Origin of the sequence: Leptothoe sp. PORK10 BA2 (assembly GCF_034932105.1) — a bacterium.
Lineage (GTDB): Bacteria > Cyanobacteriota > Cyanobacteriia > Phormidesmidales > Phormidesmidaceae > Leptothoe.
This window is the reverse complement of record NZ_JAYGIG010000118.1, coordinates 1-91219: the sequence shown is the minus strand read 5'-3', so window position 1 is coordinate 91219 and position 91219 is coordinate 1. Positions and strand designations below refer to the sequence as shown.

The following is a 91219-nucleotide window of genomic DNA, read 5'->3' as shown; positions in this document are numbered from 1 at the left end:
TTCCTTAAAGGCCCAGGGACGTCCGGTTTTAGAGTTCTTGACCGAAGCGGTTCGGGCTGCGCGGGCAGGCTTACCTGCGCCGTCCCTATTACCTTTGGTCGAGGCTAACACTAGATCTGCTCAGTCCCCACTCTCGCTTATGCCTGGGCATCCCCTGTGACGCTTACGGCAAAAGATAGGGAATTATGGTGACTTATCCACAGAAATACATCTAAATAAGCAAGTACTTAAATTCTAAATAAACCGATCCTATCATCTGAACAAATATGAACTTTTCCGGATTACTTCCGTCTAGGATGACTGCAACACTAGGGCTGTTAAGCCTATAGCCAGGAAGCAACCATGAAACCTATATTTAATCCTAAATTTACCCTAGTCACTAATTATCCAATGATGTTTTCCTCCACTGACCTCAGACACATTGAGCGAGAAATGCTCCATGTCGTCAGCGATGAGACTCACTCCCAGGGGAAACTATCTGAAGCATCGGAGCCATTGTGTCTGGGATATTGTGGTTCCACTAACCGACCGACTGAGTTCTATAACTTTCTGAGTCAGAATAGATTTCAGCTACAGCTTTTTCGAAGAAAGCTAGAGTACCTTTGGAAAATTGACTCCCCAGATTCTTTTACGAAATATTTTAAGAGATTTAAAAACATCTAAGCTTCCCAGCCTATATTGGACGGTTCGCTCATTTTCCACATATAGAAGTTCTAAATTCTGACATCTACTATGGGTAGTATGTTCAAAACCACGAGCACCACATCGGTATTTTTTCTCTAGTGCAAAACACTAAATGTACTGAGCAGCGAACCTTTAGTATGTAGGCAACCTATTAAAAAATATTTTTCAGAAGACTATTTTTAATCCTATTTTTTAACTACACCTGATCTCGTCATAGATCTAAAAAATAAATATATCTACAGGCCCAGAGGACTGTAGGCTCGTCAGTAATTGAGCCTACAGTCCTCTGGGCACATTAGCTAAAGACAGTTTTACTTCCGTAGCAGGCCCACGAAGCACCCATTGGAGTGATGACCAAAGGCGACTTCCAGGAAGATTTGTCGGTCCCTTTCGCTACCGGTCCCTACCGCCACAGATATAGCAAGGCAAACAGGATAATCCAAATCACATCGACAAAGTGCCAGTACAGTTCAGTGGCCTCAATTCCGAAGTGATTGACTTCGGAATAGTGGGTGGCCTTGCGGGAGCGAAATAGCACCGCCAGCATTAGCAGCAATCCAAACAGTACATGCAGACCGTGGAAACCAGTCAGCACATAGAACGTACTGGAAAAAATGTTGGTGGTAAGGCCAAAGGGCAGGTGGGTGTACTCATAGAGTTGCCCTCCAAGAAAGATCGCCCCCATGGCAATCGTGATGGCAAACCACATGCGCATTTTGCCAACATCATTTTGCTTAATGGCTGTGTCCGCATTGTGAACCACAAAGCTACTGGAAATCAGGATGATGGTGTTGATCCCCGGCAGCAGCAGTTCCAAACCTTCTGTCCCTTCCGGTGGCCATGCTGGGGCCATCAGCCGAAAACTGAGATAGGCAATGAATAGACCGAGAAAGATCATACTCTCGGCGCAGAGGAAGACGAGCACGCCTAGCATGCGCAGATCGGGATGTTCCTCATGGCCATGTTCCTCATGGGAAACGGCAATGGTTTCGGATTCGTTCAGGGCGGAGCTTTGCATGGGGAAAAGGTTAAGGGAGAAGGGGAAAGGGAAACAGAAAAAATTATCTCACTGTGGTCTTTCTAAGTTAATCCCCTCCCAGGAGGGGAGGGCCTCTCCTGGGAGGGGAAGGGTGATCGACTAGTGGCTATGGGCAGCTGCGGCTGCAATGGCTTCTTCGTAAATTGCAGGATCATCCTTGACCGGGATGTAGCCCAACCCATAGTCATAGGGACCCGTCTTCAACACCGGCACCCCTTCAAAGTTCTCATGGGCCGGGGGTGATAGGGTTTGCCATTCCAGGGTGAGGGCACGCCATGGGTTGGTGGGTGCTTTTTCGCCCCAGTGCCAGCTCCAGATCGCATTGATGATAAAGGGAATGGTGGACACTGCCATCAAATAGGCACCAATGGTGGCTACCACATTTAGGTCCGTAAACTGAGGATCGTACAGGGCTACCCGGCGGTTCATACCCTGCAGACCCAACTGGTGCATAGGCATAAAGGTGAGGTTCATGCCTACAAAGGTCAAAACAAAGTGGACCCGGCCCCAAAATTCGTTGAGCATGCGCCCGGTCATTTTGGGAAACCAGTGGTAAAGGGCCATGTAAATACCAAAGATGGAGGCGCCAAACAGAACATAGTGAAAGTGGGCCACCACAAAGTAGGTATCGTGCACGTGAATGTCAAAGGGCACCGCCGCTAGCATCACACCGCTGATGCCGCCGATGACAAAGATGGCGATAAAGCCAATGCCAAACAACATGGCGCTGGTGTAGGCAATTTTGCCGCGCCATAGGGTGGCAGTCCAACCGAATACCTTAATGCCGGTGGGTACGGCAATGGCCATGGTGGTAATCATGAAGAACATGCGCAACCAGGGGGGGGTGCCACTGGTGAACATATGGTGGGCCCAGACGATCAGCCCCAGGAAGCTAATCACCAAACTGGAGTAGGCAATGGCGCGATAGCCAAAGATAGGCTTACGGGCATGGACCGGCAACACGTCGGAAATGGCCCCAAACAGTGGCAGTACAAATATGTAGACCGCCGGGTGGGAGTAGAACCAAAACATATGTTGGTAGACCACGGGATCCCCACCGCCCGTGGGGTTAAAGAAGGCGGTACCGGCTACCAGGTCAAACATCAGAAGGATCAGGGCCCCCGCCAAAACAGGCGTGCTGATCAAAATCAGCAGGGAGGTGGCAATCATGGCCCAGCAAAATAGGGGCATTTTGAGCAGGGGCATGCTGGGCACCCGCATTTTCATGATGGTGACTATAAAGTTGAGGGCACCCAAAATGGATGCGGTTCCACCCACCAGGATGCTCAGAATCCAGATACCTTGGCCCAACATTCCAGTGGAGATGCTCAGGGGAGGATAGGAGGTCCAACCGGCTTGGGGGGGCTCAAAAAAGAAGCTGGCCACCAGCATCAGGCCGGAGGGGGGGATCAGCCAAAATGCGATCGCATTTAACCGAGGAAAGGCCATATCCTTCGCCCCAATCATCAGCGGGATCAAATAGTTCGCCAAACCGGCCCCCGCTGGCACAATCCACAAAAACAACATAATGGTGCCGTGAAGTGTGAGCACACCGTTATAGGTTTCAGGAGTCATAAAGTCGGGGGCGGGGGTGGCCAGTTCCGTCCGCATCGCCGTCGCCAGTGCCCCACCAATCAGGTAGAACATAAAACCGGTGACCATGTACTGGATCCCAATCACCTTGTGGTCCGTACTAAAGGTAAAGAAGTGGGTCCACTTCCGCTCATTACCCAAGGTTGGTTGGGAAGACGGTGAGGGGTCAGTTTTTTTGATAGCCTCAGCTTGTGCCATGGGAGTTGTAGAAGGGGAAAGGGGAAAAGGAGAAGGATGGGCATGGCCCACCGCCTGAAAAGAAATAACCAGATTGTTGAAAGACCAGCCTGGTTATGGCACCAAAGCCACATCCATCTGGCTGTGATGTACATGGCTAGGCTGTAAGTGCTCCAAATGCTCGGCTGCCATACCTAAATGCATCGGCTGTTCAAAATGAGCTAGATACTCAGCATCGGTTTCATCCGGCTTATAACTCGCCGCCGCAATGGCAGTGGAAAGGTCCATCGGCGCTGCCGCCAGACGCTGTTGTTGCCACTCGTCATACCCTTCCAGGGAATGAACAATCAGCTCAGCCCGCATGCCACCATGGTAAGGACCACACAGCTCAGCACAGACCACAGGATAGGTGCCCTCACGGGTTGCCCGCAGCACCAGGGACGTCTGCTGACCGGGGATCATATCCTGCTTGATGCGAAACTCAGGTAGCCAAAAGGCATGAATCACATCCTGAGCATTAAGATTCAGCTTCACCAGCTTACCCACAGGCACATGGACCGCGCCGTCCACAATGCCCGTCTCGGGATAGGTCATGACAAAGGCATACTGCATGGCCAATACATCAATGGTGACATCCGCATCCTGGGCTACCTCATCGGGGGGCTCCCCTAAGCCAGATGCCGCCAACATAGGATAGCTAGAGGTTTCATCGCCCGAGGAAGCATAGGCCACTTGCACTGGCTTGGCAGAATGGTGCTCCATCAAATTGAGACCGCCCATCTCGGTATAAATTTCGAAGCTATACACCGAGAGACCCAACACAATAATGGCTGGGATCGCCGTCCAAACAATCTCCAGTGGAATATTACCCTCAATGTGGGGACCATCGGTTTCATCCCCTGCTTTGCGACGAAACCGAATGACGGCAATCACCAAGGTGCCCTGAACAATCAGAAACAGCCCCGTACCGATGGTCATCATCAAATTAAACAATTGATCGACTTCACCGGCCTCGGTGGATGCGGCCACGGGCATCAGACCGTGGTTTTGGCCATACCAAAGACTGATTAGGGTAACGGCAATGCCGATCAGCATGGTGATAATAGACGTAGGAATACCGTTCACGATTCGAACATTCTCCTGTGGGGTGGTCTGCTATGTAAAACAGAATTGTTTAAGAATTGACTGGATAGAAACAAATTAAAAATCGTTTTTTATTCTACAGATACAAGAAAAATATACAAGAAATGTGAAATGTCCCAACTGTTGCAGCTACCCCAGATAGGGTATCCCTAGCGAATCATTCGATTCAGAACGGTAATCTGTAATCAATTCATCAAACTGTAACTGAACGTAACGCTGTTCGACTTACTTCTGGTCTACTACAAATGGGATGAAGAGTGATGTCAATGGGTTTAGGCAATGGGCCTAAAAGGAATTCAGCAATGCTTTTTATCCCATCTCAAGGTAGCGCTATCTCTTGAGAAATGACAGTGTCTGTAAAGTTCATTTGAGGGATTTAAGGATTTTCTTCAGGTTTTGTCTATTTTCTTTAGGCGCTATCTGGGCTCTATCTAATGATCATGCTGTGGGCCCCAGAATGATGAGTGGAATTTGGCAAACGAAAAGAAAACCTAAATGTATTTCATCTAAACCAGAAAAATTCCCTACCCTGTAAGGGAGAGCTTTCTCTCTGTCGATCAATTTCAGCTTCTTAAGAGAGTTTTTAGGTTTATGGTTCATTCTTCGTTATCCACATTTCAGGCAAGTAGGACCGCCGGATTTGATCCGGTGACCTATTTACGGCGCTGGGTATGGAAAATGGCCGTGGCCACCCTGATTCTGATGGCCATTGGCAGTGCCACCCGGGTGATGAATGCAGGGTTAGCCTGTCCGGACTGGCCCCTATGCTATGGTCAGCTGGTACCCAGTCAACAGATGAATCTCCAGGTATTCCTAGAATGGTTTCACCGGCTGGATGCCTCATTGATTGGTCTGATGGCCATTGGTTTGGTGGCCCTGGCTCTACGCTGGCGGCAGTCCCTGGCCAGGTGGGTGCCCTGGGCAGCTGGATTAGTTCTTTTCCTGGTTGTTTTCCAGGGGGTGCTAGGAGGACTTACTGTGACCCAGCTGTTGCGGTTTGACATTGTTACCGCCCATTTGGGTACGGCCCTCCTGGTGTTTTGCACCCTGTTGGCCATGGGCATGGGCCTATGGCCCTACCGGCCCACAGGCACTGCCGGAAAATTGTCCTGGATTAGTGGTGCCGCCGTCGTACTGGTGTATGGCCAAAGCCTGCTGGGGGGATTGGTGGGATCCCGCTGGGCCGCCCACCAATGTTTTGGGCTGGCGGAGTTGTGTAATGTTGTCAATGCCCACCTGCTGGGGATCATTCCCGCTAGTCTGTCGGTACTCCTATTGACGGTATTGGTATGGCGCACACCGGCTTTGGATGAGGTATTCAGGACCCAAGCCAACATCGCCTTTGGCTTACTAAGCCTACAGCTCGTTCTGGGGTTGGCCACCTTCCGGCTGCATCTCCAAGTGGAGCCCCTCACCGTCTGCCATCAGGCCGTTGGCGCTGCTTTACTGGGTACTTTAGTTTGTTTCACCGTCTTGTCCCTCCGAGATTCCTCCCTACCTGAAGAGAACCTTAAGATTTCAGTCAACATTTAGATTATGCCTAATATGCCTTCGGTCAGGAGCTGTTAATAAATAGCCAATAGCTTTGGTATTCCATCCTTGATCAGGGGGCATGGGGAATCCTCAACATTTACGATTTTGACAATTCTCCTCAATCCCCCGGATCGAGCTATGGTGTACACACCTCTTAAAAGTAATGGCCTAAAAGGTCTATCTGGCTCCAACGACTCTTAAGCCAACTCAAACCTAAGATTTTCCCTTCATCGTTTTTTCTGCATCACTTTTCCCCTTCATCCCATTTATTAGCTATTTCTCCTATTTCCTATGCAACCTTCTAATCTTGCCCCTAGGGTTCACCATGAGAACTTTGCCCAAGTCTGTCGCAGTTACTACCAGCTGACCAAACCTCGCATCATTCCGCTGTTGTTGATTGAAACAGCGGCCAGCATGTGGGTTGCGGCCCAGGGCCATCCAGATTTGTTGTTGGTGTTGATGACCATGGCGGGTGGTTGGTTAGCCGCCGCTTCAGCCCAGGTGATTAACTGTGTGTACGACCGGGACATTGACTACGACATGGAACGCACGCGGGATCGTCCCCTACCTTCGGGGCGAATCCAGGTGCGCGATGCGTTGATTTTTGCTGCCATCTTGGCGATTTTGTCCTTTACTGTGCTGACCTGGTTTGCCAACTTGCTTGCCGCTGGTTTGGCTATGGCCGGGCTTGTTGTTTATATTGGTGTGTATACCCACTGGCTAAAGCGGTCCTCACCTCAGAATATTGTCATCGGTGGGGCGGCCGGGGCCATTCCCCCCATGGTGGGTTGGGCCGCTGTCACTGGCCATGTGGGTTGGGCTGCTTGGATTTTCTTTGCCATTGTATTTGTGTGGACCCCACCCCACTTTTGGGCCTTGGCCATGCTGATTAAGGAGGATTATGCCAAGGTAAATGTGCCAATGTTGCCGGTGGTGGTGGGTAATGAAGAAACGGCGAATCAGATTTGGCTTTATACCCTGTTGTTGGTGCCGGTGACGTTGTTGATGGTGTGCCCCACGGAAGCCTGTGGTTGGTTATATGGTCTACTGGCGCTGATTTTGGGCGGTCTGTTTCTGCGTAAGGCCTATGATTTGAAGCAATGCCCTTGCGATCGCGACCTAGCCCGAGGCGTTTTCAAGTATTCCATCTTCTACATGATGTTGTTGTCAGCGGCCATGGTGGTGGATAGCCTGCCGGTCACTCGCAACAGTATCCATGCTCTGATTGGCACCCTAGGGATGGGTTAGAGGTGGGGTCACCCATTAAGGTGAATTTCGCGCCTATGGTGATGGTTTTGTGACACACCCTACGATTTCCTTTTGGTCTATTGGCTCGGGCGGCACTGTGGAAAGTGAAGTCAGAAGACAGGAGACAGGAGTGACAGCAGAAGATTATTCGGAACAGGCTCATCGTGATCTCTCTGAAGGGGAGATGGGGAGTTGGATGAGAGGATTGGGGATCGGGGGAGGGTAACGCCTCTCCGGGGCTAATGCATATATGTCGGAGATGAGCTCCAGGATCATCCCTTCCCAAATCCTGTCAACGGACAACTCAAATCCCAAAACAATTCCTGTTCTCCACCCTGCTGAAAAATCACCTGGGACCCCGCCGTTACCTGACCAATTGCCTCACAAGTCAACCCATAGGGCCTAAACAACGCCTGCACCTGAGCCAACTTTTCCGACGGCACAGTCAACAAAAAACCAAAGCTAGGAAAACTCGTCAGCCACTTATCCCAAGCAACATCCGCCGGACGAGGTACCCAATCCAAATTCAACGTAGCCCCACAGCCCGAAGCCTCGGTCAACATCAGCAGCGTACCCGCCAGCCCCCCCATACTAATGTCCTTACCCGCATGACATAGCCCCCCCTCAGCCAGCTTAGGTAGCAGACCGAGCTGCTGTTGCAAAACAGCCGGTTCAGCCGTTGTCGCCGCATTCCAAAAGGGATAGTCACCGTAGTAACTACCGGCCATATTCACCACCATCACCAAATCATCACCGGGTTGAGCATCAAAGCTAGTAATCAGCCGCTGGGCCCGACCCAGAATGGCGACAGCCAGACCATCGTAGGGACTATGGCAATTGGTATGGCCTCCGACGATAGGCACATTGTAAGCCTGGGCAGCAGCTTGCATCCCTTGCCAGAGGGGTGTGCTGGCAGCAACGGACTTACTCCAGAGGGCATCGACTACGGCGATGGGTGTGCCGCCCATGGCGGCGATGTCGGAGATGTTGACCATGATGGCGCACCATCCGGCGAACCAGGGATCTTGGGTGACCAGCTGGGGCCAGAGACCTTCGGCAGCAAGGAGGAGGTAGCCTTCACCGTCGGGGATGGCGGCACAGTCGTCGCCGAGGTGGATAGGGGTGTTGGTGGGGGTGTGGACGTATTGGCCGAGGATGGTGGCGGCGGTTTGGATGTCTTGTTTGTGAAGGATGCTAAGAGAGGTTTGGAGGGTGATGATTAGCTCAGAAAGGCTGGTGTGATCGTTGGTAGGCATTGGTTAGATGGCATTGCATTCTCTGATTTTCTAGTGAATTCTGGGATGAAGGGAGGATAGGAAAGTAGCTTGGATAGTTAGCCGCCCTACAACCCTCATGCTGGGGAGCAAAGCTAGGGTTACGGCGGGGGCGAGTATATAGGTTCTGGCCTGGTTTTTGCAGGAAATTTAGAGCGTGGGATCCAACTTGTAAAATTGGTTCTTGATATTGTTTAAGCTACTTGTTCAAGGGGCAACGACGGACGGGGCTGATCGGTAGCAGGATAATGTTCCAGATCGGCTTCCATCAGGTGGTGGGGATGGCCTAGGACTTCTATTTCTTCTAGGCTTTGCCAGTGGAGACGGGTGAAGAAGCGGACATTTTGGAGTTGGACGGTGGCGAGGAAGCGATCGCAACCCCAGGTATTGGCCGTTGTCACTGCTTTTTGGATCAGACCTTTACCAATACGGCCCACCCGGCGAAAGTCGGGATGCACCCCTAGGCGACCGCCGTACCAAAGGCGAGGCTGCTGTTCATAGATGCGAACAACGCCGACAATTTGGTCAGGGTGATCGGGTGTGTGGGCAATAGCGACGATGGGGTAAGAGGTAGGGTCAATGGAGTCGCGATCGTGATTTTGGAAGAGACCTTGTTCCTCGCAAAAGATCTGTTGCCGTAGATCAAAGTAATCGGTAATATCCGATGTTGATAGAGCCAGTTGGAAACTATAGGTACGTTTTTTCATACTCTTAAGACTTAAATGCCACACTTAACACCACAATCGATCACCAAATCCCCTCCTGGGAGGGGCAACGGGGTGGGTTACCCGCTGGCCCTAAAGGTCGATACCCACCCCGCCCAGGACACCCCCTGAGATCGGGCAAATTGAAAACTACAGGTAAGTTTTTTCATACTCTTAAGACTTAAATGCCACACTTAACACCACAACCGATCACCAAATCCCCTCCTGGGAGGGGCAACGGGGTGGGTCATCCGCTAGCGCTAAAGATCGAACCACCCCGCCGTAGGTACTCCTCCCAGGAGAACCCTCACAGGAGGGGATTAAAATGCCCAACTGGGTGACACTTTTCTCTCTCAACTCTCAAACAAAGACAAAGCCGAACAGGCTCCACACTTAGCACAGCCTGCCTTCATCTGGCTAGACAACAAATTTGCCTGCTTCAGCATCTGACCAATACCCTGGTATAAATCCACCATAAACTCACTACTGGGGGGTTGATGGTGAGCCAAAGGCGTTCCCCCAATGGGTACAAACGGCACCACAAAAGGATATACACCGATGTTAATCAGTCGCTCACTCACTTCTAGTAATGTCTCTTTACTATCCCCCAGCCCGGCCAATAAATAAGTACTCACCTGCCCCCGACCGAAAACTGTGGTCGCGGCTTCAAAGGCTTTGAAATAATAGGAAAGGGGTACCCTCGCCTTACCCGGCATAATCTTGGCCCGCACAGCAGGATCAGCCGCTTCCAGGTGCATGCCCAAACTATCAACTCCGGCTGCCCGCATACGCTCAAACCAGACAAAGTCATTGGGGGGCTCACACTGAGCCTGAATGGGCAGATCCACCCGCGCCCGAATCGCCTGGGCACAGTCCGTCAGGTAGGCGGCTCCCCGGTCGGTAGTATTCGGAGTGCCGGTGGTCATGATCATGTTTTCTACCCCGTCCAGTCTCACAGCGGCTTCGGCTACCTCTGCCAGCTGTTGGGGTGTTTTTTCGGCAATGGTGCGATCGGCCTCTAGGGACTGGCCAATGGCGCAAAATTGACAGGCGGTTTTACGGTTTTCGTAACGAATACAGGTTTGAAGGACGGTGGTGGCCAAAACATTACGGCTGTGGAGTAGGGCAATTTTCCAGTAGGGAATACCCTCAGCGGTGGTGAGATCATAAAACTGGGGCCGTTCCGGAAAGTCCAGCTGGGTGATCACCTGGTTATTTTTGGTGAGTACAGCCTGCCCCGCCTCGGATCCCACGCTATAGGGAGACTCTGCCGCCCCATCGGTGTACACCGGCACCATGAACGTGGTTTCACCAATGGTGACAGCTTTATGATCCGATGGACCCGCTCCCCCCTTGCGACCCGAGGCACCAACGGTGTCGGTGACCAGGTTAAGGCCTTGGGTCTGAAGGTCGGTGATTACCTGCTGTGGGTTCATGGTCGGGGTAGTAAAAAGAGTAGGAAAGCGGAAGAGAGAAAACAGAAAACGGGAGAAGGAGAAACGGAGGAACGTCAAACAACCGGAGGGTGGGCACAGCCTACCACCTATTCCGACAATGGTTCCGACACCGGCAATTCGATGGATGCCCCCGTCGGCCACCTGGATTCGATCGGAGCCGCCAGTTCAGGAGAGACAACAGAATAAGCCGATTGGTTAACAGTCAGCTGCAACAGATCGGGGCGGGAATAGTGGCCGACGGAGTCCATCATGCGTTTGCGTTTAGTGATTAAGGAGAAATCTAGGGTTGCGATCGCAATCCCCTCCCCCTCCCGAATCGGCTCACACAGGGGCACCCCCTCCGGACTAATAATGGTGGTGTAACAGCCACCTCGCAAAACCTTCTCCAAACCTTCACTGGGGGCAATTTCACTCACCTGCTCCGCCGTCAGCCAACCGGTAGAACTCACCACAAAACACCCCGACTCCAGCGCATGGTGCCGTAACGTCACCTCCGTTTGGTCCGCAAAAATCTCTCCCACCATGGAGCCCGGAAACTGAGCACAGTGGATCTGTTCGTGGTTTGCCATCAGGCTATACCGCGCCAAAGGATTGTAATGTTCCCAACAGGCCAGGGCTCCCACCCGGCCCACCGCCGTATCACACACCTTTAACCCAGAACCATCCCCCTGGCCCCACACCATGCGCTCATGGTAGGTAGGGGTAATCTTCCGGCGCTTCAACAAACAACTGCCATCAGCATCAAAAATCAGCTGGGTGTTATAAAGAGAACCCTTATCCCGCTCATTCACCCCCAGCACCACCACCATTTGGTAGGTTCTCGCCGTCTGACTCACCGCCTCCGTCACCGGCCCCGGCACCTCCACCGCTTCCTCATAGAGCTTCATATGCTCTTTGCCCATGAGCACAGGCGGCAGCACAAAGGAGAAATAGGGATAGTAGGGTACAAAGGTTTCTGGAAAGACAATTAACTCAGCACCCTCTTTGGCCGCATCCTCAATCGTCTTCAACACTTTTTCCATCGTGCCTGAGCAGCTATGGAGCACAGGCGAAATCTGCACAGCGGCCGCTCGCACAGTGCGAGAGTAGTCCATGGTTTAGAAGAAGTTTAAAAGAGCCCCCGAGCCCCTTAGAAAGGAGGGCTCGGTACAGTTCAAGAAAAAAACTACATCGTCCAAGTATCCAGAATAAATGCCCCTTCCTTACGGTGAATAAGCACAATATCCAACACATCCAAGGGATTAATCGGCGTAATACCAGGAATCAATGAAGGCTCACCATGACCATAGAGCGCCTGGAGAGCAAATCTGCAGGCATAAACCTTACCGCCCTCTGCCATGAGCTTAACCAACTGATTGTTCATGGCTAAATGACCCGGAAATGCCTCATCCCCTAACTTAGGAAACCCTCGCTGTACACCCAGGGTAACGCCGGGGCCATACAACAACACCGAAGTCTCAAAGCCTTTACGAATTAGGCGAGTGGCCTGCAACAAATTGACTAAACCGATAGAACCTTCAAAGGCAACCGTGTGGAACGTCACCAGGGCTTTCTCCCCCGGTTCCGCTTGCACATCTGGAAATACTTTCTCTTCGTAATCAACCAAGAAATCACCCGTCTTATGGGCTGGGGCGGTTACTTCAGGCATTCGGGTCACTCCCAATGTGAATTTGTCATGTGAATTTGTCAGCAGCTTAAAAGGTCTGAGACCTGGTTCTCGTATCTGTTGTTACAAAGTGACAAAGTCTGACAAATGAGACAGCCAAAACGATTTAAAGTTGGTGAAAGATAAGACAAAAGCACAGTGACCTGTTAAAAAGTGCAGGTTTCCTAGACTGTGGACCAAGCCTCTCCGTTTTTTTAAACGGCTACACCAATTTTTCGCCTGTCCATAAGCCGAGATTAAGGTCTTTGGTAGCCACCGCTACAGGTTGTCTTGGGGATGATTTCTATGGTTGAACTATACCCACTTGTAATTCGTTGTCCCCGCTATGCAGGTCCTCACAAATTCCCATTTTCCCGTTGCCATCATTGGTGGAGGCCAGGCCGGTCTATCCATTAGCTACTGCCTGAAGCAACGGGGCATCGATCACATTATTTTCGAGCAAAATAAGATTGCCCATTCCTGGCGTTCGAAGCGATGGGATTCATTTTGTCTGGTAACCCCCAACTGGCAATGTATGTTGCCGGGCTATCCGTATCCCGGCAATGACCCCAATGGATTTATGCAACGAGATGACATTGTGCGGTACATCGAAGACTATGCCAGCACCTTCAAACCTCTTATTAAAGAAGGGGTAACGGTTTCCAAGGTGAGAAAGCCTGAAAACGTGTTTGAAATAGATACCTCCATCGGCCACTATGTGGCGGACCAGGTGGTGGTGGCCACCGGCGGATATCACACTGCCAGAATTCCTCGGATGGCGGAACGGCTGCCCGCCAGCATCACTCAGCTGCACTCATCGGAATATAAGAACCCAGAATCATTGCCGGAGGGCGGCGTATTAGTGGTCGGCACAGGCCAGTCGGGCTGCCAAATCGCCGAGGATTTACATCTGGCAGGGAAACAGGTCCACCTATGCGTGGGCGGTGCCCCCCGTGCACCCCGCACCTATCGCGGCAAAGATGTGGTGGACTGGCTCGACCAGATGGGCTACTACGACATGTCCATTGATGACCATCCTCAGAAAGAATCCGTTCGAGCCAAAGCCAACCACTACGTCACCGGGCGTGACGGTGGTCGAGAGATTGACCTACGGCGTTTTGCCCTAGAGGGGATGAGGCTCTACGGCAAGCTCAAGCATATCCAGGGAGAACAGCTGGAATTTAAAGACGATCTCAAGCACAATTTGGACCAGGCCGATGCGGTGGCGGAAAGCATCAAAGCCACCATTGATGCCTTCATTGAAAAAAATCAGCTAGATGCCCCCATAGACTCTCCCTATCAGACGGTTTGGCAGCCGGAAACCAGTCTGCTGTCCTTAGATTTAGAAACGGCTAATATTTCGACGGTGATTTGGTCCACGGGTTACCATACCGACTTTAGCTGGATAGAGATTCCTGTATTTGATGGCAAGGGTTATCCTGGCCATGAACGGGGAGTTACCCCAGCTCAAGGACTATATTTCCTAGGCTTGCCTTGGTTATACACCTGGGGCTCCGGCAGGTTTTCCGGCATTGCCCGCGATGCCAACTACCTGGCCGATTGCATTGCCCTGAAGAATCGGGTGCTGCCGCGACAGTTGAGCCGTAATGTAAATGAAGTGGCATTGGGGTCTTAAATGCCCTGGTGAAAATCTACCGCACCCAAAATTCTGAATAACAGCTTTGGACTGGTCTCCTAAAGGGTATGCCTGGGCGGTTGCTTCCTCCAGTGGCGAAGTTGTTGTTTGGACCGAGACGGGCCTGGTTTCTCTGCTACCTGCCCAAGGTAAAGGTGCGGCAAAGCTAAGAAATCCGCCCCCTTGGTTAATGCGCGGGTTTCCTGGAAAGGTGAGGCAGGTGACTTGCGGCTGTCTCCAGCCGTCGCGCATCCCACCCCTCGCCTACTAGCCACAGCCACCCAAGATAGCCAAATGTGCCTATGGCAAAATGCAGCGATATTAGCGTCTTGCAGATTCAATCCGGCTAGAATAGTTCATCTATTTTGCTGTCACTTTTGATTACACCCCGTGTAAAGTAACCTGAGCATCTGGCTAACACGTTGCCCTGCCTCTAGTTCTTTCCATTTGTATGTCCCTAGTTGCCTTTCTCGGAGCCATTGAAACAGGCTTACTCTATGGCTTTCTTAGCCTGGGGGTGTACCTCTCCTTTCGGGTGCTGAAGTTTCCTGATCTGACCGTCGATGGCAGCTTTCCCTTAGGGGCTGCGGTGGTCGCCACCCTGATCACCCAAGGGATCAATCCTTGGATAGCGACGGCGGTGGCCATGGTGGCAGGATCTTTAGCCGGTCTCTGTACCGCCATCCTCAGTGTGCAGTTTAATATTCTCAATTTACTGGCCAGCATTCTCACCATGATCGCGCTGTACTCCATTAACTTGCGGATCATGGGGCGGCCCAATGTACCCTTGCTCAACCAGCCCACCCTGTTTGACGATCTAGAGACTGTGGTACCCATCTGGGTGATTTTGGCCGTGGGGCTAGGGCTAACAAAACTGGCCCTGGACTACTTTTTAACCTCAGATTTGGGGCTGGCCATGCGGGCGACGGGCATGAATCCCACCATGGCCAATGCCCAAGGGATCTATACCAACCGACTGATCCTACTGGGCATGGCCCTCAGTAATGGATTTGCGGCCCTATCGGGGGCGCTGTTTGCCCAGGTAAATGGCTTTGCCGATGTGGCCCTAGGGGTGGGCACCGTGGTGGTGGGATTGGCCACGGTGATTTTAGGCGAGGCAATTTTCCCTAGCCGTACCGTACCCTGGGCCACCCTGGCGGTGATTTTAGGCTGTTTAATCTATCGGTTAGTGATTGCCCTAGCGCTGAATGCCGATTTCCTCGGTTTGCGAGCCCAGGATCTAAACTTGGTGACGGCGGTGATAGTGGTGTTGGCCCTGGTGCTACCCCAGACGAAACTGTTGGCAAAACTCAAGCGATGATTGTTCTATCCGATATCCATGTCACCTTTAACCCCGGCACCCCCCTGGCAAAATCTGCCTTGCGGGGGATGGATCTGGAGATTGCCACTGGGGACTTCATTGCGGTCATTGGCAGTAACGGGGCGGGCAAATCTACGCTGCTCAATATTATTAGTGGCGACATTTTGGCTGACCGGGGCCGAGTAACCGTTGGAGCTGAGGATGTGACCACCTGGTCGACAGCTCGGCGGGCCGCTGCCGTGTCGCGGGTATTCCAGCATCCCCTAGCCGGGTCCTGTGCTGACCTGACCATCGAAGAAAATATGGCTTTGGCCTTTCGTCGTGGGCAGCAGCGGGGCCTCAGAACCGCCCTGAACCCTCGACTGCGGCATCAGTTTCGGGAGCGATTGGCTAGCTTGAACCTGGGGTTGGAGGATCGGCTTTGCGATCGCATCGGTCTCCTATCCGGCGGACAGCGCCAGGCCCTGAGCCTAGTCATGGCCACCCTGTCCCCAGCTAAAATCCTATTGCTCGATGAGCATACGGCAGCCCTAGACCCCAAAACAGCCCACTACATCATGCAACTGACGGAGCAGTTAGTAGCAGAACATCGCTTAACGACGCTCATGGTCACCCATAGCATGCGTCAGGCCCTAGCGGTAGGGCATCGTTTACTTATGCTCCATGAAGGCCGGATCGTTTTTGATGTTCTAGGCTCAGAAAAGGACAGCCTCACTATCCACGATTTGCTCCATCGCTTTTCTGATAACGCCCTAGGCGACGATAGTTTGCTGTTAGGATAGGGCGCAACCTGGACCAAAATACCAGCCAAGTAAACTATTCAGCACAATCTGGCTCAAATTGACAACTATCAACGTCCAGAAAATTAATCTATCCCACCCTAACGGGGACGGATTTCTTAAAAAAGAGTTACGCAGTTAGGGCCAATTTTGTCACCCTTGATGCAGCTAAGCCTATACGAATCAATTACCCTAAGTGCTAATCCTTAGGGGCGCGTCGATCCGCCAACTAATAATTACGTGGAAAAATGAAAAAATATTTCTAATAAAAGTTACATTACTTAAAAATATGATAACCTGGGTTAACATACGCAGCATCACTACTTTATTTAGCAATCTATTTGGTTCTGTGCCTATCTGAAGGTTAGGAGCTCATGTTTCCATCTATCTGTATCGATACGTATCAGTTTTTCCTTGTGTATCTTCCTGCTTATGCGGAAAGGGAAACATCCTACTAGTAACGTCGACAGATTGACTAAGGATTTATTGGATTGCTTTTTCTATTACATATTTTGTACGCCCTACGTTCACCAGTAGAGCCTTCCTCCTTTCTGATTTGAAGGGGAGTTCTTTTTTTACCTGTAGTTTTGCGCCCTGTCACACTTATGAAAGCTTCTCAGACGTCCAGCGATTTGGTTCGCACTTACCTCAAAGAAATTGGACGAGTCCCTCTTCTCACCCATGAACAGGAAGTGGTTTATGGAAAGCAGGTTCAAAGATTCGTTGCCTTGCAGGCTTATCGTACCCAGTTGCGAGAAAGTTTAGACCGCGAACCTAGCGCCGTTGAATGGGCAGCGGCGGCAGAGCTTTCGGTAGACGAACTAAACCAGGCCATAGACGCAGGTGAGCTAGCGAAGCGACGCATGGTGGAAGCCAATCTGCGACTAGTTGTATCCGTGGCCAAGAAATACATTAAGCGCAATGTAGACCTGCTGGACCTGATTCAAGAGGGGACTATCGGTATGCAGCGTGGTGTGGAAAAGTTTGACCCGTTGAAGGGATATCGCTTTTCCACCTACGCCTACTGGTGGATTCGCCAAGCGATTACCCGGGCCATTGCGGAGAAAAGTCGCACCATTCGTCTGCCCATTCACATTACTGAGAAACTGAACAAAATTAAGAAAGCTCAGCGTCAGCTTTCGCAGAAACTTGGTCGGGCTGCAACCGTTGCTGAGTTGGCAGAAGAGGTGGAGTTGACCACCAAACAGGTGAGGGATTACCTGGAGAAAGCTCGCACCCCCCTGTCCTTAGACTTGCGCATTGGTGATAACCAAGACACAAACCTGGGGGACCTATTGGAAGACCCCGGTGAATCGCCCGAGGACTATGCCACTCAATCATTGCTCCGTAAGGATCTGGACCGCTTAATGGCGGAGCTGACACCGCAGCAGCAGCGAGTGCTTAACCTACGATTTGGTCTAGAGGACGGTAAACATATGACCTTGGCCAAAATTGGTGAAATGCTAAGCATCAGCCGTGAGCGTGTACGTCAGATTGAGCGTGAAGCGCTGACTCGTCTACGCAAGCGTCAGTCAGATATGCAGGAGTATCTAGCTAGCTAGGGGAAAGAGGTTGCATTGAACGTCTGAACCGTTAAATTTGCCGTTGCCGTTATAGAGCATGAGCTAGTCTGTCAGCAATGCTCTTTAGCGACATCTTGCAGATAAAATCATGCCAAGGGATCCGCAAGGCCTTAAATTTAACTAACAAAGGATGTGTTAACGACGCATCCTTTGTTTTTGTAGGTGGAAAGTGCAGATGCCTCACATAGCTGTTGCGATCTATCGTTTTCAGCGATCACCTATGGTGTGAACTATGGGCACAAAACTATAGCGATGGAGAATATGACAGAATCATCCCAAGCACCGTCCCCGTCGCTAGATCGTCAAACGGTAACCCTCACCCCCAATGGTCCTGAGATTTCTGCCCTAGGGGTGGGGACTTGGTCCTGGGGCGATTCTCTGTTTTGGCAATATGGTCAAGACTATGGTGCAGGGGATGTTCAGCAGGCGTTTGAGGCATCCCTAGGGGCGGGTATTACCTTCTTTGATACGGCGGAAATATATGGCCTGGGAAAGTCGGAGCAGTTGCTGGGGCAGTTTATCCAGGGGACAGATCGGCCAGTGACCGTCGCCACCAAGTATTTTCCCCTGCCCTGGCGGTTTAATGCCCAGTCCGTGGCAGATGCTCTGACGGCGAGTTTAAAGCGCTTGCAATTGCCGACGGTGGCCCTGTACCAGGTGCATTGGCCCTTTGATTTTTTGATGGGTCAAAAAGTGTTGATGAATGCCCTGGCGGATGAAGTCAATCAGGGACGGATTCAGTCCATTGGGGTCAGTAACTATTCGGCTAGCCAGATGCATAAGGCCCATGGTTACCTAGCTGAGCGCGGCATTCCGTTGGCGGTTAACCAGGTGCAGTATTCCCTGCTCCATCGCAAGATTGAGTCCAATGGAGTACTGACGGCGGCTCAGGATTTAGGGATCACGATCTTGGCCTATAGTCCCCTAGCTCAGGGGTTGGTGACGGGTAAGTATACAGTGGATGCCGGTCAACCTCCCACGGGAGCGCGGCGGATTGACCCCCGCTTTAGCTCCGATAATCTGCGTAAAATTGAGCCTGTGATTACGGTGCTTAGGGAGATGGGGCAGCGTCATGGCAAGACTCCGGCTCAAGTGGCCCTTAACTGGTTAATTGGGCAGGGTAATGTGGTGCCGATTCCAGGGGCAAAGACTGCTAGCCAAGCGCAACAAAATGCTGGGGCTTTAGGGTGGACATTGACCCCAGAGGAGCAGGGGAAAATTGGTCAGGTGACCCTAGCCTGGCTTTAGGGGGTTGCTGTTCGTCCTAAACTAGCGAAGTTCACAATAGGGGGAAAGGCCTTGCTAGAAGACATGCACAGGACAGCTATTTATGATGTCCTGGGACAGGTGCGGCGACAGCGGGTGAGCGATGGTGCCGACACCCCGTTGCTCACCACTGCACCTCGGCAATTATTGCTGGTTTGGCCGCAGCTAGGGGACTTTGACAGTTTGGAGTATGCCTGGTGGCTGCGGCGGGGGGCGGATGAGCTGGTGGCTAAGGGGCTGACGGTTAGGGCGGTGGGAATTGGCGATCGCAACTCGGGCAAAGCCTTTTGTGCCTATACGGGGTTCCCTGAAGATTCACTTTTACTAGACTCAGAGGGTTTACTACATCAAGAGTTGAGTCTCTATCCAGGTCTAACCCTATCGATCCCCGGATTTAACCGTCGCCAAAATGCTTGGTTAAACCTGTTGCTGATGTGTGCAGGAATTGGCAGTCCAGGTACACTGTCGGAGGTTTTTCGCGGTTACCTGGGGGATCGCAATGCGCCCCAGCTAATTGAGGATGATGAGGTGGTACAGGCAACGCCCTTGCCACCGATCAAAGGAGAGTTTTTCAAGCGGGCTGGGGGGAAAGGATTCCAGCGTCCCTTTGAGTTGGCCACCCTGCGGTTGCGGAATATGGCGGAGGTATTGGGCAATTGGCAAACCTATGTGCCGGATGTGAGCCACATTACCCAGCGGGGGGCCACCTATGTGGTGGTAAATGGGGAGGTGGTTTATGGCCATTGCGATCGCAACATTCTGGGCTTTGCCTCGAACATGAGTTATCCCTTGTCATTCTTGGACGAGTTGAGCTTGGGATAATCCTTGAACCGTGATATTAGTTAATGCTTTGTTGACATCCTGTTAACATCTCGAAATTAATATCCCGAAAGACAATCTACGGACAGTGTTTGAGAGGCCCCACCTAGCTTTACGCCCATTGTTTATAACCAGTCCATAACATAGATGGTGTAATACGCTAGAAGTGTAGTCTTGGTGCCATTGGTTAGGATATCTTATAGATTGTCTGCCAGGTTATTCAGGCCCATGGATATACCTGAAAGCCCTGGAATACAAGAGTTAATCTGATGCGTAAAGGATTTGATGCATCAGGTTATTTTCCATGGGTATGGTTAGCGATAGTCATCTACTGAAGGCTGGTAGTATAACGAAAAATGCTGGATTTTAGAGCATATCCGGAAAATAGCCCACACCATTGATGAATTAATACAACAGGGCATAAATCAGAGGAGCCTATGCAACCCCTATTACGAACAACTCAATCAGAAAAAGCCTTAGACACCATGTTGACGGCCGTTAAGGATTTTTTGCCTGAAGACGGGATGCCGTACATTGAGCCTTTCTGTGGGATGGCTGACATTCCCTTTACCCTTGAGATTAGTCATTGCCTCCTTAATGATAACAACCCCCACATTATTAACTTGTACCGCTGGGTAAAAAGCGGTAAGTTTTTGGAAAATGGATGGTTGATTACAAGAAGAACAGATTTAAATAACTGGGCTGAGAACAGAACCCAGTTCAATGAGCTGATTGCCAAAGGTACCATTGAAACGGTAGAAGCTGCGCAGCTAATGTTCTACCTGAGCCATATCTCCCTGTATTCTAACTTTGCTACAAATAATGCCTTTATCGGTGTCCATGATCCCAATGGCGAGTTACCCAATATCGATTGGGCAGCGGCAGCGGCCCTCATGCAAAACTGGGAGTTGAGCCTGGGTGAGTATACCGATTTTGTTGTGCCTGAGGGTAACACTTTGGTGGTGAATGCTCCACCGATATATGTGCAGCAGTGGAATGATGTGGCTTGGGACCCCAGCGACCACCAAGCTCTCCTCACCTGGCTAGAAACTCACTCAGGTAAAATTATTGTGTTTCATCGGAGACGGGCCGTAGTCCAAAGCCTATACGCCCACTGGACCACGGCAGAACGAGTCTTTCAAGTGGTGTAGCCCTGATTTTGAACTTGACGGCATATTCGATCTGTTTTGACGTGTAGCTGTTACTATCTATAGCTTTTCACCGATGGTGTGAGGGTGAAAAGCTATATGATTTGATCTTTTGGCTCGTTGCGATCGCACTTTTTACAATTCAATTCATAGCCCAGCATTGATGTTCTCCCCTCCTCGGTCAGCACCCAGGGCCGGGTCACCATCGGTGGATCATGTCGAACGTGCTGAAAATGACCGCAAGCTAGTTCGGCCACCCAATGGTTTTCATCGTCTTTGTGATATCCCACCATCGGTTGTTTCGCCATAGTTCAGCTCTCCTGTCGAAGTGTGTTGTTCCAGTGGGTTGTTAGGCGTTGTTTTTAGAGTGTTCGTTCTAATCGCACCATGCGCCGGTAGGATAGCCAGCCGGTCACAACCATCAATAGGGAAAATCCCCCCAGAAAGCCCATGTGTTCACCGGCTGGTTCACCGGCCATGACCAGGGTGAGAGCCTCCGTCATGTGAAAGATGGGATTATATCGGGCTAGGTTCAACAGGGAATCTGGAAAAATGGAGGTGGGCATAAAGGCCCCCCCCAGAATCAGCAGCGGTACGCCAAAAGCCGCCACCAGGGCATTGACATCTTCCGTGCGGCGGGCAAACTGGGTGCCGAGGATAAAGCCCACACCGACATAGGCCAGGATGCTGAGCAAGATAATTAATACGGCTAGGGGCCAGGAGCCGGGGAAGGTGGCTCCGAGGATAAGTGCGATCGCAAATACCAACAGCGCCTGCCCCACCCCAATGGCACTGTGGGCGACGACAATGCCCAAAAAATAAGACACCCCCCGCAAGGGCGACAGAAATAGCCGCTTCAGCGTATTTTGCTCCCGTTCCGCCACCACCGTGGCCACACTCCCCCCCAAACAACTAAAAAACAGCGCTGCCCCCACTAGGGTCGGCGGTGCCACCACCTCCAGGGCATCGGCAAATTCCAGCTGGGCCCGTTCCGCCGTAATCGATCCATTGAGAAACAGCAGTAGCGTTGGAAAAATCGCCCAAAAAATCAGGCTTCGCCTTCGCCGCAACAGCTCCAGTAAAATGCGCTGGGCCACCGCCATAATTTCCTGCCAATACTGAGCCATTAAACGCCCCATTAAATAAATTCGGCCTAGCTAGTTATAGCTTGGCGCATATCGTTCACACCATCAGCAAGCACTCAGGTACATGGTTGGTTACATCCTTCTCAAGTCACTTAGTTGAAATCTACGTAGGCCATGTGGCAGGTTTTAGGCTATAAGTGCGGGAAGGCATCAAAATTAGTTGAAATTTGATTGAAAAGCAGTCAGGGGCTGATATGAGATTGACTACACTTAAAGAATGAGATTCATCATTAGATTTTTTTGTAAGTGCCACGAACCTACTGGATGCCTTTAGCGCATGAGTATTTTGTCAAATTGGATTACGGTTACTGAGTCGAACTTTGATCATGAGCGGGAAGCACTTGAGTTCATTCGGAGTCGATTTCCTAGGCATGAACCGTATCGGGCCTGGTCTAATTTTGAGTTCATCGCGTCGGACGGCAGCATCAACGAAGTGGACCTGCTGGTGTTTTCACCCGAAGGTTTTTTCTTGATCGAGATCAAAAGTTGGCCTGGACGTCTTTCTGGTGATGCGGGTACTTGGTTTTTGGAGCGCTCGGATGGAAAACGGCGGACTTATGATAATCCAATTCGGTTGACTAACTTCAAGGCAAAGAAGCTGAAGTCTTTACTAGAGCGGCAACGGGCATTTAAGGGTAAGAATGGATCGCCTTTTATTGAACCCTTAGTATTTCTGTCTGCGGAAAACCTGAAACTGAGTTTACCGTTTGATGCGTGCCATGGGATTTGCTTGAGGGACGATAAATCCGCAAAATCAGGCATCATGGCAGCACTAACCAGGCGACAAAATTTACAGCGTCTGCGAGATTCGTCGCGACATCTTTACAACCGCGATATTGCCAAGGTAATTGGTCAGGCTATGGACCAGGCGGGCATTCGCCCGTCGAAGCGATCGCGAAAAGTGAGCGATTATATTTTGAGCGAGGTAATCGATAGTGGACCGGGGTACCAGGACTGGTCGTCCACCCATGCCCAGATTGAGAAAACACAGCGACGGATTCGCTTTTATCTAGTGCGGCGGGAGGCATCGGCGGATGATAAGGCGATGATCGACCGAGCAGCGAAGCGAGAATTTCAGCTGCTGGAATCGTTGCATCATCCCGGCATTTTGCGGGCCTATACCTTGAGTGACCATGAGCTAGGACCGGCACTGGTGTTGGAGCATGATCCTAAATCGATGCGATTGGATCATTATTTGGCTCAGCAGCAGGAACCCCTGGGTATTGATGTGCAGTTGGACCTGATGCGTCAGCTGGCAGAAGCAATGCGGTTTGCCCATCAACAACGGGTAATTCATCGAGGGTTAAATCCCAGGAGTATATTGATCGCTGAAGATAGCGCTGGGCACCCCCACATTAAGGTGACGAACTGGCAACTGGGGTACCGGGCCGGGTCTGGGTCTAAGGGGGCCAGCCATGAGGTCACGGCCACAGCCCATGTGGACCGACTGGTAGAGTCAGAGAATACCGCCTATCTCGCCCCTGAATCGTTGCATGATCCAGATTTTATTGGGGAGCATCTGGATATTTTTTCGTTGGGCGCGATCGCATTTTACCTATTCTCAGGTCAGCCGCCCGCTGCCAATGGTTTAGAACTCAGCCAAAAACTGCGCAATAGCAATGGTCTGCAAATCAGCTCAGTGATTAACGGTGCACCCGCAGACCTGCAGGACTTAATTCTCAACAGCACCAACCCCAACGTAGATTACCGCACCGAATCGGTAACGGACTTTTTGACCAAGCTGGATTTAGTAGAGGAAGCCCTCACCCAGCCAGAAAATGACTACGTGGAGAACCCTGGGGATGCTAAACAGGGAGACACCTTACCTGGCAATTTGCAGGTGATCAAACGATTGGGCCAGGGGGGTACCTCCATTGGGTTCTTGGTGAAAAAAGACGACAAGGACTACATCCTGAAAGTAGCCAATGATGGGGAGCACAATGACCGCATCCAGGACGAAGCGGAAGTATTGGCTCAGCTGCGCCATGCCCATATTGTGGACCTAAAAGACACCGTAGAGGTGGGCAACCGCCTGGGGTTGCTGATGCAGCCAGTGCTGGTGGATCGAGAGAACTATCGCATTGAAACCCTGGGGCAGCGCATCCGCAAGGAAGGTCCCCTGCAGATTGACCTGCTGCAACGGTTTGGGGAAGATCTGCTGGATGTGGTGAAATTCCTCGATGAGCAGGGCATTAACCATCGCGACATTAAGCCCGACAATATTGCCATTGGCCAGGTGGGGCGAGGCGATAAGCTACATCTGATGTTGTTTGACTTCTCCCTTTCCCGTGCCCCCCGAGACAATATCAAGGCAGGCACATCAGGCTATCTAGAGCCGCTACTGATCACCCGGCAGCCGCCCCAGTGGGACTCCTATGCGGAGCGCTATGCAGCGGCAATTACCCTCTATGAAATGGCAACGGGGACAGTGCCCCTATGGGGAGACGGGGTGAGCGATCCGTCTTATTTGGACTGTGAAATTACTCTGGAGCCAGAACGATTTGATGCCGCTCTGCGGGAACGGCTGACGGACTTTTTTGAAACCGCACTGAAGCGACGTATTGAAGAACGGTTTGACAATGCCGAAGAGATGCTGCGGGCATGGCGGCATTGCTTTGAGGGCATTGAAGCACCGGGAGCCTTGCTGGAAGCCGAGGATGAAGCCGTTCTGAGAAAGCGGCTAGAAGGGGTAGCCCTGGAAACTCCGATTTTAGAACTGGGCATGGGGGCCAGGGCCAATATTGCCCTGGATCGGGCCAATATTTTGACAGTTCAGGACTTGATCAAGGCATCGCCTTATAAGCTATGGCGACAGAAGGGGGTGGGCTACGACACCCGGCGAGAGATTTCCACCGTGGCGCGGTTTTTGCGAGAGAACCACGGTACCGCCAGTCTCAGCGACCTTGGCCCCAGTACCGAAGCGGCGGAAGCCTCGGGCAATCTAAGTGTGGATCGGTTGGTGCAACAGATTGCTAAGCCCAGCAGCAAAGATGGGGATGCGGCCCAGCAAATACTGGATGCGTTGTTGGGTCTGGATATTAACATTGAGGCAGTGTGGCCCCAGTCCCAGGCGATTGCCCGTCACCTGAAGCTCTCCCAGAAGCGGGTGGAGCAGCTGGTGAGCAAGGTACAAAAGCGCTGGGCAAAAACCCCAGCAGTCACACAATTACGCAATGATGTGCTGGGCATTTTGCAACGCCAGGGTGGGGTAATGACCGCCGATGAACTGGCCCTGGCCTTATTAATTGCGCGGGGGTCACTGATGGCCGATCCCCAGGTCAGGTCCCAACTTGCCCTGGCTGTGGTGCGGGCAGCCTTTGAAGTAGAGGGCACCATGACCAGTCCTCGATTTTTGGTGCAGGCGCATCAACAAGGGGAGACTCGGCAAGTGTTAGTGGCCATCGATACCGACTGGGTCACCTATGGCCAGGATCTAGGCAAACTGGCCAATAAGCTAGCCCAGGCCGATCCTTTGGTGTCCCCAGAGCGGGCCATCCAAGCCCTAAAGGAAATCGAACTGCCCCCCGCCAATGCAGACCTGATGCCTATTCCAGAACGGCGATTGCTATCCTTGGCAGCGGCAGCCTCTTGGCAAGCGGCCCTGTCTAGCCGGCAGGAGCTATACCCCAGGGCCATGGAAGCAGACCGGGCGCTGCGCCTCTCCCAGGGAGCCCTTTACGGTGCCCAGTCTCTAACAGTGGAGCAAATCCAGGACCGGGTCAGTGGACGTTACCCCGAAGCAACGCCGCTACCGGGACGGCCCCAGTTGGACAAGCTGTTGCAGCAGTTTATTCCTAGCCTGGGGTGGAATAGTGCTAATCAGACGTATGTGAACCAGACTAGGGAGCTGAAATCCCTCACGAGCAGCAGTACCTTTGCCCGCACCCCTACGGGCACGTTGGTAACGGACACCCCAGAGGTGTCTCCAGAAGAAGCCGATGCCCGCATGCTGGAAGAACGTCTGGAGCGCAGCATCAAAGACGGCGCATTTCTGGCCCTGTTAGTCAATCCTAAACGCTATCAGGAAGCTAAAGAGGAACTGTGTCAGCGGTTTCCGGTGCAGCTAATCGACTATGAAGCTTTGTTTCTGAAGGCACTGCGGCAGGTGGCAGACAAGGCCAAGGTGAAGTGGGAATTGGTATTACAAACCGATGGGACTCCCCATAGTGGCGATTGGAACAAACTAATGCTGCTGGTGGGGCGGGCCATGCCGTTGGTGGAGGCGGAACTGCTCCAGGCGGATAGGACTATTTTGTTGATTTATCCGGGGTTGTTGGCCCGTTATGACCAGATGACGCTGCTGGAGCGGCTACGGGAGAAGGTGGGTCGGGATGATGGCATACCGGGGCTGTGGCTGCTACTGCCCAATGGTCAGCAGGCCACTATTGATGGTAAGGCGGTGCCGTTGTTGAGTCCGGGGCAGCGGGCCAAACTGACGGATGACTGGATTGGCAATCGCCATCGGGCCACCTGGCGTGATACTGGACCTCCCGATTATTAGTCAATCGCTACCATAAACGTGCACACGAACCATGCAAGTAAATACCCTCCCCAATGATTTCGAATGATCTATGGTTTTAACCCTCGCCACCCCCATCAGTGAAATTGAACTCGTTCCCAGCAATGCCCTCCGGCTGAAAGACGTTACCGGGTCCGGCTATTTAGCCCTGCTGCAGGAGCTGGGTGAAAACCGGAGCACCCGCCTTACCTACAGTAATGAAATAGTGGAGATTCGCACGCCAGGACAGTTACATGAAGTAATCAACCGGCTACTGGCGGCGATTATTCTTACCCTGGCCGATAGTCTCGATCTGGTCTTTAATAACTTGGGGTCTACCACCTTCAACCGGGCCGATCTGACTGAGGGCATTGAGCCAGACAGTTGTTTTTATATTCAAAATGTGGATATTGCCAATAGTTCAGCCAGTAAACTTGCTGTTTATAAGGCATTAGGGGTACCGGAAATAGGGTTATATTCCCAGGGTAATTTGACCGTTAAAACGCTCACAGCGGACGGCTATAGCGATGTAGAGAATAGCCTTGCTTTTCGGATAGTGAGTGCGGCACAACTCAATGGTTGGCTAAAACTGGGAGAAACCGGGACAGATCTCACCATGATCCAGGCGGTAAGACAGGAAATAAACGCCCTTAATGAAACCTGATAGGAGATTTTTTGATGATTGACCGTCGTCGTCTGTTGTCGGGATTACAAGGGTTGGTACGCCAACTAGAAAAGGACCTGCTCGAACGGAGTGATTTACCAGAACAACTGCCCCAGATAAAACAGACCTTAGAGCAGGAATATGCCGAGGCGCAGAAGGCTGAGCGGACGGCCCAGAGCTACGGAGAATGGCGGGAAGCCTATGGCACCCAGGTGGCGGTGGCTTGGGTGTTGGGGGCGGTGTTTGTGCGGTTTTTGGAAGATAATCGGTTGATTGAGTCGCCCAAGCTGTCGGGACCTGGGGAGAATTTACAGCGGGCGCGGGATCAGCATGAGCTGTTTTTTCGGGCACATCCAACGGAGACGGACCGGGAATATTTGCTGGCGGTGTTTCGGGAGCTGGGCGAGCTGCCGGGGATGGGGCCGATTTTTGTGGACCAGAATCCGATTTTTGCGTTGCCAAACTGGTTGAGTGGGGATGGGGCGGGGGCGTTGCTGCAGTTTTTTCAGCAGATTGATGCGGCAACGGGGGAGTTGGTGGATGATTTTACCGATGAGAATTTGGACAAGCCTGGGATTGCTTTTGATACGCGGTTTTTAGGGGATCTGTATCAGGATTTGTCGGAGGCGGCGCGGAAGCGGTATGCGTTGTTGCAGACGCCAAATTTTGTGGAAGCGTTTATTTTGGACCGGACGCTGGACCCGGCGATTGAGGAGTTTGGGTTACGGGGGTTTCGGATGATTGATCCGGCCTGTGGCAGTGGACATTTTTTGCTGGGGGCGTTTGATCGAATTTTGGATCGGTGGCAGCGGTTGGAGCCGGGGACAAATGTGCGGGCGTTAGCACAGCGGGCGTTGGATGCGGTGCATGGGGTGGATGTGAATCCGTATGCAGTGGCCATTGCCAGGTTTCGATTATTGTTGGCGGCGATGCGGGTCAGTGGAATTGAGAAACTGAAGAATGCGCCGGGGTTTAAGTTTAAGGTGGCTTGTGGGGATTCGTTATTGCATGGGGAGGGGAGTCAGTTGGTGCTGGGAGATTGGGCACCGATGGCGCATCATTTTCAGAGTGAGGATATCGGGGCGCTGAATGAGATTTTAAGGGCGGGGCATTACCATGCGGTGGTGGCGAATCCGCCGTATATTACGCCCAAAGATCGCTCGTTGAATAAGCTGTATCGGCAGCGGTATGAAACCTGCCATATGAAGTATTCGCTCGCAGTTCCATTCTTGGAGCGGATCTTTCAGTTAGCCGTTCCCGGAGGGTTTACGGGGCAGATTACGGCCAATAGCTTCATGAAGCGAGAGTTTGGTAAGAAGCTGATCGAGCAGTTTTTTCAAAAGATAGATCTGACCCATGTGATCGATACGAGTGGGGCCTACATTCCGGGCCATGGGACGCCGACGGTGATTTTGTTTGGGCGAAATCGAACCCCAACAACAAGTGTTATTCGAACAGTAATGGGAATTCGAGGTGAGCCGAGTACACCGGAGGATGCAGCGCGCGGATTGGTGTGGTCTGCGATTTTGAAGCAGGTGGATTTAGAAGGGTCAGAAAGCGAATTTGTTAGTGCGATGGATTCGCAACGGGATTTATTTTATAGGCATCCCTGGAGTATTGGTGGTGGTGGCGCAGCTGAATTGAAAGAAATCATTGAAGCATCTAGTCCTCAGCATTTGGGTGACATATCTACATCAATAGGTTTTGCAAGCTTTCCTGGTCTCGACGATGCTTTTGTGATGAGCCTGAGTAGCTTATGTCGCTACAAAATTCCCGTGAGGTTTATCAAAAACTTTGTATATGGAGAAGCTATTCGAGATTTTTCGATTTTTAGTGCTGAATACGCTCTTTCCCCATATGACGAAAACTTTGACTTAAATCCCTTCGAAGTAGAAGAAGCATGGGCTAACTATTTGTGGAAAGTCCGCACATCCTTAGAGAGTATTGTCTCATTTGGGGGGAAGACCAGAAAAGAGCAAGGTGATGATTGGTGGGGGTGGTATCGTTGGATTCCTGAGAAATATCGTGTCACCAATTCGATCGCCTTCGCCTTCGTCGCCACCCACAACCACTTCGTCCTCGATCTCGGTGGCAAGGTCTTCAAACAGTCAGCGCCTGTGATCAAGCTGCCTACGGGGGCTACTGAGGATGAGCATTTGGCTTTGCTGGGATTGCTGAATAGCTCCACCGCTTGCTTTTGGATGAAACAAGTATTTCACGACAAAGGTGGTGGTGGAATTGGCGGTGGTCTAGCTTCAGAAGGATGGGAGCATTTCTTTGAATATGAAGGCACAAAATCTAAACAATTTCCACTGACCGCTGATTATCCAACAGAGTTTGCTCGCAAGTTAGACTATCTAGCATCACAGATATCTAACTTGACTCCTGAAAAAGCATTAGAAGAATTTAAAACATCTGGCGACTTAAGGATTGATAGCCTTCTAGATAAAAACAGAAAGGCTCAGAATGATATTTTTAGTCTCGCTGTTTCATGGCAAGAAGAACTCGATTGGGAATGCTATAAGCTGTATGGATTGATTGAGGAAGACTTTACCTATGAAGGGTCTTCTATTCCACTCCAGCTTGGTCAGCGAGCCTTTGAGATTGTGATGGCTCGCAAAGTTGAGGTAGGCCAGCTCAATACCACCTGGTTTGATCGCCATAACTCAACCCCCATCACTGAACTCCCTGCTGACTGGTCCGAAGACTACAAACAACTCATCGAGCGCCGCATCCACCTCATCGAAACAGATAAAAATATTCGCCTAATTGAACAACCCGAATACAAACGCCGCTGGCACACCGAACCCTGGGACTCCCAACTCCAACGCGCCCTCGAAACTTGGCTACTTAACCGCATCGAAAGCCACTTCGACTTCGATGGCCGTATGAACGATGACGGCACCCCCACCGCCCATCTCACAAACCCAAACCTCACCGACCCCACCCTCATCTCTACCGCCAAACTCGCCGACATCGCCAGCCAAGACCCCGACTTCCTCCAAGTCGGCGAACTCTACCGCAACGACCCCGCCTTCAACATCCAAACCCTCATCGACGACCTCATCGACAAACAAACCGTCCCCCTCCTCCCCAGCCTCCGCTACAAACCCCCCGGCCTCCGCAAACGCCAAGACTGGGAACATACCTGGCAACTCCAACGCCAAGAAGACGCCATCGACGCCCGCACAACACTTCCCAAAGACGACCCCAACCACCTCGACATCACCGCCGCCAAACGCCTCAAAGAAACCGAAATCGGCACCATCCCCGTCCCCCCCAAATACGCCACCAAAGACTTCGCCAAAGGCCACTACTGGACCCTACGCGGCAAACTCGACGTCCCCAAAGAACGCTGGGTCAGCTTCCCCCACTGCGAAGGCCCCGACGGCCTCCCCGTCATCGCCTGGGCAGGCTACGACCACCTGCAGCTTACCAGCGCCATTGCCACCTATTACATGCGGGTCAAAGAAGAATTTGGCGGCAGCGAAGACCCCAAACTCGTGCCCCTGCTAGGCTGCCTGCTAGAACTGCTGCCCTGGGTCAAACAATGGCACAACGACCCCGACCCCAATTTCGACGGCCTCAAAATGGGCGACTACTATGATGGCTTCATCAACGACGAAGCCCACCAACTAGGCCTAACCGCAAAGGAGATCCTCGCCTGGGAACCCCAAAAAAAGAAACCCAAACGAAAACGCAAGAAATAGCCACCCCACCCAATTGATCCCTTACCCTGGCAAATACAAGACTAGCTCCCACACCCTTAGCCCATCATGTCCCACACCTACGAAGCCATCTACGATAACGGCCAGGTCACCTGGCTCAACGACCCACCCAATATCCGCAAAGCCCGTATCCAGGTTACCGTCATCGAAGACCCCGTTTCTGGCCTTTCCCCTGCAGAAGAACTAGAACAGGTTAAAACCCAGCTTCTAGAGCTAAAGCCCATGCTCCAAGAGGCTTATCACATTACCGAGCTGGGCATTTTCGGTTCCTACGTGCGGGGCGAGCAAACCGTCTTTAGCGATGTGGATATCCTGGTGGACTTTGACCCCAGCTTTCGTTTAGACCTACTCACCTATGGCCGTATCGAAGACGAGATTAGCGAAATCCTAGAAAAAAAGGTGGATCTGGTTATGAAACGTGGCCTTAAACCTAATATTGGCAAAAATATACTAAGGGAGGTGATTTACCTATGGCCCCAAGAGACATCCGCGACTACCTCCAAGACATGCTCGACTACATCGCCGCCGCCGAGCGACTGATGGATGGGATGACCTTTGAGGACTTTGAAGAGGACGAAAAGACGATTTTGGCCCTTACCCGTGCCGTTGAAATTGTGGGCGAAGCCGCTAAAAATGTGCCTATTCCACTTCGAGAGCAATACCCCGACATTCAATGGAAACAGCTTGTTGGCATGCGAGACCGATTAGCCCATGGTTATTTCACCATCGACCTAACCGTTGTTTGGAATGCAGCCCAGTATGTTTTACCAACGTTTAAGCCCACCATTCAAACCATGCTCGACCAGCAAACCACCGATAACTAAATCTTATTTCTCACCAAATTTCTAACCATTACTACCTAACAGCAGCCATCACCCCACCACCTACAGTAACTCCTATGACTCTGATTAAAGACCTGATCGACATTCCAGAACGCCTGCAAAAAGGCGACTATGTACTTAAACTCACCGAAGGTGTCACCCGTGCCGAGGCCACCGTCAGAGACTATGTCGTCACCCCAGAACTCAAAGACTGTTTTGACAATGCCCTGAGTTTTATTCAAAGCGCCATTCAGGGGAACAGCAGCAAGGCCAGCTATCTCCACGGTAGCTTTGGTAGTGGTAAAAGCCACTTTATGGCAGTTCTAGACCTAATTTTAGAAGGCGTCCCCGCAGCCAAGGGGATCAAGGCCCTGGCCCCCGTCATCACCAAACACAACGACTGGATTACGGGCAAAAAATTCCTGCTGGTGCCGTATCACATGATCGGCTCCAACGATATGGAGTCGGGCATCCTGGGCGGCTATGTGGACTTTATTCGTCGTAACCACCCCGATGCCCCTATTCCAGGTGTTTATCTGGCCGAAGGATTATTCAACGATGCCCAATCCCTGCGGGAGACGATAGGGGACGACGCTTTCTTTAGTACCCTTAGCGAAGGCAGTAGCAGTGATGACGGGTGGGGAGAACTGGCAGAGGGCTGGAATGCTGACAGGTTTGAAGCTGCTATAGCAGCTAGTCCCGGAGAAGAAGAACGCTCCCAGTTGATTAGTGCGCTAGTGAAGAAGTTCTTTAGCTCCTACGATGTGCAAGCTGGAGCCCAGGGAGAAGCGTTTGTTTCCCTTGATCGGGGACTGTCGGTTATTAGCAAACATGCCCATGCCCTTGGTTACGATGCCCTAATTCTCTTTTTAGATGAACTGATTCTCTGGCTAGCCAGTCGGGCAACGGATCTCAAGTTTATTCATCAGGAGGGTCAAAAACTCTCCAAACTTGTAGAAGCGCAGCTAGCGGATCGTCCCATTCCTATTATTAGCTTTGTCGCCCGCCAGCGGGACCTCAGCGAGCTGATTGGTGATTCTATCCCTGGGGCAGAACGACTTAACTTTGGTGATGCCCTCAAGCATTGGGAAGGCCGTTTCCACCGCATTACCCTGGAAGACCGTAACCTGCCTGCCATTGCCGAGCAGCGGGTGCTCAAGTGCAAAACCAAGGCCGCCCGCGATGAACTCAATGCCGCCTTTGAGCAAGCTACCAAGGTGCGAGAGTCAGTGATGAATATCCTGCTCACCAGCGCTGGGGACCGGGAAATGTTTCGCCAGGTCTATCCCTTTAGTCCAGCCCTGGTGCAAACCCTGATTGCTGTATCGAGCGTTCTCCAGCGGGAACGTACGGCCCTTAAGGTGATGATGCAGTTGCTGGTGGATCATCGCGATAGCCTCACCATTGGTGACATCATTCCAGTGGGCGATTTGTTTGATGTGGTCGCCCATGGCGACGAAGCCTTTAGCCCCGAAATGGCGATCCATTTTGACAATGCTAAACGGCTGTACCAGCAAAAGCTGTTGCCCCAGCTAGAAAAAGACTATGGTCGTTGGGAAGAGCTTAAAAAACTGCCGCTGGATGACCCAAAACGGAAAAACTTTCGTGACAACGATCGCCTGATAAAAACCCTGTTACTATCGGCTCTGGTGCCAGAGGTAGAGTCCCTACGGGGCTTAAATGCCGAACGTTTGGCTAGTTTGAACCACGGCACCATTAAATCCCCTATTCCAGGGAATGAAAGTCGGATAGTATTAACGCGCTGCCGAGACTGGGCCGCCAGCATTGGCGAAATTCGCATCGGCGATGAACTCTCGAACCCCAGCATTTCTATCCAACTCTCTGGGGTAGACACCGACGCCATTCTTAAACAGGCAGAGCGAGAAGATAATCGGGGTAATCGCGTCCGGTTAATTCGAGATATGGTCTATGCCCAGTTAGAAATTCAGGGAGAGGACGAGTTCGAACAGTACTACGAATTTACCTGGCGCAATACCAAGCGCTCCTGTGTCGTTATCTTTGGCAATATCCGAGAACTGTCTGAAGCATCTCTAGAGAATCTGGATAACCGTTGGAAACTGGTGATTGATTATCCATTTGATGAGGCCACCTTCTCTCCCAATGACGACCGTCGCAAGTGTGAGGAATTTAAAGATAAACATCCTGACGGTGCTAAAACCCTTTGCTGGATCCCCTCATTTTTTGGAGAAGAAGCCAACAAAGAGCTAGGAATTCTGTTGATGTTGGAGCATATTCTTACTGGTGAACGTTTCCCAGGCTATGCCCAGCATCTTCCCCCCCAGGATCGTCAGACTGCAAAATCTCTATTAGAGAACCAGCGCAGCGTACTGCGTCAACGAGTTCTGAGCCATATCGACGCCGCCTATGGCATTAGCACCAGTCGAGGCGCATTAGATACCAACTCTAGCCTAGAACTCAAAGAACAGTTCATATCCCTACAGCCAGAATTTGATCTACAGCCACCCACCTCAGCCAATCTGGCTGGTGGCCTGGTCCATCTGCTCAATCAGGCCCTAGTCCATGAGTTTCCAGCTGCCCCAGACTTTGGCACTGATGCTAGCAAATTTAGTACCCTCAAAAAAGTTTTTGAATACACATCTAAGACTGCCCAAACTAAGGATGGTCGCCAAGAAGTGGAATCTAAATTCCGGGGTCTCCTACGTCAGATTGCAAATCCGCTGATGCTAGGGGATATGGGTGCTGACGCCACCCACTTTGTCCTAGGACAACATTGGAAACAACATTTTACTAAAAAGGTTGCCGCTGCCGGAGGCACTCCCCAGGTGAGACAGCTACGGGAGTGGATCGACCAGCCCAAACCCATGGGCCTATCCAAGGAACTGCAAAATCTTATTATCCTTACCTATGCGGAGCAGACGGGTTGCAGCTTTTTTCGCTACAACACCCTGGCCGACGACAGTGTTGTAGACCTCAAGAATATACCTAATGACTGTGAGCTGCAGGCACAATCTTTACCTGACGAAGACCAGTGGAAAGTCGCCAGGGAACGTGCCCAGGAAATATTTGGTATTTCCATTGTTGATCTGCGTAAGGCCAGCACCGTTGCCGAATTGGAATCTAAAGTCAAAACTAAAGCCAATGCAGCTTTAGAAAACTGCCAGGGCTATGTGCAAGCACTCCAGACCGGTCTGAAGATGCTGAAACTAGGCGTGGAATGCGATCGCATGACAACCGCCACCACTACCCTGGCCCTGGTGGAGCAACTCAGTGCCACCGCAGTCGTTATAGAAACTCTAGCAAACGCCGAGGTAGCCACCACCGAAGCCGCCATGGCCCAATGCCTGAAAAAGGCCACCCCCCTGACAGGTACCCTGGACAGCACTAGCTGGGATATTTTCGAAGGCATCGCCAACCTGACCGATGAGCGTCAAACCGAAGCCCAAACCACGTTAGAAGCCCTGACCCAAGCACTACAAAGTGATGAACATGTCATGCCCTTAGGCCTGCAGCTCAAACAGACCCAAGGTCAAGCTGTCAGGTTACTAACCAAGCCATCACCTCCTACGCCTCCGAATCCCATACCTCCCACTCCTCCGATCCCCCCCATTCCCGCCCCACCGACTTCTCCAAAAGGCAAACAAAAAGGTAAGGAGCCAAATCCACCTATCCCAAGAAAAGTTCGTGACGGCATTCAGGAAAATCTGAGCGTTGCAGAAGCAGAAAAACTGTTGAATAAATTGGATAACGAACTCAAAACAGGAGAGAATGTTCGCCTGAGCATCAGTTGGGTTGTGGAAACAAACGCAAAGGAGTCCCTTTAAACGAGTGATAGCCGCCCCTACATTTAGTCAAATCAAGGCCCAGGTTGCGGCTGTCCTTAGTCAATCTAAGGAGTCGTGTCAGACCATTGGTATCCACGCCCAGGGGCGCTGGAGTGGCGAGCGGCACCAGGTTGATGGAGACCAAGAGTACCTGATTGACCAGTGCGATTCCCCTCTGGCCATTCGCTTGGCCTTACAGGCTGATATTGCCCAAGCCGCCATTCACGTCATCGTTACCGCCTTAGACGAAAGCGACCTAGCGGAGGACATTCTGATCCGTCTGGCCAAACGGCGCTTATTTAAAATTGACCCCTGGCAAATTATCAAATCCCTCTTTCGGGCTACCAATATTGACCCCCGACTGATGGAGCATCGCTGGATGCCCGGTATATTAATGGACTGGATGCCCGCTAACCGATATTCCCCCGCCATGGGTGGTTTTCTAGATGCAGAAGTGGTGTGGCCCTTGTTACTAGGCCATAGCATCCAGCTCACAGCCAACTACCCAGATCTGGTAGCCATCCTCCACTGGTCTACGGACGCAGATCATACCGAACACTACCAAACCCTGTCTGACGAAATCAAAACCGCCGTCGGCGATTGGCTCACTAACCTGGCCGGTCCTACGGTTAAACCAATTTTGAAATGTGTTGACCATGCTCAACAGCCCGATGCCCTACCCCTGGGGCTGGTCGCAGCAGTGGTGTACCATCCTGAAGCCAATCTAGATAAGGCCATTGGCAAGCTAGAAGAACGCTTTCTCGCAGGTGATAGTCCCGAACCTGCCATGATGCAGAGCTGGAGTAAAGCTGCAAAGCAGACATTAAAACAACTGCCCGATCGACAACAATATGCTCTGATCCATCGTAGCGATACCATTCTGGCTGAAATCGGGGCCAAAGAACTTGCCTATCTCAGCCCCTTTTCAGAGCAAGGGTTCAACCAAATACTCACTACCCTGAGTCGGCATCTGATTACCCACGTGCAACAACCCACCCAGGCCACCCTCGACAACCTGCTGGAAACCTATCGAATCGTTCAGCAACACCACCAGGCTAATAAACCCAACCGCCGCCTGCAGCGTTTGGATATGGCCATGCGGTTAGCCCAGTGGCTTGTGACCGATACCAGCACGAAAGCAAAATCCCCACCAAAGTCTCTTGAAGATGCGATCGCACATCACACCACAACCGGTAGCTTCCTCGACTGGGCCAGACTGATGCTACCCGTCGCAGACCCCCACAGGGATCTAGCCAAAGCCTACGGCAAACTATTTGAGACAGTCACCCACTGTCGCGAAAAACAGGCCCAGGAATTTGCCAATTTGCTCCAAAATTGGACAGCGGTGGGCTCCACTCGAAAATCCATTTTGCCCGTTGAAGATATTCTCGATACTGTCGTTGCTCCCTTAGCCACTAACCATCCTGTCTTAGTCATTGTTATGGATGGGATGAGCATGGCCGTCAGCAATGAGCTTCTGTCCCACATTACCCAACAACAAGCCTGGCAGTTAGTTTGCCCTAAAGAACAATCATCTCCGCTGCAACCTGGATTAGCCGCCATTCCCTCAGAAACTAGTGTTTCTAGGGCGAGTCTGTTATGTGGTCAGCTCACCAAAGGCCTAAAACCCGAGGAGAAAAAGGGATTTAGGCAGCACCCGGCTCTAGTTAAGTTCGCCAAACGCAATCCACCAGTCCTGTTTCATAAGGACTCTTTACTATCTGACGATCCCCCAGATATTTCCAATGATCTGTATGAAACCCTCTCTAATAAGAAACATCAAGTAGTAGGGCTAGTCATTAATGCCGTGGACGATCTATTGAGCAAAGCCGATCAGGTGGACATTGTGTGGAGTTGCGATCGCATCAAGATCCTCCAAACCATTCTGCAAGCAGCCAACAGTGCCAACCGACTGATCGTCTTAACCAGCGACCACGGTCATGTCTTGCACTACAACAATTCTTACCAAGACATTCCCAAAGGAGCCAAAGGAGGAGAGCGCTGGCGAGTTGATCAGGGTAAACCCAAGGATAACGAACTGAAAATGACTGGTGCACGAGTTATTGCCCCAGAAGGCCAGTCCATCATTGCCCCCTGGACTGAAAACATCCGTTATTCCAAAAGCAAAAAGTATGGCTATCACGGAGGCATTAACCCCCAGGAAATGGTGGTCCCCATTGCCATCCTCGCTCCGTCTGGCCATATACCCAAAAACTGGAAGCAGACTGAGTTACCGACTCCCCCATGGTGGGAACTGCAATTACCCAAGCCCCCTGAAATCGCCCCCGAAGCTATTGATACTCCAACACCAGATCCACCAGCTACTACTCAATCTGATTTTGGACCGCTCTTTAGCTACGCAGGCACAACCCCTAGGGATTAGGCTGGCATCAGCCAGGATTTCATATCGCCAACCGTTGCCACCAGGTTTTTTCTAAATCTGGATATAGCCAAGTGGCCTGATTCAGTAACTCATCCACAATCTTAGCGGGCAGCAACCGCCCATCCAGGGTAATCACATTCTCTTCGGGGCCGATAGGTTCAAAGGCTGCCAATTGACTATCCAACATTTCTGGCTTCATATAATGATTCGACCGTCGCCGCAGCCTGCACTCCAGATCTGGCCTCGGCACATTGAGCCACACCAGTTGAACCCGGGCCAAAGAGTTGAGTTGTTGTCGATAAGATGCTTTTAGGGCAGAACAGGTCAGCACCGTCTCCCGATTTTTAGCAATGGCCCGGCCCATGTCATCCTCTATCTCTATCAGCCATTGGTGCCGATCGGCATCCTGTAGAGGTGTCTGAGCCTTCATTTTGAGAAGATTGGACCCAGAATGTCGCCGATCGCCCTCTAAAAAGTCACTCTCTAACCGCTCAGCTAGCAGGCGTCCGACCACTGTTTTCCCTGAGCCGGACACACCCATAATGACCCATACTAGCGGGCAGTTACTCATTCGACGGTCTCCTTAATACTAAGTGGCCCAGCCAACTTATGGCCCAGCCATAAATTGGCCCAGCATTACGATACCAGGAAGGAATGGAGCCGGGAGGTGGGAAGAGACAGGGAGATAGATTAGAATTCTGGCAATTGCCCAAGGGAGGTTAGCCTCCAACATGGTTCACGCTTTTGCCTTGTCCCTGGATGAGACGGAAAACGCTCCAAATCTAAAAGAATCTGCATAGAAATGACGGCAGATTGGGCCGGTGAAACATAATGACCAACTGTAGGTGCAGTCCATTGTATGACTGCGTAAATTCTGCCTATGGCGTTATGGTTATAGGATTTTTATGCCATGAAATCTAAGCAGCTTATCCTTTTGGGCCCTCCGGGTATAGGAATTAAGGATCATGCGATCGCACTATCCCAATCCTGGCATGTCCCCCATGTGTCCATGGGGCAGCTTATCCGTAAAGCCATTGCTGAGGAATCTGTCATAGGTCTAGAGGCGCGCCCCTATGTAGACGCCGAAGTAGACGCCGAAGCGTTGGTGCCCGATGAGTTAGTGATGAAGCTGCTGCGGAGACGGTTGGAGCAACCGGACGTGATGCTGAATGGGTATGTGTTGGAGGGATTTCCTCGCACCCTGAACCAAGCGCAGGCCCTTGATCAGTGGTTGTTGGCGGTGGGCCAGCCGGCGGCTCAGGTGGCTTATCTTAAGTCCCTGACGGGATTATTGATTAAACGTCTGGTGGCTGAGCATGGCCAAGACGAACCTATTTCCGCCATGCGTCAGCGTTTAACCCTCTATCGGGAAGAGGTGGCCCCTTTAATTGATTATTATCAGCAGCGGGATCAGTTAACCATGGTTAACGGCAATCAATCTGCGGCTGAAGTGAACTATGCCCTGGCGGCGTTAGGCCAACAGGAGGAAACAGGGGCGGCTCGCTTTATTCAGAATGAATCAGAATTGGATTCCCTATTGGCAAAAGAATCGCTGCTGGTAGTGGATTGTATGGCGTCTTGGTGTGGCTCTTGCAAGCTAGTAACCCCCTTGATCGATCAGCTGGCAGAAGCCTACAGAGAAAAGGTAAATGTGATGAAGATCGACTTTGATGCGAATCAGCAGGTGCCTAAACGGTTTGGACTGAAGGGAATGCCAGCCGTGATGTTCTTTAAGGGGGGAGAACTGGTGGAGACCCTGACCGGGGTAAAACCTTATCAGACCTACAGTGCTACCCTAACCCGCTTTTTGGAGTGAGACATAAACCGTGGCGTTGCTGATCCTCGGGATGATTTCATTTACCAGATGTCGGTATATAGCATGTCTGATAGACCGACATCGGCTAAATCAGCAACTGCAAAATTTGCCCCTAGGGTTGCTGCTCGGTTGAATTTTGAGTGAGCTGAACTGGACCGGCAATATCCACAACGGCTAGGTATAAAAAGCCAACCATTAGGCTGACGCAGCTGAGGGTGAACCAGGACCATTTAATCCGGGGTTGTTCGAGATTGGGTTCTTGAGGGTGTTCCATGGGCCGAAGATTAATATAGGTATAAAAAGGCACGTGTGTCGTCAGTTCAATGTGCCCTCCTGAATTAACTGACTATCGTTGACCATCAGAATTCACCCAAAGTTCAACCATGGCGATGCTAAGGGTTTAATCTGGGTAATTTTACCAAGGTAGTTGTGTTACCGCTCCGAAATTACCCTGAGACTTCTCAACCGATTGATAATGGCGGCTAATTCATGGCGACGGAATTCACTGAGGTCAGCCATGGGATAGGGGGTGAGGGCATCAAAGTCCTGTTTCTCCACCCAGGTCATGATGTCGTCTAGGAGATTTTTTAGGGAGTGGGTCCGATTTTGTTGTTGCCAGGTGAGAATGGCATGGGCAATTGCCCTAACCTGGTTCTGTTCTATGAGTTGCTCGATGCCTCGGAGATCAATATCTTCTGAGCCGAGGGTCAGGGTGGTGAGCCGCTGGGTTTTGACTTTGGCGGGTTTACGACCGGTGTCAAATGGGGGCAATTGGATCCGACGCTGGGTGATGGTGCCGAAATGTTGTCCCCCTTCTCCTTGACGTTCACTGGGATTTTGGGCGGCAATGGCTTGGGCTTGGGCAGTGACGTCATGGGCCAGGTAATTATCTAGGGCAATTACCTGATCCGCGACTTCGAAATAGTCGCCGCTGCCGCCCATGACTAAGACCGTAGAAATGCCGTGATCACTATAGAGCTGTCGGACTTTGTCGATAAATGGGGTGATGGGTTCTTTAGCTTTGGCGATCAGGGCTTGCATGTTGCGATCGCGAATCATCAAATTTGTCGCCGCCGTATCCTCATCAATCAGCAGCACCTTGGCCCCCGCCTCGATGGCCTCTAAAATATTGGCCGCCTGGGACGTACTACCACTGGCATTGGTGGTGCAAAACGCCTGGGTCGACAGGCCCTGGGGCAACCGATCGATAAAGGGAGAAATATCCACCCCCGTCACACTGCGACCATCCTCCGCTCGGATCTTCACCGTGGCCCCATCGGCCACCACCTGTTCTCGACCATCGCCGGGAATGTGATTGTAGGTACCATGGGCAATAGCTTTGAGTACCGTTGATTTGCCATGGTAGCCACCACCAACAATCAGGGTGACCCCGGTGGGAATTCCCAGGCCGGTGATGGGGCCAGCGTGGGGTGCTCGTAGGGTTACCTCTAAAGAACTGGGTGCATTGAAGGGAACAGCCGTTGGTAATGGCTGGGAATCGACACCGCTACGGCGAGGCAACCTTGAGCCATTGGCAATGAAGGCCACCAGGTTGTGCTCAGAGAGTTGTGCCCTGAGGGCGTTGGCATCTTCCACGGTGGCCATGTGCTGTTCCACCGCCGACTGCCATGCTGGCTGATAGTGCAGGGTGGTGGTTACCAACTGGGGTAAGTCCTCCGTCAGCAACTGCCGTGCTGCCTGACCGGCGATACGTCGTCCAAAGGCAGGCAAACCCACCCCCAGCCGCAGCTCAATGCCTGCCAATGTGACCTGAACAGCTGTGCGGGCCAAGATAACCTGACTGGTGGAGGCCATGATCAGTCGACCACTTTTACCGGAGCCTCGATTTTGTTCAACCTGCGGGATGGTATGAATAATTTGCCGATGCAGAAAATCTGCTAGCACGATACGCCGAGTCGGGGTATGCCAATAATCCTGGGGCCACTGACTGTGGCGATGGCTGACAAAAATACTGACCCGGCTGGGGGCAGCAAAGGGGTCCCCTTGAATGTGGGCCAAGGTGAGGGTGAAATCAGCAAAAGCGTAGTTCCCCTTCAAACCTTTGTAGGCAGAGTAGCTGCGGCCATCCAACTTTTCTAATTGTTGTGACAGAAAGTCTTGCGTCAGGGAAGTTGGTGACGTCATGGGTGAGGTGTGGTCTCAAAGCAATCATGATTTTATGGTGAAAGCCGATTTTTCCGGCTCACCCAAGTCTGTATAAGTGCTGCAATGCCAGCAATACAAGCAGTTGTGACAGCGATCACAGGGGCCTGTGCTGAACGTCATCAGCTAGGCCTAGGGGTATCACTTAGATAAATCGGCTCTTCATGAATACTAAGCGTATAGAGGTGTAACCACGTAACCCATGGCTAATCTGTCACTCCGCTCCCGCTGCCCGAAGTTCATCAAGTCTGCACTCGTTTTGCTCAGTGCTACATTGCTGAGTAGCTTAGCTCCCCTGACGGCTGTTGCTGATTCCGTAGCCAGTAGTACACCCCTTTTAGATGGGATCTACCTATACGGACAGCAGGCAGTGGCCGCTCAACCTGGCTCAGTCTATATGGTGTTCGAAGTGACGGGTAACCGAGCCGTCGGTGGGTTCTACATGCCAAGTTCTTCGTTTGATTGTTTCAGTGGCAACATTTCAGCTACTGGCCTAGACCTCATGGTGGTAGATAGCTATGAGCAGACTAGCCATCCCTACTCTTTACCCGCAGATTCTACCTTCACCGCTGGTCCGGCGGCTGAGTTTAATATTGAGGGATTTACCCCCATTAGCACTCTGTCCGATGTCGATCAGAATGTTCTAAAGACTTGTCAAACTGTGCAAGCCGACATGATTTGAGCCTAACCGTGGGTAAGGGGCGATGGCGCATTCAGAGTACTGACTACGGGCTGCGAAATTTAGCTGAGCCCCATTGCCCTAGGGCAATGGGGCTCAGCTAGCGGTGGATATGGGACGATTACGGGAATTAAGAGCATAAGCCCCCAACAAGTCCTTATTAGCTTTATTTTTTACTTCTGACAGAATATTAATGGGCCTTAACTAGCTGATGGGCCAAGGGTTAGTTGCGGTTTTGTCCGGCTTAAGAAAAGAATACAGACTGACTATTCCGTAATGACTGCCCTTGATTTAGATGTATTCCTATGGGCAATTGCCTAAAGTCATGTGATGAGGCAATTTCTTTATGAATCTTTTATCCACTCTGCGTAGATGTGGAGATTAGATGCTCGTTTGTTTATCTACCTATAAATTTCTTTATCCTTCGGGCAAACTGAAACCATATCCGTTGGCTCTTGGGTTATACGGGTTACCCCCCCTATCCAACTTCGGCTCTCCTGACTGTCGAGATGCCTCGAAGATGGGTATATTTTTATTACATAGTTAAAAATCTTAATGTCTGAAGTAATCTTGGTTAACACCAAGTTATTCAACTTGTCTATAGGTTTCGGCTCTATATCCTGGCAGAGGTCCATAAAACATGTTTGAACATTTCACCAATGCGGCAATTGCGGTGATTATGCAAGCCCAGGAAGAGGCACGACGCCTGGGGCACAATTTTGTGGGTAGTGAGCAGCTGCTACTCGGAATTGTGAAGGAAGGCTCTAGTATCGCCGCTCGGGTGCTCAGCGACTTTGGCGTCAACCTGGCTAATTCTCGGGCTGAGGTGGAGTCCATTATTGGCCGTGGGTCTGGCAATGGTCCGACCGAAATTCCGTTTACGCCCAAGGTGAAGCAGGTTTTTGAGCAGGCGTTTCAAGAAGCGCGCAAGCTGGATCATCCCTACATTGAGCCAGAACATCTGCTGCTAAGCCTGACTCAAAATGTTGAAAGTGTGGCCTATCGGGTGCTGAATAATTTAGGTGTAGACCCTAACCAGGTGCGGACTCAGCTAATTCGCACCATTGGAGAGGTGTCGGCGATTCCTGCTGGTGGCGGTCGTCTACGGGACGATGAGAAGTCCGGGTCGGCAGCTAAGCCGAAGGGAGTCCTGGCTGAATTTGGTACTGACCTGACTGAGCTGGCGGCGGCGGGTAAACTCGATCCGGTGATTGGCCGAGCCCAGGAAATTGAGCGGGTGGTGCAAATTTTGGGGCGCCGCACGAAGAATAACCCAGTGCTGGTGGGGGAGCCGGGGGTGGGTAAAACTGCGATCGCAGAAGGTCTTGCCCAGCGCATTACTAACCAAGATGTCCCCGAAGCCCTGTTTGATCGTCGGGTGATCAGTCTAGATCTGGCGATGCTAGTGTCTGGTACTCGCTTCCGGGGTGACTTTGAAGAGCGCATTAGCCAGGTGGTAGCAGAGGTGCGTGAGGCCCAGAACATTATTTTGGTGATTGATGAGATTCATACCCTAGTGGGGGCGGGGTCCCTCGAAGGCAGCATGGATGCGGCCAACATGCTGAAGCCTGCCCTAGCTCGCGGTGAGCTGCAATGCATCGGAGCCACCACCCTAGAGGAGTATCGCAAGTATATAGAAAAGGATGCAGCCCTGGAGCGACGCTTCCAGCGGGTGGTAGTCAATCCACCGTCCGTCCAAGATACCCTGGATATTTTGGTTGGATTGCGGGGACGCTATGAACAATTCCACCATCTTTCCATCACGGACGAAGCGTTAGAAGCCGCTGCCACCCTATCAGATCGCTACATTAGCGACCGTCATTTGCCAGACAAGGCCATTGACCTGATTGATGAAGCCGGTTCCCGAGTGCGACTGCGCTACACCCAAAAAATCCCCGCTGGGGAGAAACGTACTGCGCTGCGCCAGGTGCAAACCGAGATTATGCAGCTGATAGAAAGCCAGTCCTTTAACCAGTTGGGTGAACTGTATATCAAAGAGCAGGGTCTGTTGGCGGAGTTACTCCCCAGCGATACCCCCCATCCAGCGGTGACCGATGAAGACATTGCCGACATTGTTGCCTCTTGGACGGGAGTACCTGTCAGCCGTTTGACTGAATCGGAATCAGCCATGATTCTGCATTTGGAAGACACCCTCCATGAGCGGGTGGTGGGCCAAAATGAAGCGGTTGAAGCGGTTTCTAAGGCGGTGCGACGCTCCCGGGTGGGCATGCGCAACCCCAATCGTCCCATGGCCAGTATGATCTTTTCTGGCCCCACGGGGGTGGGTAAAACCGAGTTGGCCAAGGCCCTCGCGGCAACGGTCTTTGGCTCGGAAGATGCCATGATTCGGGTCGACATGTCGGAGTTTATGGAACCCCAGTCCACCTCTAAGCTGATTGGCTCCCCTCCGGGCTATGTGGGTTATGACGAGGGTGGACAGCTGACTGAAGCAGTGCGTCGTAATCCCTACACCGTTATTTTGCTAGATGAAATTGAGAAGGCCCATCCCGATGTCTTTAATCTGCTGCTGCAGTTGCTGGACGATGGTCATCTGAGTGACTCCAAGGGGCGCAAGGTGAGCTTTAAGAACACCTTGATCATCATGACATCAAACATTGGGTCCAAGGTGATTGAAAAAGGCGGCGGCGGTCTGGGATTTGAGCTTAGCCTTGACGATGAAATGACCTCTCGCTATAACAACATTCGCAACCTGGTGAACGAAGAAATGAAACAGTTCTTCCGACCCGAGCTGTTGAATAGAATTGACGAAATTATCGTCTTCCGTCAGTTGATTAAGTCTGAGGTAGCTCAGATTGCTGATATTCTCCTAGCCCAGGTAACGGGACGGTTAGCCGAGCGGGCCATTAAGTTAGAGACCACCGAGGCCTTTAAGCAGCACCTGATCAATAAGGGCTATGACCCGGCCTATGGAGCCCGCCCCATGCGTCGAGCAATTTCCCGTTTGATTGAGGATCCGCTGGCGGAAGCTTTACTCACCGGTACGATTACCGACGGTGATACGGCGATCTTTGACCTGGATGGGGATTCTAAGGTGGTGGTGCAGTCGGCCAAGCAACCGGCTTTGGTGGGGGTTAGGGGTTAGAAATTCCACGCCTAACAGCTCAGCCCATAAAGCCCATAGTCAATAACCCATAACAAACAGCCCTTGATCTGTGCCAACGGTCAAGGGCTGTTTTATCTAGTTCCCTTCCATGGCCTCAATCTGCCTCACTGTCGTCATGGCTGCATAGCTGACGCCAGCGGTGCCCTCGCCGGGATGGACACAGTCCCCCACCAACCAAAGCTTGGGAATAGGGGTACGAGTGGCAAATCCAAAGGGACCAAAGGTGGATAGTCGCTGGCCGATGCCGCCCACCATACCTTGGTGGCGGGCGGTGTAGCGCTCGAAGGTGCGGGGAGTGCCGAATTCGGTATGGATAATGTTTTCTGGGGCTAGATTGAAGAACTGGCCGAGGTTTGCGATCGCACCCGCCCCATAGTCCGCCTTCATCTGGTCATAGTTGGAGCACTGCTGCCATGCCTGCACATCCGTAAATGACGACGCCACAAGCGTAGCCATCCCATCGGGGGCACGCCCATCCCCCGGACGACTCACCGAGACAAACAGGGAGTTATTTTCCCCAATAGGACCGTCATAGTCATAGAGAAACTGCAAATGGGGGGGACAATCCTGGGGCACGGCGGCCTGATCCACCCCGAGGTACACCACAAAAGCCCCCGACGATGGCATCAGCTTATCCACCCGTTGCTGATAGCCCTTAGGAGTTTGGCCGCCTAGCAATGTCGTTAGATTTTGCACCGTGACGTTAGCCACCACATGATCCGTCGGCTCCAGCCAGGTGGCACCGTTTTTTTGCTGGTGAATACGCACAAACCTGGGTCGATTGCCCTCCAGTTGAATATGATCCACCCCATGTCCCAACAAAACCTGGCCGCCAAACTGCTGAATGGCCTTGACCAGGGCATCACTCAGCACCTGCATACTACCCTGGAGATGGAACAATCCGTAGGGAGCCTGAGAAACCCCTAGGGCCGTGGCGGCATAGAGCAGGGCGGTGTCGTCTGCACCCACCTGGGAATAAAGCTTGAGTTGGAGATCTAAAAAGGTTTTCAGCCGTCGATTGCCATAGAGGCCGTATCCTTTCAGCATCTGCCCGACGGTGGAGAAGGTATAAGGCACCGTTAGCAACGTGTCAGGACGCAGCGCATGGGTTAACTGCCAGGCATCCCACAGGTTACGCGGTGGCAATACCGGCTGTCGGCCCTGAAATCGCCAACTGTAGCGAAATAAATCGCTGAGCTTTTGCCAAAAGGGTTCACTGCCTGGAAATTGCCGTTGCCGTTCCGCCTGCCACCGTTGGGGGTCGCGCCAAACGCTAATGGGGGTGGTTTCCCCTGGTAAAAAAACAGCACAGGCCGGATCGCAATGCTCAGCCTGGGGCAGCTCTAATCCTAATTCTGAGAAAACTTGAGCATGAATGCCGCCCGGTTCCAAACCGGCCACCTGGGTCGCCCCGACATCAAAGGTAAACCCTCGACGGCGAAATGTAGATGCACAGCCCCCAGGCACCATGGACTGTTCCAGGACACAGACCTGATAACCCCGCTTCGCTAATAGGGCCGCCGTCGTTAACCCACCGATGCCCGCTCCAATCACGATCACCTTAGGCCTGATCTTAGATGGGTGCCTAGACCGACGGTGAGACAGAGGAGAATTAAGCTGGGGGGACATGTTTACATTAGTTAACACTATCCCTAGTGTAACTGTCTGAGCCTTGGGTTTCTTAGTCTTTGGATTCCGAACCTGATTTTTACCCCTGATTTTTTGCCCTAGGGATGGGGGCTAACTATCAACCTTAATATCCAGGGTCAGCTGCCGCTGTCGGTTATCCATCGCCAAAAAGTGTAACTGGCCTGAAAAGACCACTGTCAGTGTATTACGATGGATATCGTCAATCACTAAAACAGTTTGGTCATCCACTTCCACATGTTCGGCTTTGAGAATGCGACGGGGCTGTTTCTCAGACTTAGGCAAGGTCCCCTCAGAGAAGACAATACCCATGGTCTTGGTTGCCTTGATCAGTAAAAAAATAGGCTCACCGGGCTGAGCCTGATGGGTAACGCTTTCTGGTAACCATAGGGCATCCCACAAAAAGCAAAGCACGCTTTCTCCGTAGGTTTCCGCACTCTGATAGGTGCCTAACAAAAAGGAGTCATGCAGGGTATAGACATGGTTAAAATGGCTGTAGGGCTGTATAGAAGACTTTTGCCATGGCAAGGTACCCTGCAAAATATTTTCACAAAGCCAGCTGGGCAGGGTGGGTTTGGTGCTAACAAATACCATAGTCAAGACGTATGGAATGAAGGCTCAAAAATGACAATGAGATGAATACCCCGAATAGCTTCCAAGGCTTTTCCCACAGATTGCAGTTCAAACAGCAGCTTTCCTAGGGAAAACCCGATATTCCTGTCACCTGTTCACAGGAAAACAAGACACCGCAGAAGCGTTCATAGAATTATTCTTACTAGATTGGTTAATCCCGTAGTTTCTTAATAAAAACTTTTTTGATAAAAATTACTTCTGCTGAGGAAATAAGATCTCTTAGCATTTTACCTATGTAGTCAAATTTGGAATACTAGCCATCAAATTAGATCTACAGGAACTCTTGGGAACCAGGGCCAAGCGATTTAAATCGCTGGGGCATGATCAAACTATAATCTATGCCGTGAAGTTTTGTCCTTTTTTAAGAACTTTAAGAACTTGATGTCACCATCCCACAGGAATAAATGATTTGGGTGGTGGATAGGGCCAATAAAAAAATAGGCCCATCCCAAAACCATCAAAAATCAATCCTTGACCATTGCTGAGCTGACGGGTTTTTGGATGCTAAACTGGCTGACCCCGTGCCTATGCTTTCCTGAGGTTCTCCATGGATTGGCTATTTGCTCCCCTAAACGACGACTTTATGCGTCAGGCTCTGCTGGCGGGAGGATTGATTGGGATTTATGTCCGTAGTAACACACGATCAAGGGTTACCACCCCACAGCCGCTACGATTAGTTAGTTGAGAGGCCTATGGAATTAGGGAAATAGAGGGAGATTCTATGGCATGACAGTTTATGCCTGTCCAATTTGCTCAAACCCACTTTCCAAAAACGGTCGAGTATTGTGTTGCCCTACTAACCACACCTTTGACGTAGCTAAAGAGGGATACGTGAATCTGTTACCTGCAAACAGAAAGCGCAGCCTCGAACCCGGTGATAATGCAGAGATGGTATCAGCTCGAGGTCGCTTTTTGGGGGCTGGATATTACAAAGTCCTTGCCGATGCGTTGGTCAGGTTAATGGAGCGACCCCATCGCTTGGCGGATTTGGGCTGTGGCGAGGGCTACTTCACCGCTGCTTTTTGTGATGTAGCGAGTGAGGTCTACGGCTTGGACATCTCCAAGGTAGCGGTTAGAGCCGCCTGCAAGCAGTCAAGGGGACAATTTGTCGTTGCGAGTACGATGCGCCTCCCTTTTTTAAGTGGAATGTTTGATGCCGTCACAGTGATTATGGCTCCCACCAGTCCTGATATCCCACGGATCCTAAAAAAGGGGGCATTGCTTTGTCGTGTGTCACCGGGGGAGCGTCACCTATTTGAACTCAGAGAACTTGCCTATAGTGAAGTTCGGGCTGTCAAGCAACCTCCGATGGAAATCGATGGGCTCACCAACGTGAGTTGTGAACAGGTGCGATTCAAAATTTTGTTGAGCAGTGATGGTTTGGTGGATCTAATCACCATGACCCCAATGCAGTTTCGCACATCTAAGGAGTTTCGGGAACGAATATCTCAATTGGATGAGTTTTGCGTGACTACTGATTTTCGAGTCGACTTGTTTCGCAAGGACTCGTGAGACGACGATGCGTTAAGACCAAACCCTACCGATAAAAAGGTCATGGTGTATTAGGCCACATTCGTTTTCCATTAACAAGATTGTGACTTAGAAGTTTTGATATTTCACCAGAATTGACCGGTTTGCTAAATAGATATCCCTGGACCGTCTCACACCCAAATTTTTGGAGTGTATGATATTGTTCTGCAGTTTCCACCCCTTCGGCAATAATTTTATGTTCTAGATTGCGTCCCATTTCGATCATGGCCCCAATCAGGATCTTTGACTTATGGTCGACAAGCATATCATTAATAAAATATTTATCGATTTTTAGGCAATCAACCTCAAGGTGTTTGAGAGAGGCAAATGATGAATAACCTGTACCAAAATCATCGATTGCCAGCAATACACCCAGATCTTTCAATGCTCGAAACGTTGAGAGATTTTGTTGCTCCGTCTGTACAACACTCTCGGTAATCTCCAGTTCTAGTTCCGATGGTATTATGCCGGTCTCATCAATAATCCGTTGAATTAAGGATACAAAATCCTTGTCCAGAAAATGAACAGGAGAAATATTCACCGCCATCCGAATTGTGGGCAACCCTGCCTTTTTCCAGGCTACCAAATGACTGCAGGCAGTGGTCAACACCCACTCAGTCAGGGGCTTAATCATGCCTATTCTCTCGGCTATGGCAATAAATTCGGCGGGTGAAACCTGACCTAATTGTGGGTGGTACCAGCGTGACAATGCTTCAACCCCAATAATGTTACCAGTGATTATGTCCACCTGGGGTTGATAGACCAGTGACAACTGTTGTTTTTCAATCGCCTCCCTTAAACTTTGCTCTACGCGAAACCGATATTCTACTTTCTGAGTTAGTTCAGGGTTATAGAACGCATACTGATTTTTTCCCCGTTCCTTCGCCGCATAGAGTGACGTATCAGCCGCTTTGATTAATGTGGAGAGATCTGGACCATCATCAGGATAGTGGGCAATGCCAATACTACAAGCTGGGGTGAATTTCCTTGACGATAACGCGACTGGCTTTGATATTGCCTTAAGACAGCGCTGGGCCACATGGACAGCTGCATAGTCATCATCGATATCATTCACAAGAATACAGAATTCATCACCACTAAGACGGGCGATAAAATCAGTCTCACGGGCCACATCTTGTAGTCGATTAGCAATTTCTTGGAGCAGTAAGTCACCGACATCATGCCCCAGGCTGTCATTTACGCTCTTAAAATTATCTAAGTCGATATATAGCAAACCCAAACGCGATCTGTTTCGGTCAGAGCGTTTGATGGATACTTCAAGATTCTGATAAAAGTTGGCCCGATTGGCAAGCCCTGTTAGGTCATCGATATAGGCTAGTTCTCGTATACGCTTCTGGGCATGATCCCGCTCCATGACAATCCCAGCTAGCCTTGCCGCAGACTTAAGGTCATTTGACTCCTCTTCATTTGGTAGGGCGGGGTAGTTGTAGTACATACCAAATGCCCCTAATACCAGTCCTGAAGAATCTTTAATCGGTTCAGACCAACAACAACGCATGCCATGGGGTAGGGCCACATGTTTGATTTTGGCCCATTTGGGATCTGTTTCAATATTCTCAACCAGAACACGCTTGCCCGTATAGGTCGATGTACCACATGAACCAACATTAGGGCCGTTTTTCAGACCATGAACCGCATCGCAGTACTCTTTTGGCAGACTGGGAGCTCCTCCATGCATGAGTCGACCATCTTGTAATTCCAGCATGGAGCATCGTAGTCCAGGGTGGCGTCCTTCATACAGTAATGCGATTTCTGAATAGATTTCTGATGCCGGTTTACCCGTTGCAATCATCTCCAGAATTTCGGCACTTTTGTCATCAAAGGCTTCTGCTTTTCTGCGGGCGGTTATATCAACATGGGTGCCCACCAGACGAATTGCCTTTCTATCGGAATCACGATAGACAAGAGATGCCCGGGACGACACAAAAACATAATGTCCTGTTTTATGCCGCATACGCATTTCAACATCAAATGAATTAGCTTTGCCAACTAAATAGTCCTGAACCATTGTCAAGACCCTGTCTTTATCATCTGGATGAACCAAGCTTTGCCAAGTGGTTAAATTATTTGTGAGTTCACCACTTTTATAACCCAGCAGGCTTTTCCAGCGCGGTGAATAATAGACTTCGTTAGTTTCCAAGTTCCAGTCCCATAGACCATCGTGCATGGCAAGGGAAAACCGTTCTTCACTTTTCTGAAATTTTCCCTCTGACTCTCTACGATCAGTAACATTGTGTCCAACGCCTAGAACGCCTAGCAACTCCTCATTCTCGTCATACATGGGCATCCTACTTATTTCCAGCAGTTCGCGGTGGCCATCATTGGCAAATGTGGTCCACTCTTCGTGAATTGATGGGGATTCTTGAAATATGACTTCTTTGTCGTATTCGCGCAACAAATCTGCTAACTTACTATCCACAAAGTCGTAATCACTTTTGCCCAGTATCTCTTGTTCAGAGACTCCGATAAAGTCTTCGAAACGATGATTACAAGTAAGATAGACTCCATTCAAATCTTTTAGCCAGATGAGATCGCGCAGGGTGTGAATAATTGCGCCGTAAAAACCAATATCTTTTCGAAGTCTTCGGGATTTTTTTTCTGAAGCAAAAATTCCCTTAATGTCTAGGGCTGGAGTTGGCTGAATCTCACATCTCATGACAGGTTACTAAATGTCTGGTGTTTAGACGTTTTCTAGCTTACATCTTTGTTCTAGATTATATCCATGGTAGAGGTTAGCATCATAATCGCAACTCGTACTTTAGCTGAGTAATCGTTATTGGAAATGGTAAAGCCTCCATAAGCCATCCCTCAGGCTCAGTAATAATACTAAGAACCTATGCCATGGCATTCGCTCCCTAAGGATTCAAAACTTTAGTCGACGTAGCGTGCGATCGCAATAATTTAGCCATTGAGCCTGCCAATGTTGCATCTGATATCCCCAAGGAGAGTTGTTGCACCATGCCTGATAGCGTGGCATAGCAACCTCGCTCAAAAACTGTATCCATTTTTGGGTAATCGCTGCTGTAGAATACTGCTTTGCTACAGCTTGGCCGTTTTTGACCAGTCTTCTTCGGAACTCTATATTCTGTTTTAATTCATCTAAACAAGACAAGACCTGTGCCATGGAGTTGGCTTCTAAATAATTCACATCCACGGTTCCTTCAGCCCGATAGGCTAGTTCTCGCCCTAGGATGGCGGGCACACCCGCTAGCCAAGCATTATAGAGTTTGGTCGCCGGTTTACTTCGATAGCCGGGACGTTTTAAATGAAATTCACGGACAGCGACAATAGCATCAATGTGTTGATAATCATTCCAGCGGGTGTCAATGGAATGCTGGTTGTTCCAGCCATTGGTATTAATGATTGGCTGCCAATTTAGCCCTCTCTGGCCGAGCTGCATTTTCCAGTCTGGGGTCCTCAACTCGGCGGCTAGACTGTTGCAGTGGCCCAAAAATGCAATAGTCTCAAATTTATCCTGTCGTTGGTCCAGGCGGGGTTGCAGTCCTGGCTGGGGCCAATGGGGAATAAAGTAACAGCCTAGAAACTGTGATGCTTCGTAAGGATTTTGCACCACGTGGAGTTGAGCCTGGGGACATAGGGGGGATTCTGCCTTGAGGCAAATCAGCAGCCGATTGGGACCAGGGTGAATATCGCCCCCCCGTGTAGCATTGCCATGGAATAGGACAATACCTTTCTCGGGCAGCTGGTCTGTCAATTGGCAGGGCACTCCCGCTTCATACAATTTCAAATAGGTCTGCACTGTCCAGGCATAGATACCTAGTCCAAAGCCTGCCCAGTTTTCAGCACTTGAAGCAGGTAACTGAGCAGGCCATAAGGTCGTTGGAATATAAAAATAAACGTTTGCGAACGAAGAATTCTTCAAACTCCCTAAGCCATTCGTGAATAGTTCAAGATAATTTTATCAGTCCCCTCATGGTTCTAATTTCCTATGGTTAGTCATAGATTGCCAGGAATATCCTTTAGTCCTCTGGCATTTAGGCCGGTTTGACTACGGGTATATATTTCCCATGCCCCATCGTACATATATCTAAACAACTTCTCTTGTTGTGCCGACGCAGGCTTTGAAGCTCCTCAGCAGTTGTTAGCTGGGTCCAACCCGGATTGCCAGTCCACATCTTGAATGAGAACCAAAACAATTCCGACAACTTATGAATCTTATCTTGGGCTATGGGACGGCTTCCTTAGGTAATTAGATTCTAGACCCCTTACACAAAATCACCTAAACTCCCAACAATTTCTGACATCCAAATTTAACAGTTTAAGGAAAAGTAAGTTTAGGTGGGTACAATTAAATCAATAATCTAAAGCATAAAATGCCTTTAGTCTAATTTACATTTAATTCACATCTTGCACCAGTTAGTAACCGTCCCTGGAACTCATATTGAGCTTAGTGCTCAACGAGTTTAATAGGGTTTCAGCTTGTACCTTGAGCGGTCTTCAGACCTTAAATGGCTGAAACGACCAATCTTCGTCAGATAGCAGGGACGGTTACCACCAGTTAATTAAGTAATCAACTTCAGATTACGCTAAATAACTTTATCTAAGACGCTAAATGGCCTTATCTAAACAGACAATCATGCAGGATTCTATTCTTCATGATTGTCTCTTTAGGGATCTGCTTAAAAATAAAGTGCGGACTCGACTTTTGTAACGCAAAATCACCTAGAATTCATGCTCAACAAGGATCTTCTGCCTATTAGGTTATTGTGTCGCAACAGGCCTCTTATTAAATACATCTGATGGAACTCAATTTCTCAAATCAACAAATTTTAATTCAAAAAATTATGCGTGAGTTGATTCTGCGTAACCATCCCAAGCATTTAACGAGTTTTGGTCGTTTCAACGATTTTGATAGCTAAACCACAGGTTGTCCAACACCTGAAACCCTATTAACTTCGTTGAGATGCTAACCGTTTTCAAGTTCCAGGGACGGTTACGATTCTGCATAAGTGGTTGGGCATAACTAATAAAGCTCTATGCCCTAAAGCCTAAAAGCCTTTGAATTAATGCCTTTAGCTAAAATTCTATTTTATAAAAAATTGAGTCTACCTATTTGGAGATGATGTGCAGGAGCTCTTATTTGGCTTTATTGGATGATGATTAATGCCGTCGTCAACCTGGAAACATTTTGTTCTGGAAATATGTCTTTTATACATCCAGACTCACATACTAGCTTCATTAACTCAGATCTTGCACCAGTTCATACGAACTAAATAATCAGCTGGAATTTAACGACAGAATAGGCATTTCAGTTATCTGAACTTTAGCTTATTGCGAAAAATCTAACTTATTGAGAGAGGTGCAAGATCTCAGTTAATCAGTTTCCGGATTGTTTTGTATTCAATCCAATACTATTTTAAACCAATACCATTTAACGATGTCTTTACATTGCCCTGCTGATCAAATGTTCCCGGAAGAAAGCTCTGTGCTCAAAACCCCTCACGCAAAACAAGAAACTTTCCCCTTATCCTACGGTCAGCAATCACTTTGGTTTCTGTATCAGGGCGATCGCTCGAGCAATGCTTATAACGTCAGTATTCCAACTCGGATCAAATCCCCTGTAGATGTCGTCTGTCTCAAACAAGCCTTTCAAGGACTGATCGATCGTCATCCCAGTTTACGGACTACCTTTACGACCCAAGCAGATGGTAGCCCCGTTCAAGTAGTGCATCCCAATTTGGGCCTATGCTTTAATCAAATTGATGCGACGGGCTGGAGCGAAGAACAGCTTAACCAACACGTTGCGGATACCCACCGTACACCGTTTGCTCTAGAGCAAGGCCCTATCTTTAGGGTGACCCTGTACACCTATGCCCAGCAAGACCATATCTTACTATTGACCCTACATCATATTGTTTATGATGTAGGGTCCCATGAACCGCTGCTAAAGGATGCTGAACAGCTTTATCTAGCGGCTAAAGCAGGTACGACGGCTCCATTGGTACCCCTGGCCAAGCAATATAGTGACTACGTAGCGTGGCAAACTCAAACCTTGGCAGGCCCTGAAGGCGAAAAGCTCTGGAACTATTGGCAAGAGAACCTATCGGGGAACCTACCCACCCTAGATTTACTCACGGACCGCCCTCGACCCTTACGCCGTAGCCACAATGGAAATGCCCATAACTTTGAGCTAACAGCGGCCCAAACCGAAGGCATCAAACAGTTGGCCCAGGCCGAAGGGACAACGCCCTATGCCGTTTTGATGACTGTTTTCCAAACCTTGCTCCATCGCTACACAGGGCAGTCGGACATCCTGGTTGGTTCGCCCATGGGCGGTCGTTCCCAGGCAGAGTTTGAGCAGGTGGTGGGATATTTTCTCAATCCAGTGGCGATTCGGGGCAAGCTAACGGATACATGCTCTTTTAAGGAGTTCCTAGGCCAGATTAGCACCACCGTTATGGGTGCAACAGAGCATCAAGATTATCCCTACACGTTATTGGTTGAACGCCTGCAACCCAATCGGGATCCTAGTCGCACTCCTATTTTTCAAGTCTTTTTTAATTATCTAGAGCATAGCGCCATCGAAACGCTAGGGGCTTCGCTCCTCGTAAACGATGCTCCTACCCAGGCACAATGGGCCAACCTGGAGTTGGAGTCCGTGTCCTTGAAACAACAGTTGGGTCAATTTGATTTGACCCTAGAAATGATCGAAACCCAGGGCGATTTAGTGGGGGTGCTCAAATACAGTACTGACCTCTTTAATGCTGACACCATAGAGCGCATGGCAGGCCATATTCAGGCTTTGCTGGACAGCATCATTACCAACCCGGACCAGAGTGTCCAAGAGCTGCCGATGCTAACGCCAGCGGAACGGCAGCGATTACTTAAGGATTGGAACAATACCGCTACGGATTATCCCGCTGATCAATGTATCCATCAGCTAGTGGAAATCCAGGCAGCGCAGAATCCTGAGGCGGTTGCCCTGATATTTGATGGTGAAGAACTCACCTATGGTGACTTAAACAAACGATCAAATCAGTTGGCCCATCACCTTCAGAGCATGGGTGTGGAACCTGATGGGTTGGTGGGTTTCTGTGTGGAACGCTCCCTGGATATGGTGGTCGGTCTGCTAGGAATTCTTAAAGCTGGGGGATGCTATGTTCCCATCGATCCAGCCTATCCCAATGACCGCATAGCCTACATGGTTGAGGCATCTAACCTATCGATTCTCTTAACCCAGCAGCAGTTCGAAGAGAAACTGGCCGCTCCGACGGTCCAAATGGTGAGTATCGACACGGACTGGGAGACCATCGCCCGTCAGCGTGACGACAATCCCACCTCTGGTGTGGGTCCTGACAACCTGGCCTACATCATCTACACATCAGGTTCGACGGGCAAACCCAAAGGCGTACAAATCTGCCATCGGTCGGCGGTGAATTTCCTGGTCTCCATGGGACAGCAGCCAGGGTTAACCCCGCAGGATACGCTCCTGGCTGTCACCACCATTTCCTTTGATATTGCGGTGCTAGAGCTGTACCTGCCTCTGATTACAGGAGCCCGAGTGGTGTTGGCCTCTCGGCAAATTGCCACCAATGCAGCCCAGCTATCATCGCTTTTGGCTGAAACCCAAACAACAATCATGCAGGCCACACCGGCCACTTGGCAGATGCTGTTGGCCGCAGGCTGGCAGGATGGTGACGGGCTGAAGATGTTGTGCGGTGGAGAACCCATGCCCCGTGACATGGCCGGTCAGCTGATCGCCATGGGGGGTGAAATCTGGAATATGTATGGCCCCACGGAAACAACTGTGTGGTCTGCCGCTTGCCAAGTCAAGACCATTGATCAGCCAATTCCCGTAGCTGGTCCCATTGCTAACACCCAGCTCTACATACTCCCCCCAGGCACCACTGGGGAGAAAACAGCAGCTGAGGGCTGTGCTATAGATCCCTTGCCCATTGGCATCCCCGGAGAGGTGCATATTGGTGGGGATGGCTTAGCCCGTGGATACTTAAATCGTCCTGACTTGACCAGTGAACGGTTTATCCATGATCCCTTTAGTGACCAGCCCGGTGCCCGCCTTTATAAAACTGGAGACCTGGCCCGTTATCGCTCCGACGGTACGCTGGAATTTCTGGGCCGCATTGACAACCAGGTGAAGGTGCGTGGTTTTCGGATTGAGCTAGGGGAAATTGAAACGGCTTTAGAACAGCTGCCCCAGGTTCATAAGGGCTTGGCCATAGTGCGGGAAGACAATCCTGGAGATAAGCGCATTGCGGCCTATCTAATTTTGAACGACGGTGTCACCCTGAAACCGGCTGAGCTGAGGCAAGGGTTACGGAAAACATTGCCAGATTACATGATGCCATCCATCTTTGTTGGCATCGATGCATTTCCGCTAACACCCAATGGCAAAATAGACCGGCGGGCGTTACCCAAGCCAGATCAGACCAACGTGGGTGGGGATGAGGCCTATGTGGCCCCCCAGAACAATCTACAGCGACAGATTGTCAGTATTTGGAAAGAGATTCTCAATGTGGATCAGGTGGGCATCCACGACAACTTCTTCGACTTGGGCGGACATTCGATTTTGGTGGGTCGTTTGCATAGTCAGCTCATGAGTGACTTAGAAGACATTACAGACAGTGACATTTCTGTTGTTGACCTCTTTACCTATCCCACCATTAATTCGCTCATCCAATATCTGGGGCAGGCGGGCTCTGACCAGCCCTCCTTGTTACAAGCTAGTAGTGATCGCATTAAGAAACAGAAAGAACGGGTTAACCAACAGTCGGATGCCATTGCCATCATCGGTATGGCCTGCCGGTTCCCAGGGGCCAAAGACATCCATGAGTTTTGGCATAACCTGAGCAATGGTGTGGAGTCCATCTCATTTTTCAGTGATGAGGAACTTGAAGATGCTGGCATAGAACCGGCAGTATTCAATGACCCCAACTATGTGAAGGCGGCGGCCATCCTGGATGGGTTTGACCTGTTTGATGCCAAATTCTTTGGCATGACTCCGAGGGAAGCTGAGATTATCGATCCGCAGCAACGCTTGTTTATGGAGTGTGCCTGGCATGCCCTAGAGGATGCGGGGTATCCCATGGAAACTGGAGATACTCGCATCGGTGTCTATGCCGGTGTTAGGCAAAATAACTATCGGTTGCAAAACATTGAGTCCAATCGTGATCGGTTGGCAGCCATTAACGAGTATCAAATCATTTTCAGTAATGATAAGGACTACATGCCCACGCGTGTTTCCTACAAGTTAGGGTTGACGGGGCCTAGTCTGAATATCAACACGGCCTGTTCCACGTCTCTGGTGGCGGTACAGACGGCCTGCCAAAGTTTGCAGAATTATCAGTGTGATATTGCGATCGCAGGAGCCGCTGCCATTTCAAAGTTCCGCAAAGAAGGCTATCTCTACAAAGAAGGGATGATTTTATCCCCCGATGGCCACTGTCGTGCCTTTGACGCCGATGCCCAGGGTACCGTGCTGGGGGATGGTGTCGGTACCGTCGTCCTGAAGCGACTGGATGATGCCGTTAAAGACGGAGATCATATCTACGCGGTGATCAAAGGAGCGGCCCTCAACAACGATGGCTCCCAGAAAATCGGTTTTACCGCTCCCAGCGTAGAAGGACAGGCTGCCGTCATAGCCGAGGCCCTAGCTATGGGTGACATTGATCCCACAACTGTCACCTACATTGAAACCCACGGTACCGGCACCACCCTGGGTGACCCCATTGAAATGACGGCGCTAAAGCGAGTCTATTACACCAATCCTGACAAGAAAGGCTATTGTGCCATCGGCTCAGTAAAAACAAACATCGGCCACACAGATACGACCGCTGGCATGGCCGGATTGATCAAAACAGCCCTCGCCCTAAAACACAAAACCCTGGCCCCCCATCTTCATTACAAAAGTCCCAACCCCAAACTTGACCTGGAAAACAGTCCATTTTATGTCAACACCGAGTTGTCTCCTTGGGAAACCAATGGTATTCCCCGCCGGGCTGGGGTCAGTTCCTTTGGTATCGGCGGCACCAATGCCCACATCGTCCTAGAGGAAGGGCCTCAACTAGAGTCATCTGAGTCCTCAAAACCCTGGAAACTGTTGCCAGTTTCCACCAAAACCAGGAGTGCTCTAGACACCGCCACCGCTAACCTGGCAGACTACCTAAGACAGAATCCTGATGTCAACCTGGCGGATGTTGCCTACACTCTGCAGGTGGGCCGTAAACCCTTTAACCATCGCCGAGTGATCCTTTGCCAGGACACCCAGGATGCCATCAATGCGCTAGATCCTCTAAACCCCAAGAAAGTCTTTGACGCCGTCCAAGAGCCAGGTGAACGTCCCGTTACCTTTATGTTCTCTGGTCAGGGTTCCCAATACGTCAACATGGCCCAGGACCTTTATCAGTCAGAGCCTGTATTTCGGGCTGAGGTAGATCGTTGTGCGGAGATTCTGTTGCCCCATCTCGGTCTGGACCTCCGCCAGCTGATTTATCCCGACAGTGACCAAGTAGAGACCAGCACAGAAAAACTCAAACAGACCTCCTTTACCCAGCCAGCCCTATTTACCATCGAATACTCGTTGGCCATGCTGTGGCAGTCCTGGGGGGTGACGCCCAAGGCTATGATTGGCCACAGCATTGGTGAGTATGTCGCCGCCTGTTTGGCCGGTGTATTTGCCTTAGAAGATGCCTTGGCCCTTGTGACAGCCCGGGGCCAAATGATGCAGCAGCTGCCTGGGGGATCAATGTTATCTGTGCCCCTGCCCGAAGCAGAAATTCTGCCACATCTAGGTGATCAGGTGTCCTTAGCCGTAATCAACGGTCCCTCTCGCTGTGTGGTGGCGGGCCCCCACGAGGCCATTGATGACCTCGAACAACAGTGGATCCAAAAAGGGGTAGATTGCAGTCGCCTGAGGACGTCCCACGCCTTCCACTCAGCGATGATGGAACCCATTTTGGACTCCTTTAGGGAACGGGTAAACGCTGTTCAGCGGCAGGCTCCCGAGATTCCATTTATTTCCAACGTCACCGGCATGTGGATTACCCCCAGCGAAGCCACTGACCCCAGCTACTGGGTACAGCATTTGCGACAAACCGTGAGATTTGCCCAGGGGTTGGAGCTGCTGCTGGATGAGCCGGACCAAATTCTCCTAGAAGTCGGCCCGGGTAAAGCCCTAACCACATTTGCCCTACAGCATCCCAGCAAATCAGCCACCCATGCCGTCCTTTCCAGTACCCGTCACCCCAAAGACGGTCAAAATGACACGGCATTTTTATACACCACCCTGGGCAAGCTGTGGGCTGCAGGCGGGCTGACGGACTGGGCCGCCTGCTATGGCGAGGACAACCGCCAGCGGTTATCTTTGCCCACCTATCCCTTTGAGCGCAAGCGCCATTGGCTAGAACGGCGGACCCAAACCGACGTTTGTACATCCCAGGTATCGCTGAGTAAAAAAGCCAATATTACAGATTGGTTCTACTCTGCCGCTTGGCAAAGTAGAACCCTGGTGGCGCCGACCCAGCGGACTGAAACATCGTGCATGCTGATCTTTGCCGATACTATTGGTCTGGGTGCCCAGCTGGCCAGTCAGCTGAGAGGCCAAGGCCACCAGGTAACCCTGGTGAAAGCAGGTAAATCTTTCTCTCGGGTTGAGAACAGTGAATATGTGATCAATCCGACAGACCCTAAGGATTACATCAAGCTGATGGGTCAAGTCTCGGCTCGCCATGGATGTCCACAGACCATTATCCACAGCTGGAGCGTGCAGCCTATCAAGGCCAACCAATCCACATTTAATTCAGTTAAAACAGCCAAAGAAAAGGGTTTCTACAGCCTGCTCTATTTAGTCCAGGCCCTCGAAAGCCAAAAAACATTTGAGGCTTGTCAAGTAGCTGTGGTATCAAACGGGATGCAAACGGTGACTGGCAATGAAATGCTGTCTCCCGAGAAGTCGCTTCTATTGGGTGTTTGCAAGGTAATTCCCCAGGAATCTCCCAAAATTAGCTGCAGCACCATTGACGTTGTTTTGTCTGGGACTAAACCTCGGGATCAGGCCCTACTGGTGGGTCAATTGCTCAGTGAGATTCAAGCTGGACTACCGGAACCCGTTGTTGCCTACCGTGATTCTCGCCGCTGGATTCAAACCTTTGAACCCGTGCGTTTGCCAGCAGCCAACGGACAACCCGTAAGATTGAGAGAGAAAGGCGTCTATTTAATTTCAGGTGGTCTAGGCAGCATTGGCCTCATCTTTGCTGAGTACTTAGCCAAAACAGTTCAGGCAAAACTGGTATTAACGAGCCGTTCCCAGTTTCCAGAGCCAAAGGACTATGAATCCTGGCTGTCCACCCACGATGAAAACGATCCGGTGAGTCGTAAAATTCGACAGATTCAGCAGATTGAAGAGCTAGGGGCTGAAGTCCTAGTGGTCAAGGTCAATGTGGGTGACCTGCAGCAGATGAAAGCCGTCGTTGCCCAGACAAAACAACGATTTGGTGCCATCAATGGCGTGATCCATGCGGCTGGATTAATCAAATCTTCCTACATCAATACCATTAGCAAGAGTATCTGTGAACAACAGCTACAGCCCAAGGTGGATGGTTTGCTGGTGCTAGACCAGGTCCTCAAGCATCAGTCCGTAGACTTCTGTCTGTTGATGTCCTCCATTTCCACCATTCTGGGCGGCTTAGGATTTGCCACCTATGCCGCAGCCAATACCTTTATGGACACATTTACAGCTCAGCGCAACATCGCCGGATCCTTCCCCTGGTTAAGTGTGAATTGGGATGCATGGCAACATGTCAACTGGGATGATTTGCAACAGAGTCAAGGTGACCAAGGTAACGTTTCTGTCGGCCAAACCATCACAAAGTTGTCTATGTCCTCCCAGGAAGGTGTGGCTGCCCTGGAACGGATTTTGTCCCAGTCCCAACTACATCAGGTGGTGGTATCGACGGGAGATCTGCAAGCTAGGGTCGATAAATGGGTTAAACTCATATCTCTGAAAGATTCGGCTAACAGCAGACAAACAAACGAAGCGACTGAGGCCGCGGATGCTGAGGCAATGGCCGCCAGCGATTTTGAAAACGACACTGAACGGACAATCGCCAATATTTGGCAAAATTTGTTAGGGATGAGTGACCTCAAACGTCAGGATAGCTTCTTTGATCTGGGGGGAGATTCCCTCATTGGCATTCAGGTGGCAGCCGAAATGGAGCGTCAGCTGGGTCAAAAGTTTCCCATTAATCGACTGTTTCAAACCCCGACCATCGCAGCTATTGCCGAAGCACTGGGAGGGGAACAATCAGAGACCATACAACAGTCGTCGCCGGTTGAACTACCTCCCTGTATTGTGCCTCTGAAATCAGGCAATGCAGATTTATCACCGTTGTTTCTAGTGCATGCCGTTGGTACCAGTATTTTGTTCTACCAGCCATTAGTGGAGCAGCTACAGACTGATCGCCCTGTTTACGGTATCCAATCGGTTTTACTCGATGGATTTGATGAGCAATTTAATACCTTAGAAGCTTTGGCAGCACATTATGTGAAGCAGATTAAGGTTGTTCAACCTAAAGGCCCCTACTTTGTGGCTGGACCGTCCTTTGGCGGCTTTTTATCCTACGAGATAGCGCAGCAACTTATTCAGCAGGGAGACACGATCGAAGCTTGTGTGCTGATAGATCGAGCTACCCCTGAAGGGGAAACCATGGCCCCCGTTATGCAACGGTATGAGAATTACTGGAAAACATTTTTGAAAACAGGGCCATCTTATCTGATAGAAAAAATCAAACAACGATATGACTTTGAATCGAGCCAGTTTCGCTTGATGTTTCGCGAGCAGCAATATCAGCTATATCGCAAATTAAATCTTGGCACTGACAGGATTTTCAATGATGCGATATATTGTCGCCAAGTACAGATAAGTAATGCCTATCAGCCGAAAAGTTACCCCAGTGACATTTGGGTAATTCGAGCGGATGAACTTTATGCAAATCTTCACTCTGAAGAGGATATGGGTTGGACCCAATATGTCCAGGGGGAAGTTAAGGCACTTCCCTGTCCTGGTGGACATATGTCGATATTTGAGCCTCCCTATGTGGAAATCCTAGCAAAGCATTTTGCTACGATCTTGGCATGCACAGCTAAAGATGATGCTCAATATACTTTGGCAAAAGTTCGTTAAGGTCAACAGGCGAGATGCATTGGCCCTGAAAAAACAGGGGCTGATGACATGACTTTTCTGAAAACTTCTCGTTAGGTCTGTTGAAATCGCTTGAAGGTGATTACATTGGCCTAGTTTCTGAACAATTTCAGCCAGATAGAGCCACAAAATAAAGTTCTCTCCTGGTTTTTCTAAACAGGGAAATCGGGAGAGAACTTTGAGACTAAAAACTTAGAGCAAAAATTAGACTTTCTTACTTGCCAAAACCTTAATCTTGGTGATTAAGGCATTCTTGAGTTTTTCATAGTCCATGGCTGTACCTGATGTGGGTTTCGGAAAAAAGTCTAATGCCCCTGCCTGCATTAAATTGAATATATTATCCACCTCTGAAGGATGGACTGTGTTGCTCACCACTAGAATGGGGCGGGGAAACTCTGACATAACTTTTTCGGTAAATTCTAGGCCATCCATTTTGGGCATCTGGATGTCAGTGCAGATCACATCTGGCATGGTTTCGGCGATCACCCTTAACCCTTCGGCTCCATTCTGGGCTGTGCCAACAACGTCAACTTCTGGGGATGAATCGATCAACCGGTGTAGAATTTGTAACGCAATAGCAGAATCTTCAACAAGAACAACTTTAATGGGGTTAGGCATGGTAATTTAAATTCCTTGGTTTCTGTGCCACGGCACTTGTCATCATCATGGGCCAAGGTTATGACAGGAATGATGGGTACATCTTCGTATTTTGTTTCTGCTTCAATGCAGATAGTGAGTCCTGGTCCATCCAAATTGAGTATTTCCACGGCAGTTACTATCGAAGTGGTAGACCTGTGACCTACGTGACTCCTTTCGCTAGCGATCTTGTGTAGGTGGGTCATCATTCAATGGAGAAGTCTGGGTCGGCATCGATGGATACCCGATTCCATTCTGGTGTGGGCATATTTTGGGTCGCTTCTCGCAAAGCGCATTCCCAGTATTTACGAATTTTGGCGAGGTAGGGATCGCTGGACTGGAGCTGAACCCTGTGGCGGATTTCAAAGCTGTCGGTTTCGTAGAGCACCATGTTGATGGGGGGACCGACGGAAATGTTGGACCGCATGGTGGAGTCGATGGAGAGGAGGGCACATTTTGCGATCTCATCCATTGACGAGCCATAGGTCAATGTGCGGTCCAAAATCGGCTTACCATATTTAGTTTCGCCAATCTGCAAAAACGGTGTTTCCGGGGTGGCCTTAATACAGTTGCCTTGGCTGTAAACCAGGTAAACCTCTGGTGACTCCCCCGGTAGCTGGCCCCCTACCAAAAAGTTACATTGAAACTTAATCCCATCCTGGTCTAACCAGTTACGGTCTTCGTCCTGAATTTTACGAATTTCATAGCCGATGTAGCGAGCTATTTCATACATGGTGGGCACGGTATGCAGTGAATCCTTGGCCCCGGTTTTAATATCCTGGCGCAGCTGATGTATAACAGCTTGAGTCACCGATAGATTACCCGACACACAGGCCACAATCACCCGCTCCCCAGGAATTGAGAAGTCAAACAGCTTCTGATAGGACGAAATATAATCCACCCCAGCATTGGTGCGAGAATCAGCAGCCAAGACCAGCCCTTCCTTCACACATATTCCCAAGCAATAGGTCATTACCTCAGACTCCTCATTTTTCATCTAGCATGCTCTTTTATCTAGCATTGCTTAATAGCAATCACCGAAAGACCGATCTCGAAGCAGATAGTTTTGTAAAACTTGCTATATTTTCAAGATGCTATGACCATACTAAGAGCTGCTTGCCCTCCTGAGATCGACCTTTAATATGTCCGATCCAAGATTGTTAGTGAATCGATTGCTGATGGATCAGCTGTTGCACCTTGCTAATGGTTTGGTTAAATTCTGGCCCTTTGCGCTGGGGCATGGTTTCAAAAGCTCGCTGCTCATCTTCCATCATCAGGATATCCTGCTTGACGAGACCGGCTAGTAAACCTCGTGCTGCATTAAATAAACGATTTTTAATAAAGCGACGGAACCTGATAGGCAGTTTATGTAACCGATGGAAGGCCCCCAGGGAAACGAAATGCACTAGGTAGGCCTTGGTCTGGGTTTCACTGACCGGGCAAAACAAACAGTAAATTTTAAAGTCATTCCCTAGAACAGAGCGCCAATGGGGATAGACATAGCTGACATCCAAATTGGTGGGCCTCAGCTGGCGCATAGCGGGGATAAACAACTGCCCAACAGAGTAAATCTTGTCTATTTTGTAATAGCTCTCGGCATCGTAGTGGGCATCTACCCGCGTCGGACTGGTCTCAATGTCCTTTAAGACCGGATTAGCCCAGGCCTGTAGGTCATTGTGCAGCCGCCCATGGTACATGTCCATGAGGTTCTCGATTAAAAATGAGAAGTGGGCCTGGGTATCAATGGTGGTGTAGGACGCGATGTAATTCAGCTGGTCCCATTCGGGCAGTCCCAACAGGGGCACCTGGTTCGCCTGGTCGGCCTGGCCAGGAAACAGCCAAATAAAACCATCTTGTTCCCTGACGGGGTAGGTGCGGAGCCGACAGCTGGGCAGCTGCTGCTTTTGGCTCAGGTAGGGCACATTGACACAGTCCCCTGCGCCATTAAACTGCCAGCCGTGGTAAATGCATTCCAGCTGATCGCCCTGCACTTGACCATGGCTGAGGCGGACCTGACGGTGGGGACAACGGTCTTCGAGGGCCTGGATGGTGTGGCTGCGATCGCGATATAGCACAATGGGCTGCTGCCATAGCACCACCCCTAGGGGCTGATCCGTTAGCTCACTGCTTTGGGCAACGACGTACCAGTGGTTGAGGTTAATGGCAGCACGGCGGACGGTTTCGAGCATGTCTAAACCTTAAACACTCCTTCAGGATTAACGGACATCAGGGGGCGACGGGCCCGACCTTCCCTATGTAATACCTCATTGGCTGCCAATAATCCGCTACTGATGGCTCGTTCCATCAGACCGCAGGGAAAGGGCATTTTCACCCAGTCTCCAGCGAACATGAGATTGGGAACGGCGGTTGCACTTTCAGGTCGGTTGGGATAACTGCCGGGGGGGAATCCGGCAAAGTTCTTTTGGTTCACCAGTTCTTGGTGCAAAATAGTTGCCCCTGCCAATTCTGGAACAATCTCCCAGAGTTCTCGTTTGAAGGTGTCTAATAGGGCCTGCTGGGTAGGGAATTGCTTTTCTTTGTAGCAGTAGGCATGGAGTTCAACTACGCTACCGCCGGTGTCTTCGGCCCATTGAATGTAGTCCTCCTGCACCTTGTGGTAAAGGGTAATACTGTCGGTGAGATCGTAGCCGGAGAGAGAGGTGAACCAGCTTTGGTCCCAGGCAAAGTCTCGATCTAACCAAAAGCGGCCGACGGCAAAGGGGTCGGCTACCTGCAGCTGGTTCACTTGGGCCATGATGGTGGGGTTGGGCTCCCCCTGGGATAGGGTAAAGAGATTTTTGATGCCGGGAATATCGGCGGCAAAGACAAAGTAGTCGGCCTCCAGACTAGCGGCGAGGCCGTCACCATTTTTGGCTGGATGGGCGGCAATTAGCTGGATGCGGTCATGTTCTCGCTGCAGCACTTTAAACTGGGCTAGATTTTCTTGGGCGGGGCCGCTCAGCACTTTGCCCTGGCTATTGTAAGCGGCACCGTGACAGGGACAGAGAAACCCATCGCCGTTGGCGGCAACTTCTTTGTGGACACTGCAGCCTTGGTGAGTGCAGGTGAGGGAGATGGCTTGGTTGCCCTGGGCCTCAACCACATATAGCTGGTCGCCTGCGCCATAGTAGTCGGTGGTGTCGTTACTGAGCAGGGGGTTGCGATCGCACCAAAACGGCACCGGATTCACCGCCATATTTCCCTTCTGGTAATCAACGCTAGCAATTTGCCCCCCACTCCAGTTGATCTGGCTGACGGACACCCCGGTGAGGATGCGTCCGCCGTTAGCCTCAATGGCCTGGCTGAGGGGATCGACTAAACAGCGACCCATGTCTTGACGGGTGCCATTGAAAGCTAATCCCTCAGGATTGCCAAAAAAGTAAAAGTGGAAAAACTGCATCAGCTCACCGGCGCTGAGCACATCGGGGGAATTGAGACTGGACTTAGCAAAGGGCAAAAAGTATAGGTCATACAGGCCCTTAGGAAATTGTCCCTGGCCCCACTCCTCGACCGACAGATGATCCAGACGCTCATAGGTTTGGGGCATGCGGAAGCTGGTAATCTCCCGAAAAACTTCCAGGTGTTTGAGCTTAGTGAGGTTAATGCCCCAGCTGAGGCGATTTTCTGAAGACACCGCCAGATCCACAATATTCCAGGGAAAGGCGGCATTACTGGGGTAAAAGGCCTCGGGTTTGTAGCCGTTTTTGTACAGTACGGCATAGAAATTGAGGGACTGAAAATTATCCTGGATTTGGAGTTCGTCCACCAGGCTAAACAGGTTGTAATACTGGGGAAAGAACCCATGGAATCCGTGCTCCATGCGCAGCTCATGGTCCCCTACCTGAATGGTCCAGCTGGCGATTTTACCCCCCAATTGGGGTGACCGCTCCAGCAGGGTGACGGCCACCCCCCGTTTGCTTAGCTCATAGGCGGCGGCTAACCCGGCCAGTCCACCGCCCACCACTACGGCCTTGGTGGGGCGACCCACCGTTTGGGGTAAATCGAGCTGATCAACCTGGTGCAGCGTGGGTTGGGGCTTGGCAAATCGGGTATAGCCTAGGGTGCCGCCAACGGCTCCTGCACCTAATAGTTTCAGGGCACTCCGACGGGAAATATCAGGGGTTTGCCAGAATTCGGGGAATGGATTCATTAACTGGAGTTTAGACAAAAAATGTTGAGGGGCAATCAACGGTTAAGTTGACCGATTTAATGATCGATCATGTTAAATGAATCTAAATGAATCTGAGTAAAACATGACTGATCCCCTCAATGATCGATCATTTGAACGAATCTGAGTAAAACATGACTGATCCTTAGCTGTCTACAATCAGTGTTACGTAACCCTCCCCCATAACGGATTGCTCAGATGAGCAATCGACGATCAGAGGCAATCAGAAAGGCCCCAGGGGGGAGCCACGACCGATTTCAACTGGGACGTGGTTTATGATTGAAAAATGGAAAAACTTACCCTCACCCGCCCCGACGACTGGCATCTGCACCTCCGGGACGGCGCAGCACTGAAAGCGGTTTTGCCCCATACGGTGCATCAGTTTGCCCGCGCCGTCATTATGCCAAATTTGAAGCCCCCAGTACGGTCCTTAGGGGATGCCATGGCCTATCGCGATCGCATCCTCGCTGCCATTCCGCCGGGCAAGCAGTTTGAGCCCCTGATGACGCTCTATCTTACCGACAACACCAGCCCCGAAGACATTATTGCCGCCCAGGCATCCCAGGTTGTCAAAGCGGTCAAGTATTACCCCGCTGGTGCCACGACCAATTCAGAATTCGGTGTGACGGATATTCGGAGATGCGATCGCGTTTTTGAAACCATGCAGCAGGTGGACATGCCCCTATTGCTACACGGCGAAGTGACCGATGTCCATGTAGACGTGTTCGATCGCGAGAAAGTATTTATCGATCAACAGTTGATCCCCTTGCAACAGCGATTTCCCAATTTGCGCATTGTGCTTGAGCACATTACCACCTCAGAAGCGGTGCAGTTTGTCCTGGCCACCAGCAATATGGCGGCAACGATCACGCCACAACACCTACTGTTCAGCCGTAACAGTCTATTCAAAGGGGGTATACGCCCCCATTACTACTGCCTACCCATTTTGAAACGGGAACAGCATCGCCAGGCGATTTTACAAGCCGCCACCTCGGGCAATCCTAAGTTTTTTTTAGGCACCGACAGCGCCCCCCATGGCCGCAACAGCAAAGAAACATCCTGTGGCTGTGCCGGTTGTTATTCAGCCTTACACGCCATGGAGTTATATGCAGAAGCGTTTGAGAGCGTTAATGCCCTGGATAAACTGGAAGCATTTGCCAGCTTTCACGGACCCGACTTTTACCAACTGCCCCGCAATACTGAAACAATCACCCTGACCAAAACAACCTGGCGCATTCCCGATGCATTGCCATTTACTGAAACCGAACTCGTGCCCTTACGGGCGGGGGAGGAGATGACCTGGAAAATGGTCTGACATTTTCGTTGCTTTGTTGCACAAATAGGGTTTTTAGCCAAATCATCCCATCAGGCAAAACCTATGCTATAAATTTGGTCTATTTCTGTAGTGAAAGGGAATAGCAAAAACGGTCAGCTCGAGAGATGGTTTCTCCGTGTAATATGGGCCGATGCTTGCGGGCATAGGCCGTATAGCGATATACGATCAGAGGCTGGCCCAGGGGAACCTCTAGATACTCCCCCATTTCATAATCGGCGTGGGTACATTCAATCACCGCATCAATCTGCTCAATCGGTATGCCATTGGCCTCCAATGTAGGAAAAGTCATTTGCTGCTTGAGTTGGGGACTAAACTCCTGGCCTAATTCCCATAGGAGATAACTCATATCAACTGCGCCAACCGCCTGATCCATAAATAACAGCTTTTTTTGAAAGTAAACCATCGACTTGCTGTTTAATCCCAAAATTGTCTGTACTCCTTTAGACGGTTTTACCTTTTTAAAGGCAAGATTTTCAAACGTCAGCTGAATACCTTTATCAGCAAGATCCTGTTCTATAAAGATCAATGGACTTGACAGGGAGTAGGCGACTTTTGTTTGGGGTGTGACAAAAACGCCCTTACCTTGTTGTGACTTGGCCAGCCCCTGATGGACCAAGTTGGCAACGGCTCGTCTAACCGTAATCCGGCTAACACTGAAGGTTTCCATCAGCTGATGCTCGCTGGGTAGCTTTTCTCCGGGCAGATAATCGCCGGACTCAATTTGCTGGCGAAGCTGCTCTGAGATGCTGATATGCAGGGGAGCGGACGACATGGGGAAATGACTATGTCAGGGTTTGATAAAATATTGCGTTGACTTGTTATACCAGCTGGGGTGTGTTATTTTTTACCTGTTATAACAAGTGCTGTGCAAAACTTGAATGATCGTCGTTGATGATGATGATCTAACCCTATAGGCGCTTGTGCCATCTGTGTTTATAAAGATGTTAACTGACTCGACGCAATCTCCCAAAGTATCAGTATCACAACCTCACAAAATCTTAGCTGTTGATGAGCTGAAAGCTTTAAATACACGCTCTAACGCAGCCGGTACCGTTAGATTTGCTTCACATTTGATGGTACTTGGGATTAGTGGTTTTCTATGGGGAAGTCTGTCTGGTTGGCTAAGACTACCAGCACTCTTAGCTTATGGGATCGGTCTGGCCATGATGTTTTGCCCTACCCATGAGTGTGTTCATCGGACCGCATTTGCTAATTCTAAAGTTAATGATGTTGTAGCCTGGTGGGCCGGGTTACTGTCGTTATATAACAGCACGTTTTACCGGTACTACCATAAGTGGCATCATCGCTACACACAGATTTTGGGTAAAGATCCTGAGCTAGATGATCCTAAACCCAAAAATCTAGGCCAGTATCTTTGGCGTTTGAGTGGTCTTCCCTGGTGGCGCGACAAAATTATAGGTCATGTCAAGATGGCGTTTGGACAACTAGAGGGTTGTTATTTTTTGCCCCAGAGTTCCCATGCCGATGTGATTGCATCAACTCGTTTGCAGTTGGGGGCGTACGTTGCCATTGGCTTGATCCCTATGGCCTTGGGTCATCCCTGGTTTATTGTTACCTACTGGTTGTTGCCATTGGCTGTGGGGCAACCCTTTCTCAGGTTTGTTTTGATTGCTGAGCATGGCGGTTGTACAAATGACAACAATCCTTTAACCAATACTCGAACCACATTAACCCTCTGGCCCTTGAGATTTCTAATGTGGAATATGCCGTACCATGCTGAACACCATCTCTATCCCTCGATTCCGTTCCATGCATTGCCGAAGGCCCATCAGGACTTGAATGAGTATTTTTCTCAGGTCGATACGGGGTATTTACAGGTTAATCAATCCATTGTTGGGGCCTTTGAATAGGAAAAGGTAACTTTGAACATCCACTCGTTGCTCCTCCCAGACGGGGATTGAATTATTGTTTTGTGCAGTGAGTACTGCATTAGGATTCTCTCATAGGCAAAAATAATGACATCTCCCAACAGCTTTGTTTTGCAGGATTTTCCACTCCAGTGTGGTGTGGTATTGCCTGAGGCAGAGATCATCTATCAGACCTATGGAGAGTTGAATGCGCAGCGTAGCAATATTGTGCTGTATCCCACATCCTATGGGGCACAGCATACGGATGTAGATTGGCTGGTGCGTCCGGGCGGGATTTTAGACCCGACGCACTGGTTTGTGATTATGCCCAATATGTTTGGCAATGGTCTTTCCACATCGCCCAGCAACTGTGAGGATGCGAAGAAACCAGGTTTTTACTTTACCCACTATGACAACATTCGGGCCCAGGCTGCTCTGTTGGATAGTTTGGGGATTGAGCAATTAGCGCTGGTCTATGGTTGGTCCATGGGGGCACAGCAGGGGTATCACTGGGGAACGCTATATCCTGAGAGGGTGCAGCGGATTGTGGCGTTGTGTGGGACGGCTAAAACCACTGACCATAATCGAATTTTTCTGTATAGCTTGAGGGCTGCGTTGCAGGGGGACCCAGCCTGGAATGGGGAACGGTTTGAGGGTATTCCGCAGAAGGGCTTTCATACGTTTACTCAGATTTATGCCAGTTGGGCGGCATCCCAACCGTATTATCGAGCTAAACTCTACCTGGAATGGGGGTATGAGTCTTTAGAGGATTATCTATTGCGTAGCTGGGAGGCGGGCTATCGGCGGCGGGATCCCCATAATTTGTTGGCGATGATTGAAACGTGGTTGAACTGTGATGTGGGAAATAATCCGGTTTACCAAGGTGATTATGTTAAGGCAATGGGATCGATTACGGCAAAAACCCTGGTGATGCCTGCTAGTACGGACCTGTATTTTACGCCGGAAGATTGTGAGGCTGAGGCGAAGATAATTCCCCATAGTGAGTATGCTGTTATTTCTTCGATTTGGGGACATCGGGCAGGAAACCCGTATCAGAATCCTGAGGATGAAGCGTTTATTAAACAGAAGGTCACAGACCTATTGAAGTCTTGATTGATATTTGGGTACCAACTCAAAGCGGGACGTTTTCCCAAGGATAGTATTCAGAAGTCAGGAGTCAGGAATCAGGGCCTCACTGGCTTCTGGCCCCTGATTCCCCACCTAGCCAGAATTTTCCGGCTTAAGTTGATACCCCTACAGCCAGACTTATGTCCAAAGGTGAATGCAACTCAACTTCACATTGAACAAACTGGCCCAATGGATATTTAGATTTCAGCTATTTCAAACTTGCTCTATTCATACTTCTTAAGCTTTGTTGAACTGTTTGACGGTGCTTAGGTATTGATTCAGAAAGGGCAATCCACCAATGGCGGGGAGGAAATAGCGAGAGGTACACAGTACTCCCAAGGCCGCTCCAGTGGCAGCGCTAAAGTAGGGCGCATAGAGGGCCACTAGGGCGGCATCACGGGTGCCGACACCGGCAAAGGTGAGCGGGAGTAGACCAGCCAAAATGGCTAGGGGAGCCAGGGCAAAGCTAATGACGGGAGGAGTCCAGGCATTGAGAGCGAGAATAAATAACCAGATTTGTAATAGATGTAAAAACCACACGAAAATCGACATGGTGACAATGCGGGTGAGCTGGGCGGGATTCCCCCAAAAGTAATCGTGCATCTCGTCCCAGGAGTCTTGAAACGAGGCGAGTTTTTTGCCAATTTTTTTAGGGGCAATGCGTCGCATGGTGGTAAACCCAAATCGAGCAAACCCTTTGGACCCTAGCATCAGTAAACCAAAAATCAAACCGCCGAGAATACCGGCGGTCATGGTCCAGAAAAAGGCATCTTTTGCTGGATACAGGATCAGACCAAAGGCACACCACAATAACAACGACAGCATGTCGCAGGCTTTTTCAAAAATCACGATGGACAAGGACAGGGTACCGCTGAGATTTCCCTTCTCTTTCATGAAATAGGACTTGGCAATGTCACCCATTTTTGAGGGCAGCACCATATTTAGGACGCTGGCGGCCAAGATCAACTTGTTTGCTTCCCAAATGTTGAGTTTTGCCTGGACTGGGATGAGTTGCTTTAACCGCCAGCCGGTGAAAAAAGTAATGGGAATAACCATCCCCAGGCTCACCACCATCCAAAAAGGGTTACATTCTCGGAAAACTTTTATCAGTTCCGGAAAGTCAATCTTGGTGTATAGAATCACCAGGATGAGGGTACTGATAAAGATGGAGATATAGCGTTTCATGGGGCCTGTAAAATCCGCAGAGGAATGGGGAATGGAAAAATCTCGTAGGGGCTTCCCTTGGGAATACCCTGGGATAACCGTATTTTGGTGGGCACGGCCCACTTTCAAGCATTACAGCTGTCGTTCTACCTCCAAGGGCTGCTCAGCAGAGAGAGCATTTACGTCGCTGGTTAAATCTTTCCATGGTTGGAGTTGCCCCGGTTGAAAGGTGCGACTCATGACCACATAGATCGAAGTTTGGTCGCAACCCATGCCAGCGGTGAGAACATTTTTCCAACCACTGGTGGCCATGAGCTTATCCCTCAGGAGCCAGTGGCCATTTTGCCATTCAAATATTCGCTGGAACCGAAAGGGGGCATCATTTTTGCCGGTGATCAACATCTTTTGCAACAGCTTGCGAATCAGGTTGGGAAAGAAGCGCCCGACCGTTAACATCACCACCCGCAGAATCATTAGATTCAAGGGATTCATCTGTTTTTGCTTGGCCCAACCTAGGGGGCCTTCGAGGGTGATGCGGTGATCTTGAATGTCGTATTGGTAATCGCCTACGAGGTGACCAACGGCATTTTTCACCTTACCGCTTTCCCTTACCTGGAGTGAAAACTGGGTGTCTGAGAGTACCAACTTGTTGTGACGGAAAAACTTAAAGGCTCCACCCTTGTTGAGGGCCAGGTATAGCTTGGTGTCTTCTCGCTGATCGATCAGAATGCGGGCGTTGGGAAACCAAACCCGTCCTGGGTGGGGCGGCTGGGTGGGGGGACGCACGTCGACAAAGTCTTTCCAGGTGAGTAAATAATTCCAGGTGTGGTGGCCGACAATGTGGTCGTCGGCGTAACAGGAGCCACAACCGTTATGAAGCCCTTTCAAAAAGCGGTCGTTAAGGCTCAATGCTTCGGGCAGCCAGCGACCTACGAGTTCAAAGCCGTGGGGGAAATAGTTGTAGGTGTTGCGGCTGGTGTATTCACCCCCGTAGGAACCGTCGGGGTGGACAAAGTGGCTGGCTAGGCGGACACCGTTTGCGATCGCATCCCGCAACCGCTCATCCGTTCTCTCACCCAGGTCATACACCCGCGCCAAACAGGCAATGGTCAGGGTGTGGTACCCCGGATCACACCCCTCATACTCCTGGAACCACCCTTCCGAATCCTGCCAGGACAGTACCTGCTCCAGCCGCTGTTGGATCGCCCCCTGCCACTTCTGGTTATTCAACACCCGCGAAGCAATCTCCAAACACAGCACAATCAGCGCCTGGTGGTTGGTCAAACGACCACTCTCCTGGTGATGGGCCAACCAGTCGGCCCGAGTTTCAAAAAACCTCAGCCACTGCGGATTATCCAGCTTCAGCAACCGATAGCTTTCCAAACAGGCCAGCAACGAAAAGGCCGCTGCGCCACCGGCCCGCTCAAAGGGAAAATAGTCATCACAGGACCCATCGGGATGGGAACTCTTGGCCGCAAAGGCAATGCCCGCCTCTACCCAGGCCTTAATGTTGGGCTGTTGATGGTAAGGATTATTCGGCAGCGGCATGTCATACACCAGGGCCAGGGGCCATACAAACTCCTGGGACATACCGCTAGGAAAGTCAATAATTTTATACTGCCAAAAGTTACGATCAAAACAGCCATAATTAGGACTGTGGGGGTTACGGTCCTGCAACGTCAGAATTTTAGGAATTTGGTCGAGAGCTGCCTGGGCAAATAGATCTTTCATCTAGGAGGTAATTAATATGATTGATCAGGGTTAGTGAATCAAGGTCAGTGGATCAGGGTCAGTGAATCAGAGTTAGTCACCGATCGCTAAGGGTGATCTAACTTTTTACTGCCGAGCCTTTTTCTTCATATGGTCCTCGATTTCTGAGCGCCGCAACCGCAGTTGAATATCTTCCAATAATTTACGGTTAGTCGACATCAAATCGGCAATCAGTCCAAAAATCCAGCATTGCACCCCAACTAAAATTAAAACAGCAGCAAAAATCAGGCTAGGAATATGGGTGCGACCGGTATTCTCAAAGGTGACCATAAATAGCCAAAGCCAACGCACCACCAGTAAAAGACCTAGGCCAATGGGAATCCCCCCGAGAATTGTGAAAAAGGATAGGGGCCGATAGGTAATAAAAATGCGCAGAATGGTAAACAAGGACCGTTGCACATAGGAGGCAATGCTCTTGACTAGCCGGGACGGGCGCAGGTAGCCGTTGGTGCGAATGGGCACCGATGCCACCGCCATCCCCTTTTGCCCCGCTTGAATGATGGTTTCTAGGGTGTAGGTATACTCATTAAAAACATTGAGCTGCATGGCCGCATTGCGGCTGATGGCGCGAAATCCGCTGGGGGCATCGGCCACCGAGGTTTTGCTAGCCACCCGCACGGCCCAACTGCCCATGCGCTGCAGCAGCTTTTTGATCGGGGAAAAGTGCTTGATTTCCATAATGGGCCGTTCGCCCACCACAATTTCCGCCTGACCCTGAAGAATGGGCTCAATCAGCTTAGGAATATCGGCGGCGCAGTACTGGTTATCGGCATCGGTATTGACGATGATGTCGGCCCCGGCCTTGAGACAGGCATCTAACCCCGCCATAAACCCCCGGGCTAAACCCTGGTTGTGGTCAAAGCTGACGACGTGATCCACCCCCCATTCCCGCGCCACATCCACGGTGCGGTCTAGGCTGCCGTCGTTAATGATCAGCCATTCCACCTGATCCACACCGGCCACCGCTCGCGGCAGCTCTGAGAGCGTTACCCCTAGGGTATTTTCTTCGTTGTAGCAGGGAATTTGAATAATCAGTTTCATGGGAGGATACTTTAGGACTGGGGGCGGTCAAACAGGCTAAAGAGTTAGGTGGAGATAGGACTGGGGGATAGATTTTGAATTTAATTTGAACTTAGTTTGAATTAAAAGGGAATTTTGTTCGTTTGAAACGACGTCGCTGGCTTCAGTCCGATCAGCCAGCTCAGGCGGAGTAGCCATAGACCTAAGCTAACCATGGCGGTTGCGATCGCAATCCCAACCCAAGTGGGAATCCCAGCTGCAGGCAGAAACCACCACCACACCGCCACAATTCTCAACAACTCTGCCTGCGACAGATTCCCCGCCTCCGGCGGCTGACCCACATTCCTGAGAATCTCCTGCACCGGGGTACTAAACGCGTCGGCCAGCTGTCGGCCAGCGGCGGCCCAAGCATTAAAAATCGGTGCTTGGGATGCCTCGCTCCACAGGGATAGGGTTTGCATCAGCAGCACCGTACTCTGATCCGCAATTTCAGCAAAGTAGCGCTGGTAAAAGGTGAGCAGGGTAGGAGCATTGACCAAAAAGCCCAGCACCATCAGCCCCACCAGCGGCATCCGCCAGCGTTTACCCAACAGACCGACCGTGACCATCAATGCCGGGATAATGGGCACCAGAAACCGAGGTCCCCAGTTCCAACCGTTAAAGTCCCAGCCGCTGTGCAATAGCCAAAAACTAACCACAATGCCAGCCAGGGCTACAAATTCCAACTTGCGCTGCTGCCACAACACCCACAGGCCCACCAACGCCAAAATCGTCGGCGGACAGTACCAAAACATGCCGCCACCGCTACCGGGGCTAATCCACTGCCCCAAGGCCCGCAGAAAAAAACCATCGAAGCCCAACTGCGAAGAATCCTGTCCCGATGAGGCAATACTGCCAAACCGCGCATAGTTATAGGCCAGGTAGAGACCCACCCCGACCACCGTGCCGATGCCAGGGGCTAAAATGCGATCCCAGCTGCAGCGCCGCAGTAAAAAATACAACATCAGCACCGGCCCCAATAAAATCCCCGCCGGTTTAGCAGCAATGGCCAGGGCAGCCAGCAGACCAGTAACCCAGTGGCCCCACCGCGACTGGCCAAAGGCCAAATATAGAGCCAAGGTAATAATGAACCCCAACAGCGGCTCCGCAAAAAATTCCCGAGCATAGACCATGGCCGCCGTACAAAAGGCATAGCCAATGGCGGCCATAAATGCCCCCCGGCGCTGTCCCCCCAGTTGTAGGGTCAAGCCATAAACCAGTACCGCCGTGGCCGCTGTCAGCAAAATATTCAGCACTAGGCCACAGGCCGCAGAGGTATACTGCACCGGCAGATTGAACATATTGCCAAGGGTCATACCCACCCAGACAAAAGGCACCGCAAACACTGGCAATAGGGGATAGCGAATGGAGTAAAACTGACCATCTGGCCCCTCAATACCCCCCGCGCCAGGTGGAATCGAGAAATTACCCTTCTCGATCAGCGACTGGGACATGTGGAGCATGTCGTTACCATCCACCCCCCAAATGCCCGGTTTGAGGAAGGCCAAATAAATCGAACAAATAGCAAAAAATAGAGCAATAGTAGGCCATCCAAAGATCTGATGGTGCTCTTCCGATGGGTCCTGTACCTGGCCAATCATAGTTAACTTTGATTATGGGTCAGCTATTGATAGTTTTAGTCACAAGTGATGGCCACAAGGACAGGCCACCCCTATGGGGCAGTTGTGTTAGTTACAAGTGTGAGACACAAAAGTCCTGAGACCATGGGCTTAAACGTACCAAAACTTCTTTACCTATCATGCCCGTTGTTTTAGTACGAGACAGCAAATAGGACATTCTTTCTCAATTAAATTCCCGACAATCCCTGAATCCTCAAGCCTGACTCCTCAGTCCTCCTAGCTACCTTCGGCTGCGGCCTGGTATGGTCAGCTTCTACCTGCCGCCATAGGGCGATGCCCCCCAGCAATCCCATGACATTGGGCACAATTTCAATGTTGGAAGCTAGCTTGAGGGCGATGTTTTTGGTCTCTCCGCCGCCAATGTAGAGCCGATCGTAGTTGAACAGATGTTCCAGGGCAGCGATCGCTTTCTTCAACCGACGATTCCATTTTTCCTTACCGACTTTTTCTAGGGCAGCGCGGCCTAGCTGCTCTTCGTAGGATTCTGTTTTGCGAAAGCGATGGTGGGCCATTTCTAGATTGGGCAACAGATGGCCATCAACAAACAGGGCGGAACCAAACCCAGTGCCGAGGGTAATGACCAGCTCTACACCCTGGCCGGAAACTGCCCCAAATCCTTGGATGTCGGCATCGTTCGCCACCCTAGTTGGACTCTGTAATTGCTGGGTTAAACGCTCTGCCAAGGGAAATCCCACCCAGGCTCGATCGAGATTGACAGCGGTATAGGTGACGCCATGGCGCACTACACCTGGAAATCCCACGGATACTCGATCAAAGGATGGCTGATCGGCGGCGAGGTTTGCGATCGCATCCATCACCGCTTCAGGTGTGGCGGGCCATGGCGTCTTTACCCTGGCCCGCTCCCCCAGGGGCAGCCCCGACCCATCCAGCAAAATCACCTTAGTGCCGCTACCGCCAATGTCCACCGCTAAAGTCTTGAGTCCTAGATTATCCCCATTGACCAATGGGACCCCATTGGCTAATAAAGTAGCAGTCTGATCAATGACGGGCTTTTTCTCGGTCAGCATAGAAACTCCTTCGGGGTGGCAATGGAATAGGTTGTACCTTTTGCCCAGGCTTTTGCCCAGGACAGACGGACTGCCCAGGCTCTTGTCAGGCTTTTGCCCAGGACAGACGAGCAGTGCCTCCTATTCTGCCCTTTAGTTAATCCTCCCAGCGCCGAGGTGGAGTGAACCGATAAATTTCTTCCAAAACCGTTACCCAACCCGCCGCCACCTCGGCCAAAATTTGCTGCCCCTTTTCCACCGTCGCCACAGTGGCATCCCCCACAACGCCACTCTGAGAAATATCTCGGGTGATCCAGCTAAAGGGCAGCGATCCTTCTAAACTCAGCAGCCCTCCTGGTTTTAGAGCGGGCGGATATTCCGTCACTGCTCGATCCATGTACACCTGGTCCGGCAAAATCGCCAACATCAAACTAGTTTCCGCATCCCCAGCGTGAATCCCCTCCTCACGCTCCCTGGGGCTAAGCAGTTCACCCACCCCATGGGGCACCCGCCAAAGAAACTGGGGAAATACCCAAAAATCAGGCTGACGCTGGTGGACATCCCGAGCCACTATTTCGATCACCTGGGGTTGTCCACCATGGGAGTTGAGTAATACGAGCTTACGAAACCCAGCCTGGTAAATGCTATCGGCCACATCGGTCAGCACCGCCATCAACGTCGATGCCGACAGGGTGACCGTACCGGGAAACCCCCAATGCTCATTGGACTTGCCGTAGCACAGAGGTGGCAAGCAATAGACCGGCACCGATGGATCTAGCTGCTCCAGGGCCCGCCCAATGACCGCCATGCCCAGGGCCGTATCCACCACCAGAGGTAAATGGGGACCATGTTGCTCAATGGAGCCCACCGGCTGGACAATCACCACCTGGTCCTTATCGGCCATCTGGTCCACATCCTGCCAGGTCAAATAAGGATAAAAGCGTTGGGGTGGAATGGTTTGATTCATTGGAATAATGTACGTATCTCGGAAAGCATAAGCCAATACGCTTAAACATCCAGAAAAAAATAAAACCTATTGACAAAAATATTTCCACTTCTGTATATTTGAATACAGAAACGAAACGTTCATTCCTTGCCGGATTAATCGCATCTACCGGATGTTAATGGTTCAGTTAGGAACGGAAGTAGGAAAGATAGCGAACCTATCAGACCGAAGGAACGCGCCTCATCTTAACTCTCTACGTCTAATTTAAGGAGGCGAAATCCATGCAAATGTCCTATCGTGGCGTCAAGTACACTGTTTCCAATCGCAATATCGCTGTGGAAGATAGCGATGTCGCTTGCTATCGCGGTGCATCCTATCGCATGAAAAAAGCTGTGGGCCATGTCCAAGGCTTTGTCAGTGGTCTTAAGTATCGCGGCGCTCAGGTGCGCTAGACCGGTTTCGGGCAACGCACCTAGATGTCATAACGCTTAGGTGCGCTCAGCCTGTCCCTGTTAAAGAAACAATTGATTCCCATGGAATGTATTGTGATTGGGTTCCTTCTTAGGAAGGAACCTTTTTTTATGGCTCGAACCAGGCTCGACTTATCTCCCATCTCTTGACTTACCCAAGGTATTCTGGGAGCAGTCATTGCAATAGTTGTAGTACACCGTGCTCTCTTTCCTCGCCGGGTTATTCATAGGATTTTTATGCTTCTTGGTTTCCCGGCAACGATCCGGTACCAGACGCAAGGCTCTATTTGAGCGCATTAGCATCCAACCTGAAGCTCCGTCTTTTTCCTATGAATCTCAGATTGCCAGTGCCATGGCTAATCAGAGCATGGCGGTAAATAATTTGCAGGCTGAGGTGGATGAGGTTAATCGGCTGCTACAGCGTTCACCCTTGGGATATTTAAAGGTTGATCAAGAAAACTGTCTGCTTTGGTGTAACGCCAAGGCTAAGCGGCTTTTAGGGATTGACCAGACTGAGGTTTACCCATCTCCCAAACTATTGCTGGCCATTGCTCGGTCCTATGAGCTAGATCAGCTGGTGGAGCAAACGCGCACCAGCCAGACTGAATGCAAAAAAGAATGGATCTTTCGGTCCATTTCAACCGATCCAGCCAACGTTTTAGAGCGACCGGCCTATCCCTTACGTGGTTACGGTATTCCATTGAACCAGGGCAATGTGGGGGTGTTTTTAGAGAATCGTCAGCAGGAGGTGATGCTAACCCAGCAGCGCGATCGCTGGACCTCGGATGTGGCCCATGAGTTAAAAACGCCCCTAACGTCGATTCGCCTAGTGGGGGAAACCTTGCGCAATCGCATCGATCCGGACCTGGTTACCTGGACCGATCGCCTGCTGGGGGAGGTGAATCGCCTGACGGCGCTGGTGGACGATATGCTCAGTCTCAATCATTTGGAGCAACAACAACCCCAGCGGTTAGAAGACGCCGATGTGGTGACGCTGCTCTACCAAGCTTGGCAAAGTCTAGAACCCCAAGCGAAACCTCAGGATAAGGTGCTGGACTATCAAGGTCCTGACTGTGCGATCGCAGCCGTTAATGCAGGTCTGGTCTATCGCATGATGTTGAATTTACTGGACAACGCCCTCAAGTACAGCCCTCAGGGCCAGGCGATCCATGTCCATATGCAATGGGTTGATCGGGAGACCACACCGGGGCTGCAGTTGGATGTATTTGACTGGGGTGAAGGGTTTCAGGAAAAAGACCTGCCCCATGTGTTTGAGCGTTTTTATCGGTCTGATACATCTCGCACCCGGTCGGAGACCAGTGCGATCTCAAACGGTACTGGGCTAGGCCTATCAATTGTGCAAAAAATTGTCGAATCCCACCAGGGAACAGTTCAGGCCAAAAACCATCCGGATACCGGGGGGGCATGGCTCCGGGTTTGGCTACCCAAATCCCTAGGGGAAGAAGATCCGGAATACTTAATACCTAAGTAACCGCCACCTGAGTAAAAACACTGAGCTATAATCAGGGGTACTGGCAGATGACGCCACCATCCCTGTGCTTACTGATTTATTTACCGACTTAATTAACTACTAACCGTCATCAGTCCTCACCTGTGGTATGAACTATGGTCTAAACACCGTATTTTTGGAGAGCTATATCCGTAGATTTTTAGATTTACAGATTTGCTAAAGGAGTTGTCTAAGCAGCCATTGTCCCAACCACCCTCATCCCCACCTCTATCCTCCGACGAAAAATTACAGAAGCTTCTGTCCCAGTGGGGTGTGGCCTCTCGTCGTCAGTCAGAACTGCTTATTTCCACAGGTCGCATCACCGTTAATGGTGTCAAGGCCCACATCGGTCAGCGCGCTAACCCGACGGTGGACGATATTCGGATTGATGGCCGTCCCCTTAACCCAGATAACCGTCCCGACAAGCGTTACGTATTACTCAATAAACCCCGTGGGGTGATCTCCACCTGTGAGGATCCCCAATGTCGAAAAACTGTGATCGACCTGCTGCCCCCAGAGCTGCGCCAGGGAGATATGCGACTACATCCCGTGGGTCGCCTAGACACGGACTCCACTGGAGCATTACTACTTACCAACCATGGGCAGCTCACCCAAACCCTGACCCATCCCCGCCATCACATCGCTAAAACCTACCGAGTCAGAGTCGAAGGCTCCCCGGCGAACCATACCCTGGAAAAGTGGCGGCACGGCGTGGACCTGGGGGGGCAAATGACCGCCCCCGCTGAGGTCACAATGCTACATCCCAAAGCCCCTGCCTTGCTAGAGATCGTTCTCCATGAAGGACGGAACCGCCAAATCCGCCGGGTGGCTGAGCAACTTGGGCATCCTGTCCTGAGTCTGCACCGGAGTTCCATTGGGGCAATCGCCCTCGGAGAACTACCCTTGGGGCAATGCCGTGAATTAACCCCCCAAGAGCTTAAAATCCTCCTAGATCTTCTCTGACAGGGACTTCCAAGACTCGTATGCTGGAACTAGACCGGTGATGTGCTTAAATTGTTAAGAAACATTTTTATCCTATGAAACGCCAAGGCTATACGAGTGAGCAGCAACAGGAGCAGCTATTAGCGCTGGGCTCTGTGCTGCGTGATGCTCGGGAGGCCAGTGGTCAAACCCTAGAACAGCTAGCGGGCAAAGTGCTCGTTCGGCCTAGATTGCTGACAGCGCTGGAAGAGGCTCGGGCAAGTGATTTGCCTGAACCGATCTACGTGCGGGGTTTGATTAGACGCTATGGCGATGTGCTGGGTCTCAACGGCCAGGCCCTGGCCGATCACTACGGGGAGATGCCTGCACCCAAGGGGGAACGGCGCCACTGGTTGCAGGATTCGGTGCAGCTCCGTCCTTACCACTTGTATGGGGCCTACATCGTACTGATTGCGGTTTCCGTCACTGGCTTGTCCTATTTAATGCAGCGGGCCATTCCCCAGAATGCAGCGGAACCGATTCTCGATCCGGTGGTGGTGGAGCAGCTCACCCCTCGGGGAACGACAGCAGCAGCGCCCGCCCAGGCCGACAAGCCTGAGGTGGCCCAAATTCCTAAGGAGCCCATTGTGGTGAAGGTTGAGTTTGTTCAACAGTCCTGGGTGCGGGTCACCGCCGACGGCGATCAGGCCTATGAAGGTATTTTGCAAGAGGGCACCGAGCGCTCCTGGACCGCGAAGAAATCCCTCACGATTCGGGCGGGGAATGCTGGTGGGGTGGTGTTGGCCTATAACCAAGAGCAAGCTAAGCCAATGGGTAAACCCGGTACGGTGGTGGAGCAAACCTTTACACCGGGTGAAAGTGAAGTGGCGAGTTTGACCCAGTAAGGACATTTCCAACAAAGCAGCTAACAGATATCTAGGCCCCTGGATGCACGGGTAGGGTGACGGTCACCGTGGTTCCCTGGTCTACCTGACTGTCTAGTCGGATATGGCCTTGGTGGTTGGTGATGATGGCCTTTGCGATCGCAAGACCCAACCCTGACCCCGCTCCATCTCGGCGGCTACGGGCTTTATCCACTCGATAAAATCGATCAAACACCTGGGATTGCAACACTTTGGAGATACCAATCCCGGTGTCCTCTACGGTGACCTGATATGCCCCTCGACCTTGCCATTGGGTATGGTCCAGACTGACCGTCACAGTGCCCTCGGGGGTGTACTGAATGGCATTGCTAATCAGATTAGTAAACAGCCGCACCAACTGATCCCGATCCCCCGTTAGGTGGGGCAGCTCCTTTTCCCCCTGCGTCCCTGCCCCTGCTTCCCCTGCCCCTTGATAAACCAGCTCTAAACCTTGCCCCTGGGCAATCAGTCCCTGTTCTTCCAACACTTCCGCCAGCAGCTGGTGCAGATCCAGGTCTTCCCACTGCATCGGAATCAGGCCGCCATCCTGCCGGGCTAAAAATAAAAGATTATCCACCAACCGCCCTAGCCTCCGGGTGAGCCGCTCCACCACCTGGAGCTGGCTATGCTGGAAGTCGGCATCCGGTTCCGGATCGGCCAGGGCCACCTGCACATTGGTTTGGATCACGGCGATGGGGTTACGCAGCTCATGGGAGGCATCGGCGGTGAATTGCTTGAGCTGCTGATAGGACTGACGTACCGGAGCCATGGCCAGTCCTGACAGCAGCCAGCCGATGGTGCCCGTGGCAACGATGATCAGCCCCGACCAAATGCTCAGATCAATCATGAGCTGGCGACTGGGCTTGCTGACTTCAAACCAGGGATGACTGACCCGGAGATACCCCAGGATTTGGTGGTCGATCTGCACCCGGCGGCTAATTTGCCGCAGCACCTGATCGTTATCCTGATCGTTGCTTTTGAGATGCACCGTTTTCCCAGCTGTATTCAGCTGCAGCGGTAGCCCAATGGGCACCGATAGGGTACTCCACTGAAGTTGACCGTCTGGGCCAAACCATTCAATATCAATGTGGTCATCCTCTAGGGTTTGGGCATTGTCCCGGAAGCTATCGTCCACATTCACCCGCAGCGGGGCCTCTCCTTGCACACCAGTTGCGGTCAACACCCTGCCGGTGGAAGGAGCTGCCGCCTCAATCACCAACGAACGCTGAACCACTTCAACCACATGGTTCAGGGTGTCGTCCACCCGCTCCACCAGGGTATTGCGCACGTAAAAGTACACGCCGCTAGCAAAAATCAGTAGCAAAATAGCCGTAACGGTGGTGTACCAGAGGGCTAGGCGCCGGCGGGTGGTTTGGAACATGGTCAGATCGATGGGTTCGCGACATCATAGGATAAATGACATCTCTACCAATCTACCCCTGACCCACTGCCCTATGACGGCTCATAGGATAGATAAAATCACCGATCTACCCCTTAACCCTGCCCTATGACGGCTCATAGGATAGATGAATCACCAATCTACCCCCTAACCCTTTCCTTATGACGGCTCAGCTGACTAAATCTGCTCCGATTCCTGAAGCGCTGCTCCAACAGCGGACATTCTTTGCCTCAGGCCAAACGAAACCCATGGCTTTTCGTTTAGCCCAGCTGGCCAAGTTGAAACAAGCAATTATTGATCGACAGATGGACATTGTGGCGGCGGCCAAGGCCGATTTGGGCCGCCCTGAGTTTGAAGCCTATTTTGAAATCGCCACCTTGTCAGAGATTAATCTGGCGATGAAAAAGCTCAAGGCTTGGATGAAGCCTAAGCGGGTGAAGTCCACCCTAGAAAATTTTCCGTCGTCGGCCTGGATTCAGCCCGATCCCTTGGGGGTGGTGTTGATCATTGGTCCCTGGAACTATCCTTTTCAGCTGCTGGTGTCGCCATTGGTGGGTGCGATCGCAGCCGGAAACTGCGCCATCCTCAAACCCTCGGAGCATGCCCCCCACACCGCCAAAGTGGTATCTGATCTGATTGCCGACACCTTTGACCCCAGCTACATCACCCTATTTGAAGGTGACGCCAGCATTAGCCAACAGCTCCTAGCCGAAAAGTTTGACCACATCTTCTTCACCGGTGGCACCGCCATTGGTCGCATCATCATGGCGGCCGCCGCCCAGCACCTCACCCCCGTCACCCTAGAGTTAGGGGGCAAAAGTCCCTGCATTGTGGATGCCGATATCAACCTGGACCATGCCGCCAAGCGCATTGCCTGGGGCAAATTTATCAATGCCGGACAAACCTGCATTGCCCCCGACTATTTGCTGATCGACCGCACCATCAAAGACCCATTTCTCGAAAAGCTAACAGCCGCCATTCGAGAATTCTTCGGCGATGATCCCTCCAAAAGTCCAGATCTCAGCCGCATCATCAACCAGCGACAGTTTGACCGATTAACCCACCTGCTGGATAGCGGTACCGTGCTAGTGGGCGGTGACACCGACGCCAGTAGCCGCTACATTGCCCCCACCGTCCTCGACAACATCACCTGGGACTCCCCCGTCATGCAGGACGAAATCTTTGGCCCGATTTTACCTGTCTTAACCTACGACCACTTTGACCAGGCCCTCGCCCAAATCAACGCCCGTCCTAAACCCTTAGCCCTCTATCTCTTCACCCGAGATCAGGCCAAACAGCAGCAGGTACTAACGGCAACCTCTTCCGGTGGTGTCTGTTTGAACGATACGGTACTCCACATTGGCGTCCCCGGTCTGCCCTTTGGAGGCGTGGGTCAAAGCGGCATGGGCAACTACCACGGTAAGGCCTCCTTCGACACCTTTTCCCACTACAAGAGCGTGCTTAAAAAGACGTTTTGGTTGGATCTAGACTGGCGTTATGCCCCCTACAAGCCATCCAAACTAGCCCAAATCAAGAAGCTAGTCACTCGATAAGCGCCACCCATGGCTATAGGATGGATGGGCTTAGCAACGGTACTGAGCCGAAAAGCAACTTAACGGGCAACCCACTGGGTAAAGAGGAAACATACCATGGCCTACGATTTTGACCTGTTTGTCATTGGTGCTGGTCCGGGGGGTATTGCCACCGCAAGACGGGCTGCCCAGTACGGGGTAAAAGTTGCTGTGGCTGAATTTGACCGGCTGGGGGGTACCTCCGTTAACCGGGGCTGTATACCCAAAAAACTCATGGTCTACGCGTCCCGCTTTGCTAGCCATGTACAAGAGGCAGCGGGGTATGGCTGGACCTTTGAACCGGGCAAATTTGACTGGGCCACCATGATTGAGGCCGTCAACCATGAAGTAACACGGCTGAATGGCATCTATCAGAGCATGATTGATCAGGCAGAAGTAGCCCTATACCAGGGCCATGCTCGGCTCGCGGACTTCCACACCATCGACGTTGCGGGCCAGACCGTTACCGCCGAGAAAATTTTAATTGCCGTGGGGGGCACACCGAGTAAACCCAATATTCCAGGAATTGACCTAGCCATTACCTCAGACCAGATTTTTAGTTTGCCCCAGCAACCCAAGCGCATGGTGATTTTGGGTGGGGGCTACATTGGCTGTGAGTTTGCCTGCGTGCTCAATGCTCTAGGAACAGAAGTGACCCAAATTATTCGTCGCGACAATATCCTGCGGGGCTTTGATCAGGACATTCGCACCGAAGTCCAGGATGCCATGATCCGCCACGGCATTCGAATTGTCCAAGATGAACTAGTCAGCCTCGAAAAACATGACCAGGGCCTACGGGTCAACTTAAAAAACAACACCATGGTGCTGACGGATGTGGTGGGCTTAGCCGCCCTAGGCCGCAAACCACGACTCGATCATCTCGGTTTAGAAAATACTCGGGTTGAAGTAGAAAATGGGGCCATTGTGGTAGATGCCCATAACCAGACGGCGGAATCCAATATCTATGCGGTGGGGGACTGTACCAACCGGATTAAGCTGACCCCGGTGGCTATCAATGAAGGATGCACGTTTGCCGATACCCATTATGGGGGCGAGCGCCGGGTCATGAGCCGTGACAATATTCCCTCAGCGGTGTTCACCACCCCCGAGGTGGCCACGGTGGGCCTGACTGAAACCCAGGCCATGGAAAAATATGGTGAGGCGGCCATTAAGGTCTATCGCACCCGATTTAGGCCAATCTACTACACCCTGCCCCAGTTGGAAGAAAAAACGCTGATGAAGCTGATTGTCCATGTACAAACCGATAAGATTCTCGGTGCTCACATGGTGGGAGATTCTGCCGCTGAGATTATTCAAGGGGTGGCAATTGCAGTGAAAATGGGGGCCACTAAGGCCGGCTTTGATGCCACAGTGGGAATCCATCCCAGCTCGGCGGAAGAGTTTTTGACTTTGAGGTAGAAAAATTTTAATTAAACCTTTGTAGTGACCCCAGAAGTTAGGACAGCAACGAGAGAACGTAAGCTGAAGTCCATTGGAGGAAAGGAAGACTCACTAGAGTATCTCAAGGTTATACATGCAAATCTAGTCTTGCTATTGCCTGAGTTTACTGTCCAAAATTAGGTGGGCACTTCAAATCACCATCGGCTTAATCAGAGGCAGTTCGAGCTCTTCGCTCACTCTCTCAAATTAGCGAATCTCGCGTTCTCCATTTTCTAAAATTTCCCTATTTCCCTCGGGCGCTTACCAGTCTTTAAGCCGCGCCTCAAAAACTTGCTCATGCACAGTTAGGGTGTCCCATAAGCCAGCTCACCAAGAATGTAAGTTGCTTGGACAGCCCGGTCATCGCCTAGCATTATCAAAGAGAAAGCGCGATCAGCGAGTTCATCTAAAGTACGCGGAAACTCAGTACTGTTGCGAAAGGCCATAAGTTTTGTCGCTTGTGGATTAAGGACGATGAAGTCGGCGTCTTTGCCGACATCGAAACTGCCAAGCGTATCTTCTAGACATAGGGCTTTTGCCCCGCCTAGCGTTGCCAAAAAGAGTGCTTTGAAAGGAGAAAGCTTTTGCTGACGTAGCTGCGCAACTTTATAGGCTTCGTTGGCAGTCTGCAATAGCGAGAAGCTTGTGCCCGCGCCAACGTCTGTGGCCAATCCTACTTTTACAGGATAATCTGCTGATTTAGCCTGTTCTATTTTGAAAAGACCACTGCCTAAGAATAAGTTAGAGGTTGGGCAAAATGCGATCGCACTCTTAGCTTCTGAAAGTCGCTGAAACTCACTATCGGTTAGGTGAATCCCATGAGCAAACACCGAGCGTTCCCCGACTAGTCCGGCTTGGTCGTAAGCGTCCAAATAGCCTTCGCAGTCAGGAAAAAGCGTTTTTACCCACTCAACTTCTTTAACATTCTCGGAAAGATGTGTATGCATATAGACATCTGGAAATTCTCTCAGTAGCTCTCCCGCTTTTTGCAGCTGTTCACCTGTCGAGGTAATCGCAAATCGAGGGGTCACTGCATAGTGCAAGCGACCTTTCTTGTGCCATTTCTGAATTAAAGCCTTTGTCTCCTGATAAGCAGACTCAGCGGTATCACATACAGATTCTGGCGCGTTGCGATCCATCATGACCTTACCCGCAATCATGCAAAGGTTGCGAGCTTCTGCCGCTTCAAAGAAAGCATCTACAGATTGAGGAAACACAGCTGCCAACACTAAGGCGGTGGTCGTCCCGTTACTCAGCAGCTGATCTAAAAAAATGTCAGAGACTTCGCGTGCGTAGACTTTATCTTGAAATTTTTCTTCAGTCGGAAAAATATATTGCTCTAGCCATTCTAGAAGCTGTTCTCCATAAGCCGCGATCATGCCAGTTTGCGGATAGTGAATATGGATATCGATAAACCCTGGCATAATTAGCCGTTCGGTATAAACAGTCGTTGAAACTTCTCCATACTTAGCTTGCAGCTCGTCATACGGACCAAACTCTTTGACTTTGCCATTTTCTAGCACTAGCAAGCCATCAGGTAAATATCGAACACTTTCTTTTTCTGGCACATAAAAAGGATCATCCACGAAATCTAGAAACGATCCGCGAATGGCCTTAAGATTTTGTTCTGTTTGATTCTGTAGGCGATCCATTTGAAGAGAGCTGCTATTGCTTGATTTGATAGGACTGTTCTGGTTGAGAGTATTGTTTTTCATCAGGACTCATCTGGCTTGCCTGCTTCCCTTGTTTGCTCTGTTGAGGTTTGGCCTGATTTGTTTGCTTGGCTGTGTAGCTATAATCGCTAGCATCTTGAGATTTTTCGTAATCGGATTGACTGGGGTAGGTCTGACTTTTTTGCTCGCTAACTGACTGGCTTTGGCTATATTCGACAGACTGATACTCACTAGCTATTGCCGGTAGCGGAGAACTGAAAATGGTACTAAAACTGAAAAATGCAATGGTGACGACCACTAAAAATTGACAAATCACCCAAACGATCTCCTAAAGATTAAGTTTCGAAAACAAATGGTTACTGAAACGAAAGCTTAATCAGTGATTACATCAGCATCTGAGACTTTAGTCTCTGCCGCAATGCTCTCAATTGGGTCACTCGGCAAAACTCTCTTGAGTAAATGAGCAACAGACTCTTCTATCTGTTCTCGCTGATTGACTAAATAAACGCTGATCAACGTCAGCACAACACCACTCCACTGAAGAATACTCAGCGATTCATTCAAAAAGAGACTGCTAAACAACAGTAACTACTCAGGCTTAAAAAATTAGAGAGTTTTCCCAGGTTACAGAGATTATCAGCTAGCGTAATCCAAATATAGGAATTGGTAACCTCCTTGAGCAAGCCCAAGGGTCGCATCAAACTCAGTGA

The 91219-nt window shown here is 50.8% G+C and carries 62 protein-coding genes, 2 pseudogenes and 1 riboswitch; of the genes and pseudogenes, 32 read left to right on the top strand and 32 right to left on the bottom strand.

The features are described 5' to 3' along the window. Positions 1–1087: 1087 nt before the first annotated feature. From VB741_RS17770 to VB741_RS17760, 3 genes are all read right to left on the bottom strand, one after another. On the bottom strand, positions 1088–1702 hold the full coding sequence (locus tag VB741_RS17770) for a cytochrome c oxidase subunit 3 (protein ID WP_323366532.1): 615 nt from the start codon (positions 1700–1702) through the stop codon (positions 1088–1090). Positions 1703–1822: 120 nt separating this feature from the next. Further along, positions 1823–3514, bottom strand: a complete 1692-nt coding sequence (gene ctaD, locus VB741_RS17765) for a cytochrome c oxidase subunit I (RefSeq protein WP_323366531.1) — start codon at positions 3512–3514, stop codon at positions 1823–1825. Positions 3515–3607: 93 nt separating this feature from the next. Beyond that, on the bottom strand, positions 3608–4588 hold the full coding sequence (locus VB741_RS17760; RefSeq protein WP_323366530.1) for a cytochrome c oxidase subunit II: 981 nt from the start codon (positions 4586–4588) through the stop codon (positions 3608–3610). A gap of 639 nt (positions 4589–5227) precedes the next feature. On the opposite strand from VB741_RS17760, the gene VB741_RS17755 reads away from it, so the two are divergent. Continuing rightward, positions 5228–6169: a COX15/CtaA family protein gene (locus VB741_RS17755; RefSeq protein WP_323366529.1), complete on the top strand. Its 942-nt coding sequence runs from the start codon at positions 5228–5230 to the stop codon at positions 6167–6169. Between the two features lie 291 nt (positions 6170–6460). Continuing rightward, the gene (locus tag VB741_RS17750; protein ID WP_323366528.1) at positions 6461–7417 is read left to right on the top strand and encodes a heme o synthase; all 957 of its coding nucleotides are present in this window, start codon (positions 6461–6463) and stop codon (positions 7415–7417) included. Positions 7418–7689: 272 nt separating this feature from the next. Here VB741_RS17750 and VB741_RS17745 read toward each other — a convergent pair whose 3' ends face one another. The 5 genes from VB741_RS17745 to VB741_RS17725 form a co-directional block, all read right to left on the bottom strand. Then, complete coding sequence (locus VB741_RS17745; RefSeq protein WP_323366527.1) at positions 7690–8673, bottom strand: sll0787 family AIR synthase-like protein; 984 nt, start codon at positions 8671–8673, stop codon at positions 7690–7692. 212 nt (positions 8674–8885) lie between these two features. After that, positions 8886–9398, bottom strand: coding sequence for an MSMEG_0567/Sll0786 family nitrogen starvation N-acetyltransferase (locus VB741_RS17740; RefSeq protein ID WP_323366526.1), 513 nt, complete (start codon positions 9396–9398; stop codon positions 8886–8888). 350 nt (positions 9399–9748) lie between these two features. Next, positions 9749–10831, bottom strand: a complete 1083-nt coding sequence (locus tag VB741_RS17735) for an MSMEG_0568 family radical SAM protein (protein ID WP_323366525.1) — start codon at positions 10829–10831, stop codon at positions 9749–9751. A 107-nt stretch (positions 10832–10938) separates the two neighbouring features. Further along, complete coding sequence (locus VB741_RS17730; protein ID WP_323366524.1) at positions 10939–11946, bottom strand: Nit6803 family nitrilase; 1008 nt, start codon at positions 11944–11946, stop codon at positions 10939–10941. Between the two features lie 71 nt (positions 11947–12017). Next, entirely contained in the window at positions 12018–12500 is a 483-nt protein-coding gene (locus tag VB741_RS17725; protein WP_323366523.1) for an MSMEG_0572/Sll0783 family nitrogen starvation response protein, read from the bottom strand. Between the two features lie 343 nt (positions 12501–12843). Between VB741_RS17725 and VB741_RS17720 the strand changes: the two genes are divergently transcribed. The 8 genes from VB741_RS17720 (at position 12844) to VB741_RS17685 (ending at position 21052) form a co-directional block, all read left to right on the top strand. After that, entirely contained in the window at positions 12844–14133 is a 1290-nt protein-coding gene (locus tag VB741_RS17720) for an MSMEG_0569 family flavin-dependent oxidoreductase (RefSeq protein WP_323366522.1), read from the top strand. A 46-nt stretch (positions 14134–14179) separates the two neighbouring features. After that, entirely contained in the window at positions 14180–14404 is a 225-nt protein-coding gene (locus tag VB741_RS17715) for a hypothetical protein (RefSeq protein WP_323366521.1), read from the top strand. A gap of 180 nt (positions 14405–14584) precedes the next feature. Then, entirely contained in the window at positions 14585–15454 is an 870-nt protein-coding gene (locus tag VB741_RS17710) for an ABC transporter permease (RefSeq protein WP_323366520.1), read from the top strand. Further along, the gene (locus tag VB741_RS17705; RefSeq protein ID WP_323366519.1) at positions 15451–16236 is read left to right on the top strand and encodes an ABC transporter ATP-binding protein; all 786 of its coding nucleotides are present in this window, start codon (positions 15451–15453) and stop codon (positions 16234–16236) included. The genes VB741_RS17710 and VB741_RS17705 overlap by 4 nt, the downstream gene beginning before the upstream one ends. Before the next feature lie 602 nt (positions 16237–16838). Further along, entirely contained in the window at positions 16839–17795 is a 957-nt protein-coding gene (locus tag VB741_RS17700) for an RNA polymerase sigma factor, RpoD/SigA family (protein ID WP_323366518.1), read from the top strand. Between the two features lie 282 nt (positions 17796–18077). Beyond that, the gene (locus tag VB741_RS17695) at positions 18078–19064 is read left to right on the top strand and encodes an aldo/keto reductase (protein ID WP_323366517.1); all 987 of its coding nucleotides are present in this window, start codon (positions 18078–18080) and stop codon (positions 19062–19064) included. A 63-nt stretch (positions 19065–19127) separates the two neighbouring features. Next, positions 19128–19904 carry a peroxiredoxin-like family protein gene (locus VB741_RS17690; protein WP_323366516.1) on the top strand — a complete coding sequence of 259 codons (777 nt, stop codon included), beginning with the start codon at positions 19128–19130 and terminating at the stop codon, positions 19902–19904. A gap of 434 nt (positions 19905–20338) precedes the next feature. Continuing rightward, the gene (locus VB741_RS17685) at positions 20339–21052 is read left to right on the top strand and encodes a DNA adenine methylase (protein WP_323366515.1); all 714 of its coding nucleotides are present in this window, start codon (positions 20339–20341) and stop codon (positions 21050–21052) included. A 92-nt stretch (positions 21053–21144) separates the two neighbouring features. Here the strand turns inward: VB741_RS17685 and VB741_RS17680 are convergent, their stop codons facing one another. Together VB741_RS17680 and VB741_RS17675 are read right to left on the bottom strand one after the other, a co-directional pair. Then, positions 21145–21357, bottom strand: a complete 213-nt coding sequence (locus VB741_RS17680) for a DUF3565 domain-containing protein (protein WP_323366514.1) — start codon at positions 21355–21357, stop codon at positions 21145–21147. Positions 21358–21411: 54 nt separating this feature from the next. After that, entirely contained in the window at positions 21412–22176 is a 765-nt protein-coding gene (locus tag VB741_RS17675) for an ABC transporter permease (RefSeq protein ID WP_323366513.1), read from the bottom strand. 295 nt (positions 22177–22471) lie between these two features. Between VB741_RS17675 and pglW the strand changes: the two genes are divergently transcribed. From pglW to pglZ, 7 genes are all read left to right on the top strand, one after another. Continuing rightward, positions 22472–26695 (top strand): BREX system serine/threonine kinase PglW, encoded by a 4224-nt coding sequence (pglW, locus tag VB741_RS17670; protein ID WP_323366512.1) that lies wholly within the window; start codon positions 22472–22474, stop codon positions 26693–26695. A gap of 70 nt (positions 26696–26765) precedes the next feature. Next, positions 26766–27356, top strand: a complete 591-nt coding sequence (locus VB741_RS17665) for a hypothetical protein (protein ID WP_323366511.1) — start codon at positions 26766–26768, stop codon at positions 27354–27356. 14 nt (positions 27357–27370) lie between these two features. Then, positions 27371–31066: a BREX-2 system adenine-specific DNA-methyltransferase PglX gene (gene pglX / locus VB741_RS17660; protein WP_323366510.1), complete on the top strand. Its 3696-nt coding sequence runs from the start codon at positions 27371–27373 to the stop codon at positions 31064–31066. 66 nt (positions 31067–31132) lie between these two features. Next, positions 31133–31624: a nucleotidyltransferase family protein gene (locus VB741_RS17655; protein ID WP_323366509.1), complete on the top strand. Its 492-nt coding sequence runs from the start codon at positions 31133–31135 to the stop codon at positions 31622–31624. Further along, the gene (locus VB741_RS17650; protein ID WP_323366508.1) at positions 31591–31908 is read left to right on the top strand and encodes a HepT-like ribonuclease domain-containing protein; all 318 of its coding nucleotides are present in this window, start codon (positions 31591–31593) and stop codon (positions 31906–31908) included. Before VB741_RS17655 ends, VB741_RS17650 begins: the two co-directional genes overlap by 34 nt. Positions 31909–31982: 74 nt before the next feature. Further along, entirely contained in the window at positions 31983–35708 is a 3726-nt protein-coding gene (locus VB741_RS17645; RefSeq protein ID WP_323366507.1) for a hypothetical protein, read from the top strand. Between the two features lie 4 nt (positions 35709–35712). Further along, a complete protein-coding gene (gene pglZ / locus VB741_RS17640) occupies positions 35713–38091 on the top strand; it encodes a BREX-2 system phosphatase PglZ (protein WP_323366506.1) in 2379 nt (792 codons plus the stop codon). A gap of 19 nt (positions 38092–38110) precedes the next feature. Here pglZ and VB741_RS17635 read toward each other — a convergent pair whose 3' ends face one another. Then, on the bottom strand, positions 38111–38662 hold the full coding sequence (locus VB741_RS17635) for a gluconokinase (protein WP_323366505.1): 552 nt from the start codon (positions 38660–38662) through the stop codon (positions 38111–38113). A 339-nt stretch (positions 38663–39001) separates the two neighbouring features. Here VB741_RS17635 and VB741_RS17630 point away from each other — a divergent pair, with 339 nt between their 5' ends. Further along, positions 39002–39907, top strand: a complete 906-nt coding sequence (locus tag VB741_RS17630) for a nucleoside monophosphate kinase (RefSeq protein WP_323366504.1) — start codon at positions 39002–39004, stop codon at positions 39905–39907. A gap of 112 nt (positions 39908–40019) precedes the next feature. Here VB741_RS17630 and VB741_RS17625 read toward each other — a convergent pair whose 3' ends face one another. Both VB741_RS17625 and VB741_RS17620 read right to left on the bottom strand, forming a co-directional pair. Continuing rightward, entirely contained in the window at positions 40020–40181 is a 162-nt protein-coding gene (locus VB741_RS17625) for a hypothetical protein (RefSeq protein ID WP_323366503.1), read from the bottom strand. Between the two features lie 158 nt (positions 40182–40339). Next, the gene (locus tag VB741_RS17620; protein ID WP_323366502.1) at positions 40340–42052 is read right to left on the bottom strand and encodes an ABC-ATPase domain-containing protein; all 1713 of its coding nucleotides are present in this window, start codon (positions 42050–42052) and stop codon (positions 40340–40342) included. Between the two features lie 220 nt (positions 42053–42272). Between VB741_RS17620 and VB741_RS17615 the strand changes: the two genes are divergently transcribed. Further along, on the top strand, positions 42273–42752 hold the full coding sequence (locus VB741_RS17615) for a hypothetical protein (protein WP_323366501.1): 480 nt from the start codon (positions 42273–42275) through the stop codon (positions 42750–42752). 637 nt (positions 42753–43389) lie between these two features. After that, a complete protein-coding gene (locus tag VB741_RS17610; protein ID WP_323366500.1) occupies positions 43390–45852 on the top strand; it encodes an ATP-dependent Clp protease ATP-binding subunit in 2463 nt (820 codons plus the stop codon). A gap of 96 nt (positions 45853–45948) precedes the next feature. Here the strand turns inward: VB741_RS17610 and crtD are convergent, their stop codons facing one another. Further along, positions 45949–47502, bottom strand: a complete 1554-nt coding sequence (crtD, locus tag VB741_RS17605; protein ID WP_442786386.1) for a C-3',4' desaturase CrtD — start codon at positions 47500–47502, stop codon at positions 45949–45951. 111 nt (positions 47503–47613) lie between these two features. Continuing rightward, the gene (locus VB741_RS17600) at positions 47614–48114 is read right to left on the bottom strand and encodes a hypothetical protein (RefSeq protein WP_323366498.1); all 501 of its coding nucleotides are present in this window, start codon (positions 48112–48114) and stop codon (positions 47614–47616) included. A gap of 765 nt (positions 48115–48879) precedes the next feature. On the opposite strand from VB741_RS17600, the pseudogene VB741_RS26465 reads away from it, so the two are divergent. Next, a pseudogene (locus VB741_RS26465) lies at positions 48880–49005 on the top strand (putative RNA methyltransferase); the annotation flags it as partial. Between the two features lie 36 nt (positions 49006–49041). Next, positions 49042–49665, top strand: a complete 624-nt coding sequence (locus VB741_RS17595; protein WP_323366497.1) for a methyltransferase domain-containing protein — start codon at positions 49042–49044, stop codon at positions 49663–49665. 40 nt (positions 49666–49705) lie between these two features. Here the strand turns inward: VB741_RS17595 and VB741_RS17590 are convergent, their stop codons facing one another. Together VB741_RS17590 and VB741_RS17585 are read right to left on the bottom strand one after the other, a co-directional pair. Next, complete coding sequence (locus VB741_RS17590; protein ID WP_323366496.1) at positions 49706–52360, bottom strand: bifunctional diguanylate cyclase/phosphodiesterase; 2655 nt, start codon at positions 52358–52360, stop codon at positions 49706–49708. 207 nt (positions 52361–52567) lie between these two features. Then, positions 52568–53419 (bottom strand): glycosyltransferase, encoded by an 852-nt coding sequence (locus tag VB741_RS17585; RefSeq protein WP_323366495.1) that lies wholly within the window; start codon positions 53417–53419, stop codon positions 52568–52570. A gap of 1731 nt (positions 53420–55150) precedes the next feature. Here VB741_RS17585 and VB741_RS17580 point away from each other — a divergent pair. Next, positions 55151–63862, top strand: coding sequence for a non-ribosomal peptide synthetase/type I polyketide synthase (locus tag VB741_RS17580; protein WP_323366494.1), 8712 nt, complete (start codon positions 55151–55153; stop codon positions 63860–63862). 222 nt (positions 63863–64084) lie between these two features. On the opposite strand, the gene VB741_RS17575 is transcribed toward VB741_RS17580, so the two are convergent. The 4 genes from VB741_RS17575 to VB741_RS17560 form a co-directional block, all read right to left on the bottom strand. Further along, entirely contained in the window at positions 64085–64498 is a 414-nt protein-coding gene (locus tag VB741_RS17575; protein WP_323366493.1) for a response regulator, read from the bottom strand. 223 nt (positions 64499–64721) lie between these two features. Next, positions 64722–65489 (bottom strand): peptidase, encoded by a 768-nt coding sequence (locus VB741_RS17570; protein WP_442786388.1) that lies wholly within the window; start codon positions 65487–65489, stop codon positions 64722–64724. A 187-nt stretch (positions 65490–65676) separates the two neighbouring features. Next, positions 65677–66705: an aromatic ring-hydroxylating dioxygenase subunit alpha gene (locus tag VB741_RS17565; RefSeq protein ID WP_323366491.1), complete on the bottom strand. Its 1029-nt coding sequence runs from the start codon at positions 66703–66705 to the stop codon at positions 65677–65679. Positions 66706–66707: 2 nt separating this feature from the next. Continuing rightward, the gene (locus VB741_RS17560) at positions 66708–68666 is read right to left on the bottom strand and encodes an FAD-dependent oxidoreductase (protein WP_323366490.1); all 1959 of its coding nucleotides are present in this window, start codon (positions 68664–68666) and stop codon (positions 66708–66710) included. A gap of 304 nt (positions 68667–68970) precedes the next feature. Between VB741_RS17560 and pyrC the strand changes: the two genes are divergently transcribed. After that, positions 68971–69999 carry a dihydroorotase gene (gene pyrC / locus VB741_RS17555; RefSeq protein WP_323366489.1) on the top strand — a complete coding sequence of 343 codons (1029 nt, stop codon included), beginning with the start codon at positions 68971–68973 and terminating at the stop codon, positions 69997–69999. 79 nt (positions 70000–70078) lie between these two features. On the opposite strand, the gene VB741_RS17550 is transcribed toward pyrC, so the two are convergent. Further along, positions 70079–70792 carry a GntR family transcriptional regulator gene (locus VB741_RS17550; protein ID WP_323366488.1) on the bottom strand — a complete coding sequence of 238 codons (714 nt, stop codon included), beginning with the start codon at positions 70790–70792 and terminating at the stop codon, positions 70079–70081. A 301-nt stretch (positions 70793–71093) separates the two neighbouring features. Between VB741_RS17550 and VB741_RS17545 the strand changes: the two genes are divergently transcribed. Together VB741_RS17545 and VB741_RS17540 are read left to right on the top strand one after the other, a co-directional pair. After that, entirely contained in the window at positions 71094–71891 is a 798-nt protein-coding gene (locus VB741_RS17545) for a fatty acid desaturase (RefSeq protein WP_326522194.1), read from the top strand. A gap of 105 nt (positions 71892–71996) precedes the next feature. Then, positions 71997–73001 carry an alpha/beta fold hydrolase gene (locus VB741_RS17540; protein ID WP_323366486.1) on the top strand — a complete coding sequence of 335 codons (1005 nt, stop codon included), beginning with the start codon at positions 71997–71999 and terminating at the stop codon, positions 72999–73001. A 252-nt stretch (positions 73002–73253) separates the two neighbouring features. On the opposite strand, the gene VB741_RS17535 is transcribed toward VB741_RS17540, so the two are convergent. The 6 genes from VB741_RS17535 to VB741_RS17510 form a co-directional block, all read right to left on the bottom strand. Next, the gene (locus tag VB741_RS17535) at positions 73254–74201 is read right to left on the bottom strand and encodes a lysylphosphatidylglycerol synthase transmembrane domain-containing protein (RefSeq protein WP_323366485.1); all 948 of its coding nucleotides are present in this window, start codon (positions 74199–74201) and stop codon (positions 73254–73256) included. Between the two features lie 111 nt (positions 74202–74312). Further along, positions 74313–75911: a hypothetical protein gene (locus VB741_RS17530; RefSeq protein WP_323366484.1), complete on the bottom strand. Its 1599-nt coding sequence runs from the start codon at positions 75909–75911 to the stop codon at positions 74313–74315. A gap of 105 nt (positions 75912–76016) precedes the next feature. Beyond that, positions 76017–76991: a glycosyltransferase family 2 protein gene (locus VB741_RS17525; RefSeq protein ID WP_323366483.1), complete on the bottom strand. Its 975-nt coding sequence runs from the start codon at positions 76989–76991 to the stop codon at positions 76017–76019. Between the two features lie 101 nt (positions 76992–77092). Beyond that, positions 77093–78610, bottom strand: coding sequence for a hypothetical protein (locus tag VB741_RS17520; protein WP_323366482.1), 1518 nt, complete (start codon positions 78608–78610; stop codon positions 77093–77095). Positions 78611–78816: 206 nt separating this feature from the next. Next, a complete protein-coding gene (locus tag VB741_RS17515) occupies positions 78817–79677 on the bottom strand; it encodes an ROK family protein (RefSeq protein ID WP_323366481.1) in 861 nt (286 codons plus the stop codon). Positions 79678–79813: 136 nt separating this feature from the next. Continuing rightward, positions 79814–80623, bottom strand: coding sequence for a creatininase family protein (locus VB741_RS17510; RefSeq protein WP_323366480.1), 810 nt, complete (start codon positions 80621–80623; stop codon positions 79814–79816). 114 nt (positions 80624–80737) lie between these two features. Beyond that, a riboswitch (Glutamine riboswitch) is annotated at positions 80738–80842 on the top strand. 41 nt (positions 80843–80883) lie between these two features. Here VB741_RS17510 and VB741_RS17505 point away from each other — a divergent pair. The 4 genes from VB741_RS17505 to VB741_RS17490 all read left to right on the top strand — a co-directional run bounded on the left by VB741_RS17505 (position 80884) and on the right by VB741_RS17490 (position 84408). Next, positions 80884–81054 (top strand): DUF4278 domain-containing protein, encoded by a 171-nt coding sequence (locus VB741_RS17505; protein WP_323366479.1) that lies wholly within the window; start codon positions 80884–80886, stop codon positions 81052–81054. A gap of 262 nt (positions 81055–81316) precedes the next feature. Beyond that, positions 81317–82564 carry a sensor histidine kinase gene (locus tag VB741_RS17500; protein ID WP_323366478.1) on the top strand — a complete coding sequence of 416 codons (1248 nt, stop codon included), beginning with the start codon at positions 81317–81319 and terminating at the stop codon, positions 82562–82564. A gap of 219 nt (positions 82565–82783) precedes the next feature. Beyond that, positions 82784–83545 carry a pseudouridine synthase gene (locus tag VB741_RS17495; protein WP_323366477.1) on the top strand — a complete coding sequence of 254 codons (762 nt, stop codon included), beginning with the start codon at positions 82784–82786 and terminating at the stop codon, positions 83543–83545. A 74-nt stretch (positions 83546–83619) separates the two neighbouring features. Next, positions 83620–84408: a helix-turn-helix domain-containing protein gene (locus VB741_RS17490; protein ID WP_323366476.1), complete on the top strand. Its 789-nt coding sequence runs from the start codon at positions 83620–83622 to the stop codon at positions 84406–84408. Positions 84409–84439: 31 nt separating this feature from the next. On the opposite strand, the gene VB741_RS17485 is transcribed toward VB741_RS17490, so the two are convergent. After that, positions 84440–85807 (bottom strand): sensor histidine kinase, encoded by a 1368-nt coding sequence (locus VB741_RS17485; protein WP_323366475.1) that lies wholly within the window; start codon positions 85805–85807, stop codon positions 84440–84442. Positions 85808–85986: 179 nt separating this feature from the next. On the opposite strand from VB741_RS17485, the gene VB741_RS17480 reads away from it, so the two are divergent. Together VB741_RS17480 and gorA are read left to right on the top strand one after the other, a co-directional pair. After that, the gene (locus tag VB741_RS17480; RefSeq protein ID WP_323366474.1) at positions 85987–87378 is read left to right on the top strand and encodes an aldehyde dehydrogenase; all 1392 of its coding nucleotides are present in this window, start codon (positions 85987–85989) and stop codon (positions 87376–87378) included. A gap of 96 nt (positions 87379–87474) precedes the next feature. Next, entirely contained in the window at positions 87475–88815 is a 1341-nt protein-coding gene (gorA, locus tag VB741_RS17475; RefSeq protein WP_323366473.1) for a glutathione-disulfide reductase, read from the top strand. A gap of 326 nt (positions 88816–89141) precedes the next feature. On the opposite strand, the gene guaD is transcribed toward gorA, so the two are convergent. The 3 genes and pseudogenes from guaD to VB741_RS17460 form a co-directional block, all read right to left on the bottom strand. Continuing rightward, a complete protein-coding gene (gene guaD, locus VB741_RS17470) occupies positions 89142–90488 on the bottom strand; it encodes a guanine deaminase (protein WP_442786387.1) in 1347 nt (448 codons plus the stop codon). Between the two features lie 13 nt (positions 90489–90501). Further along, positions 90502–90807: a hypothetical protein gene (locus VB741_RS17465; protein WP_323366471.1), complete on the bottom strand. Its 306-nt coding sequence runs from the start codon at positions 90805–90807 to the stop codon at positions 90502–90504. A gap of 74 nt (positions 90808–90881) precedes the next feature. Next, positions 90882–91094, bottom strand: a pseudogene (locus VB741_RS17460) (EamA family transporter); the annotation flags it as partial. Between the last annotated feature and the right edge of the window lie 125 nt (positions 91095–91219).

Coding starts and splice junctions, on each gene's coding strand:
- VB741_RS17770 (WP_323366532.1), bottom strand. CDS start 1,702: ATGCAAAGCTCCGCCCTGAACGAATCCGAAACCATTGCCGTTTCCCAT.
- ctaD (WP_323366531.1), bottom strand. CDS start 3,514: ATGGCACAAGCTGAGGCTATCAAAAAAACTGACCCCTCACCGTCTTCC.
- VB741_RS17760 (WP_323366530.1), bottom strand. CDS start 4,588: ATGCTGATCGGCATTGCCGTTACCCTAATCAGTCTTTGGTATGGCCAA.
- VB741_RS17755 (WP_323366529.1), top strand. CDS start 5,228: ATGGTTCATTCTTCGTTATCCACATTTCAGGCAAGTAGGACCGCCGGA.
- VB741_RS17750 (WP_323366528.1), top strand. CDS start 6,461: ATGCAACCTTCTAATCTTGCCCCTAGGGTTCACCATGAGAACTTTGCC.
- VB741_RS17745 (WP_323366527.1), bottom strand. CDS start 8,673: ATGCCTACCAACGATCACACCAGCCTTTCTGAGCTAATCATCACCCTC.
- VB741_RS17740 (WP_323366526.1), bottom strand. CDS start 9,398: ATGAAAAAACGTACCTATAGTTTCCAACTGGCTCTATCAACATCGGAT.
- VB741_RS17735 (WP_323366525.1), bottom strand. CDS start 10,831: ATGAACCCACAGCAGGTAATCACCGACCTTCAGACCCAAGGCCTTAAC.
- VB741_RS17730 (WP_323366524.1), bottom strand. CDS start 11,946: ATGGACTACTCTCGCACTGTGCGAGCGGCCGCTGTGCAGATTTCGCCT.
- VB741_RS17725 (WP_323366523.1), bottom strand. CDS start 12,500: ATGCCTGAAGTAACCGCCCCAGCCCATAAGACGGGTGATTTCTTGGTT.
- VB741_RS17720 (WP_323366522.1), top strand. CDS start 12,844: ATGCAGGTCCTCACAAATTCCCATTTTCCCGTTGCCATCATTGGTGGA.
- VB741_RS17710 (WP_323366520.1), top strand. CDS start 14,585: ATGTCCCTAGTTGCCTTTCTCGGAGCCATTGAAACAGGCTTACTCTAT.
- VB741_RS17705 (WP_323366519.1), top strand. CDS start 15,451: ATGATTGTTCTATCCGATATCCATGTCACCTTTAACCCCGGCACCCCC.
- VB741_RS17700 (WP_323366518.1), top strand. CDS start 16,839: ATGAAAGCTTCTCAGACGTCCAGCGATTTGGTTCGCACTTACCTCAAA.
- VB741_RS17695 (WP_323366517.1), top strand. CDS start 18,078: ATGACAGAATCATCCCAAGCACCGTCCCCGTCGCTAGATCGTCAAACG.
- VB741_RS17690 (WP_323366516.1), top strand. CDS start 19,128: ATGCACAGGACAGCTATTTATGATGTCCTGGGACAGGTGCGGCGACAG.
- VB741_RS17685 (WP_323366515.1), top strand. CDS start 20,339: ATGCAACCCCTATTACGAACAACTCAATCAGAAAAAGCCTTAGACACC.
- VB741_RS17680 (WP_323366514.1), bottom strand. CDS start 21,357: ATGGCGAAACAACCGATGGTGGGATATCACAAAGACGATGAAAACCAT.
- VB741_RS17675 (WP_323366513.1), bottom strand. CDS start 22,176: ATGGCTCAGTATTGGCAGGAAATTATGGCGGTGGCCCAGCGCATTTTA.
- pglW (WP_323366512.1), top strand. CDS start 22,472: ATGAGTATTTTGTCAAATTGGATTACGGTTACTGAGTCGAACTTTGAT.
- VB741_RS17665 (WP_323366511.1), top strand. CDS start 26,766: ATGGTTTTAACCCTCGCCACCCCCATCAGTGAAATTGAACTCGTTCCC.
- pglX (WP_323366510.1), top strand. CDS start 27,371: ATGATTGACCGTCGTCGTCTGTTGTCGGGATTACAAGGGTTGGTACGC.
- VB741_RS17655 (WP_323366509.1), top strand. CDS start 31,133: ATGTCCCACACCTACGAAGCCATCTACGATAACGGCCAGGTCACCTGG.
- VB741_RS17650 (WP_323366508.1), top strand. CDS start 31,591: ATGCTCGACTACATCGCCGCCGCCGAGCGACTGATGGATGGGATGACC.
- VB741_RS17645 (WP_323366507.1), top strand. CDS start 31,983: ATGACTCTGATTAAAGACCTGATCGACATTCCAGAACGCCTGCAAAAA.
- VB741_RS17635 (WP_323366505.1), bottom strand. CDS start 38,662: ATGAGTAACTGCCCGCTAGTATGGGTCATTATGGGTGTGTCCGGCTCA.
- VB741_RS17630 (WP_323366504.1), top strand. CDS start 39,002: ATGAAATCTAAGCAGCTTATCCTTTTGGGCCCTCCGGGTATAGGAATT.
- VB741_RS17625 (WP_323366503.1), bottom strand. CDS start 40,181: ATGGAACACCCTCAAGAACCCAATCTCGAACAACCCCGGATTAAATGG.
- VB741_RS17620 (WP_323366502.1), bottom strand. CDS start 42,052: ATGACGTCACCAACTTCCCTGACGCAAGACTTTCTGTCACAACAATTA.
- VB741_RS17615 (WP_323366501.1), top strand. CDS start 42,273: ATGGCTAATCTGTCACTCCGCTCCCGCTGCCCGAAGTTCATCAAGTCT.
- VB741_RS17610 (WP_323366500.1), top strand. CDS start 43,390: ATGTTTGAACATTTCACCAATGCGGCAATTGCGGTGATTATGCAAGCC.
- crtD (WP_442786386.1), bottom strand. CDS start 47,502: ATGTCCCCCCAGCTTAATTCTCCTCTGTCTCACCGTCGGTCTAGGCAC.
- VB741_RS17600 (WP_323366498.1), bottom strand. CDS start 48,114: ATGGTATTTGTTAGCACCAAACCCACCCTGCCCAGCTGGCTTTGTGAA.
- VB741_RS17595 (WP_323366497.1), top strand. CDS start 49,042: ATGGTATCAGCTCGAGGTCGCTTTTTGGGGGCTGGATATTACAAAGTC.
- VB741_RS17590 (WP_323366496.1), bottom strand. CDS start 52,360: ATGAGATGTGAGATTCAGCCAACTCCAGCCCTAGACATTAAGGGAATT.
- VB741_RS17575 (WP_323366493.1), bottom strand. CDS start 64,498: ATGCCTAACCCCATTAAAGTTGTTCTTGTTGAAGATTCTGCTATTGCG.
- VB741_RS17570 (WP_442786388.1), bottom strand. CDS start 65,489: ATGACCTATTGCTTGGGAATATGTGTGAAGGAAGGGCTGGTCTTGGCT.
- VB741_RS17565 (WP_323366491.1), bottom strand. CDS start 66,705: ATGCTCGAAACCGTCCGCCGTGCTGCCATTAACCTCAACCACTGGTAC.
- VB741_RS17560 (WP_323366490.1), bottom strand. CDS start 68,666: ATGAATCCATTCCCCGAATTCTGGCAAACCCCTGATATTTCCCGTCGG.
- pyrC (WP_323366489.1), top strand. CDS start 68,971: ATGGAAAAACTTACCCTCACCCGCCCCGACGACTGGCATCTGCACCTC.
- VB741_RS17550 (WP_323366488.1), bottom strand. CDS start 70,792: ATGTCGTCCGCTCCCCTGCATATCAGCATCTCAGAGCAGCTTCGCCAG.
- VB741_RS17545 (WP_326522194.1), top strand. CDS start 71,094: ATGGTACTTGGGATTAGTGGTTTTCTATGGGGAAGTCTGTCTGGTTGG.
- VB741_RS17540 (WP_323366486.1), top strand. CDS start 71,997: ATGACATCTCCCAACAGCTTTGTTTTGCAGGATTTTCCACTCCAGTGT.
- VB741_RS17535 (WP_323366485.1), bottom strand. CDS start 74,201: ATGAAACGCTATATCTCCATCTTTATCAGTACCCTCATCCTGGTGATT.
- VB741_RS17530 (WP_323366484.1), bottom strand. CDS start 75,911: ATGAAAGATCTATTTGCCCAGGCAGCTCTCGACCAAATTCCTAAAATT.
- VB741_RS17525 (WP_323366483.1), bottom strand. CDS start 76,991: ATGAAACTGATTATTCAAATTCCCTGCTACAACGAAGAAAATACCCTA.
- VB741_RS17520 (WP_323366482.1), bottom strand. CDS start 78,610: ATGATTGGCCAGGTACAGGACCCATCGGAAGAGCACCATCAGATCTTT.
- VB741_RS17515 (WP_323366481.1), bottom strand. CDS start 79,677: ATGCTGACCGAGAAAAAGCCCGTCATTGATCAGACTGCTACTTTATTA.
- VB741_RS17510 (WP_323366480.1), bottom strand. CDS start 80,623: ATGAATCAAACCATTCCACCCCAACGCTTTTATCCTTATTTGACCTGG.
- VB741_RS17505 (WP_323366479.1), top strand. CDS start 80,884: ATGCAAATGTCCTATCGTGGCGTCAAGTACACTGTTTCCAATCGCAAT.
- VB741_RS17490 (WP_323366476.1), top strand. CDS start 83,620: ATGAAACGCCAAGGCTATACGAGTGAGCAGCAACAGGAGCAGCTATTA.
- VB741_RS17485 (WP_323366475.1), bottom strand. CDS start 85,807: ATGTTCCAAACCACCCGCCGGCGCCTAGCCCTCTGGTACACCACCGTT.
- VB741_RS17480 (WP_323366474.1), top strand. CDS start 85,987: ATGACGGCTCAGCTGACTAAATCTGCTCCGATTCCTGAAGCGCTGCTC.
- gorA (WP_323366473.1), top strand. CDS start 87,475: ATGGCCTACGATTTTGACCTGTTTGTCATTGGTGCTGGTCCGGGGGGT.
- guaD (WP_442786387.1), bottom strand. CDS start 90,488: ATGGATCGCCTACAGAATCAAACAGAACAAAATCTTAAGGCCATTCGC.